Origin of the sequence: Roseovarius halotolerans, from assembly GCF_900172255.1 — a bacterium.
Taxonomy (GTDB): Bacteria; Pseudomonadota; Alphaproteobacteria; order Rhodobacterales; family Rhodobacteraceae; genus Roseovarius; species Roseovarius halotolerans.
Window position 1 is genome coordinate 1 of the sequence record NZ_FWFU01000004.1, and the last position, 109784, is coordinate 109784.

At 64.8% G+C, this 109784-nt stretch carries 116 protein-coding genes (1 of these 116 running past the window's edge); 46 read left to right on the top strand and 70 right to left on the bottom strand.

Annotation, left to right across the window (positions count from 1 at the left end; all coding sequences use genetic code 11):
• The 4 genes from ROH8110_RS14740 to rpsL all read right to left on the bottom strand — a co-directional run.
• On the bottom strand, positions 1-126 hold a 126-nt coding region (locus ROH8110_RS14740; protein WP_241691048.1), incomplete at its 3' end, for a GTP-binding protein.
• Between the two features lie 84 nt (positions 127-210).
• The gene (gene fusA / locus ROH8110_RS14745) at positions 211-2352 is read right to left on the bottom strand and encodes an elongation factor G (RefSeq protein ID WP_085818535.1); all 2142 of its coding nucleotides are present in this window, start codon (positions 2350-2352) and stop codon (positions 211-213) included.
• A 20-nt stretch (positions 2353-2372) separates the two neighbouring features.
• Positions 2373-2843 carry a 30S ribosomal protein S7 gene (gene rpsG, locus ROH8110_RS14750; protein WP_085818536.1) on the bottom strand — a complete coding sequence of 157 codons (471 nt, stop codon included), beginning with the start codon at positions 2841-2843 and terminating at the stop codon, positions 2373-2375.
• Positions 2844-2855: 12 nt separating this feature from the next.
• A complete protein-coding gene (gene rpsL / locus ROH8110_RS14755) occupies positions 2856-3227 on the bottom strand; it encodes a 30S ribosomal protein S12 (protein WP_085818537.1) in 372 nt (123 codons plus the stop codon).
• A gap of 397 nt (positions 3228-3624) precedes the next feature.
• Between rpsL and ROH8110_RS14760 the strand changes: the two genes are divergently transcribed.
• Entirely contained in the window at positions 3625-4443 is an 819-nt protein-coding gene (locus tag ROH8110_RS14760) for a glycosyltransferase (protein WP_085818538.1), read from the top strand.
• Here the strand turns inward: ROH8110_RS14760 and ROH8110_RS14765 are convergent.
• The 4 genes from ROH8110_RS14765 to ROH8110_RS14780 all read right to left on the bottom strand — a co-directional run bounded on the left by ROH8110_RS14765 (position 4376) and on the right by ROH8110_RS14780 (position 9174).
• Positions 4376-5278 carry a DMT family transporter gene (locus ROH8110_RS14765; RefSeq protein ID WP_085818539.1) on the bottom strand — a complete coding sequence of 301 codons (903 nt, stop codon included), beginning with the start codon at positions 5276-5278 and terminating at the stop codon, positions 4376-4378. The genes ROH8110_RS14760 and ROH8110_RS14765 overlap by 68 nt on opposite strands.
• 92 nt (positions 5279-5370) lie before the next feature.
• Positions 5371-6159 carry a 3'(2'),5'-bisphosphate nucleotidase CysQ gene (locus tag ROH8110_RS14770; protein WP_085818540.1) on the bottom strand — a complete coding sequence of 263 codons (789 nt, stop codon included), beginning with the start codon at positions 6157-6159 and terminating at the stop codon, positions 5371-5373.
• Positions 6146-7492: a TldD/PmbA family protein gene (locus ROH8110_RS14775; protein ID WP_085818541.1), complete on the bottom strand. Its 1347-nt coding sequence runs from the start codon at positions 7490-7492 to the stop codon at positions 6146-6148. The genes ROH8110_RS14770 and ROH8110_RS14775 overlap by 14 nt, the downstream gene beginning before the upstream one ends.
• 158 nt (positions 7493-7650) lie before the next feature.
• Positions 7651-9174 (bottom strand): DUF2125 domain-containing protein, encoded by a 1524-nt coding sequence (locus ROH8110_RS14780; RefSeq protein WP_085818542.1) that lies wholly within the window; start codon positions 9172-9174, stop codon positions 7651-7653.
• A gap of 132 nt (positions 9175-9306) precedes the next feature.
• On the opposite strand from ROH8110_RS14780, the gene ROH8110_RS14785 reads away from it, so the two are divergent.
• Together ROH8110_RS14785 and ROH8110_RS14790 are read left to right on the top strand one after the other, a co-directional pair.
• Positions 9307-10056, top strand: a complete 750-nt coding sequence (locus tag ROH8110_RS14785; protein WP_085818543.1) for an SDR family oxidoreductase — start codon at positions 9307-9309, stop codon at positions 10054-10056.
• Positions 10053-10676 carry an enoyl-CoA hydratase/isomerase family protein gene (locus ROH8110_RS14790; RefSeq protein WP_085818544.1) on the top strand — a complete coding sequence of 208 codons (624 nt, stop codon included), beginning with the start codon at positions 10053-10055 and terminating at the stop codon, positions 10674-10676. The genes ROH8110_RS14785 and ROH8110_RS14790 overlap by 4 nt, the downstream gene beginning before the upstream one ends.
• 23 nt (positions 10677-10699) lie before the next feature.
• On the opposite strand, the gene ROH8110_RS14795 is transcribed toward ROH8110_RS14790, so the two are convergent.
• Complete coding sequence (locus ROH8110_RS14795) at positions 10700-11842, bottom strand: AI-2E family transporter (protein WP_085819029.1); 1143 nt, start codon at positions 11840-11842, stop codon at positions 10700-10702.
• A 496-nt stretch (positions 11843-12338) separates the two neighbouring features.
• Between ROH8110_RS14795 and ROH8110_RS14800 the strand changes: the two genes are divergently transcribed.
• Entirely contained in the window at positions 12339-13676 is a 1338-nt protein-coding gene (locus ROH8110_RS14800; protein ID WP_085818545.1) for a mechanosensitive ion channel family protein, read from the top strand.
• Positions 13673-14842: a TIGR03862 family flavoprotein gene (locus ROH8110_RS14805; RefSeq protein ID WP_085818546.1), complete on the top strand. Its 1170-nt coding sequence runs from the start codon at positions 13673-13675 to the stop codon at positions 14840-14842. The genes ROH8110_RS14800 and ROH8110_RS14805 overlap by 4 nt, the downstream gene beginning before the upstream one ends.
• Positions 14843-14876: 34 nt before the next feature.
• Here ROH8110_RS14805 and holA read toward each other — a convergent pair whose 3' ends face one another.
• The 3 genes from holA to leuS are packed head-to-tail and all read right to left on the bottom strand — an operon-like array spanning position 14877 to position 18983.
• The gene (holA, locus tag ROH8110_RS14810; protein ID WP_085818547.1) at positions 14877-15902 is read right to left on the bottom strand and encodes a DNA polymerase III subunit delta; all 1026 of its coding nucleotides are present in this window, start codon (positions 15900-15902) and stop codon (positions 14877-14879) included.
• Entirely contained in the window at positions 15899-16360 is a 462-nt protein-coding gene (locus ROH8110_RS14815; protein ID WP_085818548.1) for a hypothetical protein, read from the bottom strand. Before ROH8110_RS14815 ends, holA begins: the two co-directional genes overlap by 4 nt.
• Positions 16347-18983 carry a leucine--tRNA ligase gene (gene leuS / locus ROH8110_RS14820; protein ID WP_085818549.1) on the bottom strand — a complete coding sequence of 879 codons (2637 nt, stop codon included), beginning with the start codon at positions 18981-18983 and terminating at the stop codon, positions 16347-16349. Before leuS ends, ROH8110_RS14815 begins: the two co-directional genes overlap by 14 nt.
• A gap of 150 nt (positions 18984-19133) precedes the next feature.
• Between leuS and ROH8110_RS14825 the strand changes: the two genes are divergently transcribed.
• Positions 19134-20381, top strand: coding sequence for a glycosyltransferase (locus ROH8110_RS14825; protein WP_085819030.1), 1248 nt, complete (start codon positions 19134-19136; stop codon positions 20379-20381).
• Positions 20382-20396: 15 nt separating this feature from the next.
• On the opposite strand, the gene ROH8110_RS14830 is transcribed toward ROH8110_RS14825, so the two are convergent.
• Positions 20397-20867, bottom strand: a complete 471-nt coding sequence (locus ROH8110_RS14830) for a DUF3576 domain-containing protein (protein ID WP_085818550.1) — start codon at positions 20865-20867, stop codon at positions 20397-20399.
• Between the two features lie 160 nt (positions 20868-21027).
• Here ROH8110_RS14830 and ROH8110_RS14835 point away from each other — a divergent pair, with 160 nt between their 5' ends.
• The gene (locus ROH8110_RS14835) at positions 21028-21675 is read left to right on the top strand and encodes a YggS family pyridoxal phosphate-dependent enzyme (RefSeq protein ID WP_085818551.1); all 648 of its coding nucleotides are present in this window, start codon (positions 21028-21030) and stop codon (positions 21673-21675) included.
• Here ROH8110_RS14835 and ROH8110_RS14840 read toward each other — a convergent pair.
• Positions 21672-22175: a L,D-transpeptidase family protein gene (locus tag ROH8110_RS14840; protein WP_085818552.1), complete on the bottom strand. Its 504-nt coding sequence runs from the start codon at positions 22173-22175 to the stop codon at positions 21672-21674. The genes ROH8110_RS14835 and ROH8110_RS14840 overlap by 4 nt on opposite strands.
• 188 nt (positions 22176-22363) lie before the next feature.
• Between ROH8110_RS14840 and ROH8110_RS14845 the strand changes: the two genes are divergently transcribed.
• The gene (locus ROH8110_RS14845) at positions 22364-23398 is read left to right on the top strand and encodes a sodium:calcium antiporter (protein WP_085818553.1); all 1035 of its coding nucleotides are present in this window, start codon (positions 22364-22366) and stop codon (positions 23396-23398) included.
• 21 nt (positions 23399-23419) lie between these two features.
• Here the strand turns inward: ROH8110_RS14845 and ROH8110_RS14850 are convergent, their stop codons facing one another.
• From ROH8110_RS14850 to ROH8110_RS14870, 5 genes are read right to left on the bottom strand one after another with little or no spacing between them, the layout of a single operon-like run.
• Positions 23420-24634 (bottom strand): efflux RND transporter periplasmic adaptor subunit, encoded by a 1215-nt coding sequence (locus tag ROH8110_RS14850; protein ID WP_085818554.1) that lies wholly within the window; start codon positions 24632-24634, stop codon positions 23420-23422.
• 6 nt (positions 24635-24640) lie between these two features.
• Positions 24641-27007, bottom strand: a complete 2367-nt coding sequence (locus ROH8110_RS14855; protein ID WP_245962885.1) for an ABC transporter permease — start codon at positions 27005-27007, stop codon at positions 24641-24643.
• A gap of 3 nt (positions 27008-27010) precedes the next feature.
• Positions 27011-27757: an ABC transporter ATP-binding protein gene (locus tag ROH8110_RS14860; RefSeq protein WP_085818555.1), complete on the bottom strand. Its 747-nt coding sequence runs from the start codon at positions 27755-27757 to the stop codon at positions 27011-27013.
• Positions 27754-28458, bottom strand: coding sequence for a hypothetical protein (locus ROH8110_RS14865; RefSeq protein ID WP_085818556.1), 705 nt, complete (start codon positions 28456-28458; stop codon positions 27754-27756). The genes ROH8110_RS14860 and ROH8110_RS14865 overlap by 4 nt, the downstream gene beginning before the upstream one ends.
• Positions 28455-30908: a Lon protease family protein gene (locus ROH8110_RS14870; protein ID WP_085818557.1), complete on the bottom strand. Its 2454-nt coding sequence runs from the start codon at positions 30906-30908 to the stop codon at positions 28455-28457. Before ROH8110_RS14870 ends, ROH8110_RS14865 begins: the two co-directional genes overlap by 4 nt.
• A gap of 110 nt (positions 30909-31018) precedes the next feature.
• Between ROH8110_RS14870 and ROH8110_RS14875 the strand changes: the two genes are divergently transcribed.
• The 3 genes from ROH8110_RS14875 to ROH8110_RS14885 all read left to right on the top strand — a co-directional run bounded on the left by ROH8110_RS14875 (position 31019) and on the right by ROH8110_RS14885 (position 33013).
• Positions 31019-31804, top strand: a complete 786-nt coding sequence (locus ROH8110_RS14875; protein WP_085818558.1) for an energy-coupling factor ABC transporter ATP-binding protein — start codon at positions 31019-31021, stop codon at positions 31802-31804.
• Positions 31785-32390, top strand: coding sequence for an energy-coupling factor transporter transmembrane component T family protein (locus ROH8110_RS14880; RefSeq protein WP_085818559.1), 606 nt, complete (start codon positions 31785-31787; stop codon positions 32388-32390). Before ROH8110_RS14875 ends, ROH8110_RS14880 begins: the two co-directional genes overlap by 20 nt.
• Before the next feature lie 77 nt (positions 32391-32467).
• Positions 32468-33013, top strand: a complete 546-nt coding sequence (locus ROH8110_RS14885; RefSeq protein ID WP_085818560.1) for a biotin transporter BioY — start codon at positions 32468-32470, stop codon at positions 33011-33013.
• On the opposite strand, the gene ROH8110_RS14890 is transcribed toward ROH8110_RS14885, so the two are convergent.
• Positions 33010-33333: a cupin domain-containing protein gene (locus ROH8110_RS14890; RefSeq protein WP_085818561.1), complete on the bottom strand. Its 324-nt coding sequence runs from the start codon at positions 33331-33333 to the stop codon at positions 33010-33012. The two genes, ROH8110_RS14885 and ROH8110_RS14890, sit on opposite strands and share 4 nt — an antisense overlap.
• A gap of 261 nt (positions 33334-33594) precedes the next feature.
• Here ROH8110_RS14890 and ROH8110_RS14895 point away from each other — a divergent pair, with 261 nt between their 5' ends.
• Both ROH8110_RS14895 and ROH8110_RS14900 read left to right on the top strand, forming a co-directional pair.
• On the top strand, positions 33595-33798 hold the full coding sequence (locus ROH8110_RS14895; protein ID WP_085818562.1) for a DUF6494 family protein: 204 nt from the start codon (positions 33595-33597) through the stop codon (positions 33796-33798).
• Between the two features lie 2 nt (positions 33799-33800).
• On the top strand, positions 33801-34865 hold the full coding sequence (locus tag ROH8110_RS14900; protein ID WP_085818563.1) for an Mrp/NBP35 family ATP-binding protein: 1065 nt from the start codon (positions 33801-33803) through the stop codon (positions 34863-34865).
• A gap of 164 nt (positions 34866-35029) precedes the next feature.
• Here the strand turns inward: ROH8110_RS14900 and ROH8110_RS14905 are convergent, their stop codons facing one another.
• From ROH8110_RS14905 to coxB, 11 genes are all read right to left on the bottom strand, one after another.
• On the bottom strand, positions 35030-36448 hold the full coding sequence (locus tag ROH8110_RS14905) for an FAD-binding oxidoreductase (RefSeq protein ID WP_085818564.1): 1419 nt from the start codon (positions 36446-36448) through the stop codon (positions 35030-35032).
• 62 nt (positions 36449-36510) lie between these two features.
• Complete coding sequence (locus ROH8110_RS14910) at positions 36511-37344, bottom strand: MBL fold metallo-hydrolase (protein ID WP_085818565.1); 834 nt, start codon at positions 37342-37344, stop codon at positions 36511-36513.
• A gap of 52 nt (positions 37345-37396) precedes the next feature.
• Positions 37397-37981: a GNAT family N-acetyltransferase gene (locus tag ROH8110_RS14915; protein WP_085818566.1), complete on the bottom strand. Its 585-nt coding sequence runs from the start codon at positions 37979-37981 to the stop codon at positions 37397-37399.
• Complete coding sequence (locus ROH8110_RS14920) at positions 37981-39243, bottom strand: M16 family metallopeptidase (protein ID WP_085818567.1); 1263 nt, start codon at positions 39241-39243, stop codon at positions 37981-37983. The genes ROH8110_RS14915 and ROH8110_RS14920 overlap by 1 nt, the downstream gene beginning before the upstream one ends.
• Positions 39240-40628, bottom strand: coding sequence for a threonine synthase (gene thrC / locus ROH8110_RS14925; RefSeq protein ID WP_085818568.1), 1389 nt, complete (start codon positions 40626-40628; stop codon positions 39240-39242). The genes ROH8110_RS14920 and thrC overlap by 4 nt, the downstream gene beginning before the upstream one ends.
• Complete coding sequence (locus ROH8110_RS14930) at positions 40625-41308, bottom strand: SURF1 family protein (RefSeq protein WP_085818569.1); 684 nt, start codon at positions 41306-41308, stop codon at positions 40625-40627. Before ROH8110_RS14930 ends, thrC begins: the two co-directional genes overlap by 4 nt.
• A gap of 109 nt (positions 41309-41417) precedes the next feature.
• Positions 41418-42230: a cytochrome c oxidase subunit 3 gene (locus tag ROH8110_RS14935; RefSeq protein ID WP_085818570.1), complete on the bottom strand. Its 813-nt coding sequence runs from the start codon at positions 42228-42230 to the stop codon at positions 41418-41420.
• 26 nt (positions 42231-42256) lie between these two features.
• Positions 42257-42838 carry a cytochrome c oxidase assembly protein gene (locus ROH8110_RS14940; protein ID WP_085818571.1) on the bottom strand — a complete coding sequence of 194 codons (582 nt, stop codon included), beginning with the start codon at positions 42836-42838 and terminating at the stop codon, positions 42257-42259.
• Positions 42838-43002, bottom strand: coding sequence for a cytochrome c oxidase system small membrane protein (locus ROH8110_RS18745; RefSeq protein ID WP_170156532.1), 165 nt, complete (start codon positions 43000-43002; stop codon positions 42838-42840). The genes ROH8110_RS14940 and ROH8110_RS18745 overlap by 1 nt, the downstream gene beginning before the upstream one ends.
• A 4-nt stretch (positions 43003-43006) precedes the next feature.
• Complete coding sequence (cyoE, locus tag ROH8110_RS14945) at positions 43007-43948, bottom strand: heme o synthase (protein WP_085818572.1); 942 nt, start codon at positions 43946-43948, stop codon at positions 43007-43009.
• Positions 43949-44032: 84 nt separating this feature from the next.
• The gene (gene coxB / locus ROH8110_RS14950; RefSeq protein WP_085818573.1) at positions 44033-44875 is read right to left on the bottom strand and encodes a cytochrome c oxidase subunit II; all 843 of its coding nucleotides are present in this window, start codon (positions 44873-44875) and stop codon (positions 44033-44035) included.
• 194 nt (positions 44876-45069) lie between these two features.
• Between coxB and tldD the strand changes: the two genes are divergently transcribed.
• From tldD to ROH8110_RS14985, 7 genes are all read left to right on the top strand, one after another.
• Positions 45070-46494, top strand: coding sequence for a metalloprotease TldD (tldD, locus tag ROH8110_RS14955; RefSeq protein WP_085818574.1), 1425 nt, complete (start codon positions 45070-45072; stop codon positions 46492-46494).
• 250 nt (positions 46495-46744) lie between these two features.
• Positions 46745-47917 carry a DNA-processing protein DprA gene (dprA, locus tag ROH8110_RS14960; protein ID WP_085818575.1) on the top strand — a complete coding sequence of 391 codons (1173 nt, stop codon included), beginning with the start codon at positions 46745-46747 and terminating at the stop codon, positions 47915-47917.
• A 146-nt stretch (positions 47918-48063) separates the two neighbouring features.
• Complete coding sequence (gene topA, locus ROH8110_RS14965; RefSeq protein ID WP_085818576.1) at positions 48064-50586, top strand: type I DNA topoisomerase; 2523 nt, start codon at positions 48064-48066, stop codon at positions 50584-50586.
• A gap of 127 nt (positions 50587-50713) precedes the next feature.
• Complete coding sequence (locus ROH8110_RS14970) at positions 50714-51409, top strand: CoA transferase subunit A (protein ID WP_085819032.1); 696 nt, start codon at positions 50714-50716, stop codon at positions 51407-51409.
• 13 nt (positions 51410-51422) lie between these two features.
• Positions 51423-52493 (top strand): GSCFA domain-containing protein, encoded by a 1071-nt coding sequence (locus tag ROH8110_RS14975; RefSeq protein WP_085818577.1) that lies wholly within the window; start codon positions 51423-51425, stop codon positions 52491-52493.
• Positions 52490-53284 carry a hypothetical protein gene (locus tag ROH8110_RS14980; protein WP_085818578.1) on the top strand — a complete coding sequence of 265 codons (795 nt, stop codon included), beginning with the start codon at positions 52490-52492 and terminating at the stop codon, positions 53282-53284. The genes ROH8110_RS14975 and ROH8110_RS14980 overlap by 4 nt, the downstream gene beginning before the upstream one ends.
• Complete coding sequence (locus ROH8110_RS14985; RefSeq protein WP_085818579.1) at positions 53265-53891, top strand: 3-oxoacid CoA-transferase subunit B; 627 nt, start codon at positions 53265-53267, stop codon at positions 53889-53891. The genes ROH8110_RS14980 and ROH8110_RS14985 overlap by 20 nt, the downstream gene beginning before the upstream one ends.
• Before the next feature lie 15 nt (positions 53892-53906).
• On the opposite strand, the gene ROH8110_RS14990 is transcribed toward ROH8110_RS14985, so the two are convergent.
• Positions 53907-54725, bottom strand: a complete 819-nt coding sequence (locus ROH8110_RS14990; protein WP_085818580.1) for a lytic transglycosylase domain-containing protein — start codon at positions 54723-54725, stop codon at positions 53907-53909.
• A gap of 359 nt (positions 54726-55084) precedes the next feature.
• Here ROH8110_RS14990 and ROH8110_RS14995 point away from each other — a divergent pair, with 359 nt between their 5' ends.
• The 13 genes from ROH8110_RS14995 to ROH8110_RS15055 all read left to right on the top strand — a co-directional run bounded on the left by ROH8110_RS14995 (position 55085) and on the right by ROH8110_RS15055 (position 67355).
• Positions 55085-55288 carry a Flp family type IVb pilin gene (locus ROH8110_RS14995; protein WP_085818581.1) on the top strand — a complete coding sequence of 68 codons (204 nt, stop codon included), beginning with the start codon at positions 55085-55087 and terminating at the stop codon, positions 55286-55288.
• A gap of 138 nt (positions 55289-55426) precedes the next feature.
• Complete coding sequence (locus tag ROH8110_RS15000) at positions 55427-55621, top strand: hypothetical protein (RefSeq protein WP_085818582.1); 195 nt, start codon at positions 55427-55429, stop codon at positions 55619-55621.
• Positions 55622-55839: 218 nt separating this feature from the next.
• Entirely contained in the window at positions 55840-56709 is an 870-nt protein-coding gene (gene cpaB / locus ROH8110_RS15005; RefSeq protein ID WP_085818583.1) for a Flp pilus assembly protein CpaB, read from the top strand.
• Positions 56710-56912: 203 nt separating this feature from the next.
• A complete protein-coding gene (locus ROH8110_RS15010; protein ID WP_085818584.1) occupies positions 56913-58316 on the top strand; it encodes a type II and III secretion system protein family protein in 1404 nt (467 codons plus the stop codon).
• A 17-nt stretch (positions 58317-58333) separates the two neighbouring features.
• Positions 58334-58987, top strand: a complete 654-nt coding sequence (locus ROH8110_RS15015; RefSeq protein ID WP_085818585.1) for an OmpA family protein — start codon at positions 58334-58336, stop codon at positions 58985-58987.
• 263 nt (positions 58988-59250) lie between these two features.
• On the top strand, positions 59251-60474 hold the full coding sequence (locus ROH8110_RS15020) for a CpaE/TadZ family protein (protein ID WP_085819033.1): 1224 nt from the start codon (positions 59251-59253) through the stop codon (positions 60472-60474).
• Positions 60475-60493: 19 nt separating this feature from the next.
• Positions 60494-61945: a TadA family conjugal transfer-associated ATPase gene (locus ROH8110_RS15025; protein WP_085818586.1), complete on the top strand. Its 1452-nt coding sequence runs from the start codon at positions 60494-60496 to the stop codon at positions 61943-61945.
• Between the two features lie 5 nt (positions 61946-61950).
• Positions 61951-62919: a type II secretion system F family protein gene (locus ROH8110_RS15030; RefSeq protein ID WP_085818587.1), complete on the top strand. Its 969-nt coding sequence runs from the start codon at positions 61951-61953 to the stop codon at positions 62917-62919.
• Positions 62920-62935: 16 nt separating this feature from the next.
• A complete protein-coding gene (locus ROH8110_RS15035; RefSeq protein ID WP_085818588.1) occupies positions 62936-63922 on the top strand; it encodes a type II secretion system F family protein in 987 nt (328 codons plus the stop codon).
• Positions 63923-63934: 12 nt separating this feature from the next.
• Entirely contained in the window at positions 63935-64486 is a 552-nt protein-coding gene (locus tag ROH8110_RS15040; RefSeq protein ID WP_085818589.1) for a tetratricopeptide repeat protein, read from the top strand.
• 33 nt (positions 64487-64519) lie between these two features.
• Positions 64520-65377, top strand: coding sequence for a tetratricopeptide repeat protein (locus ROH8110_RS15045; RefSeq protein WP_085818590.1), 858 nt, complete (start codon positions 64520-64522; stop codon positions 65375-65377).
• 27 nt (positions 65378-65404) lie between these two features.
• A complete protein-coding gene (locus ROH8110_RS15050) occupies positions 65405-65905 on the top strand; it encodes a prepilin peptidase (protein ID WP_085818591.1) in 501 nt (166 codons plus the stop codon).
• 136 nt (positions 65906-66041) lie between these two features.
• Positions 66042-67355, top strand: a complete 1314-nt coding sequence (locus ROH8110_RS15055) for a DUF8689 domain-containing protein (RefSeq protein WP_085818592.1) — start codon at positions 66042-66044, stop codon at positions 67353-67355.
• 17 nt (positions 67356-67372) lie between these two features.
• Here the strand turns inward: ROH8110_RS15055 and ROH8110_RS15060 are convergent, their stop codons facing one another.
• Both ROH8110_RS15060 and ROH8110_RS15065 read right to left on the bottom strand, forming a co-directional pair.
• Positions 67373-67858: a DUF4405 domain-containing protein gene (locus tag ROH8110_RS15060; RefSeq protein WP_170156531.1), complete on the bottom strand. Its 486-nt coding sequence runs from the start codon at positions 67856-67858 to the stop codon at positions 67373-67375.
• Positions 67859-67986: 128 nt separating this feature from the next.
• Positions 67987-68829: a LytTR family DNA-binding domain-containing protein gene (locus tag ROH8110_RS15065; RefSeq protein WP_085818594.1), complete on the bottom strand. Its 843-nt coding sequence runs from the start codon at positions 68827-68829 to the stop codon at positions 67987-67989.
• A gap of 106 nt (positions 68830-68935) precedes the next feature.
• Between ROH8110_RS15065 and ROH8110_RS15070 the strand changes: the two genes are divergently transcribed.
• On the top strand, positions 68936-69376 hold the full coding sequence (locus ROH8110_RS15070; protein ID WP_085818595.1) for a PaaI family thioesterase: 441 nt from the start codon (positions 68936-68938) through the stop codon (positions 69374-69376).
• A gap of 21 nt (positions 69377-69397) precedes the next feature.
• On the opposite strand, the gene folD is transcribed toward ROH8110_RS15070, so the two are convergent.
• From folD to ROH8110_RS15150, 16 genes are all read right to left on the bottom strand, one after another.
• Positions 69398-70300: a bifunctional methylenetetrahydrofolate dehydrogenase/methenyltetrahydrofolate cyclohydrolase FolD gene (gene folD, locus ROH8110_RS15075; protein ID WP_085818596.1), complete on the bottom strand. Its 903-nt coding sequence runs from the start codon at positions 70298-70300 to the stop codon at positions 69398-69400.
• Positions 70301-70376: 76 nt separating this feature from the next.
• Positions 70377-72053, bottom strand: a complete 1677-nt coding sequence (locus ROH8110_RS15080) for a formate--tetrahydrofolate ligase (RefSeq protein ID WP_085818597.1) — start codon at positions 72051-72053, stop codon at positions 70377-70379.
• Positions 72054-72253: 200 nt separating this feature from the next.
• On the bottom strand, positions 72254-72853 hold the full coding sequence (locus tag ROH8110_RS15085) for an MOSC domain-containing protein (RefSeq protein WP_085818598.1): 600 nt from the start codon (positions 72851-72853) through the stop codon (positions 72254-72256).
• 94 nt (positions 72854-72947) lie between these two features.
• The gene (locus ROH8110_RS15090; RefSeq protein WP_085819034.1) at positions 72948-73628 is read right to left on the bottom strand and encodes a methyltransferase domain-containing protein; all 681 of its coding nucleotides are present in this window, start codon (positions 73626-73628) and stop codon (positions 72948-72950) included.
• A 101-nt stretch (positions 73629-73729) separates the two neighbouring features.
• A complete protein-coding gene (ftsH, locus tag ROH8110_RS15095; RefSeq protein WP_085818599.1) occupies positions 73730-75658 on the bottom strand; it encodes an ATP-dependent zinc metalloprotease FtsH in 1929 nt (642 codons plus the stop codon).
• A 79-nt stretch (positions 75659-75737) separates the two neighbouring features.
• Positions 75738-77000 (bottom strand): tRNA lysidine(34) synthetase TilS, encoded by a 1263-nt coding sequence (gene tilS / locus ROH8110_RS15100; RefSeq protein ID WP_085818600.1) that lies wholly within the window; start codon positions 76998-77000, stop codon positions 75738-75740.
• Positions 76991-77857, bottom strand: a complete 867-nt coding sequence (gene ybgF / locus ROH8110_RS15105; RefSeq protein WP_085818601.1) for a tol-pal system protein YbgF — start codon at positions 77855-77857, stop codon at positions 76991-76993. Before ybgF ends, tilS begins: the two co-directional genes overlap by 10 nt.
• A 22-nt stretch (positions 77858-77879) precedes the next feature.
• The gene (pal, locus tag ROH8110_RS15110) at positions 77880-78398 is read right to left on the bottom strand and encodes a peptidoglycan-associated lipoprotein Pal (RefSeq protein WP_085818602.1); all 519 of its coding nucleotides are present in this window, start codon (positions 78396-78398) and stop codon (positions 77880-77882) included.
• Positions 78399-78489: 91 nt separating this feature from the next.
• The gene (gene tolB, locus ROH8110_RS15115) at positions 78490-79812 is read right to left on the bottom strand and encodes a Tol-Pal system beta propeller repeat protein TolB (RefSeq protein ID WP_085818603.1); all 1323 of its coding nucleotides are present in this window, start codon (positions 79810-79812) and stop codon (positions 78490-78492) included.
• A complete protein-coding gene (tolA, locus tag ROH8110_RS15120; protein WP_085818604.1) occupies positions 79809-80951 on the bottom strand; it encodes a cell envelope integrity protein TolA in 1143 nt (380 codons plus the stop codon). The genes tolB and tolA overlap by 4 nt, the downstream gene beginning before the upstream one ends.
• A 10-nt stretch (positions 80952-80961) precedes the next feature.
• Positions 80962-81435 carry a protein TolR gene (tolR, locus tag ROH8110_RS15125; protein ID WP_085818605.1) on the bottom strand — a complete coding sequence of 158 codons (474 nt, stop codon included), beginning with the start codon at positions 81433-81435 and terminating at the stop codon, positions 80962-80964.
• Positions 81436-81438: 3 nt separating this feature from the next.
• Positions 81439-82134, bottom strand: coding sequence for a protein TolQ (tolQ, locus tag ROH8110_RS15130; RefSeq protein WP_085818606.1), 696 nt, complete (start codon positions 82132-82134; stop codon positions 81439-81441).
• Positions 82135-82283: 149 nt separating this feature from the next.
• Positions 82284-82721: a tol-pal system-associated acyl-CoA thioesterase gene (gene ybgC, locus ROH8110_RS15135; RefSeq protein WP_085818607.1), complete on the bottom strand. Its 438-nt coding sequence runs from the start codon at positions 82719-82721 to the stop codon at positions 82284-82286.
• Positions 82722-82807: 86 nt separating this feature from the next.
• Complete coding sequence (gene thpR / locus ROH8110_RS15140; protein ID WP_085818608.1) at positions 82808-83356, bottom strand: RNA 2',3'-cyclic phosphodiesterase; 549 nt, start codon at positions 83354-83356, stop codon at positions 82808-82810.
• An 8-nt stretch (positions 83357-83364) separates the two neighbouring features.
• The gene (locus tag ROH8110_RS15145; protein ID WP_176236619.1) at positions 83365-84003 is read right to left on the bottom strand and encodes a hypothetical protein; all 639 of its coding nucleotides are present in this window, start codon (positions 84001-84003) and stop codon (positions 83365-83367) included.
• 120 nt (positions 84004-84123) lie between these two features.
• Positions 84124-84639: a hypothetical protein gene (locus ROH8110_RS15150; RefSeq protein WP_245962883.1), complete on the bottom strand. Its 516-nt coding sequence runs from the start codon at positions 84637-84639 to the stop codon at positions 84124-84126.
• 248 nt (positions 84640-84887) lie between these two features.
• Here ROH8110_RS15150 and ROH8110_RS15155 point away from each other — a divergent pair, with 248 nt between their 5' ends.
• Complete coding sequence (locus tag ROH8110_RS15155; protein WP_085818609.1) at positions 84888-85484, top strand: exopolysaccharide biosynthesis protein; 597 nt, start codon at positions 84888-84890, stop codon at positions 85482-85484.
• Positions 85485-85546: 62 nt separating this feature from the next.
• Here the strand turns inward: ROH8110_RS15155 and ROH8110_RS15160 are convergent, their stop codons facing one another.
• From ROH8110_RS15160 to ROH8110_RS18750, 4 genes are all read right to left on the bottom strand, one after another.
• On the bottom strand, positions 85547-85696 hold the full coding sequence (locus ROH8110_RS15160; protein WP_085818610.1) for an entericidin A/B family lipoprotein: 150 nt from the start codon (positions 85694-85696) through the stop codon (positions 85547-85549).
• A gap of 78 nt (positions 85697-85774) precedes the next feature.
• Positions 85775-87517 carry a sensor histidine kinase gene (locus ROH8110_RS15165; RefSeq protein ID WP_085818611.1) on the bottom strand — a complete coding sequence of 581 codons (1743 nt, stop codon included), beginning with the start codon at positions 87515-87517 and terminating at the stop codon, positions 85775-85777.
• Positions 87514-88068 carry an RNA polymerase sigma factor gene (locus tag ROH8110_RS15170; RefSeq protein WP_085818612.1) on the bottom strand — a complete coding sequence of 185 codons (555 nt, stop codon included), beginning with the start codon at positions 88066-88068 and terminating at the stop codon, positions 87514-87516. Before ROH8110_RS15170 ends, ROH8110_RS15165 begins: the two co-directional genes overlap by 4 nt.
• Complete coding sequence (locus tag ROH8110_RS18750) at positions 88065-88250, bottom strand: NepR family anti-sigma factor (protein WP_254903797.1); 186 nt, start codon at positions 88248-88250, stop codon at positions 88065-88067. Before ROH8110_RS18750 ends, ROH8110_RS15170 begins: the two co-directional genes overlap by 4 nt.
• Positions 88251-88394: 144 nt before the next feature.
• Here ROH8110_RS18750 and ROH8110_RS15180 point away from each other — a divergent pair, with 144 nt between their 5' ends.
• Positions 88395-89213 (top strand): response regulator, encoded by an 819-nt coding sequence (locus ROH8110_RS15180; RefSeq protein WP_085819037.1) that lies wholly within the window; start codon positions 88395-88397, stop codon positions 89211-89213.
• 86 nt (positions 89214-89299) lie between these two features.
• On the opposite strand, the gene ROH8110_RS15185 is transcribed toward ROH8110_RS15180, so the two are convergent.
• A complete protein-coding gene (locus tag ROH8110_RS15185; protein ID WP_085818613.1) occupies positions 89300-89470 on the bottom strand; it encodes a DUF1328 domain-containing protein in 171 nt (56 codons plus the stop codon).
• Between the two features lie 175 nt (positions 89471-89645).
• On the opposite strand from ROH8110_RS15185, the gene ROH8110_RS15190 reads away from it, so the two are divergent.
• Together ROH8110_RS15190 and ROH8110_RS15195 are read left to right on the top strand one after the other, a co-directional pair.
• Positions 89646-89969: an ElaB/YgaM/YqjD family protein gene (locus tag ROH8110_RS15190; protein ID WP_085818614.1), complete on the top strand. Its 324-nt coding sequence runs from the start codon at positions 89646-89648 to the stop codon at positions 89967-89969.
• A 3-nt stretch (positions 89970-89972) separates the two neighbouring features.
• Positions 89973-90332 carry a phage holin family protein gene (locus tag ROH8110_RS15195; RefSeq protein WP_085818615.1) on the top strand — a complete coding sequence of 120 codons (360 nt, stop codon included), beginning with the start codon at positions 89973-89975 and terminating at the stop codon, positions 90330-90332.
• Positions 90333-90371: 39 nt separating this feature from the next.
• Here the strand turns inward: ROH8110_RS15195 and ROH8110_RS15200 are convergent, their stop codons facing one another.
• Positions 90372-90758, bottom strand: a complete 387-nt coding sequence (locus tag ROH8110_RS15200) for a hypothetical protein (RefSeq protein WP_085818616.1) — start codon at positions 90756-90758, stop codon at positions 90372-90374.
• A gap of 95 nt (positions 90759-90853) precedes the next feature.
• On the opposite strand from ROH8110_RS15200, the gene ROH8110_RS15205 reads away from it, so the two are divergent.
• Together ROH8110_RS15205 and ROH8110_RS15210 are read left to right on the top strand one after the other, a co-directional pair.
• Complete coding sequence (locus ROH8110_RS15205) at positions 90854-91585, top strand: Crp/Fnr family transcriptional regulator (RefSeq protein ID WP_085818617.1); 732 nt, start codon at positions 90854-90856, stop codon at positions 91583-91585.
• Positions 91586-91659: 74 nt separating this feature from the next.
• Positions 91660-92724: an AI-2E family transporter gene (locus tag ROH8110_RS15210; protein WP_085818618.1), complete on the top strand. Its 1065-nt coding sequence runs from the start codon at positions 91660-91662 to the stop codon at positions 92722-92724.
• Here ROH8110_RS15210 and ROH8110_RS15215 read toward each other — a convergent pair.
• Together ROH8110_RS15215 and ROH8110_RS15220 are read right to left on the bottom strand one after the other, a co-directional pair.
• Entirely contained in the window at positions 92721-94313 is a 1593-nt protein-coding gene (locus tag ROH8110_RS15215) for a phospholipase D family protein (RefSeq protein WP_085818619.1), read from the bottom strand. The genes ROH8110_RS15210 and ROH8110_RS15215 overlap by 4 nt on opposite strands.
• A 263-nt stretch (positions 94314-94576) precedes the next feature.
• Positions 94577-94762 (bottom strand): PLDc N-terminal domain-containing protein, encoded by a 186-nt coding sequence (locus ROH8110_RS15220; RefSeq protein ID WP_085818620.1) that lies wholly within the window; start codon positions 94760-94762, stop codon positions 94577-94579.
• A 270-nt stretch (positions 94763-95032) separates the two neighbouring features.
• Here ROH8110_RS15220 and ROH8110_RS15225 point away from each other — a divergent pair, with 270 nt between their 5' ends.
• The gene (locus tag ROH8110_RS15225) at positions 95033-95653 is read left to right on the top strand and encodes a PRC-barrel domain-containing protein (RefSeq protein WP_085818621.1); all 621 of its coding nucleotides are present in this window, start codon (positions 95033-95035) and stop codon (positions 95651-95653) included.
• Between the two features lie 143 nt (positions 95654-95796).
• Here ROH8110_RS15225 and ruvB read toward each other — a convergent pair whose 3' ends face one another.
• Genes ruvB through ruvC form a run of 3 tightly spaced genes read right to left on the bottom strand, consistent with a single transcriptional unit; the run spans position 95797 to position 98009 of the window.
• Positions 95797-96825 (bottom strand): Holliday junction branch migration DNA helicase RuvB, encoded by a 1029-nt coding sequence (gene ruvB, locus ROH8110_RS15230; RefSeq protein ID WP_085818622.1) that lies wholly within the window; start codon positions 96823-96825, stop codon positions 95797-95799.
• 3 nt (positions 96826-96828) lie between these two features.
• Positions 96829-97515 (bottom strand): Holliday junction branch migration protein RuvA, encoded by a 687-nt coding sequence (gene ruvA / locus ROH8110_RS15235; RefSeq protein ID WP_085818623.1) that lies wholly within the window; start codon positions 97513-97515, stop codon positions 96829-96831.
• Positions 97512-98009 carry a crossover junction endodeoxyribonuclease RuvC gene (gene ruvC / locus ROH8110_RS15240; protein ID WP_121143722.1) on the bottom strand — a complete coding sequence of 166 codons (498 nt, stop codon included), beginning with the start codon at positions 98007-98009 and terminating at the stop codon, positions 97512-97514. Before ruvC ends, ruvA begins: the two co-directional genes overlap by 4 nt.
• Before the next feature lie 160 nt (positions 98010-98169).
• Between ruvC and ROH8110_RS15245 the strand changes: the two genes are divergently transcribed.
• Both ROH8110_RS15245 and ROH8110_RS15250 read left to right on the top strand, forming a co-directional pair.
• Positions 98170-98556 (top strand): VOC family protein, encoded by a 387-nt coding sequence (locus ROH8110_RS15245; RefSeq protein ID WP_085819038.1) that lies wholly within the window; start codon positions 98170-98172, stop codon positions 98554-98556.
• Between the two features lie 165 nt (positions 98557-98721).
• Complete coding sequence (locus ROH8110_RS15250; RefSeq protein ID WP_085819039.1) at positions 98722-98913, top strand: DUF1127 domain-containing protein; 192 nt, start codon at positions 98722-98724, stop codon at positions 98911-98913.
• An 83-nt stretch (positions 98914-98996) separates the two neighbouring features.
• On the opposite strand, the gene ROH8110_RS15255 is transcribed toward ROH8110_RS15250, so the two are convergent.
• The 3 genes from ROH8110_RS15255 to ROH8110_RS15265 all read right to left on the bottom strand — a co-directional run bounded on the left by ROH8110_RS15255 (position 98997) and on the right by ROH8110_RS15265 (position 101593).
• A complete protein-coding gene (locus ROH8110_RS15255; RefSeq protein WP_085818625.1) occupies positions 98997-99341 on the bottom strand; it encodes a hypothetical protein in 345 nt (114 codons plus the stop codon).
• 111 nt (positions 99342-99452) lie between these two features.
• Entirely contained in the window at positions 99453-100337 is an 885-nt protein-coding gene (locus tag ROH8110_RS15260; protein WP_085818626.1) for a 50S ribosomal protein L11 methyltransferase, read from the bottom strand.
• A 23-nt stretch (positions 100338-100360) separates the two neighbouring features.
• A complete protein-coding gene (locus ROH8110_RS15265; RefSeq protein ID WP_085818627.1) occupies positions 100361-101593 on the bottom strand; it encodes an MFS transporter in 1233 nt (410 codons plus the stop codon).
• Between the two features lie 140 nt (positions 101594-101733).
• Here ROH8110_RS15265 and ROH8110_RS15270 point away from each other — a divergent pair, with 140 nt between their 5' ends.
• Entirely contained in the window at positions 101734-102795 is a 1062-nt protein-coding gene (locus ROH8110_RS15270; RefSeq protein ID WP_085819040.1) for a YeeE/YedE family protein, read from the top strand.
• Between the two features lie 22 nt (positions 102796-102817).
• On the opposite strand, the gene ROH8110_RS15275 is transcribed toward ROH8110_RS15270, so the two are convergent.
• The 3 genes from ROH8110_RS15275 to pncA are packed head-to-tail and all read right to left on the bottom strand — an operon-like array spanning position 102818 to position 104793.
• Positions 102818-103615, bottom strand: coding sequence for an SseB family protein (locus tag ROH8110_RS15275; protein ID WP_085818628.1), 798 nt, complete (start codon positions 103613-103615; stop codon positions 102818-102820).
• A complete protein-coding gene (locus tag ROH8110_RS15280; protein WP_085818629.1) occupies positions 103608-104195 on the bottom strand; it encodes a uracil-DNA glycosylase family protein in 588 nt (195 codons plus the stop codon). Before ROH8110_RS15280 ends, ROH8110_RS15275 begins: the two co-directional genes overlap by 8 nt.
• Position 104196: 1 nt before the next feature.
• Positions 104197-104793 carry a bifunctional nicotinamidase/pyrazinamidase gene (pncA, locus tag ROH8110_RS15285; protein WP_085818630.1) on the bottom strand — a complete coding sequence of 199 codons (597 nt, stop codon included), beginning with the start codon at positions 104791-104793 and terminating at the stop codon, positions 104197-104199.
• A 104-nt stretch (positions 104794-104897) separates the two neighbouring features.
• Between pncA and trhO the strand changes: the two genes are divergently transcribed.
• Positions 104898-105812, top strand: a complete 915-nt coding sequence (trhO, locus tag ROH8110_RS15290; protein WP_085818631.1) for an oxygen-dependent tRNA uridine(34) hydroxylase TrhO — start codon at positions 104898-104900, stop codon at positions 105810-105812.
• Between the two features lie 12 nt (positions 105813-105824).
• On the opposite strand, the gene ROH8110_RS15295 is transcribed toward trhO, so the two are convergent.
• Entirely contained in the window at positions 105825-107045 is a 1221-nt protein-coding gene (locus ROH8110_RS15295) for an MFS transporter (protein ID WP_085818632.1), read from the bottom strand.
• 114 nt (positions 107046-107159) lie between these two features.
• On the opposite strand from ROH8110_RS15295, the gene ROH8110_RS15300 reads away from it, so the two are divergent.
• Positions 107160-108119, top strand: coding sequence for a KpsF/GutQ family sugar-phosphate isomerase (locus ROH8110_RS15300; RefSeq protein WP_085818633.1), 960 nt, complete (start codon positions 107160-107162; stop codon positions 108117-108119).
• Between the two features lie 46 nt (positions 108120-108165).
• Here the strand turns inward: ROH8110_RS15300 and ROH8110_RS15305 are convergent, their stop codons facing one another.
• Together ROH8110_RS15305 and ROH8110_RS15310 are read right to left on the bottom strand one after the other, a co-directional pair.
• Positions 108166-108843, bottom strand: coding sequence for an NYN domain-containing protein (locus ROH8110_RS15305; RefSeq protein WP_085818634.1), 678 nt, complete (start codon positions 108841-108843; stop codon positions 108166-108168).
• 114 nt (positions 108844-108957) lie between these two features.
• Positions 108958-109784 carry the 3' portion of a winged helix-turn-helix domain-containing protein gene (locus ROH8110_RS15310; RefSeq protein ID WP_085818635.1) on the bottom strand. The gene runs 343 nt beyond the window's last position, so 827 of the gene's 1170 nt are visible here — the last part of the coding sequence; the start codon falls outside the window, past its right edge; the stop codon is at positions 108958-108960.

Below are 109784 nucleotides of genomic sequence, written 5' to 3' on the forward strand. Positions count from 1 at the left end.
ATACGCACGGAAATCACCAAAATACTTCGTGATCGCCGCCGTCAGCGTCGTCTTGCCGTGGTCAACATGGCCAATCGTGCCAATGTTCACATGCGGTTTCGAACGGTCAAACTTTTCCTTTGCCATGATGGCCTCCTGGTTTTTGTGGCGGTGCGTGCAGGCACGCACCCTACGGGTGGGTAGGGTGCGGGGTCTCCCCCGCACCGCTTCTTATGCGTATTTCGACTGGATCTCGTCGCTGATGTTCTGCGGCACCGGATCGTAATGCGAGAACTGCATCGTGAACTGGGCGCGGCCCGAGGACATCGAGCGCAGCGTGTTGATATAGCCGAACATGTTGGCCAGCGGAACGTTGGCGTCGATCACGATGGCATTGCCGCGCGGCGCCTGGCCCGAGACCTGGCCGCGACGCGACGTCAGATCGCCGATGATGCTGCCGGTATATTCCTCGGGCGTCACCACCTCGACCTTCATGATCGGTTCCAGCAGCTTGGCGCCGGCCCGCTTGAGACCTTCGCGCATGCACATCCGTGCGGCGATCTCGAAGGCCATGACCGAGGAGTCCACGTCGTGGAACTTGCCGTCGATCAGCGCGACCTTGAAGTCGATCACGGGGAAGCCGGCCAGCGGACCGCTGTCCATGACGCTTTCGATCCCCTTCTCGACGCCCGGAATGTACTCGCGGGGCACCGAGCCACCGACGATGCGGCTTTCAAAGCTGTAGCCTTCGCCCGCCTCGGTCGGCGAGATGATCATCTTGACCTCGGCGAACTGACCCGACCCACCAGTCTGTTTCTTGTGGGTATAGGTATGTTCGATCTCGTGGCCGATCGTCTCGCGGTAGGCGACCTGCGGAGCACCGATATTGGCGTCCACCTTGAATTCGCGGCGCAGACGGTCGATCAGGATGTCGAGGTGAAGTTCGCCCATGCCCTTCATGATCGTCTGGCCCGACTCGAGGTCGGTTTCGACGCGGAAGGACGGATCCTCGGCGGCAAGCCGCTGGAGACCCTGGCTCATCTTCTCCTGGTCGGCCTTCGATTTGGGCTCGACCGCGATCTCGATCACCGGATCGGGGAAGGTCATGGTTTCCAGAACAACCGGTTTCTGCGCATCGCAGAGCGTGTCGCCCGTGGTGGTTTCCTTCAGACCCGCCAGCGCGATGATGTCGCCCGAACCGGCCCAATCGATCTCTTCGCGCGAGTTCGAGTGCATCATCATCATGCGGCCGATCCGCTCTTTGCGGCCCTTGGTCGCGTTGAGAACGCTGCCGCCCTTTTCCAGCAGACCCGAATAGATCCGCGTGAAGGTCAGCGTGCCAACGAACGGGTCGTTCATGATCTTGAACGCCAGGCCCGCGAAGGGCTGATCGTCGCCGGGACGGCGCTCGATGTTGCGGGTCTCGGTCTCGTCATCCGGCGAGAAGCCCATGTAGGGCGGCACGTCCAGAGGACCGGGCAGGTAGTCGATCACGGCGTTCAGAAGAGGCTGCACGCCCTTGTTCTTGAATGCCGAACCGGCAAGAACCGGAACGAAGCTCATCGACAGCGTGCCCTTGCGGATCAGCGAACGCAGCGTCGGCTCGTCGGGCTCTTCGCCCTCGAGATACGCTTCCATCGCGGCGTCGTCCATTTCGACGGCGTTCTCGATCAGCTTGCCGCGCCATTCCTCGGCCAGCTCTTTCATGTCGTCGCGGATATCCTGGACGACCCAGCTTGCGCCGAGATCCTCACCGATCCAGACCCATTCCTTCATGGTCACGAGGTCGATGATGCCTTCCAGCTTGTCTTCGGCCCCGATGGGCAGCTGGACCGGTGCCGGCACGGCGCCCGTGCGGCTGGCGATCATGTCGACGCAGTTGAAGAAATCGGCGCCGATCTTGTCCATCTTGTTGACGAACACGATGCGCGGCACCTTGTAGCGGTCAGCCTGACGCCACACGGTTTCGGTCTGCGGCTCGACACCGGCGTTGGCGTCCAGAACGGCGACGGCGCCGTCCAGAACGGCCAGCGAACGCTCGACTTCGATGGTGAAGTCGACGTGGCCGGGCGTGTCGATGATGTTGAAGCGGAACTTGGCTTCCTGCGGGGTGTCGCCATAGATGCCGGTCGGGTTCTCGCCATCCTCGGTGCGGAACCAGAAGGTGGTGGTCGCCGCCGACGTGATGGTGATGCCGCGTTCCTGCTCCTGCTCCATCCAGTCCATCGTGGCCGCACCATCGTGCACCTCACCGATCTTGTGGGACTTGCCGGTATAGAACAGGATGCGCTCGGTGCAGGTGGTCTTGCCTGCATCGATATGCGCCATGATCCCGAAGTTGCGGTAGCGATCGAGCGAAAATTCGCGTGCCATTGTCGTGAGCCTTCCGAGCTTTACCAGCGGTAGTGGCTGAAGGCTTTGTTCGCCTCGGCCATCTTGTGAGTGTCTTCGCGCTTCTTGACGGCGGTGCCGCGGCTGTTCACCGCATCCAGCAGTTCGCCGGCAAGGCGCTCTTCCATCGTGTTCTCGTTGCGGGCGCGCGAGGCGGTGATCAGCCAGCGGATCGCCAGCGCCTCACGGCGCTCGGGGCGGACCTCGACGGGCACCTGGTAGGTGGCGCCACCAACCCGGCGCGAGCGAACCTCGACCGCGGGCTTGATGTTGTCGAGCGCCTCGTGGAAGATTTCCACCGGCGCGCGCTTGGCCTTGTCCTCGACGCGATCGAGCGCGTTGTAGACGATCTTTTCGGCGACGGACTTCTTGCCGTCGACCATCAGGTTGTTCATGAACTTCGTCAGAACCCGGTCGCCATACTTGGCGTCGGGCAGGATTTCGCGTTTCTCAGCGGCGTGACGACGGGACATCTGTTATTCCTCTTACTTCGGACGCTTGGCGCCGTATTTCGAGCGACGCTGCTTACGATCCTTGACGCCTTGCGTATCGAGAACGCCGCGCAGGATGTGGTAGCGCACACCGGGAAGGTCTTTGACACGGCCGCCACGGATCAGGACCACCGAGTGTTCCTGAAGGTTGTGGCTTTCGCCGGGGATGTAGCTGATGACCTCGAAACCATTGGTCAGGCGCACCTTGGCAACCTTACGCATGGCCGAGTTCGGCTTCTTCGGCGTCGTGGTGTAGACGCGTGTGCAAACGCCACGCTTCTGAGGGCACCCCTGAAGGTGCATGGACTTCTGACTTCTGATTTTCGGCTGACGCGGTTTACGGATCAGCTGTTGGATCGTTGGCATTGGGTATCTTTCCCCGTCTCTCAACACATGTGTCTGCACGAAAAGCCGTGCGGGTTCATTCCTATGCAGCGCCTCACGCGTCCGCAAAACGCAAAAACCGCTATCGCAGCCTGCTCGTTCAGGTACGACGCGGTGGGTTTCCAGAGGATCGGAGCGCTGGACGCCCGGATCGTGACCACTTCAGTTATGATATCGGCTGCGGGGCGACCCCCTTGGCCGGGATGGGGCGCGTATAGGGGGAGTCGTTTGCCTTGTCAACAGCCCTTGCCCCGTTCCGGCCCTGCTTCGGCGGCGTGGTGATCGCGCACGCGGTCATGGCATTGCCGGGCTTTGGGCTTGTTCCGGTCACAGGGTTTTGCCAGCATGCGCGAAACGCCGTCAAGCAAGGTCCGGTTTCATGCGTGTTGTTGGTATCTGCCGCTTTTCCTATCCCGCCGAGGGCGGTTTCAAGCGCATGCATGACAGTATCGCGGAACGCGAGGCCTATCTGTACGACCCGGACCGCATGGCGCTCCGGTTCCGGCATTTTGAAACGCTCACCCTGCCCTCGATGGCGGCACAGCGCGACCCGCGCTTCACCTTCATCGTGCTGGTGGGCGAAAGCCTGCCGGCAGTCTGGCGGGACCGGCTCGAGGCGCTGACCGCCGCCATCCCCCAGATCCGCATCGTCGCCAGCGCGCCGATGAAACATCGCCTGGCGATGCAGCTGGCGATCAAGGCCGAACTGGGCGAGGACGAGACCGAGTCGATCCAGTTCCGCCTCGATGACGACGACGCGGTCGGGGTGAATTTCGTCGGCACGCTGCGCCGCACCGCCCGGCGCAGCGCGCGCATGCGCGAGGGCTGGCGCAACATGGCGTTCGAGTATCGCAGCGGCTACACCGTCGAACTGTCCCGCGAAGGCATCCGCGCCCGCGCCGTGCAGGCGCCGTTCTGGGCCTGCGGGCTGGCGGTGCTGTTTCGGCCCGGCGATCCCAAGACGGTGATGAACTATCCCCATCACAAGCTGCATGAACAGATGCCGACCCTGGTCGATCCCACCATGCCGATGTTCCTGCGGGCGGTGCATGGGGACAATGATTCAAACCCCTCCTCCGGGCCGCTCATGCCCCTCGACGACAAGCAGCGCGCCGCCTTCAAGGCGCGCTTCAACGTGGACGAGGCGCAAGTGAAGAGCGTCTTTTCCAACCCAGTTGCGCCTCTCGGTACAACGTGAACATGCCCGACCCCACCACGATCGCGGCACCGACCAGCGTGACCGGCGCGGGCCATTCGCCAAACACCAGCCAGCCCAGCAACAGCGCCCAGATCAGGCCCGTATAGCGGAACGGCGCGATAAAGCTGACCTCGCCCACCCGCATCACCATGATCGAGCTGAGATAGCCCCCCACCACCATCACCGACGCCCCCAGAACCAGGCCCGCGGCGCGCAGATCCACCGCGACCCAGTCGCCGCCGAGACTGGCCAGCCCGAAGGCCACCATGATCGACGCCGAGGTGATGAAGGTGACCAGCATCGAGGGCGCATCGCGCGACAGCCGCCGGGTAATGAGATCGCGCAGCGTAACAAAGCCGACCGCCGCCAGCGCGTAGAACGAATAGACCGTGAAATCATCGGCACCGGGCCGCACGATCAGCAGCACGCCGCCGAACCCGATCAGGATCGCCACCAGCCGCCGCCAGCCAAGCGGGTCGCGGTAGAACACCGCCGCCGCCAGCGTGATGGTCAGCGGAATCACCTGAAGGATGGCGGTGACATTGGCGATCGGCAGGTTGAAAAGCGCGGTCAGAAAGAAATACGCCGCGCCGATCTCGGCGACGATGCGAATCGCCACGCTGCCCATGTCACGCCGCGACAGGCGCACCCGCAGCACCCCCATCCGCCAGGCAATCGCGCCGACAAGGATGGTGGTCACGATGCCGCGCAGGAACAACAGCTGAAACAGCGGAATGTCACCCGCCAGCGTCTTGATGAACACGTCATTGACGGTAAAGGCCACCATCGACCCCATCATCAGAAGCGCACCTGTCAGGTTGTCGGATCGTGCCATCGTCAAGCTGCCTTTCGGGATGTAGCCCCTGTCGCATCTGCCCCGGATCATGCGGGCGCACAAGAGGGCGCCCACGCCGCGCTGCGGCGAAATCAGGCGGAGGCTTCGGGCGCCAGCGCTTCGGCCAGCGCGGCATGCAGCAGCGGGTTCGCGGCGACAACGCCGCCGACCTGCGGCACCGGGTTGTTGAAGCGCAGCGGCCTGGCGTTGCGGTCCGAAACCCGCGCGCCGGCCTCGTCGAGGATCAGCGCACCGGCGGCGATATCCCACTCCCAGCTGTCGCGCAGCGTCAGCATCGCGTCATAGCGCCCCTCGGCCACCAGGCTCAGACGATAGGCCAGCGAGGGGCGATAGGCGCGTTTCACCTCGGGCACGCCGCGCGGCCAGTGCCGGGGCGCGTAGTTGGGCTTGGCGGCCAGCACCGCCGCGCCATCGAGATCAGCCCTGTCACTGACCCGGATCGGGCGCGCATTGAGGGTCGCGCCCTGCCCCAGGGCGGCGGCGTAAAGCTTGTCGCGCATCGGCAGATAGACGACCGCCGCCGTGATCTTTCCCGCTTCGGCCACCGCCAGCGCATGCGCCCATGTGCCCGAGCCTTCGATGAAACTGCGCGTGCCGTCGATCGGATCGACGATGAACACCCGCTCGCGATCAAGCCGCGCGCTGGTGTCCTCGCTTTCCTCGGAAAGCCAGCCGTAACCGGGCCGCGCGCCCAGCAGACGCGCCGCCAGGAGCGTATTCACCGCCATGTCGGCCTCGGTCACCGGGCCAAGCCCGCCAGGCTTGTCCCAACGCTTCGCCTCTGGCCCGGCAAAGCGCGCCGCCACCTCGCCCGCCGCGCGGGCGGCGTCGATCAGAAGGTCAAGATCATTCGCCGGCAATCGTCAGACCCTCGACCAGAAGCGAGGGCACCACCCGGCTCAGCCAGGGGCGCGCATCGTTGGCGGGCGTGATGCGGCGCAGCATCTCGGGCAGGTTGCCCGCGATGGTGCATTCATTGACCGGGCAGACGATCTCGCCATTCTCGACCCAGAACCCCGAAGCCCCGCGCGAATAGTCGCCGGTGTTGGGATTGACGGTCGAGCCGATCATCGACGTGACCAGCAGCCCGGTGCCCATCTGGGCAATCAGGTCCTCTCGGCTCTGCTCGCCCTGGGTCAGCGCGACATTCCAGGTGGTGGGGCTCGGTGGCGACGAGGCGCTGCGCCGCGCATTGCCGGTCGGGGCCATGCCCAGTTTGCGGGCATTGGCCAGATCCAGGGTCCACCCCGCCAGCACACCGTTTTCAACGATGGCGCGGCGGCGCGTCGGCAAGCCCTCGCCATCGAACGGGCGCGAACCCATGACGCGCGGGCGCAAAGGGTCCTCGATCAGCGACAGCGATGTCGGCAGCACCTCTTCGCCCAGACGGTTCAGCAGCCACGACGAGCCCCGCGCGATCGCCGCGCCATTGGCGGCCATCAGCAGGTGCCCGATCAGCGAGGACGAAATGCGCTCGTCGAACAGCACCGGGTAAGCACCCGTGCGCGGGCGGCGCGGGTTTAGCGCGGCCACCGCGCGTTCCCCGGCACGACGGCCGATATCGTCGGCGCTGCGCAGATCATCATGAAAGATGCGGCTGTCGCCGTCGTAATCGCGCTCCATGCCGCTGCCCTCACCGGCGATGGCGACGCAGGAAATCCCCCGGTCGCTGCGCGCATAACCGCCCGAGAAGCCGTTGGTCGCGGCCATGTGAACCGCCCGCCAGCTGTAACCGGCACTGGCGGACTGCACCTGTGTGACGCCCTCGACGGCCAGCGCGGCGGCCTCGGCGGCGCGCGCGTCCTCCTGCAATTCATCGGGCGAAGGTTCGGGCGCGGGATCGGTCAGTTCCAGCGCGTCGGCGTCGCGCGTCCCGGACAGCTGCTCGGGATCGGCCAGCCCGATCCAGGGGTCCTCGGGCGCCTCGCGCGCCATCGCCACGGCGCGTTCCGCCAGCGCCGTCAGGACCTCGGGGCGCGCATCCGAAGCCGAAACGCAGGCCTGGCGTTGCCCGATCAGCACCCTGAGGCCGATATCCAGCCCTTCGGCGCGCTCGGCCTGTTCCAGCGTCCCGCCGCGCATGTCGATGGTGACAGAACGCCCGTTCATCGCCATCGCATCGCCCGCATCGGCCCCGGCCTTGCGCGCGGCATCCAGCAACGCGTCGGTGATCTGGTGAAGCGCCTGTGTCATGCATCTCTCCTGTGGCGCGCAACAGGTAGCCCCTGCCTCATGAGGGTGCAAGAGCGGCGCAGCCGAAAAGGCCGCCGCGCCGCATGTCCGGGGTACGGCCGGGGGGCCAGCCCCCCGGACCCCCCGAGGTATTTTCAGCCAGATGAAGGGCGGGGCGGTTACTTGATGCGCTGCCCGTTGGCCAGGACCTGCCCGTCTGCTGTGACCTCGATGGTCGAGTTGAGCTCGTCCTCACCCGCACCGGGACGGGCGAAAAGCCCCATCATCATGCGCATGCCGCTGGCCTGTTCCTGCGGCAGGATGCCGATCGCGATCAGCTTGTCGAGCAGCGTGTTACCGCCCACCAGCTTCAGATCGAGCGTGCCTTCGGGGGCGGGCATCCCGTCGAAGCTTTCGAGGTCGTCATTGTCGAAGGTGAAATCGCCGGCACCGGTCAGCTCTGCGCCTGCAAGACGCAGGGTCAGATCGTTCAGCGTCAGCGCGTTGAGTTCGCCCGGTGTCGCATCGGACTCCTCCATCGCCTCGATCTGCTCGGGATCGAGCAGGTCGAACAGCAACTTCGCCTTGCCCGAAAGGTCGATCACCAGCGTCGCCGGATCGCGCGGCAGTTCCTGGCCGGGATCGAAGATCGCCCAGAGCATCTCGGACATGGTGAAATCCGCGAGCGTGAAGGCGCCGGCGAAATCCTGCGGCTCCTCGCCTTCGGAAACCGGGCCGGTCAGATCGAGCGCCAGCGTCTGCATCGCCAGTTCCACCGGAAAGGGCAGGCCCGCGCCCTCGATCTCGATCTGTACCTCCTGCGCGGCGGCGCCATAATGCAGCTGCTCGCTGTTCATCGCGATGTCGAGCGTGCCGCTGCGCGACTGCGTGCTCCCCTTCATCGGGGCATCGTCGTTCTCGAAGTTGAATTCGCTTGTGCCGGTCTCGAAGGTGAAACGCCCGTCCATGCTGAACCCGGCCTCCAGCATGGCCGCCATGTCATCGCTGCCGATATCGGGCGGCAGCATGCCGGTGCCTTCAAAGCGCACGCTTTCATAGCCGCCCGAGGCCAGAACCCGCCCGCCCTCTTCGGGGTCGGTGACGTCGAGCGTATAGGTCACCGGACCGGCGCTGAATGTCTGGAACACGTCGCGCATGTCGCCCGTGACCATCCGGCTCGTGCCCGCGACATCATTGGCTGTCATGCTGGCGGCGCCAATCTCGACCGCTTCGCCCTCGGCCTCGACCCCGGTCAGGGCCACGGTCATCGACGCGGCGCTGTAATCATAGGTCATGTCATCGGGATCGCCCGCGACCGACATCTCGAACTCGCTGGTGCGGTAATCGAGCTCGGTCTTGACGGTTTCGCCCTCCGGCCCGGTGCCGACGATCACCATCGGCATCGATTCAGGAAAGGACACCCGCACCGTGCCATCGCCATTATCCCTGAGCAGGACCTCGTCGAGCGCGATGCTGGCGCTGCCCTGGTCCTCGGGCATGTCGATTTCGAGCGTGATATCGCTGACGGTCAGGGTATCGCCCGATTTCGCCTCGCTCGCCTCGACCGAATAGCCGAATCCCTCGAGGTACTCCTGCCAGTCCTGCCAGACCTGTTCAGGCGTGACATCCGCCAAAGCGGCCGATCCGGACGTGAAAATGAATAATGCGGCCGCGGAGCAGGCCCCCTTGTTGCGGAACGTCATGGCGAACCCCTTTACTTGAAATGCGCGCACAGCTTCTGACGATGAGGCGGCAGGGTCAAGGGCTGTTCTGGGTGGACCTCGACCGGGCGGCGCGCTACCAATCCGGGCAACCGCAGGAAACGGAGAACCGACATGGACCTGACCGGCAAGACCGCCCTGATCACCGGCGCAAGCCGCGGGATCGGGGCTGCGACGGCGCGGTTGTTTGCCGCCGCAGGCGCGCATGTGGCACTGGCCGCGCGCGACCGCGACGCCATTGCCGCGCTGGCCGCAGAGATCGGCCCGCGCGCCATCGTCACGCCCTGCGACATCAGCCGGTATGACGAGGTGCAGGGCGCGGTCGATGCCTGCATCAGCGCGACCGGGCGGCTGGATATCCTGATCGGCAATGCCGGGGTGATCGACCCGATCACGCCCCTCGCCGAGGCCGACCCCGAGGCCTGGGGCAAGGCGGTCGATATCAATCTCAAGGGGGTCTTTCACGGCATGCGCGCGGCGATGCCCGTCATGCGCGACCAGGGCGGCGGCACGATCATCACCGTCAGTTCCGGCGCGGCGCACAGCCCGCTGGAAGGCTGGAGCCAATATTGCGCCGCCAAGGCCGGGGCGGCGATGCTGACCCGCTCGGCGCATCTCGAGGGCGCGCCGATGGGGCTGCGGGTGATGGGCCTGTCGCCCGGCACCGTGGCCACCGACATGCAGCGCCGCATCCGCGCAAGCGGCGTGAACCCGGTCAGCACGCTTGACTGGTCCGACCACATCCCCCCCGAATGGCCGGCAAAGGCCCTGCTGTGGATGTGCGGCCCCGAGGCCGATCCGTGGCGCGGCGAGGAAATCTCGTTGCGTGATCCCGAAATCCGGCAAAAGGCAGGTGTGGCATGATCCGGCTCGACAAGCATGACAGCGATGACAAGTTCTGGGTGGTGACCATCGACCGCCCCGACAAGGCCAATTCCCTGACCGAGGCGATGCTGGTGGAACTGGCGCGCATCGTCGAATCGGCGCAGGAAAGCGCGCGGGTGCTGGTTCTGACCGGCGCGGGCGAAGTGTTCTCGGCTGGCGCCGATCTCGAGGCGGCGCGCGCCGGGCTGGCCACCTCGGCGGTGTGGGAGCGCCTGAGCGCCGCCATTGCGGGCTTTCCCGGCCTCAGTATCGCGGCCCTCAACGGCACCGTGGCGGGCGGCGCAATGGGCATGGTGCTGGCCTGCGATCTGCGCATCGCCGTGCCGGGTGCGCGGGCGTTTTATCCGGTGATGAAGCTCGGTTTCCTGCCCCAGCCCTCCGATCCCAAGCGGCTCATTTCGCTGGTCGGTCCGGCGCGCGCCAAGATGATCCTGATGGGCGGGCAGAAGATCGACCATGACGAGGCGATCCTGTGGGGGCTGTTCGACCGTATCGCCACGCCGGATGCGCTTCTGGACACGGCGCGCGAGATCGCCGCCGACGTGCTCAACGCGGATTACCTGCATGCCGCCACGATCAAGGGCATGTGCAGGGGCTGAGCCCGCACGCGCGCTGATCGTTTTCAGGAAGCCTTGCGGTTGGCGATCTCCTCGCCGATCCGGTCGAGTTCCCGCTCGTCCTCGGGCAGCCCCTCGCGCGACAACAGCACCGCCACCTTGCGCAGGCCCGGCACATGGCTGCAGATGACCAGCAGCATCACCATGATCGGCACCGAAAGAAACATCCCCGGAATGCCCCAGACCGCGCCCCAGAAGGCGAGGCTGATGATGATCCCGAAGGACGACAGCCTGAGCGCGCGGCCCATCATCCATGGGTCGATCACGTTGCCGTTCAGGAACTGGATCGCCGCCGACAAGACAAAGATCAGCCCCGTGGTCTGCGCATCGCCGGTTTCCACATAGGCCACCAACGCCACCATCCCCGTCGCCACGATCGAGCCGATATTGGGGATGTAATTGAGGATGAAGGTCAGGATGCCCAGCGCCAGCGCCAGTTCGATCCCGAAGAACTGCGCCAGCACATAGATCATCGCGCCGGTGATCAGGCTGACGGCGGTCTTGACCAGCAGGTAATAGTTCACCCGGTGGATGATCGATGAAATGATCTTGTTCACCCGTTCGGCCTGAGCCTCGTCGCCCAGGAAATTCGCCATCTTGGTGTCGAACCAGATCCGCTCGGCAAACAGGAAGCCAACGAAAAGGATGACCAGCACCGTGCCCTGCATGAGGTTCCCCGCCTGCCCCGCCACGGTGCGCACATAGCTCGATATCTGCACGCTGCTGAGCGAGTTCAGGACCGCCTGTTCGACGTCCTCGCCCATCCAGGAGAACAGCGAGGCGACCGCCTCGGGGGCGCGCTCGGCATAGGAGACGGTGGTGAACAGAACGGTGTTGAGCTGTGCGAGAAGGATCGAGGAAAGCACAAGAAGCGCGCCCGAGATCAGCACAAGGGCGATGATCGAGGCCAGCCAGTTGGGAAAGGCGAACCGCCCGATGCGCTGGCGCGCGATCAGTCGGATCACGTCCGAGGTGAGCGAAAAGAGGATGATCGCCACCGCCAGCGAGATCAGCAGGAAGCGCGCCTGCACCAGCATGAACAGCACCACCGCAAAGGCGATGATCACCAGGGCCGTGGTGCGCACACGCGCATCGCTCTCGGTCTCGCCCAAGCCCCGCGCCAGCTTATCTTCGTCTCGCGTTCCCATGTTCCCCTGCATCGGTCCCCGCCCACTATGGGCAGCGCGGCGCGCGGATACAACCCGCCAGAGCCCCGCATGATGGCACCGGCTGCGCCGCTCGCGGGCAAAGCGCCCATTTTCGCGCCACCTGCCGGGGAAGTCCCTTGCCACGGCCAAGGCGGGCGGCCAGCCCCCCGGACCCCCCGAGGTATTTGGGGCCAGATGAAGGGCTTCGGGGGGAAGATGCCAAGCCGAAGAAGGTACGGAAATGACGGTCTTTTGTACGTTTGACATGCGCGCGCCCTGTTAAGGCCCGGTCGTGACCGCCCCGAAACCGACGCGATACCGACCCGTTACCGGCGCGATACCGAAGCGGGTTCCGCCTTGTTAACAAGGGCCCGCGGGGTCTCGAATCGGCCCGTGATGCCCGCGCAGCGACGCCGCGCCCCGCTTTTCCTTGATCCCCGCGCCGCTTGCGGGCATGAGAATGTCGCCAAGGTATTGTTTGACGAGAGGTTGTTTCATGGACTGGGATCACCCACCCGCCGTCATCGCCCAAGGGGTCGATCTTGCCCTGCGGGGCTGGGATCTGGCAAAGGGCTGGCTCTCGAGCCCGGCGGCGTGGTCGCAATTCGCCCTTATCATCGCCGCCTACCTGCTGGCTTTCCTTTTGGCGCGCAAGTTCAGGCCCGCCCTGGCCCGCCTGCTGGCGCCGCCCCCCGGACAGGACAATATCATTGCCCGGATCCGCCAGACCCTGCTGTTGTTCATGCCCCTGATCCTGCCGCTGCTGGCCTACGGGCTGACCGGCATGGGCGAAAGCCTGACCCGCTCGATCTTTGGCTCGGGGGCCGTCATCGCCTTTGGAAAAAGGGTTTTCCTGTTCCTCGCGGTGCGGATTCTTGTGCGTGACATCCTGCGCGATCCCTTCCTCAAGCTGATCGGCAGATACGTTCTGATTCCGGTCGCCGCGCTTTATGCGCTTGGCCTGCTGGAGCCGGTGACGGCAAAGCTGGCAACCACGATCGTGCCGCTCGGGAACATGTCGTTTGACCTTCTGTGGTTGATCAAGGCCATTGTCGCAGGCGGCATCGTGTTCTGGCTCGGGCGCTGGTCGAACGACCGGACCGGCCAATATATCCAGACCCAGGCCGAGATGCGCCCCGCCACGCGGCAACTGGCCGCCAAGGCCGCCGAGATCGCGATCTTCGGCGTGGCCTTCCTCGTGCTGATGAACTATCTCGGAATCTCGCTGACATCGCTGGCAGTGCTTGGCGGTGCCATCGGCGTCGGGCTTGGCTTCGGGCTGCAGAAGATCGCCTCGAATTTCATCTCGGGGGTCATCCTGCTGCTTGAGGGACAGGCGACCGTCGGCGACTATGTCGAGCTTGACGGGGGCGAGGCGGGAACCATCGTCAAGATGACGGCCCGCGCCGCGATCCTGGAAACCGTGGACGGCCGCTGGATCGTGGTGCCCAACGAGGATTTCATCACCACACGCGTCGTGAACTACTCAGATCAGGGCAGCGCCAACCGATATGAAGTCGAGTTTTCAGTATCTTACGGGACGGATATCAACATCGTCCCCGAGATCATCCAGGAGGCTGTCGGGCGCTTGCCACAAGTGTTGGACAAACCCGAACCGCCGGATTGCGAGCTGCGGAAATTTGGCGACAGCGGGATCGAGTTCGTGGTCGAGTTCTGGATCAACGGCATCGACGAGGGCGCCAACAAGGCCTCGCCGGATGTGCTGTTCGCGATCTGGAACGCCCTGAAGGCGCATGACATCGAGATCCCCTTCCCGCAGCGGGTCGTGCATCATGTGGGTCTCGAAAAGGCCGGATTGACACCTGCGGCATGAGCGACGCATTGGTCATCGGTGCGGGGCCGGCGGGGCTGATGGCGGCAGGGGAACTGGCGCGTGCAGGACACACCGTCACCGTGGCCGAGGCCAAACCCTCGCCTGCGCGCAAGCTGCTGATGGCGGGAAAATCGGGTTTGAACCTGACCAAGAACACCGCTTTCGAAACATTCATGGCCGCCTATGGCGAGGCCGCCCCCGCCCTGCGCCCGATGCTCGAAGCCTTCGGGCCCGAGGCCGTGCAGGATTGGGCGCGGGGCTTTGGATTGCCGCTTTTCACCGGCAGCACCGGGCGGGTGTTTCCCAAGGCGATGAAGGCCTCGCCGCTGCTCCGGGCTTGGCTGGCCGAACTCGACGCCATTGGCGTGCGGCTGGAGACCCGCTGGCGATGGCAGGGCTGGCAGGGTGACGCGGTCAGAATCGAAACGCCCGATGGCATCCGCTCCGTGACGCCGGATGTCACGGTGCTGGCCTGTGGCGGTGCCAGTTGGGCGCGCCTGGGGTCGGACGGGACCTGGGCTGCGAATCTGCCCGCGCCCGCTCTTGCGCCGTTCCGGCCCGCCAACATGGGCTTCGTGCTGAGTTGGTCGGAGCATATGCGGCGCCATTTCGGCAAGCCGGTCAAGGGCGTGGCGCTCAAGGCCGGAGCGGAGGTATCGCGTGGCGAGATCGTCATTTCGGCGCAGGGGATCGAGGGTGGCGGCATCTATGCCATCTCCGCCGCCCTGCGCGAGGGCGCGCCCCTCATGCTGGACCTGGTGCCTGACCTCGATATCGAAGCGGTCCGCGCGCGTCTTGCCCGCCCGCGCGGCAAGGCCAGCATGTCCAATCACCTGCGCAAGGCGCTGAAGCTGGACCCTGTGAAACAGGCGCTTCTGATGGAGTTCGCCCGCCCCCTGCCGCCCGATCCCGCGCCTCTGATCAAGGCGCTGCCGGTTCCCTTGCAGGGGCCGCGCCCGATGGACGAAGCGATATCCACCGCAGGCGGGTTGCGCTTTGAAGCGCTCGACGGGGGGCTGATGCTGCGCGCGCGCCCCGGCACCTTCGCCGCCGGAGAGATGCTGGATTGGGAAGCGCCGACCGGGGGTTACCTGCTGACAGCCTGTCTTGCCACGGGCCGATGGGCCGGGCGCGCGGCGGCGGAGTATGCGGCACAGCGGGGCTGAGCATCCTTCAGGTCAGCGGCGGACGGACGCGCAGCTATCGCTTTGCCATCATCGACAGCCGGATCAGCGCACGTTCCACAAGCGCCATCGCCGGGGCACGCTGCCCTGCCGAACGCAGTTGCAGGTCGGTATCGGTGAGCAGGCGAAGCGCCTCTTCCAGGCGCGGCGCGCCCCATTTCTGCGCCTGGCGCAGGATCCGGTCGCGGCGCGGGCCATAGACAGGCGGACGCAACCGCCCGATCCCCTGACCAGGGCCATCAGGGTCAGCCGCCACGGCGTAAAGCCTGCGGAAATGGCGCGTGGCACTGATGCACAGGGTCACCGCCTGAACCCCCTGCCCGCGCAGACGCTTCATCACCGGGCCGATCTCACCGGCGCGGGCCTCGGCGACGATATCGAGGATATCGTCCAGCTCGGCTTCGGTGGAACTTGGTGCGCAAAGCGCGACATCCTCGGGGGTCAGCGGCGTCTCGTCACCAATCTTGTAGAGCGCCAGTTTTTCCATCGTCTGGCGAAAATCGCCGGGGTCGAGATCGCGCGCCAAAGCTGTCAGATCGCGCATCGCATCGCCTCCGACATCTTTGAGTCCAGCCTTGGTCAGTGTGGCTTCGATCTCATCGCGCGAGGGCGGATCGTCATAGATCACGGCGGCATAGGCATTGGGATGGCCCTCGAAGAGCTTGCGCAGCTTCGAGGCGGGTTTGAGCGCACCAGCGGTGACAATGACCTGCGCATCGCCCTCCTGCCAGTCGGCCAGGGCGTCCGTCACCATTGGGGCAAGCGCGTCAGTCGCATCCTCGACAAAGGCCACGCGCGGCCCCGGAAAGAACCCCTGCGCCTTCACCGCATCAAGCAGCATCGCGGGGTCCTTGCGCAAATCGCTGGCGGAAATGCGCGTGAGGCGCATTTCCTCTTCGCCCGCGGGGCCGATCAGGGCGGCGATCACCTCCTGACGGCGCAGCGCCACGCGCATCGCATCCTGCCCGTAGATCAGAAGACCCGTGCGCTTGGGGTCGGGGCGGGCGAAATACCCTGCCGCATCACGGCCCGAGAGTTTCATACCGGCAAGACCCGCGATGCAGCAACCAACCGCTCGGCCAGCCCATCGGCAAGGCGCGCAAGGATGTCCTCGCCTTGCGCCGCGACCCTGCCAGAGGTCAGGACCACGCCACCCTGCAAGTCGTTGACTGCATATGTCATTTCAGCGTTGTAGGGGGCGCGAGCAGTGAGGCTGCCGGACGTTTCATCGCCCTCACGGCCGTCGAGCTTAAGCGCATAGAAGAGACCATAACGCGCATCCCGCGCACGGCAGCGACCCAACCGGCTTTCCAGCGCCTTGGCCATGCGGCGCGCATCATGCCCATTCAGAAGGGTGATCGCCACCGCGTTGCGAAACCGGCCCAGATCATCCGGCAATGCGCTGCCCGAAGGCGCGCAGAAACCCGCGGCCGGGGCCAGCATGGCGGCGCCGGCGACAACACTTCCGATCACGACCTGGCGGCGATCAAATGACGACATTCACGATCCGTCCGGGGACGACGATGACCTTCCTGGGCTGGGCCCCGTCCAGCGCCTTGATCACAGCATCCGCCGCCAGCGCCTGTTTTTCAACCTCGGACTTGTCCATGTCCCTGGGAACGCTGATTTCAGCGCGGCGTTTGCCGTTGATCTGGATCGGCAAGGTCACCGTGTCATCGACCAGCATGGAGTCATCCGCCACCGGCCAGGGCGCCTGCCCGACCAGCCCCTGCTGACCAAGCGCGGCCCAGAGTTCCTCGGCAAGATGCGGGGTCATCGGCGACATGAGCTGCACCAGCGCAGCGGCCGCCTGCTGGCGCGCCTGCGCGCCGGCCTGCGACTTTGCCAGCGTATTGGTAAAGGCGTAGAGCTTGGCGATGGCGGCGTTGAAACCGAAGGATTCCACGCCGCCCGTCACGTCATGGATGGTCTTGTGCATCTCTCGCAGCAGGGCCGTGTCATGCTCGTTCGCAGGCTCGTCGCTGGTGGCGATGCCGGTGACAAGGCGATGCACGCGGGCGAGATGCTTGAAAGCGGCCTCGGCGCCTGCGGCGGTCCATTCCACGTCACGTTCCGGCGGGCTGTCGGAAAGAACGAACCAGCGCGCGGTATCCGCACCATAGGCGCCGATGATGCTGACCGGATCGACCACGTTCTTCTTGGATTTCGACATCTTGGCCGAGGGGATAATCTTAACGGGTTGCCTGGTCCCTTTGAGGAACGTTCCATCATCTAGACGCTCGACTTCCTCTGGATACCGGTAGACTCGCTTTGGTTCGCTAAGAGAATCGACCTCCGAAAGTCTTCCCCAGTCACTCATAGGAGCGTCTTCAGTTGTGTAATATATCTCATGCGTCACCATACCCTGCGTGAACAGCGCATTGAACGGCTCGATCGCCTTTTGCGGCAGGTGGCCGGTCTGGTGCATGGCGCGCGCGAAGAAGCGCGAATAAAGGAGATGCAGGATCGCGTGTTCGATTCCGCCGATATACTGGTCCACGTTCATCCAGTATTCGGCCTCTTCCAGATCGGTCGGGGTCTTTGCGCGCGGCGCGGTGAAGCGGGCGAAATACCACGAACTGTCAACGAAGGTATCCATCGTGTCGGTTTCGCGCCGGGCGGGCGCACCGCAGGACGGACAGGCGCAATCGCGCCATGTCGGGTGTCGGTCCAGCGGGTTGCCGGGGATCGAGAAATCGATCGGCTGGCCGCCCTCGTCATAGGGCAGCTGGATCGGCAGGTTCTCTTTCTTCTCCGGCACCACGCCGCAGGATTCGCAATGCACCACCGGGATCGGGCAGCCCCAATACCGCTGGCGGCTGAGGCCCCAGTCCCGCAGCCGGAACTTGGTCACACCCTGACCGACGCCGTTCTCCTCGCAAAAGGCGATGGCGCTGTCGATGCCCTGCTCGCCGGTCTGCATCTCGTCACCGGCAAAGCCCTTGATATAGCGCACCTTCTCCGATTTGGGCGGCACATAGGCATCGCCCCCGTCCTCGGGCAGGGCGAAATCGTCGCCGGGGTTCGCCGGGGCGTAGGTCGACATCACCGGCAGGTCGTATTTGCGCGCGAAGTCAAGGTCGCGCTGGTCATGCGCCGGGCAGCCGAAGATCGCGCCGGTGCCGTAATCCATCAGGATGAAATTGGCCACGTAGACCGGCAGCTCCCACGCTGTATCAAAGGGGTGGCGCACCCGCAGCCCGGTGTCGAAGCCCTTTTTCTCAGCCTTCTCCAGCTCTTCTTCCGATGTGCCCATGCGGCGGCATTCGGCGTTGAAGGCGGCCAGCTCATCATTGTCCTTCTCCATCTGGCGCGCCAGCGGATGATCGGGCGAGATGCCGATGAAGCTCGCGCCCATCAAGGTGTCGGGCCGGGTCGTGTAGACCTCGATGCGGTCATGGCCCTCAAGCCCCTCGACCAGCGAGAAGGCGAATTGCAGCCCGCGCGAGCGGCCGATCCAGTTGGCCTGCATCAGCTTGACCTTGGCCGGCCAGTCATCAAGCCCGTCAAGCGCATCGAGCAGCTCTTCGGCGAAATCCGAGATGCGGAAGAACCACTGGGTCAGCTCGCGCCGCTCGACCACTGCGCCCGAGCGCCACCCGCGCCCGTTCTCGACCTGTTCATTGGCCAGCACGGTCATGTCCACCGGATCCCAGTTGACGACCGCGTTCTTGCGATAGACCAGCCCCTGTTCCAACATGTCGAGGAACAGCGCCTGCTGCTGGCCGTAATATTCCGGGTCGCAGGTGGCGAATTCACGGCTCCAGTCGATCGACAGGCCAAGCGGCTTCATCTGTGCGCGCATGTCGTCGATATTGCCGTACGTCCAATCCTTGGGGTGTCCGCCGCTGGCCATCGCGGCATTTTCCGCAGGCATCCCGAAGGCGTCCCAGCCCATCGGGTGCAACACGTTGTGCCCTGTGCTGATCTTGTAGCGCGCGATCACGTCGCCCATCGTGTAGTTGCGCACATGCCCCATATGGATACGCCCGGAGGGATAGGGGAACATCTCAAGCACGTAATACTTGGGCTTGCCCTCACTGCGGGCGGCGCGAAACAGCCCCGCATCGTCCCAGGCCTTTTGCCATTTCGCTTCGATCTCGGCGGCTGAATAGCGCGACATGCCTCAAACCCTTCGTGGTCCCGTTGATTGCCTCGCGTGATAGGGCGCGGCGGGCGCGGGGTCCAGTGGTCAGGCGCAAAAATGCGGACCTATGCAGGGGCGCCGCACCTGCTTATAAGGTTCAAAAACCAATGCCGGGTGATGCTTTCGATGAAAATCCTCTTCATTCATCAGAATTTTCCGGGCCAATTCAAACACCTGGCGCCGCTTCTGGCGGCAAGGGGGCATCAATGCGTGGCGCTGACGCTGCGCGCCAAGGAACCCGCCAACCGGAACGGCGTGCGCCTTGTCCCCTATCGTCTGCCCAAGAGATCGGGGCAGAACCTGCATCCCTGGCTGATCGATCTCGACACCAAGCTGACCCGTGGCGAGGCGTGCTATCGCGCGGCACGGGCATTGCGTGACAAGGGATTCACCCCCGATCTGATCCTCGCCCATCCAGGCTGGGGCGAATCGATGTTCCTCAACGATGTCTGGCCAGCGGCGCGGATCGGGCTCTATTGCGAGCTGTATCATCAGGCCGATTACCCGCATCTGCATTTCGATCCCGAGTTCGACAAGGGCGATGCCGAACTGTCGCGGCTGCGTATCCGCATGAAGAACCTCAACAATCACCTCCACGCGCCGATCATGGATGCCGGGATAAGCCCCACGCACTTCCAGGCCGAGACCTTTCCCGAGGACTTCCGCGAGCGCATCACCATTTGTCATGACGGCATCGACAGCGCAGTGGCGCGACCCGATCCCGATGTGCGCCTGACGCTCGATGACATGCCCGAGCTGACCCGTGCGGACGAGGTCATCACCTTCGTCAATCGCAACCTCGAACCCTATCGCGGCTATCACATATTCATGCGCGCCCTGCCCCGCCTGCTCGTCGAGCGGCCCGATGCGCGGGTCGTCATCGTTGGTGGCGACGAGGTCAGCTATGGCCCGCGCCCGCCCTCTGGGCAGACCTGGAAGCAGGTGTTCATCGACGAGGTGCGCGCGGACATTCCCGATGCCGACTGGGCGCGGGTCCATTTTGCCGGGCGCATCGCCTATGACGATTTCACGCGGCTTTTGCAGGTCAGCCGGGTGCATGTCTACCTGACCTACCCGTTCGTGCTGAGCTGGAGCCTGCTTGAGGCGATGAGCTGCGGCGCGGCGATCGTCGCCAGTGACACGGCGCCGGTGCGCGAAGTCCTGTCCCACGATGACAACGGGCGGCTGGTGGATTTCTTCGACGGCGACGCCCTGGTGGGGGAGGTCTGCGATCTGCTTGACGATGAAGCGGCGCGGCGGCGCTTGGGCGAGGCCGCGCGTGCGACGGTGCTGGCACGTTATGATCTGCAGACGATCTGCCTGCCCCGTCAGCTGGACTGGGTGTCGCAGATCATGGACGGCGCGCCGGTCTGAACCGCGCGCCGGTCTTCAGTATTTGCCGGCGTTGATACGCAACTGGCGGGCGCGGGCGAGGATCGCATCCTCGACGGCGCGCTGTGTGCCTGCGCTAACCGGGCCATTGCGGGTTTGCAGCGCCACGTTCAGCGAGCGCGCATCAAGCGCAGGATCGCTGATCAGGATGGTCGCCCTGTAGGCCGGCCCGCCGCCCGGAGGCGTCCCGTAACCCGTTGCAATCACGCCGGTAAAGGGGTCTGCCGTCTGGATCGGAAGGAAGTCCAGCACGTCCAGCGAGGCGTTCCACAGGAAGCGGTTGACCTTGATCTGGGCGTCGCCGCTTTTGAATATGTCGAACAGCGAGCCATTGGCCTTCGCGCGTGCCGACTTGGGCGACGTATAGGCGTCAGGGTCGAGGCCCTCGTTCCGAAAAGCGCCGCATGAGGCAAGTACTGCAAGGCAGATCGTTGTAAGAGCGGCGTTTCTGATGCGGGACTTTGTCATTGCGCAATCCGAATTTGTTTCCCTTCCCTACTATCCAAGCTGGGACAGCGGAGCAAGGTGTTTACTGAAATCGGATCGGGCTTTGCGGCGGGGATTGTGCGTTTGTATCGGTCTGTGGCAAACAGGCGACCGGCACAGGACCAGCCAGGAGAGCCGCCAGATGAGTCTCGAGGACATCAGGAACCGTATTCGCAAGGCCGAGGAGAACGCGGGACGCGCGTCGGGGAGCGTGACGCTGATCGCGGTCTCCAAACAGCAGCCCGACGAGCGCGTTGCGGCGGTCCTGGAAGCGGGGCATCGCTGTTTCGGCGAGAACCGCGTGCAGGAAGCGGCGGGCAAGTGGCCAGATTTTCGCGAGCGTTTTCAAGATATTGACCTGCACCTGATCGGCCCGCTCCAGACCAACAAGGCGCGGCAGGCCTTTGATCTGTTCCAGTCGATTCATTCGGTGGACCGGCCTAAGCTGGCGAAAACCATTGCCCGGCTGGCGCAGGAAGAGGGGTCTTGCCCGGAGCTGTTCATACAGGTCAATACCGGCGAAGAGGATCAGAAGGCCGGGGTGCTGCCCGCAGATGCGGACGATTTCATCAATGATTGCAAGGGGATGGACCTGCCGGTGCGAGGGCTGATGTGCATCCCGCCCGTCGAGGAAGAGCCCAGCCTGCATTTCGCGTTGCTGGCGAAGATCGCAAAACGCAATGGACTCAATGGCTTATCAATGGGAATGAGCGGTGACTTCGAGGCGGCCATCGCACTTGGCGCGACCCATGTGCGGGTAGGAAGCGCGATTTTCGGCGCCCGAAACTAGGGCCGAGCGCGCGTGAGAAGACGCGTTCCTGGACTTATTTTTCCTGCAATATCAATAAGATGATCTCTTCTCAGCGCCACGCAACCCTCGGTCGGGAAATGCGGGCGGCGCCATTGGTGGATGAAGATACAGGACCCGGCGCCGGGGGTTGCGTGGGGCCAGTTCCAATCGGTGATCAGAATCAGATCATAGAGCGGATCAGCCCGGCGAAGCACCTCGTGAGAATGAAAATAAGGCTTTCTAACCAATAGGTTATAGGATTCATCATCGGGGTCGTCTGACCACAGGTCCGACGGGCCGATGGGCTGTGCCCAAGACGCGGGGCGGGCCATTCGGTCGGGGCGGTAGAACATCCCGACGACATGCAGAACGCCCACCGGGGTTGCGCCATCTCCCTCATGTTTACAATGACTTAGCCCCCCTCGCCCGATAGAGCAGGGATAGAGGCGGCGCCTGAAACGCAGGCCCAGAGGCGTCAAGACAAGGTCATCAGGTGTCATCCCCGAGTGATGCCGCAAATCGCCCCGTCATGGAAGCCCGCGCCCCCGAAAGAACTGTACGAAACGTCCGTTTTGTACGCGGCTTTTGTACAGGATTTGCCGCTGGCCGGCCGAACTCTGTACAAACTGCCGAATCCGACCCTCGCGCGGCGTTTGCAATCGTGCCGCGTCACCATCAGGTTGAGACGATGTGGTTCGATACGCTGCCCCTCTCAGGACTGATCGCGGGATTCGTGGCGACCGCCGCGGTGATCGCGGTGGTCGGCGTCCGGCTGACCGAAAAGGCCGACCAGCTGGCCGACCGCACCGGCGTCGGCGAGGCGATCGCGGGGGCGGTGCTGCTGGGGATGGCGACATCACTGTCGGGCACGGTGGTGTCGATCACCGCCGCGATGGATGGCGAAGCGTCGCTGGCCTTCTCCAACGCGGTCGGCGGGATCGCCGCGCAGACCGCATTTCTGGCGCTGGCCGACATGACCTATCGGCGGGCGAATCTGGAACATGCCTCGGCCGATCCGGCGATCCTGTTTCAGGCGAGCCTTCTGACACTGCTGCTGGCCCTGCCTCTGGCGGCCTGGGCGGGGCCGGAGGTTTCGGTCTGGGGGGTGCATCCGGTGTCGTTGTTGCTGCCGGTCATCTATGTGGGCGGGCTGCGCGTGGGATCGCAGGTGCGCGTGGCTCCGATGTGGCAGCCGGTCCACACACCGCTGACCCGCAAGGACGTGCCCGATACCGAGACGGCGACATCCGGCAAGTTGATTCCCCTGCTGCTGCGCTTTGCCGGGCTGGTGGTGATTCTGGGGCTGGCCGGCTGGACAATGTCGAAGATCGCGGTGGAGCTGCCCGAGCGGCTGGGTATTCCTGCGACGGTGGTCGGGGCGCTGATGACGGCGGTGGCGACATCGCTGCCCGAACTGATCACCACGCTGGCCGCGGTGCGGCGCGGGGCGGTGCAACTGGCCGTGGGCGGGATCATCGGCGGCAACACGTTCGACGTGCTGTTCCTGACGGCGGCGGATGCGGGATACCGGGAGGGGTCGATCTATCACGCGATCGGCCGCGCAGACCTGTTCTGGATCGCGGTGGGGCTGGTGATGACCGCCATCCTGCTGATCGGCCTGATCGTACGCGAGCAGAAGGGACCGGGGCGAATCGGGCTGGAAAGCAGCGCACTGTTGCTGGTGTATGCCGGCGCGGTGGCGGTGCAGGCCTTCATGTGGTGACGCTTGCGTGGGGCATGCGCCCTATTCTCCATCGCGCGGCACGATCCGGACGCCGTCGCGGATCGCATCGGAGGGGTGGGTGATGACCCGCTGACCGGCCTGGAGCCCCGAAAGCACCTGAGCGCCGGTGTCGTTACGCCGCCCCAGTTCGATCACCTGAAGGCGCGCGGTGCCGTCGGGGCCGGCGACAAAGACCGCCCAGTCCTGCCCCTGGCGAAAGATCGCGCCAAGCGGCACCTGGAGAACGTCATCGGCCTCCCATTCGACGATGCGCAGGAAAACCGAGAACCCGTCGCCAAGCCCGGAGCGTTCAGGCACCGGTGTCACGAGGTCGAAAACCACATCGACGCGCTGTTCCTCGATCCCCAGAGCGGAGACCTTTGTGTAGCCCGACGGTTCGATCTTGGTCAGTTCCGCCGCCAGCGTCCCCGCCCCGCCCCAGCGTTCGACGACCGCGCGCGCGCCGGGGCGAAGACGCACCGCATCGGTCGAGAGAAGGTCGGCGACGATCTCGAGATCCTCGGGCCGGCCGACCGACAAGAGCCGCGTGCCCGCGGTGACGGGGCGTTCGCTGATGGTGTCGATGCTGAGCACCTTTCCATCGACCGGCGCATGAAGGCGCACGCAACAGGAGGTCGATTGCGCGGGATCGTCGCCCGGTTCGATCAGCGCCGCGCGCACCCGGTCGAGTGCGCCATTTGCGCGTTCGAGATTGGAGGCGGCGGCATCGGCCCCGGCCTCGGCGGAGCGCAGGCGTTGTTCGGCATCCTCGAGCCGGGTGATCGAGGCGACGCCGCGTTCCACCAGCGTGCGGGTGCGTTCGTGATCGGTGCGCGCGTAGTTCAGCTCTTCCTCGGCCTGGCGCAGGGCACTGCGCGCCGAGACGAGCGCGGCTTCGGCCTCGCGCACGGCGGCTTCGGCCTGAATGCGGCTGCGCATATCCAGAAGGCCCGGCGAGGCGGGTTCGACGATGGCGACCACGGTTTCATTGGCGATGACCGGATCGCCCTCGCGGACGGGCGAGCGACGCGCGATTCCCGCGAGCGGGGCGGAGACCTCGTAGATTTCGGCAATGCGGGTGCGGGCATCGGCATTGACGGTAACCTGCATCGGCGCGCGGGCGAGTTCGTGCAGATCGACAGGCACCGGATCGCTGCGCAGCGCGAGCCAGGCAAGACCGAGCGTGGCAGCGGCGCCGAGACCATAGAGAAGGACATTGCGGGCTTTGAAAGGCATGAGGTATTATTCCCTTGTTTTCATGACAGCGACAAGGTCAAGACGATCAAGGCGGCGGCGCACCAGCAGCGCAGCCGCAAGCGACGCCGCCAGCACAACGAGGCTGGCGCGGGCGAAACCCGCGGGTTCCAGCACCAGCGGAACGGAATAGAGATCCGAGGCAGACCCCCGCGCCAGCGCCGCCGCGATCAGGCTGCCAAGCGCCCAGCCGAGCGGCTGCGCCAGCAGCGCCAGCAGCATGGTTTCACCGATCAGCACGAAGGAGACCTCGCCGCGCGTGAAGCCGAGGATGCGCAGGCTGGCAAGTTCGCGGGCGCGCTCCGAAAGCTGGATGCGGGCGCCGTTATAGGCGACGCCGACCGTGATCAGCACCGCGATGGAGATATAGACCGTGGTCATGGTGGTGACGTTGCGCCGGATCGTGTCCTCGAAAGAGCGGCGCATCCGGGTCAGCATCACAAGCCCGCTGAGCTCGGGCGTGTCCTTGAGCGTCGCATGGAGCTGCGGCAGGGCGGCATCGTCGATCAGCAGGTTGGCGGCTGTGATGCGCGGCGACTGGCGTTTGAGCCGGTCAAGCGTGCTGCTGTCCAAATAGGCGCCCAGCCCGACATATTGCGTGACCAGCCCGGCCACGGGCAGGTGGTGGATTTCGTCGCGCCCGTCGGGAAATTCGATCGCGATCACGTCGCCGGGGCGGGCTTCGAGCTGTGCCGCGAGGCGTTCGGAAAGGAGGATCGCGCCGGGTGGCGCGTCGACCACTCGGCCTGCCGCGTCGACGATGCGCGAAAGGTCGGCACCGGGGGCGCGGGCCTCGATGGCGGTGTCCTTTTCGAGATGGCCGTGGCGCAGGGTGGCGGGCTGGAATTGCTGGCCCTCGGCCACGAGCACCCCCGGCAGGTTGGCGACATCCTGAAGCGCGTCATCGCGCAGCCCCGGTGAAAACAGCAGCATCGCGTGCTGCCGGTTGGACTGGTAGAAGGCCTTGTCGAGGATCGTGTCGAGCGCGTCCGAAAAGAAGCTGGAGGCGACCAGAACCGCCACCGCCAGCGACAGGCCGAGCGTGGTCAGCCCCGAGCGCAGTGGCCAGCGCATGAGGCTGCGCAGGATCATCATCACCGGCTGCGAGAGGCGCAGGCGCGAGAGCGCGCGATCAAGCAGGCCGCGGCTGAAGCGGGGCGGTGCGGGCGGCGACATCGCCGTTGCGGGCGCAAGGCGCGCGGCGTGAAGCGCGCTGCGGGCCGCCCCGAGCGCGGCGCTGGCCAGCGCCAGCAGCCCCGAGATCGCATAGGCGTCATAGGCGACGCGGTAGATGAGGTAGGGAAAGTCGAAGAACTGCGCGTAGAGCCGCGCCAGCGCGCCGGACAGCCATGTCCCCACCGCCCAGCCCAGGAGCGTCCCCACCACCGCCACGAGACCCGCCAGCATGAGGTAATGGACGCAGATTTCCGCATCGCTGTAGCCGATTGCCTTGAGCAGCCCGATCTCGGCGCGTTCCAGCGCGATGATCCGCCCGATCACCATGCCCACCAGAAAGGCGGTGATGCCGAAGAAGATCGGCGGCAGGATCATGGCGGTGCTGCGCAGCTGTTCGATCTCGGCATCGACGAAACTGTGCGAGGTCTGGATGGCGCGCCCATGCGCGCCGGTGCCGCCGTAGGGGTCGAGCAGGATATCGAGCCGGTCGATCACCTGCGCCTCGGGTGCGCGGGGATCGAGCTTGAGCGTCACGTCGTTGAAGGCGCCCTGCATGTCGAAGGCCGCATCGGCGACGCGCGCGGGCACCCAGAGGATTCCGAAGGTCTCGGCGTCGGGCATCATCGCGCCGGGGCCGATCGTGTAGATGAATTCGGGCGACAGCAGCGTGCCGGTCAGGGTGAGCACCCGTTTGCGCCCGCCCATGTTGGCGGTGAAGCTGTCGCCGGGTCGCAGCCCGTTGGCATCCGCGAAGGGCTCGTTCACCGCCACCTCGCCGGTGGCGGCAGGGTCCGGCAGGCGGCCGCTGCGCAGCACCGGGCGATTGAGCAGCGGCGCGCCCGTTTCGGGCAGCGAGATCATCCGCCCGGTCACCGTTTCAACCCGCCCCGGAATGTCGAGGATCACGTGTTTCACCACCCGCGCCTCGGCCTGACGCACACCGGGGATGGCGCGGATTTCGGACAACAGGGAATCCGGGGCGCGGTTCGCCCCGGCAAAGACATCGGCGAAGCGGTTGCGTTCGTAATAGGCGGCGCGGGTGTCCTCGAGCGCACCATACATGCCGAAGGTGGTCATCAGGATCGCCACCCCACAGGCCAGCACCAGCGCGATGGCCAGCGCCTGCGCCCAGAGGCGGCGAAAATCGCGCAGGAGTTTCTTGTCGAGCGCGTCCATCATTCCCTACCAGTGAATATCCGCCGGGGCGATGCGGTGGGCGTTGGTCTCGATCCGCTCGATCTGACCGTCGCGGAACCAGATCACCCGATGCGCCATGCGGCGGATCTCGGCGTTGTGGGTGATGACGGCGGTGGTGGTGCCCAGCCTGTCGTTGATGTCGCGCAGCGCCTCGAGCACCTGCACCCCGGTCTTGCTGTCAAGCGCACCGGTGGGTTCGTCGCACAGCAGCACCTCGGGGCGTTTCGCGATGGCGCGGGCAATGGCGACGCGCTGCTGCTCGCCGCCCGACATCTCGGCGGGAAAGTGATCCATCCGCGCCCCCAGCCCGACCTGTTCAAGCGCCTCTTCGGGCGACATCGGATCGCGCGCCACATCGGTCACGAGCTGGACATTCTCGCGCGCGGTGAGGCTGGCCACGAGGTTGTAGAACTGAAAGACGAAGCCGACATGATCGCGCCGATAGCGTGTCAGGCCGCGATCCCCGAGCCCCGTGAGTTCGAGATCGCGGAACCAGACCCGACCCGCGCTGGCGTGATCAAGCCCGCCGAGGATGTTGAGCAGCGTGGACTTGCCCGACCCCGAAGGGCCAAGCAGCACGGCCAGTTCCCCACCGTAAAGTTCGAGATCAACCCCCGCCAGCGCATGAACCTTGGTCAGCCCACTGTCATAGACCTTGGTCAGCCCCTCGGTGCGAAACATCGCTTCCGGCCCGGTTGCATCTGGCCGGGGCGCGGTGGCGGATGCGCTCATGAATCGCCCTCCGGGGATGTTGCGGGCAGGATGAGCGGGCAGCGCGCGGCATCGAGCAGGCGCGCCACGAGCGGCAGGTCGGCACGCGGGGCGGCCCCGATCACCGCCGCCGGGCGGTGGCGTTCGAGCCGCGCGAGAAGCGCCTCGGGACTGTCGCAGGTGATGACATCCGGCCCGCCGATGCCGGGGGGCGCGAAGATCAGAAGCGGCTTGCCGGTCTTTTGCGAAAGCTGCGCGGCGAGCGCCGCAAACCGGGGCGCGGGCGGCGCTGCCCCGACGACGAGCGCCACGCAATCGGTGCTGCCGGGATCCCTGGAAAAGCCGTAGATCAGCACATCCCCCGTGCCCGCGCCCTGATCGAGCGCGGTCGCAAGCCGCCCCTGCATCTGGCGGAATGCCGTCGCCAGCGAGGCGGCCTGCGCCGCGCGCTGCAACTGTTGCTCGAAGCGGCGGGCATCGGCGCGAAACGCCGCCTCCATCCGTGCTGCCGTCACCTCGATCACCTGCGCGCCGCCAAAGCCGATGCAGCGCGCCCGCGGCGTCGATGCGGCGGCCATGATCGCCTCGTCCGCGACCAGAACGCCATGCAGGTCGGCGCCGATCTGGCGGGCGATCTCGACGGCGACACGGATCGCGCCCTCGGCATCGAGATAGCAGGTGGCGCCAAGGATCACGCGGGCGCGGCGGGTTTCGGGGCTCATGACTTGCCCCCCTGTTCGTTCATCGTGCGCCCATAGGCGCGCCGCGCATCGGCAAACCCGCGCAGCCGGGCCTCGACGCGCGCGTTGATGCTGCCGTCGGGATAGGCCCCGTCCGCGTCGCGCGCCCCTGCCCTGCTGCCCATCAGAAGCGCGATCGCCTCGTCGACATGGGCGACGGGAATGATGCGGAAGCGGTCCGATTCGACCGCCTCGATCACGCGGCGACGCAGGGCGAGATGCTTGGTATTGGCGGCCGGGATCAGCACGCCCTGACGCCCGGTGAGGCCACGCGCGGCGCAGATGTCGAAGAAACCTTCGATCTTCTCGTTGACCCCGCCAATCGCCTGGATCGCGCCGAACTGGTTGATAGAGCCGGTGATGGCGAAGGACTGGTCGATCGGGGCCTCGGCCAGCGACGAGACCAGCGCCAGCAGTTCGGCCGCGGAGGCGCTGTCGCCATCGACGCCGCCATAGCTTTGCTCGAACACGAGGCTGGCCCAGAGCGACATCGGCATGTCGGTCGCGTAGGTGGCGGCCAGATACCCCTGGAGGATCAGCACCCCCTTGGAATGGATCGCGCCCCCGAGTTCGGTCTCGCGCTCGATATCGACCAGCTTGCCGCCGCCCATGCGGGTGCGTGCCGTCAGCCGCGAGGGCCGCCCGAAGGCGTATCCGCCGACCTGAAGCACCGAGAGCGCATTGATCTGGCCGATGGCCGCGCCATCGGTGTCGATGAGCACGGTTTCGCGGGTGATCGACTCGTGGCTGAGTTCGCGTATCCGGCTGGCGCGGCGTTCGCGTTCAAGCAGCGCCGTTTCGATATCGCGCGGCGTGATCGCGTCATGGCCGTTGCCATCGGCCCAGTGATCGGCCTCGCGCAGGATGTCCGAGAGCGTATCGGTATTGAGCGTCAGGCGTTCGGCGTCACCGGCAAGGCGCGTGGCCTCGCGCAGGATGGCGGCCACGGCGCCCGGATCGAGCGGGCGGATGCCGGCCCTGCGCGCGATCGTTCCGATCATGCGGGCAAAGCCCTGGCGCGCGCCGGCGTCATCGGGCAGGTGATCGTCAAGATCGGCCTCAAGCTTGAAGAGATGCGCAAAATCCGGGTCGAGCGCCGAAAGCAGGTAGTAATGCATCCGCTCGCCCACAAGGATGACGCGGGTTCTGAGCGGGATCGGATCGGGATCGAGCGAAACCGTCGAGACGAGGCTGAGGCGCTCGCCGGGGGAATAGATCGAGATTTCGCCGGTGCGCAGGCAGCGTTTGAGCGCATCCCAGGCAAAGGGCTCGCTCAGCACATGAAGCGCGTCGAGCACGATGAAACCGCCATTGGCGCGATGCAGCGCGCCGGGGCGGATCATGGTGAAATTGGTCACCAGCGCGCCCATTTCGGACGCGTACTCGATCCGCCCGATCAGGTTGCCGAGGGTGGGGAGGCTCTCGCGGATCACCGGCGCGCCGCCACCTTCATCCGTGCCGCCATCACCGACGATCACGTTGACGGCGTAGCGCTGGAACTGGGGGCGGGTGTAATGTTTGGAGGTCGCACCGGGAAACGGGCCGCCCTGCATCTGGTCGTCGCGCATCAGGAATATCTGGGCGTTCTCGATCAGGTCGGCGCGCACCGTTTCCAGGTAGGCGCGCAGCGCGTCGATTTCGGGCAGCGTGGCGGTCACGTCGGCAATGGCATCCTCGACCCCGGCGCGGGCCATCTCGTAATTCAGCTCCTCGACCTGGCGTCGGTGGTCCTTTTCGCGCGCGGGGGCGGCTTTGAGGATCTCGCCCAACGCGTCCTGGATCTCGTCGACGGCGGTGTCGACCTTCTCCTGCTCGGCCTCGGAAAGGGCCTCATACTTGTCGGGGGTTAGCACCTCGCCGTCATGCAGGCCGGTGACCGTAAAGCCCATCGGCGTGCGCAGGATGGCGACATTGCGGGCGCGGGCGCGTTCGAAAAGGGCCGACATCGCTTCTTCATGGGCCTCGGCGAAGCCCTGTTCGATGGTGTTGCGGCGCGATTGGTAATCCTCGGATTCAAAGAGCGCGGGGATGGCGTTGGCCAGATCGTCCACCAGCGCCTCCATCGCCTTGCGCAGGCGCGTGCCGATGCCGGGGGGCAGTTCGATGGCGGTGGGCTTGTGGGGTGTTTCAAAATTGTTGACGTAGACCCAGTCATTGGGGCGTGCGCGCGTGGCCGCGGCCTCTTTCAGGATCGCATCCACGATGCGGTGGCGCCCTGTGCCCGGCATGCCCAGCACGAAGGCGTTGAAATCGCCGTGCCGGATGCTGGCGGCCATGCGGATCGCATCGACCGCGCGATCCTGCCCCAGCCAGCCGGTTTCGGCGGGCAGATCGGCGGTGGTGGCAAAGTCGAACTCGGCCGCCGAGACGGGCATGCAAAGCGCGGCGGCAGGCAACGGAGCGGGATGGACAGGATCGGTGGGGTCGTTCATGAGCGGGCGAAACCTTCTGTAATTGCAGACCGGGACGCGCACCCAGTCTAACGCGATGCGCGCCTTGCGTCTTGACCCAAATCATTCAGGCGCACCGCCTTTGCACTGGCATGTCGGCAAGGCCGGCGCTATGCACGGACCCCAGCGAAAGGCGTGGGACAAGGGCGAGGACGCCAGTGGAAACAGCGACTGATCCGGTGTGCCTTGAGGGCGTGAGCGTGCGCTTTGGCTCGCGCGAGGTGCTGCGCGATCTGACGCTGACGCTGCAGTCGCGCCGGGTCGGGATCGTCGGGCGCAACGGCTCGGGCAAGACCACGCTGGCGCGGCTGATCGCGGGGCTGATCGCGCCCGATGCGGGGCGCGTCACGGTGGCGGGCGTGGATGTCTGCACCGACCGCAGGGCGGCGATTCGCACGGTCGGCATCCTGTTTCAGAACCCCGACCACCAGATCATCTTTCCCACCGTCGAAGAGGAGCTGGCCTTCGGCCTGCGCCAATTGGGCCGGTCCAAGGCCGAGGCGCGCGAAGGCGCGCGCGCCATGCTGGCGCGGTTCGGGCGCGACGACTGGGCCGAGCGCGCGGTCGACGGGTTGTCACAAGGGCAGCGCCACCTCGTCTGCCTGATGGCGGTGCTGGCAATGGAGCCGCGTGTGATCGTGCTGGACGAGCCCTTTGCGGGGCTCGACATCCCCACGATCCGCGCCTTGCGCCGCTACCTCGAGGCGCTGCCGGTCACGTTGATCCAAGTCTCGCATGATATCGCCGCACTTGGCGAATACAACCGGGTGATCTGGCTCGAGGGCGGCAAGGTCGCCGCGGACGGCCCCGCAGACGAAACGCTGGCGCGTTACCTCGCGGCGATGGAGGAGGTGGATGATGCTGACGCTGACCTCTGAGATCCGCACGCCCTATCACCCGATCCGCGCAGGCGCCAAGCTGGCTCTTTTATGCGCGGCGACGGTGGGGCTGTTCATGCTCGGCAGCCTCGGCGCTATGGTGGCGGCGAACGCGGCGGTCGCCGCGCTTTACCTTGTGCCCGGACGCCCATTCGCCAAGGATGGTTTGCGGCTGCTGAAACCGGTCTGGATTTTCGTGGCGCTGGTGCTGGCCTGGCACGTGCTGACCCATGACACCCGCGCGGGGCTTGTCATCGCGCTGCGCCTGACGGCGGCGGTGGCGCTGGCAAACCTGGTCACGATGACCACCCGCTTCGACGACATGGTCGAGGTCGTCCTGTGGCTGCTCTCGCCACTCCGGCGGCTGGGAATCAGGACCGCACCCATCGGCTTCGCGATCGTGCTGGTGGTGCGCTTCATCCCGGTGCTGCTGGCCAAGGCGCGCAGCCTGATCGAGGCCTGGCGCGCGCGCAGCCCGCGCCGTGCGGGCTGGCAGGTGGCGCTGCCGATCGCGCTGGTGGCCATCGACGACGCGGAGCATGTGGCCGAGGCATTGCGCGCGCGCGGCGGTTTCGACACAGAATGAGTGACAGGCAGACAGACGAACAAGCGAACAGACCAACCGATAAACCAAAAGAACGGACAGACAGAAGGAAACGCGACATGGAACGTCAGATCACACTTATCGCCCTTTTCGCCGCGCTGATCGCGGTGCTGGGGCTGGTCCCGCAATTCACCCTTGCCTCGGGCGTGCCGATCACGGCGCAGGGCATGGGCATCATGCTGTGCGGCACGGTCCTGGGCGCCCGGCGCGGCGCGCTGGCGGTGCTGCTGTTCCTGGCGCTGGTGGCGCTTGGCCTGCCGCTGCTGGCGGGTGGCCGCGGCGGTCTGGGCGTGTTCGTCGGGCCGACCGTCGGTTTCCTCGTGGGCTTTCCGATTGCCGCCTTCGTGGCCGGCTGGATCGTCGAGCGGATGCGCAGCACCCCGATCCTGACCGCCGCCTTCATCGGCGCGGTGATCGGCGGCATTCCGGTGATGTATGTCTTCGGCATCATCGGCATGTCGGTCACGCTGGACAAGACCATCGCCGAATCCGCGCTGCTGGTCACACCCTTCATTCCGGGCGACCTCATCAAGGCCGGTCTGGCCGCCGCGCTGACCGCATCGCTGCTCAAGGCGCGCCCGGCCAGCGTGCTGTCGCGCGGTTAAGCCTCTTCGAGGCGGTCGAAATCGAGCGGCGTCTTGTACTCGATCTCGACAAAGGCCATCGGCTGCGCACCGGCATTGATCACGTTATGCTCGATGCCGGTGGGCCGGTGATAGGTGCGCCCCGGCGGCAAGGTGACCTCGTTCACCGTGCCGTCGGGCATTTCCAGCTTCATCCGGCATTCGCTGAGCGCGACGATCACGTAATCGAAACCATGCACATGCCAGCCGGTTTCGGCACCGGGCTCGAAATCGAACCGCGTCACGCGATGCTCGGCGGTGTCGGTCAACAGTTCGGGCTGTGCTTCGGGGCGGTCTGGCATCTGCGGCCTCCTGGAAACCTTGAGTCGGTCAGCCGCAGCTTAGGGCCGTGCGCCCGCTTGGCAAGCGCCGCACGCCGTGCCGCGGCGGTTCAGGGCGCGCCGCCATGTCCCCCGCCCGCCTGATCGCGCAGAATCGCGGGCTTGAGAGGCAGGCGCGCCGCCACATATGTGTTAGAAGGCGGCGACAGCAGGGCCACGGCACGCCGCACCACCAACGAGCGGGCGGATTCCGCCGAGGATCCTGACAGGAAGGGAGACGAAATGAGCGACGATATCAGCGATTTCAACATGTCCATGCGCCGGTTCCTCAAGGAGGTGGGCGTCACCTCGCAACAGGCGATCGAGGACGGGCTGCGCAATGCGGACGATATCGAGGGGCGCCGCTTTCGCGCGCGCATGGTCCTGACGGTCGAGGGCCTCGATATCGAACATGAAGTGACCGGCATCATCGAAAGACAGGACTGAACGTGACATTGACAAAAGACAGCGTCCTCGCGGCGCTCAGAACCGTTGCCGACCCCCAGAGCGGCTCCGATATCGTCACCGCGGGCATTGCGCGCGGCGTGACTGTCGAGGACGGCGCGGTGCGCTTCGTGCTCGAGATCGACCCGGCCAAAGCCGAATCCTACGAGCCCGTGCGCGCGGCGGCTCAGGCAGCGGTGCAGGCGCTTGACGGCGTGCGCGGGGTCTCGGCGGTGCTGACCGCCCATAGCGCCAAGGCGCCGCCCGACCTCAAGGCGCAGCGCAAGCCCGAACCCCAAGGGCCGCAGCGCGTGCCGGGGGTGAACCACATCATCGCCATCGCCAGCGGCAAGGGCGGGGTCGGGAAATCCACCGTCTCGGCCAATCTCGCCTGCGCGCTGGCGGCGCAGGGGCAGCGCGTGGGTCTGCTCGATGCCGATGTCTACGGACCCAGCCAGCCGCGAATGCTGGGCGTCTCGGGCCGCCCCGCCAGCCCCGATGGCAAGACCATCCTGCCGCTGCGCAATCACGGCGTCACCATGATGTCGATGGGGCTCATGACCAATGAGGACCAGGCGGTGATCTGGCGCGGGCCGATGCTGATGGGGGCATTGCAGCAGATGCTGATGCAGGTGCAATGGGGCGAACTCGACGTGCTTCTGGTGGATCTGCCGCCGGGCACCGGCGACGTGTCGATGACGCTGGCGCAGAAAACGGTGGTGGACGGGGCGATCATCGTCTCGACACCGCAGGACGTGGCGCTGCTCGATGCACGCAAGGGGATCGACATGTTCAACCAGCTGCATGTGCCGGTGCTGGGCATGATCGAGAACATGTCCACCCATATCTGCAGCCAGTGCGGCCATGAGGAACATGTCTTCGGGCATGGCGGCGTCGCGGCGGAATGCCGGAAACTGGGCGTGCCGCTGATGGGTGAAGTGCCGCTGCATATCGACATCCGGACCACCTCGGACAATGGCACGCCGATCGTGGTCGCCAATCCCGACGCCCCCCAGGCGCAGGTCTTCCACGACATCGCCCGCGCGCTCATATCCCAGGGCGTCGCCTGACCCCGCCAGCCAGCGCCATGTGAGTATTCAAGGCAAGATGAAGCCCGGCACGCCGCTGCGCTTCATCTTGCGGCAAATACTCCGGGGGTGAATTGGCCGGAGGCCAAGAGGGGGCGGCGCCCCCTCGTTGAAAGGATCGGGCGCGCCGCAGGCGCTCATCTGGATCACACGGCCCTGAGCACGGCGCCGGGGTTCATGATGCCCAAAGGGTCGAGCGCTGATTTGATCGCGCGCATCGCCGAGAGCTTGGCCGGGTCGCCATAGCGTTCAAGATCGCCCACCTTGAGCCGCCCGATCCCGTGCTCGGCGCTGACCGAGCCGCCCATCTCGTGAACGAGGTCATGCACGCAGCGCTGGATCGCGTCGCGCGCGCCGAGATGGTCCTCGCGCCGCTGGCCTTGGGCGGGGAAGACGTTGTAATGCAGATTGCCATCCCCCAGATGCCCGAAACAGTTGATGCGGAACGGGCCGAGCCGCCCGATATGCTCGGGCGCGCGGGCGATGAAATCCGGGATCGCCTCGAGCGGCAACGAGATGTCATGCGAGTTCAATGCGCCGATCAGCCGGTTGGCCTCGGGGATCTGTTCGCGCAATTCCCAGAAATCATGGCGCTGCGCCTCGCTCTGGGCGATCATGCCGTCGCTGACCAGCCCCGCCTCGAGCCCTTCGGCAAAGAGCGTCTCGAGCGCCGTGGCGGGATCGAGGCCGCGTGCAAGGCCGATATCGACCAGCACGAACCATTCGGGCGCTTCGGCAAAGGGCTGGCGGATGTCCGGCAGGGTCTCGGCCAGGAAATCGAGCCCGGCGCGGTGGATGAGTTCAAAGGCGCTCACCCCCTCGCCCATGTGATCGCGCGCCAGCGACAGCAGATCGAGCGCCGCCGCCGGGCTTTCGACCACCATCAGCGCCGTGCCCTCGCCCGCAGGCCGGGGCACGAGGCGCAGCGTGGCGGCGGTGATCACCCCGAGCGTGCCCTCCGCGCCGATCAGGAGATCCTTGAGGTCATAGCCCGTGTTGTCCTTGCGCAGCCGCTTGAGCCCGTGCCAGATCTGCCCGTCGGGCAGCACCGCCTCGAGGCCCAGGCACAGCTCGCGCGCATTGCCATAGCGCAGCACGTTCACGCCCCCCGCATTGGTCGCAAGCAGGCCGCCGATCCGCGCGCTGCCCTTGGCGGCGATGCTGAGCGGAAAGAGCAGCCCGGCCTCGGCGGCGGCGTCATGCACATCCGAGAGGATCGCGCCCGCTTCGACCAGCATCAGGTTCTCGCGCGGGTGGATCGCGCGCACCGCGCGCATCCGCTCGAGGCTCAGCACCACCGGCGCGGGGCCGTCGGGTGCAAGCTGCCCGCCCACGAGCCCGGTGCCCCCGCCATAGGGCACCACCGGCACGCGCGCCGCCGCGGCGGCGCGGATCACCGCCGCCACCTGCGCCGTATCCTGCGGCGCCACCACCACGCCCGCCTGCCCGTGCCAGCGCCCGCGCGGCTCTTCGAGGTAATGCGGTGCGGTCTCGCGAATGGCACTTTCGGGAAGCGCCGCCTCGAGATCGGCGATGAAGGCGGGGGTGACGGGATTGAGACTCATGGGGCTTTGCTACCATCTGGCGCGGCGCAGTCCAGTTCTTCCTGCGCCGGGCCGGGGCGGCGCTATTCGTCCTCGCGCAAATAGGCCGGGCGCAGCACCATGATCGTGGGCCGGTCAGGCAGGCTGCGCAGCGAAACGGTGATTTCATGCGCGCCGGTGTCGACGATGGCGAATTCATCCTCCATCCCCGCCAGAAAGCGCCCCAGCGAGCCGTCGGCGAACCAGTGCATCGGGATCACGATCCGCGCCTTGGTGCGGCGCAGCACGTTCATCATGTTCTCGAGCGGCAGCGTCAGCCCGCCATCGACCGGCGCCATCACCACATCCATCCGCCCCAGCGCCGCGTATTGTTCGTCGCTCGGTTCGTGATGCAGATGGCCGAGATGGGCGATGCACAGCCCCGCCGCCTCGAAGACGAAGATCGAATTGCCGTTGGTTTCGACCGTGCCGTCCCAGCTTCGGATATCGGTGGGCACGTTGCGCACCAGCATGGACCCGAGATCGACATGATGGTCGACCCCTTCGCCGAAATCTCCCCATCCGGGCAGGACATTGGGAATCAGGGGATCGGGGTTGGCGGTCCAGTGGGTCGAATGGGCATGGTTCATGGTCACGACATCGGGAATGAAATCCACATTGCCGATAAAGCCGGTGAAATCCGTGACCGCCGACAGCCCGTCATCGGTCTGGATCAGAAAGGAGGCATGGGCGATATAGCGCAGGCGCACCGTATGGGCGGGCAAGGGATCGCGAAAACCTGCCTTGTGAAGATAGGCAATCCCCGGCGTGGTCTGCGCGATGGCGATGCAATGGCTGGGGCGGCGGTCCTGCTGGGCAAGGACTGGCGCACCGAGGCAGATCTGCGCGAAGACAAGAGCAGTGATGAAACGGATCATGAAAGCAACCTCCCCCTGACCTTGGGAAAGGATAGCACGAATTGCCGTCGCGTCAGCCTGTTGCGGTGCGCCCGCGCCGGTCGCGCCTGAGCGATGCATAAAGAACATGCGTTCGCCAGCGCCCGTTGATCTGAAGATAGCTTTGCGCGACGCCCTCGTATTTGAAGCCGCATTTTTCCAGCAAGCCGCGCGATGCCTGGTTTTCGGGCAGGCAGGCGGCCTCGATCCGGCTGAGGTCGAGCCGTTCAAAGGCGTGATGCACCACGGCGAGGATGGCCTCGCGCATGTAGCCCTGGCGCGCAAAGGCCGCACCCGTCCAGTAGCCCAGCGTCCCGGCCTGCGCGGGGCCGCGGCGGATATTGTCGAGCGTGATCGCCCCGACCAGCGCGTTGTCCTCGCGCCGGATCAGGAACAGCGGCAGCGCGGTGCACTGCGCGATCGAGCGCTGCGCCCAGTAGACACGGTTGGAAAACGCCCTGCGCGCAAGGTGGTCATCGGCCCAGGTGGGTTCCCACGGGATGAGGAAAGCGGCGCTTTCCTCGCGCAGGGCGGACCATGCGCGGTGATCGGTCAGCACCGGCTGGCGCAGGGTCAGACGCTCGGTCTCGATCCTGACTTTCCGGCGCGGGATGAACATCACGCGGCGCGCCTGTCCTGAAGCGCCTGAAGGCTGGGCGCGGCTTCGACCGGACCGTAAAGCGCCATTGCGGCGGGGGCCGTGGTGATCGTGTGTTCGGCCAGCGCGCGCACATCCGACAGGGTCACGGCGTCGATCCGGCCGATCACCTCGTCGAGGGGCGGAATGCGGCCCCAGATCTGAAGCATCCGCGCCAGCCGCTCGGCCCGGTTCGAGGGGCTTTCAAGCCCCATCAGCAGCCCCGCCTTCATCTGGGCGCGGGCGCGTTCGATCTCGTCGGGACGGAAATCCTCGGCGGCGCGTTTCATCTCGTCGATGGTGATCTGCGCAAGGTTGGCCATCTCGTCGCGCGAGGTGCCCGCATAGATCGTCATCATGCCGGTATCGGCATAGGCTCCGGCCTGCGCGAAGATCGTATAGCAGAGGCCGCGCCGCTCACGGATTTCCTGGAACAGCCGCGAGGACATCGACCCGCCCAGAGCCGAAGCATAGATCTGCGCAGCATAGATATCACGATGCGCGTAATCCGGCCCCTCGAAGGCCAGCGCGAAATGCGCCTGTTCCAGTTCCTTGACACGGCGGCTTTCACCCCCGGCGAAACGCGCGGTATCGGGCACATAGGGCGTCTTGGGACTCATGTCGCCGAAGAGGCGCTCGGCGGCGCGCACCAGAGCGTCGTGATCGACGGCCCCGGCGGCGGCCAGCACCATCTGGCCGGGACCGTAATGTTCCTTGACGAAGCCCTCGAGATCATCGCGCGAGAACGCGCCGACGCGTTCCTCGGGGCCAAGAATGGTGCGCCCCAGCGGATGATCGGGATAGGCCTTCTCCTGAAGCCAGTCGAAGATGATGTCGTCGGGCGTATCCAGCGCCTGGCCGATCTCCTGCAGGATCACGCCGCGCTCGATCTCGATCTCGCGGCCCTCGAAGACCGGGTTGCGCAGGATGTCGGCCACCACATCGAGCGCCAGCGGCACGTCATCCTTGAGCACCCGCGCGTAATAGGCGGTGACTTCGCGGCTGGTATAGGCGTTGATATAGCCGCCCACATCCTCGATCGCCTCGGCGATGGCCAGCGCGCTGCGCGTCTTTGTGCCCTTGAAGGCCATGTGTTCAAGGAAATGCGCGATCCCGTTCTGTTCGGCGCGTTCGTGGCGCGCGCCGGCGTTCACCCAGATCCCGATGGCGGCGGATTCCAGGCTCGGCATATGTTCGGTGACGATGCGAAACCCGTTGTCGAGCGTGGTCAGATTGACGGTCAATGCCCGGTCCGTTCCTTGATCAGTGTTTCAATCGCGCCAAGATCGTTGGCGACCCCGGTCACGCGTTCGGATCGCTCATACAGGTCAGACATGCGCTCGGGCAAGGGGGGATGCACGCCGCTTGCTGCCTCGACGGCGGCGGGGAACTTGGCCGGGTGGGCGGTGGCAAGGGTGATCATCGGCGTCCCCGGCACGCGCATCTCGTCGGCGACCTTGACGCCGACGGCGCTGTGCGGACACAGGAGTTCGCCCGTGGCGGCATGGACGCGGCGGATCGTGGCGCTGGTCTCGTCCTCGTCGCAGCGCCCTGAATCGAACGCCTCGCGCAGTGCCTCGAGCGCGCCCTGGCTGACCTTGAAGCCGCCGGCCTTGAGCTCGTCCATCAGCTGCGCGACGGCGCCGCCATCCTGACCATAGGCATAGAACAGCGCGCGCTCGAAATTGGAGCTGACCTGAATGTCCATCGACGGGCTGATCGAGGGGATCACCCCGTCGGGGCGATATTCCCCCGCGCTCAGGCAGCGGTGCAGGATGTCGTTCTGGTTGGTCGCCACCACCAGCCGGTCGATGGGCAGCCCCATGCGCCGCGCGATGTAGCCCGCGAAGATATCGCCGAAATTGCCGGTCGGCACCGTGAAGCTGACCTTGCGGTGCGGCGCGCCAAGGCTGACGGCGGAGGTGAAGTAATAGACCACCTGCGCCAGCACGCGCGCCCAGTTGATCGAATTGACCCCGGCGAGCCCGACCGCGTCGCGGAACTCGAAATCGTTGAACATGTCCTTCACGCGGGCCTGGGCATCGTCGAAATGCCCCTCGATGGCGAGCGCGTGGACATTGGACTCGGCCGGCGTGGTCATCTGGCGGCGCTGCACTTCGGAGACGCGCCCTTGCGGGAAGAGGATGAACACATCCACCGCATCGAGCCCGCGAAACGCCTCGATCGCGGCGCTGCCGGTGTCGCCGCTGGTGGCGCCCACGATGCAGACCCGCTGGCCGTTACGCTTGAGCGCGGCCTCGAACAGCTGACCGATCAGCTGCATGGCGAAATCCTTGAACGCCAGGGTCGGCCCGTGGAACAGCTCGAGCAGGAAATGCCCGCTCTCGAGCTGCTTGAGCGGCGCGCGCGCGACATGGCCGAAGCCCGCATAGGCGCGGGCGATGATGCCGTGGAATTCCTCGTCGGTGAAGGTGTCGCCGATGAAGGGCCGCATCACCCGGAACGCCGCCTCTTCATAGCTCACGCCCTCAAGCGCGGCGATATCGGCGGTGCTCATCTGCGGGATGGTTTCTGGAAGATAGAGCCCGCCGTCGCGCGCCAGCCCGGTCAGCATCGCCTCTTCAAAGCTCAGAACGGGCGCTTGCCCACGGGTCGAGATGTATCTCATGCGGTGTCGCCTTTCGCTGTCTTGCGCGAGCGCCAAAGGAAATAGCCGGTCATCGCGGCCCAGATCGCGGCCAGGGAAAACCAGGTGATCGCGTATTCGAGGTGATCGTTCGGAATGGCGCCCGTGTCCACCGGCAAGGGCGTCACCGGACCATCGGAAAAGGATGTCTCGCGCGCCACCACTAGCAGCGGATCGGTATCGAGGGCCGTCGCCATCTGGTCGAGGTCGCGGGCGAACCACATGTTTTCCGCCACGTCATTGGCGGGGGTCGCGCTGTTGCGGTCATCGGGCCAGTGCAGGTTGCCCGTGATCGTGACCTCGCCCTCGGGCGGCGCGGGAATATCGACGGCGGTCTTGACGAAGCCCCTATCCACAAGGATGCGCCGCGCGCCCATGTCGAGCGCCGAGATCACGCGGTAACCCGCGCCCACCTGTTTCTGGCTGACCAGCACGCGCAGCGCGTCATCCCCCATCTGCCCGCTGACCCGCACCGGCAGGTAGCGGTCGGCTTCGGGGTCGGGCTGTGGCGGCAACGCGACGGGGTCGGCGCCGATCCGGGCCTCGATATCGGCCAGAACGCCCTCTTTCCAGGCCAGGCGTTGCATCTGCCAGGTGCCAAGGCCGATCAGGATGGCCACACCGGCCAGACCGAAGATCAGGGGAACGAGGTAACGTGCCAATCAGGGGCGCTCCGTTGGAAGTCGGAAAAGGAAAAGCGCGCGAAGCCCGCGCGCTTTGTGTTCTTGCGTTTCGGAGACGGAAATGCAACCGCCCCGTGGCCTGCCGGGCTCAGCCGCCCCAGATATAGACCGCTGCGAACAGGAACAGCCAGACCACGTCGACGAAGTGCCAATACCAGGCGGCGGCCTCGAAGCCGACATGATTTTCCGGCGTGAAGTGGCCGCGCAGAACCCGCATCAGGCAGACGAACAGGAAGATCGTGCCGATCACCACATGCGCGCCGTGAAAGCCCGTCGCCATGAAGAAGTTGGCGCCATAGATATTGCCCGAGAAGCCGAAACCGGCATGGCTGTATTCGTAGATCTGGAAGACCGTGAACAGCGCGCCGAGCGCGATCGCGATGGCGAGGCCGGACTTGATGTCCTTGCGGTTGTTCTCATGCACCAGCGCGTGGTGCGCCCATGTCGCCGCCGCACCCGAGCAGAGCAGGATCAGCGTGTTGATCAGCGGCAGATGCCACGGATCGAAGGTCTCGATCCCCGCCGGGGGCCACTGGCCGTCCACGGCCGGGCTTTGGGGCCCCATCGGATACATTGCGTGCTTGAAGAAGCTCCAGAACCACGCCGCGAAGAACATGACCTCGGACATGATGAACATGATGAAGCCATAGCGCAGGCCGATGCGCACGACCGGGGTATGATCGCCGGCCTGGTTCTCGGCCACGGTGTCCGACCACCAGCCGAACATGACGTAAAGCACGCCGACAAACCCGATCAGGAACACCCAGGGCTGGTTGTTCGCCGCCTGCGGCGACATCCAGAGGACCGCGCCGAACAGCATGACAAATCCCGACAAGGCGCCCAGGAGCGGCCAGATCGAGGGGTTCAGGATGTGGTAATCGTGGTTTTTTTCGTGTGCCATCTTGGTCTTTATCCCTCGTGGAAGGCTCAGTTCTGTTTTATTTCGGTTTCGCCGGTCCGATCAAGGGCGGCGTGGTCTTCGGGCATGTCGATCTCGTAGAACGTATAGGACAGCGTGATCGTGTGCACGAGCTTCGCGTCCCGGTCATCGACCATTTCGGGATCGACATAGAAGGTCACCGGCATCTCGACGCGCTCGCCGGGTTGCAGGATCTGCTCGGTAAAGCAGAAACAGTCGATCTTGGTAAAGAAGCTGCCCGCCTCGAAGGGCGTCACGTTATAGCTCGATTGCCCGGCGATGGGGTGATCGGTGGGGTTGTAGGCCTCGTAGAAGGCCAGCCCGGTTTCCCCGATGCGCAGTTCCATTTCGCGCTGCATGGGCTTGAATTCCCAGGGGAATCCCCGCTCCTTGCTGGCGTCGAAGCGCACTTTCACGGTGCGCTCCAGAATCTCGTCCGACCCGGCGGTCGCGGTGCTGGTCTCGCCGCCGTAACCGGTGACGCGGCAAAACCAGTCATAAAGCGGCACAGACGCCCAGCCCAGCGCGCCCATTGTCAGGACCACTGCGACCAGCGACACCACGGTCTTGTTTATTCCATTCAATTTCATCAATCCCGCGCCTCGCTGGACGGTTGCATGGTGAAATCATCGGTCGTGACCTTGGCCACGGTCAGGCCGAAGACCAGCGCGACGAAGGCCGCCAGGACCAGCCCGAGGCCCAAGTTGCGGCCAAAGCGGCGCTTGTGAAGGTCGTGTTCCTCGCGAAAGCTCATCCGCTTACCAGCCCCCCAGCCCGTAGGGCACCAGCGCCGCTTCCAGCGCGATCGCCCCGAAATGCAGGAACAGGTAGTAGAGCGACAGGCGGAAGAACCGCTTTTCGACCGCGTAGCCATCGGCCTCTGCCATGTCCTCGTCGCGCCGCCAGATGCGAAGCGCGCCCACCAGGAACAGCGCGTTCAGCACCAGCGCCACCGCCACGTAAAGCGGCCCGCCCACGGCGGTGAAGCCCGTGCCCACCGCCAGCGCCGCGAGCAGGATCGTGTAGATCAGGATATGCCTGCGGGTGACGCGGCGGCCATGCGTGACCGTCAGCATCGGCACCCCGGCCTTTTCGTAATCCGAACGCATGAACAGCGCCAGCGCCCAGAAATGCGGCGGCGTCCACATGAAGATCAGCGCGAACATCAGCACCGATTCCACGCTGACCGTGCCGGTTGCGGCGGCCCAGCCGATCATCGGCGGAAACGCCCCGGCGGCGCCGCCGATCACGATGTTCTGCGGCGTCCAGCGCTTGAGCCACATGGAATAGATGACGACATAGAAGAAGATGGTGAAGGCGAGGAGCGCCGCCGCCACGAGATTCGTCGCCAGCGCCAGCATCACCACCGCGAAACCGGCCAGCGCGATGCCAAAGGCGAATGCCTCGTCCTCGGTGATGGTGCCAGCCGGGATCGGCCGCGAGCGGGTGCGCTTCATCACCCGGTCGATATCGGCATCCCACCACATGTTGAGCGCGCCCGAAGCGCCCCCGCCCACGGCAATGAACAGGATCGCGGCAAATCCCACCACCGGGTGCACCCCGACCGGCGCGGCCAGAAGGCCGACCAGCGCGGTGAACACCACCAGCGTCATCACCCGCGGCTTGAGCAGGGCGAAATAATCGCCAAACCCTGCCTCGCCGGTCCGGCTGGTCGCTGTGTTGAAACTTGCGTCGCTCATCCTGGTCTCCGGGTTCGGATCGTGTCAGGCATCGCTGCGGATGCTGAAGGGCGCGCAGCCTGGCGCGCGCCCTTGGCTGTCATGTCAGTCGGCCAGGGCCACCTGCACGTCGCGCGGCGTGCCGGCATATTCCTCGATCGCGCCATCCAGCCAGCGGTCGTAATCTTCCTGGCTCACCACCTTCACGGTGATCGGCATATAGGCGTGGTCCTTGCCGCACAGTTCGCTGCACTGGCCGAAATAGATGCCTTCCTTCTCGGCGTTGAACCACAGTTCCGCCAGACGGCCCGGCACCGCGTCCTGCTTGACGCCGAAGGCGGGGATGGTCCAGCTGTGGATCACGTCGGCGCCCGTCACCTGCATGACGACGGTCTTGTTGACCGGCACCACGACGGCGGTATTGGTCGCCAGCAGGTATTCATCCTGGCTGTAGCCGTATTCCTCGAGCTCGTCGCGCGACAGCATGAAGCTGTCGAAGGCGAAATCGTGGTCGGTGTATTCATAGCCCCAATACCATTGGTAGCCGGTCACCTTGATGTTGATGTCGGCCTCGGGGATTTCCTGCTGCTTGAACAGCACCGGCAGCGAGAACGCCCCGATGAACACCAGAATCACGATCGGCACGATCGTCCATGCGATCTCGAGCGGCGAGTTGTGGGTGAAGCTGGCCGAATTCGGGTTCTTGCGGCGGTTGTAGCGCACCATCACGACAACCAGCAGGGCACAGACGAAGATGGTGATCGCGGTGATGATCACCAGAATCATCCCGTCCAGCCAGTGCAGGTCGCGCGCCAGTTCGGTCGCGGCGGGCTGAAAGCCGATGCCGCCATCCTTGGGCGCGCCGATGATCTCGAGACCGTCCTGCGCATACGCGGGGTTGAAGGAAACGGCGGCCATCGCGGCCAATAGGCTAAGGAATCGTCGCATTTTGCACCCTGATCGGTTGAAGCGGTCGGTTTGTTTTTCGCAGCGTCGGACCCGGCAAGCGCGGAATCCCGTTGTTTCACCGACGTTAGAAACCATATTCTGACACGGCAGACAAGAAAGACCGTTGCGGCAAACGGACGCTTTTTTGATTTAGATCAAACTCCAATGTCGCACCTTATCAAGGAACACAACCCATGACCGACGCCGCCTTTCGCCCCTTCGAGACCATGCTCGACCGCGATGCCGCCCTTGCGCGGCTGCGCGACGCGACCGCCGGCGCCGACGATGGCGAGCTGTTTCTGGAGCGCCGCCAGTCGGAGTCGCTGGTCTTCGATGACGGTCGCGTCAGGACCGCATCTTTCGACGCTGCACAGGGTTTCGGGCTGCGCGCGGTGCGCGGCGAGGTGGCGGGCTATGCCCATTCCTCGGACATTTCCGAATCCGCACTGGCCCGCGCCGTCGAAACCGCGCGCCTTGCCGTGGGCGATGGCGGCGGCGTGATGGCGCCGCCCCCGGCGCGCACCAATCGCCACCTCTATACCGATGCCGATCCGATCGCGGGCGCCGATTTTCCCGTCAAGCTCGAGACCCTGCGCGAGATCGACGCCTACGCGCGCGGCCTCGATCCGCGGGTGGTGCAGGTGACGGCCTCGCTGGCGGCCTCGCATCAGGAGGTGGTGATCCTGCGCGCCGATGGCAGCGAGGTCAGCGATTCGCGTCCGATGGTGCGCGTCAATGTCTCGGTCATCGTCGAACAGGACGGGCTGCGTGAATCCGGATCGGCGGGCGGCGGCGGGCGGGTCGGCCTTGACGGGCTGATCGACCCCGCCGACTGGCAGGCCAAGACGCAGGAGGCGTTGCGCATCGCGCTGGTGAACCTGCGCGCCGAGCCCGCCCCGGCGGGGGTGATGGACGTGGTGCTCGGCCCCGGCTGGCCCGGCATCCTGCTGCACGAGGCCATCGGCCACGGGCTCGAGGGCGATTTCAACCGCAAGGGCAGCTCGGCCTTTGCCGGGCTGATGGGCCAGCGCATCGCGGCGCCCGGCGTCACCGTGCTGGACGATGGCACGATCCCCGACCGGCGCGGCTCGATCACCGTCGATGACGAGGGCACGCCCAGCGCCCGCAACACCCTGATCGAGGATGGCATTCTCGTGGGCTTCATGCAGGACCGCCAGAACGCCCGCCTGATGGGGGTTGAACCCACCGGAAACGGGCGGCGCGAAAGCTATGCCCACGCCCCCATGCCGCGGATGACCAATACCTACATGCTGGGCGGCGATGCCGACCCCGCCGACATCCTGGCCGATCTCGATGACGGCATCTATGCTGTGGGCTTTGGCGGCGGGCAGGTGGATATCACCAACGGCAAGTTCGTTTTTTCCTGCACCGAGGCCTACCGCGTGAAGAACGGCAAGGTCGGCGCACCCGTGAAGGGCGCGACGCTGATCGGCGACGGCGCCACCGCGCTTCAGCAGATCCGCGCGCTTGGCAACGACATGGCGCTCGATCCCGGCATGGGCAATTGCGGCAAGGCCGGCCAATGGGTACCCGTCGGCGTCGGTCAACCGACCGTGATGATCGGCGGCCTCACGGTTGGCGGCTCTGCGGCGGGCTGAGCGTTGGGGCTGCGCGCGCCCTGTTCACGATTCACCCGCCCTCGACGGCCACTGACAGGCGCACCGACGCGATACCGATGCAATGCCGGGGCGATACCGAAAGCGTTTCCATATCGTCGGGGAGAATAATTAAGGCGCAATATCAATATCTTGAAATAATTCTCGCAAAGAATCGCGACTCGCCCGTTTGCGGTTTACCAGCCGTTAACCACCCCTGCGCATAGTGGGTTTGCAAGCAGGCGGAGCGGCGATGTCCGAAGACCCACATCCTTCCACTCACCCCCCACTCCCACCCACCACGGAAGATGATCGGGTGTCGTGGCTCCGCCTCTTGCGCTCACGCCGGGTCGGCCCAACGACCTTCATGCGGCTGATGGGGGAACATGGCTCTGCCAGCGCGGCGCTTTCGGCGCTGCCCGAAGTAGCCCGCGCCGCCGGGGTCGAGGATTACAGCCCCTGCCCCGAGGACGTCGTCCGCGCCGAACTGCGCGCCGCAAAGGCGGCGGGTGCGCGCATGATCTGCATGGGCGACCCTCTCTATCCCGCTGATCTGCAACAGATTCCCGATGCGCCGCCGCTTCTCTGGGCGATTGGCGATCCCGATGTTCTCAAACGCCCGATGGTCGCGCTGGTGGGCGCGCGCAACGCCTCGTCGCTGGGGCTGCGCATGGCCCGCGCGCTGGCCGCCGACCTTGCCGCCGAAGGCTTTGTCGTGGTCTCGGGCCTGGCGCGCGGCATCGACACCGCCGCCCATACCGCCACGCTCGACGCGGGCACCGTCGCCATCTTGGCCGGGGGCGTCGACGTGATGTACCCGGCCGAAAACGCGCGCCTTGCCGAGGGTATCGCCAAGACCGGGCTGCGCCTTTCGGAGCAGCCCCTGGGCATGGCGCCGCAGGCGCGCCATTTTCCCCGCAGGAACAGGATCATAAGCGGTATTGCAAAGGCTGTCGTGGTGGTCGAGGCGGCGGTCAAATCGGGCTCGCTCATCACCGCCCGCATGGCGCTTGACCAGGGGCGCGAGGTGCTGGCGGTGCCCGGCCACCCCTTTGATGCGCGCGCCGCCGGGTGCAACATGCTGATCCGCGACGGTGCTCTTCTGGTGCGCCGCGCCGCCGACGTGATCGAGGCGCTGCCAGCCACCGCGCACCCGGCCCCGGCACAGACGGAAATACCACTGACGGAACCGGCCCCCGCCCTGCCCGGCGAACCTCCGACGCCACCGCGCGAGCGCCGCAGCCTGCGCGATACCGCCCTCTTGCACAGCCAGATCCTTGACCGGCTCGGCCCCTCGCCCCTGGCCGAGGATCAGCTGATCCGCGATCTGGCCGCGCCCGCCAACGCCATCACCCCGGCGCTGACCGACCTGGAACTGGATGGCCGCATCCGCCGCCAGCCGGGTGGCCTTTTGTCGCTGGCCTGACCCGTCAGCGGCACCCCGGCGCCGCCTGCATTGACGTCCCGCCGGCCCCGCACCGGGCCCGCCCGCCCCCGGCGCATTGACAAATCCACTTGTAAGCCCACATGGTCCGCCGCCATAAGTCTCGACCCGAGTCGAAAGGAGTCTCCATGCCCGTCGTCGTTGTCGAATCCCCGGCCAAGGCCAAGACAATAAACAAGTATCTGGGATCCGACTACACGGTTCTGGCGTCTTACGGGCATGTCCGCGACCTGCCCGCCAAGGATGGTTCGGTCGATCCCGAGCATGATTTCGACATGAAATGGGAGATCGGAAACGACTCCCGCAAGCACGTCAAGGCGATCGCCGACGCGCTCAAGGATGACCAGACGCTGATCCTCGCAACCGACCCTGATCGCGAGGGCGAGGCGATCAGCTGGCACCTGGAAGAGGCGCTGCGCAAGCGCAAGGTGATCAAGGCCGACACCAAGGTGAGCCGCGTGGTGTTCAACGCGATCACCAAGACCGCCGTAACCGAGGCGATGAAGAATCCCCGCGACGTCGATGGCGACCTCGTCGAGGCCTATCTTGCCCGCCGCGCGCTCGATTACCTTGTCGGGTTCAACCTGAGCCCGGTACTGTGGCGCAAACTGCCGGGCGCGAAATCGGCCGGGCGCGTGCAATCGGTCTGCCTGCGCCTGATCGTCGAGCGCGAGATGGAGATCGAGGCCTTCCGCGCCCGCGAATACTGGTCCGTGAAGGCGCTTCTGGCCACCCCGCGCGGACAGGAATTCGAGGCCCGGCTGACGGTTCTGGCCGGCAAGAAACTTGAACGCTACGACCTTGAGAACGGCACCCAGGCGGAACTGGCGGTGCAGGCCATCGAGTCACGCGACCTGAGCGTGAAGTCGGTCGAGGCCAAGCCCGCATCGCGCAACCCGGCCCCGCCCTTCATGACCTCCACCCTCCAGCAGGAGGCCAGCCGCAAGTTCGGCATGGGCGCGCGCCAGACCATGAGCGCGGCGCAGCGGCTCTATGAGGCAGGGTATATCACCTATATGCGGACCGACGGCATCGACATGGCCCCGGAGGCCGTGATGGCCGCGCGCGACGCGATCAAGGACCGTTTCGGCGAGGATTATGTCCCCAAATCGCCGCGCATGTACAAGAACAAGGCGAAGAACGCGCAAGAGGCGCATGAATGCATCCGCCCCACCGACATGACGCGCGATGCCAAGGCGATCCGCACCACCGATGCCGATCAGCGCAAGCTGTATGACCTGATCTGGAAACGCACCCTCGCCTGCCAGATGGAGGGCGCGCGCATGGAGCGCACCACCGTCGATATCGGCAGCCGCGATGGCCAGGTCGAGCTGCGCGCCACCGGGCAGGTTGTCCTGTTCGACGGTTTCCTGCGCATCTACGAAGAGGGGCGCGACGATCAGGCGGTCGATGACGACGACAAGCGCCTGCCCCAGATCACCGAGGGCGAACCCGCAGACAAGCGCGGCGTCACCCCCGAGCAGCATTTCACCCAGCCGCCGCCGCGCTATACCGAGGCGACGTTGGTCAAGAAGATGGAAGAGCTGGGCATCGGCCGCCCGTCGACCTATGCCAGCATCGTCACCACGATCCAGGACCGCGAATATGTCCGCAAGGACAAGAACCGCCTGATCCCCGAAGACAAGGGCCGGATCGTCACGATCTTCCTGCTCAACTTCTTCCGCAAATATGTGGGCTACGAGTTCACCGCCAATCTGGAGGACGACCTGGACAAGGTCAGCGCGGGCGATCTTGACTACAAGCAGGTGCTCAACCGGTTCTGGCGCGATTTCTCGGCGGCGATCGCCGAGACCTCCGAACTGAGGATCACCGAGGTTCTGGACATTCTCGACGACGCGCTTGCCCCGCAGCTTTACCCGCCGCGCGAGGATGGCAGCGATCCGCGCGCCTGTCCGCTCTGCGGCGAAGGCAGCCTGCATCTCAAGACGTCGCGCACCGGCGGATTCGTCGGCTGTTCGCGCTATCCCGAGTGCCGCTACACCCGGCCCATCGGCGGCGAGGGGGCCGAGGGCGGCGACAGGGTGCTGGGCGAGGACGCGGGCGACGAGATCAGCCTGCGCTCGGGCCGGTTCGGCCCCTATGTGCAGCGCGGCGATGTCACCGAAGAGAACAAGAAGCCACCCCGCGCCAGCCTGCCCAAGGGGTGGAGCCCCGACGACATGGACCTGGAAAAGGCCCTGATGCTGCTGAACCTCCCGCGCGAGATCGGCCCGCATCCCGAGGACGGCGAGCCGGTCGAGGCCGGGATCGGGCGCTATGGCCCCTATGTGAAACACGGCCGCCTTTACGCCAACCTGAAGGATCCCGATGACGTCTTCACCATCGGGATGAACCGCGCGGTCGAGGAACTGGCCAAGAAGGCCGCCTCACGCGGGAAGGGGCGCGCCACGGCGAAGGCGCTCAAGGAACTGGGCGATCATCCCGAAAGCGGCGGTGCGGTGAACGTGATGGATGGCCGCTATGGCCCCTATGTGAAATGGGACAAGGTCAACGCCACCCTGCCCAAGGGCACCGACCCCGAAGAGGTGACGATGGAGATGGCCGTGCAGCTTATCGCCGAGAAGGCCGGCAAGAAGGGCAAGGGCCGCGCCAAGGCCGCACCCCGCAAGAAGGCCGCCGCCAAGAAATGACCGGTCGCGCTACGTAAAGCCATACGTAGTAACCCTAGTGGGCCGGATTTGCGGGCCGGGGTCGTTGACTTTGGCCCGTCTCGCGCCGCATACCGTGGGCAGACAGGTTTTCGAGGAGGATCTCGTGATGAAGAAGGTCTATGGCAATGCGACCGAGGCCCTGGACGGGCTTTTGCGCGACGACATGCTGATCGCCGCGGGCGGCTTTGGCTTGTGCGGTATTCCGGAGCTTCTGCTGGAAGCGATCAAGGACAGCGGCGTCAAGGATCTGACCTTCGCCTCGAACAATGCGGGCGTCGACGATTTCGGCATCGGCATCCTGTTGCAGACCCGCCAGGTCCGCAAGATGCTCAGCTCCTACGTGGGCGAGAACGCCGAGTTCATGCGCCAGTACCTGTCGGGTGAACTGGAGCTGGAATTCAACCCGCAAGGCACATTGGCCGAGCGGATGCGCGCCGGGGGCGCGGGCATTCCTGGCTTCTACACCAAGACCGGCGTCGGCACCCAGGTGGCCGAGGGCAAGGAACACAAGGATTTCGACGGCGAGACCTATGTTCTTGAGCGCGGCATCTTTGCCGATCTCAGCATCGTCAAGGCCTGGAAGGCCGACACGACCGGCAACGCGATCTTCCGCAAGACCGCGCGCAACTTCAATCCGCCCGCCGCAATGTGCGGCAAGGTCTGCGTGATGGAAGTGGAGGAGATCGTCGAACCCGGCGAGCTCGACCCCGATCACATCCACCTGCCCGGCATCTATGTGCATCGCCTGATCCAGGGCAAGCACGAGAAGCGCATCGAGCAACGCACCACCCGCGCGGCCTGAGCCGGGGGCGGGAATGCGTTCGCCCTATCAGGATCTGCCGGACCGGGCATTCTGGCGCAGCAGCGTCGGGCGAGACGATGCCGCGTCGCTGGCGCAGCTCTGGACACCCAAGGCGGGGATCACGCGCGAGACCGCGCTGATGACGATCGGAAGCTGCTTTGCCCAGCATCTGCATCGCGCGTTGGTGCGCGGCGGCTGGAATGTGCTGCAAGGCGAGGACATGTCCGCGCACCTGCCCACTCGGCTGTGCCATCGCTACGGCTACAACCTGTTCTCGGGGCGCTATGGCAATGTCTATACCGCGCGCCAGTTCCGCCAGCTGATCGAGCAGGCGATCTCGCCCGCACCCGCGCCCGGCCCGATCTGGGAAAAGGACGGACGGTTTTATGACGCGCTGCGCCCGACGGTCGAACCGGAGGGTCTGGGCCATCCCGACGAGGTCATGCAAAGCCGGCGGGAGCATCTTGTGGCGCTGCGGGGCGTTCTGGAACGCGCCGAATGCATCATCCTGACCCTGGGCCTGACCGAGGGATGGATCGACAGCGCCAGCGGCTATGCGCTGCCGACGGCGCCGGGCACCGTGGCCGGGGATCATGACCCCGCACGCGCGACCTTCCACAATTTCACCCAGACCGAAGTCATGGAAGACCTGAGGGCCAGCCGCGACCTGTTGCGCGCCCATGGTTGTTCCGCGCGCTTCGTGCTGACTGTGTCGCCGGTGCCGCTGGTGGCGACAGCCAGCGGCGATCATGTCGCCTCCGCGACCGCCTATTCCAAGGCGGTGCTGCGCGCGGCCTGCGGCGAATTGCAGATGAGCGATCCCGATTTCGACTATTTCCCGGCCTACGAGATCGTCACGACCACCATCGCACGCGGTCCCTATCTCGACCAGTTCGCGCGCCAGCCCACCGACGAAGGCGTGCAACTGGTGCTGAAGGCCTTCTCGCTGGCGCTTGGCGCGGGCGAAACGTCGGGCAAGGGCGCGGAAGCCGACAGCCCCGCCATCCCCCCGACCCCGCTTCCGACGCCTGTCGACGACGACACGATCTGCGAGGAAATCCTGCTGGAGGCGTTTCGCAAATGACCCGCGTGGCGATCATAGGCAATTCGCATATCGGCGCCTACATGCTGGCGCGCGAAGCGATCGAGGCGGCCTTTCCCAAAGTGGCGCTGTCCTTCTTTGCGCTGCCGCGCCACAGCTTCTCGTCGTGCCGCTATGACGAGAACGGCGTGCTGATCGCCCGCGAACCCGCTGCAGAGGGCCTGCCGGACCGGATCGACCTGAGCGAACAGGATCACATCCTGCTGACGGGCCAGAGCTTTGCCATCAGCGGCCTGAGCCGGATGATAAGCGATTTCGACGTGCTGGGGCTGGCCCCGCGCGGGCGAGCACGCAGCGTTTCGTTGATGTTGCTGACAGAGTTCCTGGATTTCCGGATCGAGCGCTACTGCGAGAAGCTGGCGCGCTTCCTGCGCGGCGATCCGCGCTGCGTCGTGGTGCCGGCGCCCTTTCCCGCCGATGGGGCCGCGGATCTGCCCCAGGATGCCGCCGCGTGGCTGGAGCATCCCTCCGCTGCCGATCTAATCGGCCTCTGGTCGGATACGGTCGACTATCACATGTCAGGGCTCGACTATGGGTATATGCCCCAGCCCGACCACCTGACTGCGGGTCCGGGCCGCAGCATCGGCGCCTATGCGCGCGCCGCCACGCTCGCGCCGGAGCAGACCCCGGCGGCGCCCGATTACACGCATATGAATTCCGATTACGGCTTCGCCCATTTTGAAGCCTTCGCACGGCAATGGCTGGGCCTCGAGCCCGAATGCCGCCCTCACTCACCCCGAAAGGAGTATGACAATGGCTTGGGACCGCAATGAAATGGCCGCCCGCGCGGCGCAGGAACTGCAAGACGGCACCTATGTGAACCTGGGCATCGGCATCCCGACGCTGGTACCCAACTATATCCCCGAGGGCGTGCATGTGACGCTGCAATCGGAGAACGGCATGCTGGGCATGGGCCCCTTCCCGACAGAAGACGAGGTCGATCCCGACCTGATCAACGCGGGCAAGCAGACCATCACCGAACTGCCGCACACCGCCTATTTCGACAGCGCCACCAGCTTTGGCATGATCCGGGGCGGCAAGATCGCGATGGCGATCCTTGGCGCGATGGAGGTCGCCGAGAACGGTGATCTTGCCAACTGGATGATCCCCGGCAAGCTGGTCAAGGGCATGGGCGGCGCGATGGACCTGGTGGCAGGCGTCGGTCGCGTCGTGGTGGTGATGGATCACACCAACAAGCATGGCGACAGCAAGGTGCTCAAGGCATGCACCCTGCCGCTGACCGGCACCGGCGTGGTGAACCGGATCATCACCAATCTCGGTGTCCTCGATGTCGTCGAGGGCGGGCTTAAGATCGTCGAGTGCGCCCCCGGCGTGACCGAGGACGAACTGCGCGCAGCCACCGACGCGACGATCGTCTGATCGCCCGGCGCGGGCTCAGTTCATTGCGAGGTTGAGCGCGCAGCCATCCGAGATCAGTTCGGGGCGGGTCTTGCACAGCCCTCTGGCCACTTGGAAGGCGGCCAGCACCTTGGGCACGTAGTCGCGCGTCTCCGCGAAGGGCGGCACGCCCTTATGCGTCTTCACCGCGTTCTCGCCGGCATTGTAGCCGGCGAGCGCCAGCACCGCGTCGCCGCCGAATTCGGCCAGCAGCCAATCGAGATAGGCAACTCCGGCGCGAATGTTCTGTGCCGGCGAGAGGCTGTCTTCGACGCCGAAGCGGCGGGCGGTGTCGGGCATGAGCTGCATCAGCCCCTGCGCACCCTTGTGGCTTTCCGCACTGCGACGACCGCCGGATTCGACAGCGATGACCGCAAGGACCAATGCAGGCGACACGTTGGTGCCGATGGTCGCGCGCAGCACATGCTCGCCCTCGGACCGGGCGATACCCTGGATCGTTTGCAGGCGGGGCTCCTTGACCGAGGTGCCTCCCGGCCCTGCCGACAGGTTCAACATCGCCTCGCGCAGCCGTTCGGTGCCGTCGATCCCGATCGCGGGCGAGACCCGGTCCCAGAACCACGCGTAGCTTGCCACAGGCGCGCCGGGCGCCAGCTCAGGCGCGGCCGCGACTGTTTCAGTTGCTTTCGGCTTTTCGGGCTCGGGTTCGATCTGCACGGTGATACGCTTGGTGGTTCCCGGCTTGGGAGGCTTGCTCATCTTGAAAGTGAAGTCGGGGAACGGCGGCGGATCGCCGGCAAGCGCTGGCACGGGCAGCCAGACCGCCACGCCCAAAGCGAGGAGTGCGAAGAATTTCATGGGCTTTTACTGCTCTGCCACTTCTTATGTCGTGGATTATCGCAAAAGAACGCGGGTTTTTCCAGAATTGTCTGAAAAAGAGAAACGCCAAACAGCCCCAGGCACCGGATATCCCCCCGAAACCATCAGATTCAAGCAATCTGAAAGTATTTTAAATCGTTAATTTTCCGATACTTGCAGTCCATCCCTCAGAAAAAGCCGCCATTCACGAAAAAGGTTCTAATCGCGCCAAATTCCTGCCCGAATTCAAGGGCTTTATGTGGTCATACCGCAAGGGAACAGGGCCAAGAGAGAGGCGGCCTTGAGAATGTCCAAGCGGTTGTAACGTGTAAGACACTGATCCTTTGGAGGGACCAACCATGATCAAGTTCATCAACAATTTCTGCAAAGAAGAAGACGGCGCCGTGACAGTTGACTGGGTCGTTCTGACCGCAGCAGTCGTGGGTCTGGGCGTTGCAGGCGTCACCACCGTGAAAGGTGGCATCGACGGCCTGGCAGGCAATGTCAGCAGCTCGCTGAGCGGCGGCAGCGTTGTCAGCCTTGGCACCCTGGGCCAGAACTAATCACTTGCCGACCGGCAACTGACAATCAAATCTGGCCGCAAACACCGCTTTGCGGCCAGATTTTCTTGACGGCCTGCAACCGTCAACCCGGCTGAACGAGGCGCCCAAACGGCGCACCCACGCCAAAAGGAATGTGCCATGATTAAGTTCTTCAAGAAGTTTGCGTTTAACACCGAAGGTGCCATCACCGTCGACTGGGTCGTCCTGACGGCCGCAGTGGTCGGACTTGGCTTCGGAGTGGTTGGCATGTTGCTGAGCGGCAACTCGGCCCTGGGCCAGAAGCTCTCGGAATCGATGCAGGACGCTAAAGTCCAAGAGCTGGTTCTGCACTGACAGGCATCCGTAGAGCCTTTGAACCTCAAAAACGGCTGATGCCAATGCGTCAGCCTTTTTCTTTTCCGATACAGAGTGCGAAAGCGGCGGAGCGGATCGTAAACGATCCCGAAACGATCACCGCCTTTCCCTGATTTCGCCACAATAAACTGCTTATTTGAGCTTCGCAGACGGGTGCCTTGCGCCCGGAGCGACGAGAGAAACAGAAAGGACGGGCAATGCGACTGGTATTTGGACTGGTACTCATCCTGGGTCTCGGCCTGGCGGGCTTTGCCGTCTACATGGCCAAGAATTACATTCAGAGCTATCAGAACCAGCTGGCGCTGGAACGCTCGCAACGCGCACCACAGATCGAGACCGTGGATGTCGCCGTTGCCGTCAAGCCGCTTCAGTATGGTGACCGGATTCCGCCGGAAGCGGTGCGCATGGTGAAATTCCCCAAAGACGCGCTGCCGGAGGGTGCATTCACCACTCCCGAGGCGCTGTTCCCGAACGGTATGGAAGTACACCGGGCCGTGCGTCGGACTATGGAAAAGAACGAAGCGATCCTGGAGGCCAAGGTGACCAAACCGGGCGAGGATGCGGGCATCTCAGACCAGCTTGGGCCGGGGATGCGGGCCTTTGCCATCAAGGTTGACGTGGCCAGCGGCGTGTCGGGTTTCCTGCGGCCCGGCGATCACGTCGATGTCTACTGGACCGGTCATGTGCGCGGCGACGGCGTGCGCACCGAGGGAGATTCCGTCGGCGAGGTCACCAAGCTGATCCAGACAGGCGTGCGCTTGATCGCCATCGACCAGATGTCGGATGAGAACACGACCCGGGCGATCATCGCCCGCACCGTGACCGTGGCCGCCAAGCCGCAGGAGGTCGCGGCGCTGGCACAGGCCCAGGCCACAGGGCGGCTGGCCCTGTCGCTGGTCGGCGTGCGAGACGAGACCGTGGCCGAGGTGATCGAAGTGGACCAGCGCCGCCTGCTGGGTCTGTCCGAGGTCGAGGCCGCGCCGGAACCCGAGCGCAACGAGGTCTGCACCATCCGGACCCGCCGTGGTTCAGAGGTGATCGTCAGCCAGATCCCGTGCACGAACTGACCTTCAACACCACCCGAAACATGATGGGCGCCTGTTCTGCAGGCGCCCTTGGTGTTTCTACGGGCAGCATTTGGGTCACAACTCTCAGAAAATGCGGCAGAAACGCGTTGATTCTTGAAAAACTTCGCGAACTGACGCAGAGTGATCCCAAATGCGGGCGCAAAGACCCGTTGAATTGAGGCGTGATCGGAAAGGCAGGTCACATGACAAATGCAGGCTTCTTCAAAGCCGCCCTTCTAGGGCTGGCGGTCTTTTTCAGTAGTTTTGTTACCGAGTTGCAGGCCGAAAATCTTCAAGTAGTGCGTAAGGGCGCGAGCCGTGATCTTGTGGTCACGATGAACCGAGCTGTGGTCGTCGAAAGCGACGTGCCCTTCGCCGAACTCAGCATTGCCAACCCCGCGATTGCGGATTTCTCCACCCTGTCGGATCGCACCATCTATGTTCTCGGCAAGGCGCCGGGGCGGACGACGCTGACGCTTCTGGACGAGACCGGCAAGCTAATCACCAATGTCGAAATCCACGTTTCGACCGACATCTCCGAGTTCAAGGAGCGCATCCAGCAGATCCTGCCCAATGAGCGGATCGAGGTGCGCACCGCCAATGACGGCATCGTGCTGTCGGGCAGCGTATCAAGCACGGCGCGGATGGAACGCGCGCTGGCACTGGCCGAGCGCTATGCGCCCGAACGGGTGTCGAACCTGATGGTGGTCTCCGGCAATCAGCAGGTCATGCTCAAGGTGCGTTTCGCCGAAATGCAGCGCAGCGTCTCCAAACAGCTGTCCACTTCGCTGGCTATCGACGCGCTTGGCGCAAGCGGCCGCGGCGCGGCATTCGGCGGCAGCAACCTGCCCTCCACCGGGACCACGGCGGGTGGCGTCTCTGCGGGCAACGACGCCGGTGCGGCGTTCTTCGGCTTTGACGTGGGGTCGGTGGAAATCGGCATCCTGATGCAGGCGCTCGAGCAGAAGGGCGTTGTGCGCACCCTGGCCGAGCCCAACCTGACTGCGCTTTCGGGCCAGGAGGCCAAGTTCCTGGCGGGCGGCGAGTATCCCATCCCGGTCGCGCAGGACAACGATACGACCTCGATCGAGTTCAAACCCTTCGGTGTCGAGCTGAACTTCATCCCGCATGTGGTCGACGAGAACACCATCAACCTTGAACTGGCCGCAGCGGTGTCGTCGATCGACCCGACCAACGGCTTCAGCACCGGCGCCTTTACCGTCGATGCATTCCGGCGCCGGGACACTTCGACCACGGTGTCGCTGCGCGATGGCGAAAGCTTTGCGATCGCTGGTCTGTTGCAGGACGATTTCCGCGACAACAACTCGCAAGTGCCCTGGCTGGGCGACGTTCCGGTTCTGGGCTCCCTGTTCCGCAGCGCGGATTATCAGCGCGCACAGACCGAATTGGTCATCATCGTCACCGCCCATCTCGTAACCCCGACTCGGGGCGAGGCGCTGGCCCTGCCGACCGACCGTGTCAGGCTCCCGTCCGAGGCCGATCTGTTCCTGAACGGACGTCTGATGAAAAGCAACCGCGCCGGCGGAACGGTGGGCGAAGTCGCAAGACAGGACTTCACCGGCTCTTACGGCTACGTGATGGATTGACCGGGAGGCAGCGGCTTATGAAACATCTTCTTGCAACTGCGAGTCTGGTCGCGATGGCGGCCTGCACCACCAACGGCGACATCTACCGCTCGTATTTCTCCGAGGCGGGCGCGCTGGTCGATAGCGGCGGGTTCGGCAACGCGAACATGAACAACATCCAGGTGATGAGCGGCGAAAAGGGATATGTCTACGATCTCGCCAACCGGTTCTCGCAGGAGGTTCCCAGCACGGTCAACTTCGCGTTCAACTCGGCGGCTCTGGATGCCGGGGCGCGCGACACCCTGAACGAACAGGCCGCATGGATCCGTCAGTTCCCCGAAGTGCGTTTCCGTGTCTACGGCCATACCGACAAGGTCGGATCACCGGGATACAACAAGCAACTCGGGCTGCGCCGCGCCCATGCCGCGGTCAATTACCTGGTCGCCCAGGGCATCAGCCGTTCGCGCCTCGAGGCGGTCGCCTCTTATGGCGAAACCCAGCCCCTGATCGTCACCCAGGGCCGCGAGCGCCGCAACCGCCGCACCGTCACCGAAGTGACAGGCTTCGTCAGTTCGCACCCGACGGTCATGGACGGCAACTATGCGAGGGTGATCTATCGCGAATACGTCAAGAGCGCGGCCCCCAAATCGACGCTGATCATGACCGGCGGCGCCGAGCTGTCGCCGGAATGACCAAGAGGGCGTAACGAAATCTCCCTGTCCGGCACGCCGGACCAACTTGAAACCCGCCGCGCTGGCGGGTTTTCTTTTTGTCGTTTCTTACCGCACAATTACGTTTTTTTAGCCCAAATGTCGCCCAGATTTTCTTGGAATGTCGCCGGGTGGCAGTCGTGTGCTCGGCCCTTTCCGGCGGGCGCGCGAACTGCGCAGCCATCAACGACTTCGGGCAAACCCGGAGCATCCTTCGTGGCGATTGAAATATGGGATCTATCATGATGACGAGTAGCGCGACGACAAAGCCAGAGCCCAGCCCGATCACGGCCTGCACGATCAGCCGCGACGTGCAGAACTTCGACCTCCTGATCGAGGACATGGAGACCGCCCTTGGTGAAAACTGGGGCGATCTGGGCTTTTCCGAGGCCCTTGTCTTTTTCAGCCAACCCGAGGCCGAGCATCTGGAATTCGTCGCTATCGCCATCGACGAGTCCGACGAAGACGATCTGGTGATGCTGGGCGAAATCATCTCGCTGGCGGATGCCAAGGGCATCAAGGTCATCCTGATCGCCGAGGATGTCAGCCCCGCGGCACTGCATCAGCTGCTGCGCCGGGGTGCGGATGAATTCGTGCCCTACCCGCTTCCCGAAGGCGAGCTTGAAGCCGCCATCGAGCGGCTGCGCAACAAGCCCCAGCCTGCCGCCGCCTTTCCCGGTGGCGATTCACCGGGTGACGGGGTGTTGCTGGCCGTGCAGGGGCTGGCCGGGGGCACCGGAGCGACCACGCTTGCGGTGAACCTTGCCTGGGAACTGGCGGTGGTGGACAAGAAGAACCCGCCCCGCGTCTGCATACTCGACCTGGGGCTTCAGGGCGGCGCGGTTGCGACCTATCTCGACCTACCCCGTCGCGAGACCGTCTTTGACATGTGGTCGGATACCGACTCGATGGACGAGGACGTATTCCATCAGGCCCTGACCGAATTCGAAGAGAAGCTCTGGGTTCTGACCGCGCCGCCGGACATTCTGCCGCTGGACATGATCGGACCGGCGGATGTGCAGCGCGTCCTCGATTATGCGCGCGCGCGCTTTGACTATGTGGTGGTCGACATGCCCACGACCTTGGTGCAGTGGAGCGAGACGGTTCTGACCAATTCGCAGATCTATTTCACCACGCTCGAGCTGGACATGCGCTCGGCGCAGAACGCGCTGCGCTTCAAACGGGCGCTGCGCTCCGAGGAGCTGCCGACCGAGAAGCTGCGCTTCTGTCTGAACCGCGCCCCGAAATTCACCGATCTGAATGGCAAGAGCCGGGTAAAGCGCCTGGCCGAAAGCCTTGAGATCTCGATCGAGGTGCAGCTGCCCGATGGTGGCCGCCCGGTGACCCAGGCAGGCGATCACGGCACCCCGCTGGCGACCGCCGCCGGCAAGAACCCGCTGCGCAAGGAAATCGCCAAACTCGCCATGTCGCTGCACGAACTCGGCAAGCGCGAAGCCGAGGCCGCTTAAGGCAGGAAGGTAGACACCGATGTTCTCGAGATACAAGAAATCATCCGCCAGCAACGCCAAACCGGCGCTCGCGCCCGTCACCACCCCGGCCGAACGCCCGAAAGCGGCGCCGGCCGGCGATGCGCCCGCTGCCAGCCTGCGCCGCGCCGCGCAAAAGCCCGCTGCGGTGGTGCAGCCCGCTGACAAGGAACGCAAGCGCAAGGAACGCATGTCCGAGATCAAGCTGGACCTGCACCGCGCGCTTCTGGATAACCTGAACCTTGGTGCGCTGGAAACCGCAACCGAGGCGGATCTGCGCGCCGAGATCAGTTCCATCGCGGGAGAGTTCCTGGAAGAGCGCAGCATCGTCCTGAACCGCGAAGACCGCAACACGCTGACTCAGGAGCTTTATGACGAGGTCCGCGGGCTGGGCCCGCTGGAAACACTGCTTCAGGACGACACGGTCAACGACATCCTCGTGAACGGCCCGCATCAGATCTTCGTCGAACGCGACGGCAAGCTGCAACTGAGCGATGTCACCTTCAAGGATGAAAAGCACCTGCTGCGCATCATCGACAAGATCGTGTCGGCAGTGGGCCGGCGGGTCGATGAATCCAACCCCTATGTGGACGCCCGTCTTGCCGACGGGTCGCGTTTCAACGCGATGGTGCCGCCGGTCGCGGTGGATGGCAGCCTGGTGTCGATCCGGAAATTCAAGAAGGACAAGCTTGGCATCGACGACCTTGTGAGGTTCGGCGCCTTCTCCGAAGAGATGGCCGCCTATCTTCAGGCGGCGGTGGCGACGCGGCTCAACATCATCGTGTCGGGCGGTACCGGCTCGGGTAAGACGACGACGCTCAACGCGCTTTCGTCCTTCATCGACAATGCCGAGCGCATCCTCACCATCGAGGACACCGCCGAACTTCAGCTGCAACAGATCCATGTCGGCAGGATGGAGAGCCGCCCGCCCAACGTGGAAGGCAAGGGTGAAGTCAGCCCGCGCGACTGTCTCAAGAACGCGCTGCGGATGCGCCCCGATCGCATCATCGTCGGTGAAACCCGCGGCGAAGAGGTGATCGACATGCTTCAGGCCATGAATACCGGCCATGACGGATCGATGACCACGATCCACGCCAACAACGCCCGCGACGCCATCAGCCGCCTTGAAAACATGGTGGCAATGGCCGGGATCGAGATGCCGCTCAAGGCGGTGCGCGCGCAGATCGCATCGGCCGTGCATCTGATCGTGCAGGCCTCGCGCCTTCAGGACGGCTCGCGCCGGATGACCTCGATCACCGAGGTGACGGGCATGGAGGGCGAGGTGATCTCGATGCAGGAAATCTTCCGCTATCAGCGCGTCGGCCTGACACCCGAGAACAAGATTATCGGTCACTTCACCGGAACCGGGGTGCGCTCGAACTTCACCGAGCGATTCCGCCTCTGGGGCTATGATCTGCCACCCAGCATCTATGAACCCATCGCAGCGGAGTAACCCTGATGTCCATCAGTGCGGAACCGATCATCTATGCCCTGATCTTCGTCGGGGTCCTGGTCCTCGTCGAGGGGGTCTACCTGACGATTTTCGGGCGCTCTATCAGCCTGAACAGCCGGGTAAACCGCCGTCTCGAGATGCTGGACAAGTCCGGCAACCGCGAAGAGGTGATGGAAAAGCTGCGCAAGGAGATGCAACAGCATCTCAAGGCGCGCAACATCCCGATCTATGCGATCCTGTCGGAAAAGGCGCAAAAGGCGGCCATCGCCTTTACGCCCAGACAACTGATCATGCTGATGGTCGCGGTGACCGGGCTCGCCTTTGTGGGCCTGTCCATCGGCACCGATACCAGCGTCCCGGTCCGTGTCCTGCTGGCCGTGGTGATCGGCGTCGGGGGTGTCTTTACCTGGATCAACATGAAGGCCAACAAGCGCATGGCCATGTTCGAGGAGCAACTGCCTGACGCCATCGAACTGATGGTGCGCAGCCTGCGCGTGGGGCATCCGTTCGCCTCGGCGATCTCGATCGTTTCCAACGAGGTGGCAGATCCGCTGGCGACCGAATTCGGTATCATCGCGGACGAAGCCGCCTATGGGCGCGACATGGGCGAAGCGCTCAAGGACCTGGCCGAACGGCTGGACATGCAGGATCTCCGCTTCCTTGCGGTCGCAGTCACGATCCAGCAGCAATCGGGCGGTAACCTGGCCGAAATCCTCGACGGCCTCGCCAAGGTGATCCGCGCCCGCTTTCGCCTGTTTCGCCGTGTCAAGGCGATCACCGCCGAGGCGAAATGGTCCGGCAAGTTCCTGTCGGGCTTTCCCATCCTGGCGCTGATCGGCATCCAGCTGATCGACCCGAACTACTACGACGAAGCGATGGAACATCCATACTTCATCCCCGCATGTCTGATCGTGGGCACCTTCCTGGTCGCCAACCTCTTCGTCATGCGCGCGCTCGTGAACATCAAGGTCTGAAAAGGAATCCGACAAGATGGAAATCTTCGACCAGATCCAGGGCGGCCTGATCAGCGCTCTTGGCCCGTTCGGCCCCCTGATCGTTGTCGGCACGCTGGGCGTCGTCCTCGTGGCGTTGATGATCCCGGTGCTGATCCGCGATTCCAAGGACCCGCTGGAGAAGCTCAAGAAGGACCAGCGCGGACAGTCGCGCCCGACCGGATCGGAAACCGTTCATCTGCGGACCAACCGGCGCAACGAGAAGCTGGACAAATACGCCAACTTCCTCGAACCGCAGGACGCCAAGGCGCTGTCGCAGATGCGCCTGACCCTGATGCAGGCCGGCTATCGCAACCGCGACGCAGTGCGCTATTTCCATTTTGCGCAGCTTGCGCTGGCACTGGGGCTTCTGACCGCTGGCGTGATCTATTTCCTGTTGTTCGTATCGAACGACCAAACCAGCGCGCAAGAAGCCGTCATGTATATCCTCGGTCCCGGCGCCGTGGGCTATCTCATGCCCAAATACTGGGTCACCAAGCGCCAGCAAAAGCGCCAGGAGGAGATCACGGACGGGTTCCCCGACAGTCTCGACATGATGCTGACCTGCGTCGAGGCCGGACAGTCGCTTGACCAGTCGATCATCCGCGTCGCCAAGGAGATCGCCGCCTCCTATCCCGCGCTGGCCGAGGAATACCAGATCGTGTCCCAGCAGGTGAAAGCGGGTCGGGACAAGGCCTCGGTGCTCAACGAGATGGCCGAACGCTGTGGCGTGCAGGATATTTCCAGCTTCGTGACCGTGCTGGTTCAGTCGCAGACCTTCGGCACCTCGATCGCTGATGCTTTGCGGGTCTATGCGGGCGAGATGCGTGACAAACGAGTCATGCGGGCCGAAGAAAAGGCCAACAAGCTGCCGACAAAGATGACATTGGCGACGATGATGCTTACAGTTCCGCCACTGCTTATCATCCTGGTCGGCCCTTCGATTCTCGGTATCATGGAACTGTTCACGATGGCCGGCCAATAACGGCGAGGCGACATGATACGGGCAGGGGCAACTCTGGCATTGGTGACCGCCCTGGCTGCTTGCAGCCCGGGCGTTTCGCATGAAGGACCTTATGCGCCGGGCGTGGCGCGCAACGGCGAAACGGTCGACGGCCTTCTGGTGGGACATCGCCTGATGGATGCGGGCGAACACGAACTGGCGCTCGACGCCTATTCGCGCGCCGCATTGCAACATGGCATGACCGCGGATGTCCTGGCCGGGCTCGGCAGCGCCAATCTCGGCCTTGGCCGTCTTGGCACCGCCGAACGCCTGCTGCGCGACGCCATCGAGAAGGACGCGGACTCCCCCGAGATCTGGAACAACCTGGGCGTGGTCCTGATGGAAAAGGGCGAGATAAACGAAGCAGCGCAGGTGTTTCGCCGCGCATATGGATTCGACAATGGCGCAAGTGACGCAATCCGCGACAATCTGCGCTTAGCTCTCGCAAAATCGGAAGAAAACTATTATGCTGGTGTGCAAGAACAAGACTATAAACTGGTTCGGCGTGGCAGTAGCGACTATCTGATCCGCCGCATACCGGGATAAGGCAGAGGCAGAGGCAGTAAAAGGACGCAAAAAATGCGCCGACCTATCTTTATTTCCCTGTGCATGACAGGCGCTATCGCCCTTGCGGGCTGCGGAGAGTCAAAGGATGCCGACGTTGATCGCGCATTCCAGAGCGTCAATGTCGTGGATGAAAGCAACCTCAACGACGTGATGCTGAACGTGGCCGATGCCAACGAGGCGGTCTCGTATTTCCAGCGCGCCACCGGCGAGAAACCCGACCGGATCGACCTCAGGCGTGGCCTTGCCAAATCGCTGGTGCGCGCCAAGCGCAGCACCGAGGCGGTCTCGGCCTGGAAATCCGTGGTCGCGCATGAAGATGTCACCAACGAAGACCGGGTCGAATACGCCGACGCGCTGATCCGCAACAACGAATGGAAACGCGCTGACGAGGTGCTGGATTCCATCCCCCCGACCCATGAGACCTTCAAGCGTTATCGCCTCGAGGCGATGATCGCCGACAGCAACCAGGACTGGAAGAAAGCCGACAGCTTTTACGAAACCGCCGTGGGCCTGACCACGCGCCCGGCGGGCGTGATGAACAACTGGGGCTATTCCAAGCTGACGCGCGGCGATTACAGCGGCGCCGAGCGGCTGTTCTCGGATGCGATCCGCCAGGACAACGCGTTGTTCACCGCCAAGAACAACCTCGTTCTCGCGCGCGGTGCGCAGAAGAAATACGTGCTGCCGGTCATCCCGACCAGCCAGGAAGAACGCGCCCAGCTGATGTATACGCTTGGCCTTTCGGCGATCAAGCAGGGCGACACCGAGATCGGCAAGGGGTTGCTGCGCGACGCGATCGAAACTCATCCCCAGCATTTCGAGGCCGCCGCGCGCAGCCTGAACGCCCTTGAGGGCAATGTCAGCAACTGATCCGGACCCGAGCTTCACGAGACGCCCATGTCGCTTCATATCACTGTTCAGCAGGCCCTGTGGTTTCTGCCTCTCGCGTTACCGATCTGCCTCTGGGTGATCTGGAGCGACCTGCGCGCCATGCGCATCCCCAACAAGGCTGTCCTGTCGCTGGCGGGGGTATTCCTCGTGGTCGGGCTCTTCGTGGTGCCGCAGCCGGAATATCTGTGGCGGCTGGTTGCGCTGGTGGTCATGCTGGTGATCGGCATGCTGGCCAATGCGGCGGGCATGATGGGGGCCGGGGATTCCAAGTTCCTCGCCGCCGCCGCGCCCTTTGTCGCCCTGGGCGACTTCACCTTGATGATGATCATCCTCGCCACCAACATGATCGCCTGCTACGCCACCCATCGGCTGGTCAGGGCAAGCCCTCTCAGTCAGTTGGCGCCGGACTGGGCAAGCTGGTCGAGCGGGCCGAAATTTCCGATGGGATTCGCGCTTGGCAGCACCTTGGTGATCTATCTCGGACTGGGCATCGCCTTCGGCAGCTGAGCCGCCCGGCCCCCTGCCCCGCACCTGCCCGACCCTCTCCTTAATTTCTGCATCTTTGCGCGCCATGTTCGCACCATGGCCCCGCCGCTGCGCGGGGCACATTTGACGTGCAACACCAATCCGCGGGCAGAGACCGATGAACATGCAACCCACCCAGACGGGCGTCCAGCCGCCTCCTCCCCCGAGCGGCCTTCAGGAGATGCAGCTGCCGATCGTCATGATGCGCGACATCCTGATCAAGACCATGTTCCGCAAGAACGTGGATACCGCCAGCGAGCTGTCCGAGGCAATCTGCCTGCCGCGCGCCGTGACGCAGGAACTGATCGACCTTGCACGCGAACAGAAACTGGTCGAGGCGACAGGCACGCTGAACGCCAATTCGGGCGGCGAGATGGGGTTCCAGCTGACGGATGCGGGCAAGTCCCGCGCACTTGATGCCCTGTCCCAGTCGGAATATTACGGCGCCATGCCGGTGCCGCTGGCTGCCTATCGCGAACAGGTCAAACGCCAGTCGATCCGCAACATCCAGATCACCCGCAACGAACTGACCGCCGCCATGGGCCATCTGGTGCTGCCCGACAGCCTGCTGGATCACCTTGGGCCGGCGGTGTCGGCCGGCCGCTCGATCCTGATGTATGGCCCGCCGGGCAACGGTAAATCGAGCATCTCGAACGGGATCCGCGACGCCATGGGCGACCGGGTCTATGTGCCCCGCGCCATCGAATATTCCGGCCAGGTCATCACGGTCTACGACCCGATCGTGCATTCCAAGGCCGAGGTGGAAAAGGACGATCCCAACAGCCTGCGCCGCAAACGCACCTTCGACACCCGATATGTGCAATGCGAGCGCCCCACCGTGGTCACCGGCGGCGAACTGAGCCTCAACATGCTGGACCTGGTCTATAACCCCACGGCACGCACCTATCAGGCGCCATTGCAGCTGAAATCCACCGGCGGCATCTTCATCGTCGACGACCTTGGCCGCCAGGCCGAACCGCCCCAGGCGCTGGTCAACCGCTGGATCGTGCCGCTCGAGGAATCCAAGGATATTCTCGCGCTGCAATCGGGCGAGAAGTTCGAGGTGCCTTTCGACACGCTGGTGATCTTCTCGACCAACTTTCACCCCAACGAGATCTTCGACCAGGCCGCGCTGCGCCGGATCTTCTTCAAGATCAAGATCGACGGGCCGAACCAGGAAAACTTCCTCAAGATCTTCGCGATGGTCGCCAAGAAAAAGCAGATGCCCCTGGACGAAGCCGCGCTGGTCCACCTGCTCAAGGTCAAGTACCCCACCATCGACAACATCTATGCCAATTATCAGCCGGTCTTCCTGATCGACCAGATGATCTCGATCTGCGAATTCGAGGGCATCCCCTATCAGATGAGCCCCGAACTGATCGACAGGGCCTGGGCGAACATGTTCGTCAAGGACGAGAAAATCGTGAAATAGGCGCGCCCGCGCCGCCCTTATGGGGCGAAGATCGCCTTCAGGATCACCGCCTCGGCCGCACGGTCGCCGCCCGACAGGCTCGAAAGGGTCTGGCCCGGCGCCATCTCGTATCCCGCCGCGGCGAGCCGGTCATGCACCATTGCCGGATCATCCTGCGACAGCGCGATGATCCGCGCGACCGGGGCCTCGGCCAACCCCTGCATTACAGCCTTGACCGGGCTGCCGCCCGCGCCACCCGCGAGCGGGAGGAAAGAGGCCGCCAGAACCAGCACGAAACCGGCGATCACGCCACGCGCAAGCGGTCGCTTGAGATAGGTGCGAAAGGCACGGAAATTGACCGCGAGATGCAGCCCCACGCCCAGAACCAGCGCCCAACTCAGCCATTCATGCGCCGGTTTGTTCAAGGCGGTATCGAAGTGAAAGAACATGAGCACCCCGGTCACGGCGCTGAGAAGGAACGCCCCGATGGTGATCGGGGTTGCGAATTGGCGCAAACTGGGCATTGGCTGGCTCTCTTTATCAGGGACATATCGTTCCTGAAACGTGCCGGGCCGCGATTTCCGGCGCGCGCACCGCGCAAGGCCGCCATGCATCCGCCGTTCGGCTGACCCCGGCCCGGATGGAGCGGCGCTCAGTTGCGTCCGGCGACCATCACCCCATTCTGCGCCTGTTGCGCAATGATACCCATGTCCTCGAGGTTGCCGCGATAGGTACGGCTGACCGGCACCCGGTCACCGTTCTTCAGCAACAGGAACATCTTGTGCGCGTTCTCTCGCTCGACCCGTTCGATCGCGTCGCGGGCCACCCAATGCGAGCGGTGAACACAACACCCCTCGGCCGGTTCCATCTCGTCGATTGCATCCGAAAGACGCAGCCGCAGGATTTGCGCGCCGCGTGTCGTCACCACGTCGACGTAATGATCATTGGCACTGAGCCGCAACACCGGCGCACGGACATCTTCCTCCAGACGCCGCAACAGGCGCGGGCCCGGAAACGTGTTGGCCCCAAGCGTGTCCCGCAAGCCCGAACGCAGGGGGACCGGGGTCAACCGGCAAATCTGGCGCCGCAGCGCCAGCACGCCGAAGGAAATCACGAACGTATTGAACACGACCCCCCTGAGGTTGATCAGCCCCGTGGGTGCATCCGGTTGGAGGCTGGTGCGCAACAGCCAGATCATCGGCCCCAGAATGACAGCGATCAGAAACGCGACGAAAGGATCGAAGAGGAAGGGATGTTTCTCGCCCAGGATCATCAGGGCAGTGGCATACATCGCATAGCCGAAAAGGATGCCCCCGGTCGTCACCAGCCCCCAGTAGAATGCGCGCTCTAACAGATCCATCCCCAGGAATGTGCCAAACGGGCCTGCAACCGTCGCGACGACAACGCAGGTGATCCAGATGAACACCGTGGTTGGCGCGCCGATCGTGCTGAATGTCTCCGAAAAGACGAAACGAAGTTTAGCGAAATCAATCATCTGGACCCGATTTGTGTTGCGGCATCATCCTATAGAGGTTTTGATCGCGTGCCAACGGTGCACACGGTGGCGCCGCCCTGCCACAGCAAAAGGCTCTCGCCGTCAGATGAACGACTTCAGACCGGTTTCCCCCGCCGTGGATCAAAGGATCCGCAACAGTTTCGCCACGCAATCCATGATGACGACGCTGGGTGCGGAACTTGTGCATGTCGCGGCTGGCGCCACGGAGATCCACGCCCCGATCCTGCCCGGCAGCCGCCAACAGCACGGTTTCGCCCATGCAGGCCTGACCTTTGCAATCGGAGACAGTGCGGCAGGCTATGCGGCGTTATCGGTCATGCCCGAGGATCACGAGGTTCTGACCACCGAGATGAAGATCCACCTTCTGGCGCCGGGCAAAGGCGACCTCTTGATCGCTCGCGGTAAAGTGATCAAGCCCGGTCGCCGTCTGGTCATCGTTCAGGCCGATGTCTTTGCCCGTATCGAGGGCAAGGACACCCATATCGCGATGATGACCGGCACGATGATTCCCCTCGCGCCGGCCTGAAACGCGCCGTATGCCGCCTGTTCAGGCGGTCAGCCCCTCGGGTTCGCTCAGCCCGTTGGCGCGGCAGCAGGCGGTCACCGTATTGGCCAGAAGGCAGGCGATGGTCATCGGCCCGACCCCGCCGGGAACCGGGGTGATCGCCCCCGCCACCTCGGCGCAGCTCTCGTAATCGCAATCGCCCACGAGCCGGGTCTTGCCCTCGCCCTTTTCCGGGGCGTCGATACGGTTGATGCCGACATCGATCACGGTTGCGCCGGGTTTGATCCAGGCGCCGGTCACCATCTCGGGGCGGCCAACGGCGGCGATCACGATATCGGCGCGCCCTGTGACCTCCTGGATATCCCTCGTGCGGCTGTGGGCGATCGTCACGGTGCAGCTGTCACCCAGCAGAAGCTGTGCCATCGGCTTGCCCACGATGTTCGAGCGCCCGATCACCACGGCATTCAGTCCCGACAGGCTGCCAAGGTGGTCGCGCAGCATCATCAGGCACCCAAGCGGCGTGCAGGGCACCATGGATTTCTGCCCGGTGCCCAACAGGCCCACATTCGAGATATGGAACCCGTCCACATCCTTGGCCGGGTCGATCGCGTTGATCACCAGATCCTCGTCGAGATGCCCCGGCAACGGCAGTTGCACCAGTATCCCATGCACGGCGGGATCGTTGTTGAGCTGCTCGATCAAGCCCAGAAGATCCTCCTGCGCGGCATCGGCATCCAGTTTGTGCTCGTAGGAATTCATCCCGACCTCGACGGTCTGCTTGCCCTTCGAGCGCACATAGACCTGGCTCGCCGGGTCTTCGCCCACCAGCACCACAGCAAGGCCGGGAACGATCCCGTGCTCTTCCTTCAGCCGCGCCACATGGCCCGCCACCTTCTCGCGCACCCTGGCCGCGAATGCCTTGCCGTCGATGATCTGCGCCGTCATCGCTGTTCCTTTCGCAAATGGATCGCACTCGCGCCCCGCATACATAGACGGGGCGCGGGACTTCAAGCGTCGTCGTTCAGAACAGGCCCTCGATATCGCCATCCGCATTGAGCTTGATCATTTCGGCGGCGGGTTTGCTGGGCAGGCCCGGCATGGTCATGATCTCGCCGCAGATCACCACGACGAAACCCGCACCCGCGCTCAGGCGCACTTCGCGGATCGGCACCGAATGGCCGACCGGCGCGCCGCGGCGGTTGGGATCGGTGGTGAAGCTGTATTGCGTCTTGGCCATGCAGACCGGCAGATCGCCATAGCCTGCGTCTTCCCATTCCTTGAGCTGGTTGCGGATCTTCTGATCGGCCAGCACCTCGTCGGCGCGATAGATGCGCTTGGCGATGGTGTCGATCTTTTGCAGCAAGGGCATGCTGTCGGCGTAAAGCGGCGCGAAATTGGCCTGGTCGGCATCGGCGATCTGCGCGACGCGGGTCGCCAGTTCCTCGGTCCCTTCCGAGCCCTTGGCCCAGTGCTGACACAGGATCGCTTCGCTGCCCTGCTCGGCGACGTAATCCTTGACCGCCTGCACCTCGGCATCGGTGTCGGTGACGAAATGGTTGATCGCCACGACAACCGGCACGCCGAAGGATTTGACGTTCTCGATATGGCGGCCGAGGTTTGGGCAGCCCTTCTTGACCGCATCGACGTTCTCATCACCCAGATCGGCCTTGGCGACGCCGCCATTCATCTTCATGGCGCGAACCGTGGCCACGACCACCACGGCCGAGGGTGCAAGCCCCGCCTTGCGGCACTTGATGTTCATGAACTTCTCGGCGCCCAGGTCGGCACCGAAACCCGCCTCGGTCACCACGTAATCGGCCAGTTTCAACGCCGTCGTCGTCGCCATGACCGAGTTGCAGCCATGCGCGATATTGGCGAAGGGACCGCCATGCACGAAGGCGGGGTTGTTCTCCAGCGTCTGCACCAGGTTGGGCTGCATCGCGTCCTTGAGCAGCACCGTCATCGCGCCATCGGCCTTGATATCGCGGCAGGTGATCGGCTCGCGCTTGCGGGTATAGGCGACGATGATGTTGCCCAGACGACGCTCGAGGTCGGCAAGATCGGTGGCAAGGCACAGGATCGCCATCACCTCGGACGCGACCGTGATGTCGAACCCGGTCTGGCGCGGGAAGCCGTTCGAGACCCCGCCAAGCGAGGTAACGATATCGCGCAATGCGCGGTCGTTCATGTCCAGCACCCGGCGCCAGACGACGCGGCGCTCGTCGATGCCCAACTCGTTGCCCCAGTAGATATGATTGTCGATCATCGCGCTCAGCAAGTTATGCGCGGTGGTGATCGCATGGAAATCGCCGGTGAAATGCAGGTTCATCTCTTCCATCGGGACAACCTGCGCATAGCCGCCGCCAGCCGCGCCACCCTTCATGCCAAAGCACGGCCCGAGGCTGGCTTCGCGGATGCAGATCGCCGCTTTCTTGCCGATCCGGTTCAGCCCGTCGCCAAGACCCACGGTGGTCGTGGTCTTGCCCTCGCCCGCCGGTGTGGGGTTGATCGCGGTCACCAGGATCAGTTTTCCGTTCTCGTTGCCCTGGACGGAATTGATGAAATCCTGGCTGATCTTGGCCTTGTCATGGCCATAGGGCAAAAGGTGGTCGCTGTGGATGCCGAGTTTCTCGCCGATCTCCTGGATCGGCTTCTTGTTGGCTTCGCGGGCGATCTCGATGTCGGACTTGTAGCTCATGATGTTTCCTCGCACGGGCAAAAGGCGGTGAAGTTTCCCTATCTCGCACATAGCGGCTTTGCCCAATCGCACAGCACGCAATTCCGACATATTCGGTGCGTGTTGCGGCGGCTCGCCGCAGCACGGTTTCTGATCGGAAACAGCGTTGCCGCTCAAGCACCCTGGTATCGCAAGGGAATTCCGACTGTCCGAAAGCGCGCCTAGCGACCGGTTGCCTCGGAGATATGCGCCCAAGGGCGTTGGTCTGGAACATGCAGGCGCATGATGTCGCCCAGTCGCAAGATGCCTTCGCGCTCGACCCAGGCGGTCACGCCGCGCCGCCCCTCCGCCGCCGCCTTGAAGCCACGCCCCTTGCCGGGCAAATGTTCGTCAATCGGCTTTGCGGGCAGATGGCAGGGCCGGTTCTCCATGTCCACGACCAGCGTCGTGCCGCTCTCCGACTGCAGGCGCGACGAAGGCGGCAGATGGGTGAGATCCGCGATTCCCTCCAGCACGATGGACGCTCCGACCCAGGCGGGATCAAGGCGCTCGATCCCCATATCGGCGGCGATCTGCGCCAGTTCCTCGGCCGAGAGGACCGAGAATTGCCGAACATTGCGGATTTCGGTGTCGCGCGGATATTGCGCGATCACCCGGCTGCATGAAGGCCGCGTGAGCCCCGCATGTTCCTCGCCCTCGACCCCGGCATATGTCGCCATGATCTCGGTCAGCGGTTCAGCGCAAAGGCTCGCCTCGCGATTCGACACACGGCCAAGCCATGTGATGCGTCCGGTGAAGTCGGTCGGCAATAGCGCGGGCATGACGCCTCCTTGTCAAACTGGTCCCGGCGCGACTTTCCCGCGCCGCGCGCAGCCGGTCAAATGACAAGATGTGCGCCGTTGCATCAGCAGCTGTTCACACCGTCAGCGTGAAGAACATCCGCCGGAACGGGAACAGCACCGACCCGTCCGCCCGGACGGGATAGGCGGCATGCATGACCTCTTCGTAGCGGCGGATCAGATCGGCCTTCTCGTCCTTGTCCAGCGCCTCGAGAACCGGGCGCGCATAGGTGCTTTCGGTGAAACGGCGCACCGGATGGCTGCCTGCCTCGGCGACGAGGCGCTGGTAATACTCGGTCTCCCACAGGCGGAACTGCCCGCGCCGCGACAAGAGCTCTTCGTATTTCACCGGCGCCATGACACCGGGCGTGCCCATCTTTTCGATGCGGCCGGGAAACAGTTCCTCGGCGAGGCTCAGCCAGACGCGATGCGAAGGCGCCTTGTTCTGGTGCGGCATCTGCACCGCCAGCGTGCCCCCCTTGCCCAACAACCCGGCAAGGCGCGGCATCAGGTCTTCGTGGTTGCCCACCCAGTGCAGCACGGCATTGGAAAAGATCAGCCCCGGCGCGCGGCGCGGGTGCCAGTCCATGATATCGGCGCGTTGCAGGCTGTCGTAACCGGGCATCTGCCCCGCCTTCTCCAGCATCGCCGGAGAGCCGTCGACCCCGATCACCTCGCGCCCGCCAGCCCGCGCCTTGAGCGCCTCGCCAAGCGCGCCGTTGCCGCAGCCAAGGTCGATCAGATCGCCCGCACCCATCCGGCTGACCGCGTTCAGCAGGTCGAGACCGGGACGCAACCGCAAATCCCTGAACCGCGCATAGGCTCCGGGGTTCCAGTCGGAAGAGGCGGCCGCGCCGCTCACGCCGAAGGCTCGGGCTCCGGCCCGCCGTCGCCGATCTTTCCGGGCGCGGCCTTGGGCTTGGTCTTGGGAATCGCGGTCAGCGAGGGTTTCTCCTCCTTCTCGGGGGAACCGTCATCGTCGTCGTTGGACTCGGGCGGCTCGCCACGGATCACCCGTGCGATCTCTTCACCTGTCAGGGTCTCGTATTCCAGAAGCCCCTGCGCCAGCCGGTCCCATTCGGCCTTCTTCTCGGTCAGGATCTTGTAGGCCTTGTCATAGGCCTCGTCGATCATGCGCTTGACCTCGTCCTCGATCAGCTCCTTGGTGTGGGCCGAAATCGAGAAGCCGCCAGCGGCGTTGCCCATGTAACCTTCGTGGGCCTGCTCGTAATCGACATTGCCGACCTTGTCCGACATACCCCAGCGCAGAACCATCGCACGCGCAAGGCCGCTGGCCTGCTGGATGTCGCCCGCCGGGCCATTGGAAACGTCGTCCGGCCCGTATTTCAGGATCTCGGCTGCCTTGCCCGCCATCGTCATCGCCAGCTTCTGCTCGCATTCCGACTTGTGCCAGTTCAGGCGGTCGATCTCGGGCAGGCTGACAACCATGCCCAGCGCGCCACCGCGCGGGATGATCGTGGCCTTGTAGACCGGATCGCATTTGGGCAGTTCCAGCCCGACGATCGCATGTCCGGCTTCGTGATAGGCGGTTTTTTCCTTCTGATCGTCGGTCAGCACCATCGAGCGGCGCTCGGCGCCCATCATGACCTTGTCCTTGGCGTTCTCGAAATCTTCCATCGTCACGAAACGGCGACCGACCCGTGCGGCCATCAGCGCCGCCTCGTTCACGAGGTTGGCAAGGTCCGCACCCGAAAAGCCGGGCGTGCCGCGGGCGATGATCCGCAGGTCCACATCCGGGCCAAGCGGCGTCTTGCGCGCATGAACGCCAAGGATCTTCTCGCGGCCCTTGATATCGGGATTGGGCACGGTGATCTGGCGGTCGAAACGACCGGGACGCAACAGCGCGGGATCAAGCACGTCCTTGCGGTTGGTGGCGGCGATGATGATCACGCCTTCGTTGGATTCAAAGCCGTCCATCTCGACGAGAAGCTGGTTGAGCGTCTGTTCGCGCTCGTCATTGCCCCCGCCATAGCCCGCACCACGATGGCGGCCCACGGCGTCGATCTCGTCGATGAAAACGATACAGGGTGCGTTCTTCTTGGCCTGCTCGAACATGTCGCGCACACGGCTTGCGCCGACGCCGACGAACATTTCCACGAAATCGGAGCCCGAGATGGTGAAGAACGGCACACCGGCCTCGCCCGCAATGGCGCGCGCCAGAAGCGTCTTACCTGTGCCCGGAGGCCCGACCAGCAGCGCACCCTTGGGGATCTTGCCCCCGAGACGGCTGAATTTCTGCGGGTTGCGCAGGAATTCGACGATCTCTTCCAGTTCTTCCTTGGCCTCGTCGATCCCGGCCACGTCGTCAAAGGTCACACGGCCATGCTTTTCTGTCAGCATCTTGGCCTTGGACTTGCCAAAGCCCATGGCGCCGCCCTTGCCGCCGCCCTGCATGCGGTTCATGAAATAGATCCACACGCCGATCAGCAGAACGAATGGCAGAAGCGAGATCAGGAAGGTCTGGAAGCCCGACTGCTCCTGCGGCTCGGCGCTGACGGGGATGCCGGCGTCGATCAGCTTGTCGGTCAGTTCCGCGTCCTCGGGCTTGACGGTAACATATTCCTTACCATCGGCCCCGCGGAAGCGAACATTCTCGCCATCCAGGGTCACCTGGCTGACATTGCCCTCCTCCATCGCGGTCACGAATTCGGAATACTTGATCGCCTTGCTCTGGAGCGTGTTGCCCGGACCGCTGAACAGATTGAACAGTGCCAGGATCAGCAGGAACAGAACCAGCCAGAAGGCGATGTTTCTTGCGTTGCCCAAGGAAATTCTCCTCAAAATTCGGATGGCGGGGGCCTATCACGAAACCCACCCGTCTAAAATAGAGATCACGCCCGTATCTTCAATGAGATAAATAGGACGCAAGGTACGCTTCTTCGTCGCGGATCAGCCGCGCATGCCACGGCCCGCCCGGCTGCACCAGCGGCGCAGCCAGCAAATCCGCCCCCTGCCACAGCGCCGGAGACGCCATCAGGGACGCCGTAGGCAGACCACCTTGCGCCCGTTCGTCGCAGGCCGTCAGCCCTTCGGGACCAAGCGCCGCGATTTCGGTGCCGGGGGGGCAGTCCGGGCCTTCAATGCGCCAGCGCCCGTCCCAGACCTCTGCGGCGGGAACGCGCAGCCCCTCGACCGCCTTCCATTCGCGCGTGATCCGGACCCCGCTCTTGCGCGGGCAGATGAGGCAGCCATGCAAGGTCATGTCACGCCCCTCACCGATCGCCTGCATGAGGTCATCCATCGCCCGCCCGCGCGGGCCATAGCCTGCACCGCTGATCCAGTCGAGCGCCCCCAAGAGCAACCGGCGCGCCACTTCGGGGGGCAATGTGGCAAGGCCGGCAGGGTTGATCACCAGATCGCCCGTTTGCACCTCTACCAGGTCGCGCGCGGCTTGGGACGCATATGTATAAAGGGTTTCACGCACATCTCCCAGACGCCGCGCCACGCGCGACAACCCCTCTTGCGTGATCCCGAGCGGCGCCAGCTCGGCCAGAACGGCGCGCGCGCGCACCCGTTCATAGGCTGTATCCTCGTTGCTTGGATCATCGCTCCAGCCGACATTGCGCGCGCGCAGTTCGGCACGCAGGGCGGCACGGGTGACCGCCAGCAGCGGTCGGCAAAAAGCGATGCCCGCGATCACGCGGCAGGGCGCCATCGCCGCCAAGCCGTCGACCCCGGCCTCGCGCGCAAGGCGCATGAGGAACGTCTCGGCCTGATCATCCGCCGTATGGCCCAGCGCCACATGTGTGATTCCCTTTGCCTGCGCCCACTCCGCCATCAGCTCGTAACGCGCGCGCCGCGCCCGGTCCTGCAGGTTGCCTCGCCCGTCCCAGCCCGTCCATTTCAGCACGTCATGCGGCAGGCCCAGATCCGCGCAGATCCGCGCCACCCTGACCGCTTCGTCGGCGGCTTCAGGCCGCAGCCCGTGATCCACCGTCACCGCGCAAAGATCAGGTCCACCGGCGCGGCGCCAATCCGCCAGCAAGACCAGGAGCGCAAGCGAATCACTGCCCCCCGACACCGCGACACCCAGGATTTCGGGCGCCTGGGGGGCGAAATGGGCCTGAATCTGTGCCAGCAATGCCGAGGCGTCGCCGCTCACTGACATCCCAGGTCGGACATGGTCGCGCGTGCTTCGGACACCGCCGCGGCATCGGGAAAGCGGTTCCCGACCTCACTCAGCGTCACGCAGGCCTGTTCGACCTGCCCCAGCTGTCCCAGCGCCCAGCCCAGCCGCGACAGCGCCTTGGGCGCGTCGGGTCCGGCCTGATCGGCGCTGAACGTGTCAAGATAGGCGCGCGCGGCCTCCTTCAGCTGGCCGGACTTCTCAAGCGCCTCCCCGCGCATCAAACCGGCGCGCGCGGTTAGCGGCCCGCCGGGATAACTGCGCTGGAAGGTGGCGAACTGCTCTGCTGCTTCGGCGAAGTTTCCCGCATCCAGCTCGGCTTTGGCCCGCTCGAAATCAGCCTCTTCGCTGACCGCAAGCTGCGGCATGTCGGCATCGCCACCACTGGCCGCATCCTGTCCGGTTCCGTCGCCCGCCCCTTCGCCAGCGGCCATCTCGGCCGAGGGGCCGGTTTCGATCCCGCCCAGCGTGCTGCCCTCGCCCAGCGCGCCGATATCGCAGTCCGCTTCCAGCTCACAGAGCCGGAATTCCAGATCGCTGACCCGGTTCGCGCCATCCTCGGCAACGCTCTGGACACGATGTTCCAGCTGTTCGGTCTTCGCCGTCAGGCGCTGCAGCTCGCTTTCGATCGCATTGACCCGATCCAGCAAGGTGCCGCCGGCACTCAGTTGCCCGGCGGACCCCGTGGTGTTCAGCTCACGCTTGAGCTTGCGCAGTTCGACATAGAGCACCGACAGCTCCTGACGGATATCGGCAAGGGTCTCGTCATTGGCCTGCGCCCCCGAAACCGTGGGAAAACTCAGCGTCACAAGGGTCAGAACGGCGATGAACCGGCGCATCCGATGCTCTCCTTCAAAAGGGTCAGCTGCTCGGCACGGCCGAGATCACCGTCACCGCGCGGCGGTTCTTGGAATAGCACGCCTCGTCGGCACAGAGCTCGATCGGGCGTTCCTTGCCATAGCTCACCACCTTCAGGCGGTTACCGGCAACGCCGCGGCTGACAAGATACTCATGCACCGAATTCGCGCGCCGCGCGCCCAGCGCGAGGTTGTATTCGCGCGTGCCTTGCTCGTCGGCATGGCCCTCGATCACGGCCGAATAATCGCTGTTGGTCATCAGCCACTGCGCCTGCCCGTTCAACGTCGCTTGCGCCTCGGAGGACAAGGTCGACTGATCGACCGCGAACAGCACCCGGTCACCGACCGTCTGCTGGAAATATACCGGCGATGCCGGATCTTGTGCCGAACCGGCCATACCGGCCCCGGCGCCATTATACATGCCTCCTGCACCGCCGCTGCCATCTGCGAACCGGTCAGGGTTCGAACAGGCGGCCAGCGCCATGCCTGCGCATAGCAGGATCGTCTTACTCAGATAATTCATTCCATTGCCCCACTCGTTTATGGTGTCATGCCCGTGTCTGATCCTACCACAGCGCCAGCGCATTGGAAATGCGCGCAGCACTGCGGATCGTCTAATCCTGCAGCGGCGACCACGACGGATCGCTCGCCCCCGTGCCGGTCGGCACTTCGCGCAGGTTTCGTCCCGTGATGTCCACCGAATAGAGGCTCGCACTGCCCTGCGCACCCTGGGTTTCGCGGGTGAACATGATGACGCGCCCGTTCGGGGACCATGTCGGCCCCTCTTCCAGGAAGGATGCCGTCAACAGGCGCTCTTCGCTGCCGTCAACGCGCATCACCCCGATATGAAAACGCCCCTTGGATTGCTTGGTGAAGGCGATCAGGTCGCCGCGCGGCGACCAGACCGGCGTGCCGTAACGCCCCTGTCCGAAGCTGATGCGCTGCGCCTCGCCGCCACCTGCCGGCATCACATAAAGCTGCTGGTTGCCCGAACGGTCCGATTCGAACACGATCCGGCTTCCATCGGGGCTGAAACTGGGTGCGGTCTCGATCGAGGGCGCCGTGGTCAGGCGCGTGCCGGCCCCGCTGTTGATATCCATGCTGTAAAGGTCGGTATTGCCGCCGCGCGTCATCGAATAGACCACGGTGCGCCCGTCCGGCGCAAAGCGCGGCGCGAAACTCATCGAGCCTTCCTGCTGCTCAAGCGCCCGACGCTGCGCCGAACCCACATCCATCACGTAGATGCGCGGAAAGCCGCTTTCATAGCTGGTATAAAGAATGCGGTCGCCATTGGGCGAAAAGCGCGGCGCCAGCACGATCGACGAACTGCCGGTCAGATAGCTGACATTCGCGCCGTCGTAATCCATGATCGCCAGCCGCTTTGCGCGCTGGTCCTTGGGGCCGGATTCCGAGACGAAGACCACGCGGCTGTCGAAATAGGGCGCCTCGCCGGTGATCCGGCTGTAAACCTGATCGGCCACCTTGTGCGCGATGCGCCGCCAGCCGTCCTGCGTCCCCACCAGTTGCAGCCCGTCGCCCAGCTCCTGCCCGGCGAAAACGTCATAAAGGCGGAACCGCACCACCAGCTTGCCGGAGCTGTCCATCGTCACCGCCCCGGTGACCAGCGCCTGCGCATTGATCGCTTTCCAGTCGGCGAATTGCACGGGGCTGGAAAAGCTGGTCACCCGGCTGATGAAGGCATCCTGCGGGATCTCCCGGAACAGCCCGGTCCCGGTCAGGTCGGCCGCTACAACCTCTGCGATCCGGCGGCCCAATTCGGCCCCTGCCGAATCGTCCGAAACGAATTCCGGCACTGCAAAGGGCAAGGGCTCGATCACGCCCTCGGTCAGTTCAAGCCGGAGCGGCCCGTTCTGGGCCGCAGCAGGATGGGTCCACAGCATCAGGGCCGCAAGGAGGGTCATTACATAACGCATCATTTGATCCTCATTCTCTCCGGATTGAACGTCATTTCAATATCACGCCAGTGATCATACTTCTCTTTCGGCAGATTAAAGCCACTTGAACCGCACCGTATAATCGCCCGCCGCGCCGCCTCGAAGGCTTGTTTGGCCGCGCTGCCGCTGCCGCCCGAGGCGCTCAGCATCTCGATCGAACTGACCACCGGGCGGGAATCCTCGCTCATGGTAACACCGACGACCACGGTGGTGCGCAGCGCCTCGGAACTGAGCGAACCCACGTTCCAGCAGTTCTGCACCGCCACGCGCAGCGCATCCTTTTCGCCCGCTGTCATCGGCGGCCCCGAGGGCGCGCCCTGATCAGTGCCGCCTGTTGCCGGCTGACCCTGCCCTAACGCCTCGGCCAGCGCATTGTTCACCGCGTTCTCGTCGGTTTCCGGCTCGCTTGGCTCCCGGGCGTCCTCCGCGGCTTCGGCAGCGGGTGTCGGCGCGGGCGCTTCAGGCCGCGTGCGGGGCCGGGGCGAGCGCGTTGGCGCGGCGCTGGCCAGGTCGTTTTCCTCGGCTTCGGTCACGATCTCGGTCGTGGCTTCCTCGCGGGCGGTCTCGCGGGTGTCCTCCTCGACGGTCTCGGCGGCCTCGGCATCGGGGGTGGTCTCCCGCTGCTCGACCTCGTCGATCTCGACATCGGGTTCGGGCGGCGCCACCGGCTCGGGCGCGACGCGGGGCGCGGGGCGCGGCTGCGGGCGCGGCGATATCTCGGGGACCAGCGCCGTCACATCTTCCTGCGGCGGAGTCAGGACCGGGGGCGCATCGCTCACCTCGGCCTCTGGCAGCGGTGCGGGCGGCTCCTGCGGTTCGGGCACGCTATCGGCAGGGGGCGTCTCACTTGCCTCGGGCTGACTCGTGTCGGGTGTCACGTCCTCGGTCGCGCTCACCTCGGGCACGCCTTCGCCTTCGGCGGGCGGTTCGGGCGTATCAACATTCGCAACCGCCTCGGGGTTGTTGGGCGCATTGCTAAGCGCTGCGAACTCCTCGGCGGATATGGCCGTGACCTCGGTCACCTGGAACGGCAACGGCTCGGACTGAAAGGCACCGCCGAACAGCGCCCAGCCGATCAGAGCCAGATGCCCTGCCCCGGATATGATCTGCCCGGTGTTCACGCCAGCGCCTTCAGCCGCCCTGATTGTCCAGATCGGGCCCGCCGGTATCCGTCACCAGCCCGATATTGGAAAAACCGCCACGGTTCAGTGCACCCATCACCTGCATCACGTCGGCATAGGGAACCGCACCATCGGCCCGCAGGTAGACCCGCGTGCTGTCACGCTCGGCGGCAATCGCGCGCAACCGCCCGATCAATTCGTCCCGCGCCACTTCCGAGGTCTGGATCATCACCACGCCCTCGCCGGTGATAGTCACCGACAGAGGCTCTTCCTCTTCGCCCGGCAGGGCGTTGGCGGCGGTCTTGGGCAGTTCCACGGGAACCCCCACCGTCATCAGCGGCGCCGCCACCATGAAGATGATCAGAAGCACCAGCATCACGTCGACAAAGGGCGTGACGTTGATCTCGGCCATCGGGCGCGAACGCCCGCGCCCGCGCCGCCTGCGCCCGTTGTCGCCCGTTTTCTGAATGACACCTGCGCCCATTGCTCAGGAATCCAGCTGACGGCTGAGGATGGTCGCGAACTCGTCCGCGAAGGCCTCGTAATTGGCGACGATCCGGTCGCAATCGGCACTCAGCTTGTTATAGAAGATCACCGCCGGAATGGCCGCCAGAAGACCTAGCCCCGTGGCCAGCAACGCCTCGGCGATACCCGGCGCCACGACGGCAAGGTTGGTGTTCTGCTGCTCTGCGATCTCGATGAATGCGTTCATGATGCCCCAGACCGTGCCGAACAGGCCGATGAAGGGCGCGGTCGCCCCCACCGTGGCCAGCACCGAAAGGCCGCTTTGCAGCTGTTCGCTTTCCTTGGCAATCGCCACGTCCATCGACCGGTCGATCCGCGCCGTTGCCCCGGCGATCAGCGCGCCGTCGGTGCGGTGACTGCGTCGCCACTCCATCATGCCTGCGGCGAATATCCTCTCGGATTGTCCCGCCGGGTCCGGCCCGATCTCGTCGAACAGCTCGTCAAGCGGCTCGCCCGACCAGAACCTGCGGTCGAATATCTCGGCCTCGCGGCGGGCCTTGCGATAGATGATCAGCTTCTGGACGATGATCGACCACGCCCAGAAGGACGCGATGATCAGCACCAGCATCACCAGTTTCACGATCAGGGTGGCGCGTGCAAAAAGCGCCCACATGGAGAAATCAATCTCCTGTGCCAATGCCAGGGTTTCTGCTTCCATATTGCCTGCTCTTTTCTCTCGGTGGCCTTGTTTTCCGGCCTTATTGAGGGAGAAACTATCCGAATTCCAAGGGGAAAGCCAACAACATCCGCGTTACCGGTGCCGTTTTTCGCCAATCCGCCGCGTTCCGGCGGATAATCGCCGGGTGTTCAGTGCAGCAGCAGCCGGACATTGGCGGGCAGGCGCGCAGGCTGGCCCGCCTCGTTGATGCAGACGACCGTCACCACCGCGCTGAACAGCGTTTCTTCGCCGCGCATCACCGCCTGCTCCATGATCAACCGCGCGCCGGTCACCGCCAGGGTGCGGGTGCGCACTTCGAGCAGGTCGTCAAAATGCGCCGACATCAGGTAATCGGCCTCGACGCGGCGCACCGCAAAGACAATGCCGTCCTCGTCGCGCATCGCGTTCTGATCGACCCCCATCTCGCGCACCCAATCGCTGCGTGCCCGCTCTATGTATTTGAGGTAATTGGCATAATACACGATGCCGGCCATGTCGGTGTCTTCGTAATAGACCCGGATCGGAAAGACATGCACGCCACCCTGCGACTTAGAAAAGTCGATGTGTTCGCCGCTTTTCTTCGCCATATCGTGCCCCGCAATGTTCTGGCGGGCGCCTCATGCGCCCGGCCTTGCCCGTTCTGGCGACAGAGGGCCGCAAAGCGGCGCATGGGTCAAGGCGTTTTCAGCTCATATGCCGCAAGGCGTTCGTGAACCGCGCCATCCGGCCCGAGGATCGAGCGATACAGCCCGAACTCGGTGACCTCGAACGGTTCGAGACCGAAAGCGCCATGCGCCTCGAGGAACGCGCCCAACCGGTCCAGATCATGGCGTGGCATCTCGCGGGGAAAACGCGCCAGCGTCACATGCGGGCGAAACCTCTGGCGTTGCAGCGCGATCCCGGCCTCCATCGCCGCGCCACGCACCTTGCGATGCAAGGCAACCAGCGGATCGCTGCGCTCGACCCCCGCAAAGACAAGCCGCGGGCGCGCCCGGTCGAAAACGTCGACCCCTTTGATACGCAGCGCGAATTCCGGCATGTCGATCTCGGACAGAGCCTCGTGGACGGCCTCGGCGACGGGCAGGTCCTGTTCATCCAGAAACGCCAGCGTGACATGCAGCGTGTCGGCGTCCGCATGACGCCCGACGCGCAGATCGCCCTGCAACCGCGTCAGCGCGGCGCGCGCGACAGGCGGCAAGTCGATCGCGACGAACAGCCTCATCGCGCGCCCTAGCGCTGCGCGACCCGTGCGGCAAGGCGCAGGGCATGGCTGGCATCGCGGCTGACAGAAGGCATGGCTGGATCATAGGCGGCACGGATCAGCGCGGCGATATCCGGCCGCAGGATCACACTGCCGCTATCGGGCATCTTCGCCAGCGGCGAGGCGTCGGCAAAGGCGGTTTCCGACCACAAGAGCGCGCATTGCACCACCTGGCTCAATGCCAGCGTCTCGGCAGGCAGCGCGGACATCTCCTTGTCCATGCGAAGGAACACGAAACAGGCCTTGATCGCCCCATCCGCATCGAAACGGAAAATGCGATACTGGTTCGCCCCCGCCGCCTCCAGCCGCCCCACAAGCGGCACCAGATCAGGCACCAGCCGGTCAAGATCGCGCAGCTCGGTCAGCTCTTGCCAGTCGCGAAAGAAAAAGAACATCAGGTTGACGCCTAGTTCCGGGTCGGTCTCGGACATCTGGTGACCGGCCAGCGCAACCACCGCCTCGATCGCGCCCTTGACCACGTCCAGCGTGCTGTCCTCGACCCCGAAAACGATAGGTGCGATGGGGCGGCCCCAGCGGGCAAAGGCATAGCTGCCATCGGCGCCGGTGAACATCCGCTCGATCGCGTCTGGTGTCAGTTGCGTGCTCATGGCGCCCGAATACCAGAGCCGCGCGGCAAGGCAAACACCTGCCGCAAACACAGATCCGCCGCGCGGAGCATGCGCGCGGCGGATCATCATTGCGTCGGGCCTTATGCAAGCCGGGGACGTTTATTCCTCGAGGCGCTCGACCACTTCCATCGCATAGGCATTGATCAGCACGTCGTAAAAGTCACCTTCCGTGGGCGGAATCACGACCCAGCCTTCGGGCGCTTCGCCACCGGCCGCCTTGGCGCTCACCGTCAGCGCATAGCTGCCCATCGGAGGCAGGTTCGCATCGGTCTCGGTATTGCCGCCCGCAGTATTGGCGGGATGCAAGGCGATGGTGCCTTCGATCTGGTTGAACTCACCCGATTCCGGCAGGACCGGCTCGCCGTTGATGGCGATCTTGTTGATCTCGACCACCATGCGCGGCGCTTCGGCCTGATCGTCGATATTGACATGCGTGGCGATGGCCTTGCCCAAGTCCTGCGTCAGGTCTGGCCAGAATTCCAGCGCGTTGCTGTCCTCGAATGCGCTCAGATCCGATTTGACCTCGACATTCGACAGTGTCTTTTCCTGTGCGCTCACCGGTGCGATACCCAGCGCCAGACCGGCGCAGATTGCCGTGCTCCAGAGAAGTTTCATGTCAGTCTCCTTTCATTCCGGAAAAGGGTGCGGCGCTGCGCGGCGCATGCCCTCGTCCAATGGTGCGGGTCTCCAACGCGGCCTCTCGGCTTTGGTTCCTCGCACCAAGCGGCCCGGCACGGCTGGGCAGCGGATTGCCGCCTCGCGCAAGGATCCTGCGCCACGAAATCAACGCGAACACTCGACGCGGTTCAACGATCCGCAACATGACAGAAGGAACCCTTGCGCGATTTGCACGTTGGCGTTCGATGAACACGCCGAATTCAACCCACAACGCTCCATTGCGGGCCAACGACGTGGTCGATTCCGCCGAACGCGCACTTGACGGCGAACGCGCCAGCCTCGGCGAGGTGATCGATGCCATCGGGTATGCCAGCTATACACCGCTGCTGATGGTGCCTGCGCTGGCGCTGGTCTCGCCTCTCAGCGGCGTGCCCGGCTTCAGCGCGGTCTGCGGCATCCTCATCGCGTCGGTCTCGGCGCAGATGATGCTGAACCGCCAGACACTCTGGCTGCCGCAATGGCTGCGCCGTCGCAGCATGAGCGCGCATCGCGTTCAGCAGGTCATGAAGTGGTTCCGCGTTCCCGCGCGGTGGCTTGACACCTTCACCCGTCAAAGGCTGGGCGCTCTGGTCTCGACGCCGTTCTCGATACTGCCGCAAGCGGTCTGTTTCTCGCTCGGTGCAATTATTCCGCTGCTGGAACTCGTTCCGTTCTCCTCTTCCGCCGCTGGCGCGGTGATCGTGGTGCTAGCTGCGGGGATGTTCGCACGCGACGGCCTGCTGGTGCTGGTGGGCATGTTGCTGGCAGCCTTGGCCGTAGGCACTTTGCTCACCTTCATCTGACCTCAGCAGCGCCAGAAAGGTGCCAGCCGCCCGCACTCTTCGGGGCGGCTGGCTGTTTGTCGTCAATCCTCGGCGTCTTCGGCCGCGTCTTCGACTGCGCGCCCGGCGCTTTCGATGTCCTGGCCTGCGCCCTGAACGGTCTCACAGGCGGCAAGCGCTCCGATCATCGTCAGTGCGATCACGGGCAGAAGGGAAATGCGTTTCAGTGTCATCAGTCTCTCCGATCATTGTTGCACCGTCTCAACGCGGCGATCGGACTGAAGTTCCTGCGCATTTCAGCGCGCGGAAGGTCACTCGTCGTTCTTGCGAATATCAGGCCAGACGCGCGGGAAGGTGACATGCAGCTCGAACCGCGTCGGCAGATCGTCGATGTCCAGCGTGCCGTTCAATTGCGACACGAAGGACTCGATCAGCCGCGAGCCAAGCCCCGACCCGTCAGGATCGCCCTCTGCATCCTCTTCCCCGGCGGGGGCGCGCGAATTCACCACGCTCAGGCACAGCTCGTCATTCTCGACCTTTTTCAGGGCGATGTTGATCCAGGCATCGTCGCCCTTGACGACGCCGCTGTATTTCACGGCATTCATCGCCGCCTCCGCCGCCAGAAGCGACAGCGGGACCGATTGATCCGGGTCGACTTCGACGGGGTCGAACTCGGTCGATACGTTGATCTGCTGTCCGGTCTCGTCCAGCGTGCCGACGATCACCAGCTGCTGGATGATCTCGTCCAACAGCTTGTCGGCGCGCACCATCGACAGCTTGCGCGCCAGGTACAGGTAGCGGTGGATCGCCGACAGCGCCATCACCCGGTCCTGAACGCGGCGCAGAAGATGCTTGGCCTCGCCACTGCGCGCGGCGCGGATCTGCATGTTCATGATACTGGAAATCAGCTGAAGATTGTTCTTCACGCGGTGATGGACCTCGCGCAACAGAACCGTCTTTTCCTGCAGATCCTCTTCGCGGCGGCGATCCTGTTCATCCAGCCGCCGGGTCATCGCGCGAAACGCTTCGGCCACGACTTCCAGTTCCTCGGGCGCATTGTTCAGCCGTGCATGTTCAAGGTCCGCGCGCCCCGCCGCATAAAGACGCATCCACGAGCGCAGCCGCCTGATATGGCGGATCACCAGACGATGCACACCCACATAGGCCACGCCGATGGCGGTCACCCACATGATGATCGGGAAATACAGCGCGAACGCCTCTTCATAGCCCGGCAGGATCAGGCTGCGGCTGCGAGGCGCCCAGCTGCCCAGCGCGAAAACGCTGCCATCGACAATCGCCACCACGGCGAAATCGCGGGTCATGCCTGCGCGGTTTACCTCGCGAAACGTGTGGCGTGGCCGCTCGGCCAGCTCTTCGAGCGTCGTTCGTTGCGGCAGCACCGCGCGCCGGTCATCGGTGAAATCCTCTGTGGCGATGATCTCGCCATGCGATTGAAACAGCACCAGATCGACATCCGGCGCGCGCCCGGTCAGTGACCTGTTGAGCGCGGTGATCGGAACGGCGATCAGAACCTTGCCCATGAACTGCGCCTCGTCGAAGACCGGCACCATCACGTTGACCGAGGCCGGCCCGCCGAGAAAGGACAGCGGCTGCATCTGGATTTCGGTGTCGGGGCTGGTCAGCTGCGTGCGGATAATATCGAGACCGCTCAGGTCGCGCTCCTCGCCGCGCGAGGTGCAGACCAGTTGCAGCTCGTCATCGACGAACCCGGCGAACATGTAATTGGGGGATTGCTCTACAATGCGCCGCATGACCTTGTCGCACGGCCCGTCGATCCCGCGAAAGGCCGATACCGTCAGCGCCAGCGCCTCGGCCGCACTGACGGCCGATCCGATCACCTCACGGCTGGCCGACGCGGCCTGCTGCGTCTGCTCCAGAAGCGCGGTTTCCGACAGCGAGCGGCGCTCTTCCAGAACCTTGAGCGTCTGGTAGACCGATATCAGGCCAAGCGGCAGGATCGCGATGCTCAGCACCAGCGCCAGGAGCACGGCAAGACCCGGCTTGAACTTCCGGCGCGGTGGCGGCTCGCTCATGCAGCCGGATTTCCCTGTACCACCGCCAGTGTCGCTGCATCGGTCATGTCGAGCCCCTCATCCTCGTCCAGATGCATGAGTTCCGCCAGCCGCTTGCGGGCGCGATTGGTGCGGCTCTTGACCGTCCCCACCGCACAACCGCACATCTCGGCGGCATCCTCATAGGAAAATCCTTCGGCCCCCACCAGGATCAGCACTTCGCGTTGCTCGTCGCTCAACTGCGCAAAGGCCTCGCGGAAATCGGTCATCACCAGATGCCCGTCATGGGCCGGCTTCTCGGACATCGCGCCCGCCATCTGGCCCTCGGGGTCCTCGACCTCGCGGCGGCGCTTGCGGTAGAGCGAGTAATAGGTGTTGCGCAGGATCGTGAACAGCCAGGCGCGCAGGTTTGTGCCCGGCTTGAAGCGGTCGAAATTGCTCCAGGCCTTGACGATCGTGTCCTGCACCAGGTCATCCGCCGTCGCCGGATTGCGCGTCAGGCTCATTGCGAAGGCGCGCATCGCGGGCAGATGCTCGATCAGTTCTTCTCTGGGGTCGGGTGTATTGGTCAATGCTTGTCATCCCCGGACGCCGCCCGGTGATCTTTGCCATCATCTTCACTCTGATCCTCGGCACAAGCGCCCGTCTCCTGCTGGCGAAGTTGCTCCAGCAGCTTGGTGAACCGCTCGGGAACCGGTTCGCTGGACGCGTCCGAGTAGACGCGTCTGAGATTGTCGTCTATCTGCTGGTTCAACTTTGAGGTCCTGCTGTTTTCTGCCATGTTACTATGTTCTAACGTCCATTACGCGGCCTGACGCATTTTTACGCCCTAACCGTGGAACCTAACACGCTTGGCGGCGTTTGGTTCCCTGCAAACAAAAATTTTTTCGAGGAAACCATGACCGAAACAACCAGTCAGCGCGACATGTCTGCAGAGATCGCCCAGGACCTGCCCTTTCTGCGGCGCTATGCCCGCGCCCTGACCGGCAGCCAGCAAAGCGGCGACCACTACGCCGCCGCCACGCTCGAGGCCCTGCTTGAGGATCAGGAGATCTTTCATTCCGGCCTGTCACCCAAGGTGGCGCTGTTCAAGGCATTCAACCGGATCTGGGTATCTTCGGGATCGCCCGTGGATGACGCGGGCGAAGACGGCTCGCCCGAGGCGCGCGCGCAGATGCGCCTCTCGGGCCTGACCCGCAACACCCGCGAGGCGCTGCTGCTGCACAGCATTGAAGGCTTCACCACCGCCGATATCGCCAAGATCGTCGATGTCGAACCCGCCGAGGCCGAAGAACTGATCGCCATCGCCCGCAAGGAAATGGCGCAATCCATCCGCGGGCGCATCATGCTGATCGAGGACGAGGCGATCATCGCGATGGATATCCGCGCCATCGTCGAAGGCAGCGGCCATTCCGTCACCGGCGTCGCCCGCACCCGCGACGAGGCGGTGCAGCTCGCGCGTCACGACCCGCCCGACATGATCCTGGCCGATATCCAGCTGGCCGATAAATCCTCGGGCATCGACGCGGTGAATCATATTCTCGAGGAAATGGGCGAAATGCCGGTGGTGTTCATCACCGCCTTCCCAGAACGCCTCCTGACCGGCGAACGCCCCGAACCCGCCTTTCTCATCACCAAGCCCTATTCCGAGGAGCAGGTGCAATCGGCGGTCAGTCAGGCGATGTTCTTCACCAGCACCGAGACGCTTCAGGCCTGAAAAAGCCCGGCGCGGAACAAACGAAAAAGCCCTGCACGCGGTCGCGTGCAGGGCTCTTGATTTCTGTGTCATCGCTCGCGCGCCCTTCAGGGCGCACGGCCCCGCACCGCACGCGCAACCAGCGCGACGACGAACAGGACCAGGAAGATCACGAACAGGATTTGTGCGATCCCGGCCGAAGCCGAAGCGATCCCGCCAAATCCGAAAACGCCCGCGACCAGCGCGACGATGAAAAACAGCAGTGCCCAGTAAAGCATCGGTATTCTCCTTTTCAGGCAATCATGTTGCTCTGGACCTGAAACGACCGACACTGCCGCATGGTTCCGAAAAATCCGTTCTTTCCTCCGCTTCCGGCATTTGCGCAACGCCGCATGGAACACAATGGCCCGACGCGCGTTAAACCCCGAACGCAAATCAAGAAAGGATATCGCAATGGCACAAGCGAAGAACACCTCATCGGACGCGGATATCGAGCAACTCTCCGAGCAGATCGCAACGCTGCGCTCTGACATCTCGACCATTTCGCAAACCCTCTATGACCTTGGCCGCCAGTCCGGGGATTCGGCTGTGAACGGCGCACGCCGCAAAGCCGCCGACCTGCGCGATGCGGGCCAGCAGCATCTGCACTCCGCCCAGCACCAGGCCGAGGAAATGGGCCATCAGGCAGCCGACGCCGTGCGCGCGCAACCCGCCGCCGCGATGGGCCTTGCTGTGGGCATGGGCTTTCTTCTGGGTTTCATCACCGGACGGAAGTAACCCATGACGGGTCTTTTGAACGGTATCGAAGCACGGGCGCGCCAGGCGGCGCGCTCGGCTGCGTTTGCGACGATCGGCGTGATCTTCGCGATGATCGGGCTCGGTTTCCTGACGGCCGGGCTGTGGATTCTGATCGCCGCCTATGAGGGCGCGCTCATCGCTTTCGTGGCGATCGGGGCGCTCTACCTGATCCTCGGCCTCTGCTTTCTGGCGCTGGGGCGCCAGCCCGGCGGAACGCCCCCCGCTGCGGATCGTCCGGCTGCCGCGGAACCGCCTGCGCAAAAAGATATTTTCGTGCAGATCGCCGAAGGTTTCGCCACCGGCATGCAGGCCGGCCGCGCCGCGCGCGATCCGCGCACATGAAAAAGCGGGCGCGGCGGCCAGCCCCGCCCGCCGCCGCGCTCAATGCGAATCGGCATCCCGCCGCGGGGTCAGCGCCTCGCGGATCATCTGTTCGGTGAAGGGACGCACCAGCATCCCCCAACCTTGCTGGAGCACGACGCTCTCGTCATCCTCGCCGATCGTCAGGATGATCCGGGCACCGCTATCGGCAAGACTCTGATGCAGATCGGACTGCACCAGCTCGCGATAGGGCATTTCAAGGAACGCCGCCGTCACCGCCGGTTCCGTGTGCAGGCTCGGGACAAGCATCTCCGGACGTTCGACACGGATTACCCGGCACGGGCCGGTCGCCCTGAGCGATCCGATGATGTCCTCGGCGATCAGGGCGTTGCTTTCCAGAACGATATAAACCGGCAGCGCCGGCTGAAGTGTATCACTATAAGGCATGTATGGATTCGGTCTTTTGGTCAACAAGTCCCGGCCAACATGGAACCTGTGGCACGAACACGCATTAAGATATGACATAGCAGAGGGAAATTTTCATGACCACCGATTGCCTGAATTGCCCGCTGCGCCAACGCCCGGTCTTTGAACCCATGAAGGGCAACGAACTTGATTTCATGCGGAAATTCAAGACGGGCGAGCTGGAGATCAACGCCGGAACCACCCTCATGCTGGAAGGCACCAACAGCCCCCAGCTCTACACCGCGCTCAAGGGCATGGGGCTGCGCTACAAGACGCTCAAATCGGGCGAGCGGCAGGTGATCAACTTCGTCCTGCCCGGCGATTTCATCGGCCTTCAGGCCGGGGTGATGCAGGAAATGCAGCATTCCGTCGAAGCAACCACCGACATGAAACTCTGCGTGTTCGACCGCAAGAACCTCTGGCGGCTGTTTCGCGACTGCCCCGAACGCGCCTATGACCTCACCTGGCTCGCAGCCGTCGAAGAGCACCTACTGGGCGAGAACCTCGCCATCCTCGGTCATATGAACGGGCTCCGCCGGATCGCCTCGGCATTCGTTCGCCTGCATGACAGGGGCGCGGCGCTGGGGCTGGCGCATAATGGGCGCATGCCCCTGCCCTACAAGCAACAGGATCTGGCCGATGCGCTCGGCCTGTCGCTGGTGCATACCAACAAGACCCTGCGCCACCTGCGCAAGGGCGGCGCAGTGCGCTGGATGAACGGACAGCTCGAAGTGCTGGATTACGACCTGCTCTGCGGGATTGCCGGGCTCGATCCCGGGCGTCGTGCGATACTCAGACCCCTGATCTGACCGTTGGCGTGAACCGGTGCACATAAGACGCGCACGGGCGGGAACCTTGTGCGCCCGCCACGCGTTGGTGATCCATGTATAACCCTGCTTCGCCCCGCGACCCGGTCCTTCGCGCCGCGGCCTTTTTCGTGATCGTCACTCTCGGCTTCGCCATTCTCAGGACCGGCGGCGACATTCTTGCGCCGATGGTGCTGGGGTTGGTGACCGGCGTGATCCTCGCGCCCGTGACCGATTTCCTTGAACGCATCGGCCTGCCGCGCGGGCTTTCGGCGGCGGCGGTTTTGGTGCTGGGGGTGATGGCGATCGCATCGCTGGTCTTTCTGGCCGAACCGCTGATCTGGCGCATCGCCGAGGAACTCCCGCGCATCAAGTTTGAGCTTCGCTCGCTGGTCAACGAATTCCGCGGCCTGGTCCAGGGCCTCGCCGAAATGAACCGCGAAGTCGAAGAGGCGCTCGGCGCAAGCTCGCAGGATGGAGAGGCGGACGATGCCCCGGCCATGCCCGGCTTTACGCAGGCGCTGTTCCTCGCCCCCCTGATTCTCACCCAGATCCTGATCTTCGGCGGCGTGCTGTTCTTCTTCCTGCTGACGCGCAAGGGGATCTACAGCTGGCTCGCGCGCTTCATCGGCGACCGGGCGGATACCGAAATCCTCCTGCAACGCTTCACCCAGGCCGAACGGCTGGTGTCGCGCTATTTCCTCACCATCACGGTGATCAACGCAGCGCTCGGCACCGCGCTCGCCGGGGCTCTGGCGCTGATCGGGCTGCCGGGGCCGTTCATCTGGGGCCTGACGGCGGCGCTCGCGAATTTCATCCTCTACATGGGGCCGATGATGGTGACGGGCGGCCTCCTGATCGCGGGACTGGTGGCCTTCGACGGGCTCATGACATTCCTGCCGGCCGTGATCTTCCTCAGCCTCAACATGATCGAGGCACAATTCGCGACGCCCGCCTTTCTGGGCCGGCATATCTCGGTCAATCCCTTGCTCATCTTCGTGTCACTGGTGGTCTGGCTCTGGTTGTGGGGGCCGATCGGCGGGATCATCGCCATCCCGGTATTGGTGATCGCGCTGGTGATGCTCAACATCTTCGAACCGGCCTCGGACGACGACCAGGACAGCGACCGCACCGCGCGTTAAACCATCTCCTCTGGAATGCCCGGCACCGGGGCGGCGATCTCTCGCGCCGCACCGGATTCGTAGCTCACGAGGAAGCCGCGCCTGACATGCGGCGGCGAGGCACTGTTGAACTCGACCAGTTGCCGCCAGTTGTCAAAGGCTGTCTCGGGGTCAAGATACTCCGCCCCGGCATCCTCTGGCAGCCAATGGCCCATCACCCTGCGGCGCAGCTCGCCGATCTGCTCGGGTCGCGTCAGGTGCAGCCCCGCCTCGCTGTCCCAGCGCAGGCTGCGCCCGTTGAGATTGGCCGAGGACACGATCGCCTCGCTGTCATCGAAGATCGACACTTTTGAATGCACATAGATCAGCGGCGCGTGCTTGAGCGTATCGCGCTCCTCGCTCTCGCGGCTGCGGCTCTGCACCGGCGAGGCGATCAACAGGCGATCCGGCCCGAACGCCGCCTTCAGGCGGTCGATACAGCGCAATTGCAGGTGCTCCCCGAACCGCGCATCCAGCCCTCGGCTGCTCGCAAAGGCCACGTCATCGGGCGCGGCGGGCAGCACCACGATCAGCCGCAGATCCGGACAGCGGCGCGCCCGCCGCGCCAGCGCGCGGGCCAGCGGCAGATGCCTCAGGAACTGGGTTTCAAGGTAGATCAACCGACTGGCCCCGCGCACGCCCGTCATGTGCTGGTCCTCGATCTCGCGCAGGATCGTGCGCGGCGCGACCCGCATCACCGTCCCCGGACAGACCCGCGAGAGAGTGCGCAGGAAACCGTTGGCGGCGGGCTTCGGCGGAGACGCCACATCGGCGACATTTTCGAGAAACCCGTCCAGATGCGCCTGCGCCGCCGCGGCCACCGGCCCGGTCGCCATGAGCTGGATATCATGCCACGTATGGCGCGCCGCGCGGTCATGGCTCTTGGTGTCGAACCGCCGCTCATTCAGGTCGAGCCCGCCGATATAGACCTTGCTGCGATCGAACACCGCCAGCTTCTGATGATGCGTCGCCGGGGTCAAATCGACCAGCCGCGTGCGAAACGTCAGCTCGCCGTTCTCGTCCACCTCGCAGATACCGCGCAGGCGCGGCGTTTCTTGCCGGAACCGCTCGCGCTGCGCCAGGGTCATGTCGCGCCATGACTGCGCCAGCGCATTGAGCTTGCGCCGGACCAGCGGATAGAACAGCAGCCTCGGCACCATTCCGGTGCGCCCGCTATGCAACGCCACCACGAATGACAGCCGCACATCGGCGCGGCACAACTCGCGCACCGTCGCGATCTGGCGCTGCGTGCGCCACGCCTTCTGGTGGAGGTCGGGCGCCGCCACCGGATCGAAATCCGACACCACCAGCCGGATCGCCACACCGCGCTCAAGCGTGTGGATGAACAGATCGAACCAGGTCTCGCCCAGCGCCCGCGCCTCCTTCGAGCGCAGCCGCGTCGACAGGTCGAAAATACGGAAGCTGGCCGAAATCTCCTCGCGCGCCGCCAGAAAGGCCCGCTCCAGCGCCGGATAGGCCTCTTGCGCGGTCACCAGCACGTCAAGCCCGGCAATCGCCTCGCCGCCGTCCGTTCCGTCGGCTGCATCATCTGGATCGAGGCCTGCTGTCATGGCTTCGCTGGTCTCCCTGCTGGGGCGTGGCGATCCACCCGCTCTGCAATCGAAATCCGCCGACGCCCCTTAAAAAAGCCCCCGCCATGTTTCAGACGGGGGCAGGCACCCGAGGGACAGTTGGGGTGCGATTGGGCCCGCCTGCACTTGGGATGTGGCAGGGCCCGGAAGAGGCAGCGAAAGCATCGAACGCTGGCTTCATCCTCTCAACGCCCGGGCGGGCGACCGGTTCCCTTGCCGCGCGATTTTTTTCTCGCCGCGCCTCAGGCCGCTGCCGAGCGCGGCCCGGCGATCAGCCAGATCAGGAAGCCAAGCAATGGCAGGAGCAGGATCAACAGGACCCAAAGCACCTTCTTTCCTGTCGACGCCGCCGAACCGACCACCGACACGATGGCCCAGATATCCAGGATCAGAATGATGATCCCGCCGATTCCACTGATCTCAAGCATGGTGCTACTCCTTCTTGTTTCCGACCATCCGCATCGCTCGTTCTTGTTTCCGACCATCCGCATCGCTCGGCGCGACTGCGGACATGGCCCGCGCCGCCGCACCACAATGCTCGGGCCCGCGCATGAAGAACGCTTCCCGCCTCTCAGAGTTCCGCAGTAAATTTCACGGTTTTTTCGTGAACCGAAGAAACCTTTCGCCGCTCGCAATGTTGATAGGTCACGACGCCGCGAACCGCGGTGCCGACAAGACACTTGCACAGGAGACTGAACATGAAACGCATTCTCGCAACGACGGCAATCGTCGCACTGGCCGCGTCTCCGGTTCTTGCTCAATCGGAGAGCACCGACAAAGAGACCACCGACCAGACCCAGATCGAGGGCACGGCCGACAGCAACGCAACCGCGACCGAAGAGTCCGCGACCGGCACAGCCGATACCGGCTCCACCGACATGGACGCAGCCGACAGCGGTACTGCCGATAGCGGCTCCGCCGACATGGGCACGGCCGATACCGGCGCGGCTGACGCGGACACCTCCGACAGCGCGATGGACACCACCGAGACCGACATGACAGAAGGCTCGATGGATGCCAGCGAACTGACAGCCGATGACCGTGCCGCCCTTACCGCCGAGGATCTGGAAGGCCTTGCCGTTCACGGTCCCACGGGCGAAAGCCTGGGCGAAATCGCGGATCTCGTGGTCAGCGACGACGGTGAAATCACCAAGGTCGTGATCGACGTCGGCGGCTTCCTCGGCATCGGTGAAAAACCCGTCGCCGTGGAGTTCAGCGAGGTCACCTTCAGCCGTGGAGAGACCGAGGATGCGCTGCATGCCTCGACCTCCCTCAGCGAGGAAGAGCTCGAGAACATGGAAGCTTGGGAAGCAAGCTAACGCCCCGGCGACCCCTCGACAAATCTACGCCCCCGCATTCACCTGCGGGGGCGTTTTTCGTTTTGCCGCTTGATCTGGCCGGAAATACCTCGGGGGGTCCGGGGGCTGGCCCCCCGGCCCTCGCCCGCGAAACTCCAGGCCGCTCATTTCCCGAACAGACTGGTCTGCCCCTGCGCATTGGGCGCGGCCATGCCCAGGTGGTGCCACCCCCCCTGCGCCAGCATCCGCCCGCGCGGCGTGCGCTGGATCAGCCCCTGTTGCAGCAGGAACGGCTCGATCACCTCTTCCAGCGCATCGCGGCTCTCGCTCAGCGCCGCGCTCAGCGTCTCGATGCCCACCGGCCCGCCCTGGTAGGCTTCGGCGATCAGGCGCAGGTAACGCCGGTCCGCGCCGTCCAACCCCAGATGATCCACCCCCAGCCGGGTCAGCGCATTGTCGGCCAGGGCGCGGGTGATGCGCCCGTCGCCCTCGACCACGGCGAAGTCCACCACCCGGCGCAGCAAGCGCCCGGCGATACGCGGCGTGCCGCGCGCCCGGCGCGCGATCTCGCGCGCGCCCTCGTCCTCGGCGGGGGCCTTCATCAGCGTGGCGTTGCGGGTGACGATCTCGTGCAGCTCGTCCTCGGTATAGAATTGCAGCCGCGTCGGGATGCCGAACCGGTCGCGCAGGGGCGTGGTCAGCAGGCCCAGCCGCGTCGTCGCCCCGACCAGCGTGAAGGGCTGCAACTCGATGCGCACCGTGCGCGCCGCCGGCCCCTCGCCGATCACGAGGTCCAGCTCGAAATCCTCCATCGCCGGATACAGCACCTCTTCCACCGCCGGATTCAGCCGGTGAATCTCGTCGATGAACAGCACGTCGTTTCGTTCGAGATTGGTCAGGATCGCGGCCAGGTCGCCCGCCTTCGCAAGGACCGGCCCCGATGTCATCCGGAACCCCACCCCCAATTCGCGCGACATGATCTGAGCCAGCGTCGTCTTGCCCAGACCGGGCGGCCCGTGAAACAGCGTGTGATCCATCGCCTCGCCGCGCTGGCGCGCCGACTGGATGAAGACGCGCAGATTGGCGCGCGCTTCGGCCTGGCCGATGAACTCGCTCAACGCCTGCGGGCGCAGGCTGCGATCGCCATCCTCGGGCAGCGGGTCGGGGCGCAGCGTGGGATCCGGGCTTTCCATGATCTACCCTTTCGGCGCCAGCAGCTTGAGCGCAGCGCGGATCATCGCGGCGGTTTCGGCCTGCGGATCGTCGCCCGCCGCCTGCGCCACGGCACCCGCCGCCTCGCCCGGCGCATAGCCCAGATTGGTCAGCGCCGACAGCGCCTCGGCCTGCGCGTCCGAACGCGGGCGCGCCGCTTTGGGCGCGGGTGCACTGGCCGCCTCGATCACCTCGCCGTCGTCATCCGGCGCGGCGGCGGACGGCGCAGGAGATGCCTGCGGCGCGGCGGCCATACCCATCGCCATCACCTCGGGCACCTTGTCCTTCAATTCGTTGACCACGCGCTGCGCGGTCTTGGGGCCGATCCCCTTCGCGGCCTTCACCGCATTCCAGTCGCCCAGCGCAATCGCGCGCCCCACGCCATCCGGGCCAAGCGCGCCCAGAATGGCCAGCGACGCCTTGGCGCCCACGCCCTGCACGCTCATCAGCAGGCGATGCCATTCCTTTTCCAGAAGCGTCGGAAAGCCGTAAAGCTGCATCAGGTCATCGCGCACCAGCAGATCGGTATAAAGCGCCACATGCTCGCCCGCCCCCGGCAGCGCGCGCAGCGTGCGCTCAGAACAATAGACAAGGTAGCCCACGCCGCGCACATCGATCAGAACGTGATCGCCCGCGGCATAATCGATCCGCCCCGCAACGCGCCCGATCATGCGCCCACCCTCCGGGCCATCGCGGCGGGGATGCGGGCGTGATGGGCGTGACAGATGGCGATCGCCAGCGCATCGGCGGCATCCGGCCCCGCCAGTTCGACTCCGGGCAGTTGCACGCGCACCATATGCGCGACCTGATCCTTGGCGGCATGGCCGACACCGACCACGGTCTTCTTGACGGTATTGGGCGCATATTCCCCCACCGTCAGCCCGAACTGCGCGGGGACCAGCATCGCGATCCCCCGCGCCTGGCCCAGTTTCAGCGTGCCCGCCCCGTCCTTGTTGACAAAGGTCTGCTCCACCGCCGCCGCCTGCGGCGCATGGCGCGCCACGATCTCGGTCAGCTGGCGGTGCAGCGACAACAGCCGCCCGGCCAGATCTGCGCCCTCCGAATGGCAGATACCGTTCGCGACATGGGCAAGGCGGCTGCCCTCCACATCGATCACGCCCCATCCAAGGTTGCGCAAGCCGGGATCGATTCCCAAAACCCGCATCAGACTGCCCCGTCCTTATTGCTTTGTGCCAGCACTAGCACGAAACGAGAACAAAGACCAAGCGGAATGCGCCGAACCCGCATGCGCCCCCGGCTTGCCCCCGCACCGTTTCGCGGTCAGATTGGCCGCGCCGCCTGCCCGCCACAGCCCGGAGACAGCCATGATCCCGATCGACCGCATCGACCACCTCGTGCTGACCGTCGCCGATATCGACGCGACCTGCGCCTTTTACAGCCGCCTCCTCGGCTTCGAGGTCGTCACATTCGCGCAGGGCCGCAAGGCGCTTCGCTTCGGCCGCCAGAAGATCAACCTCCACGCAGCGGGCCATGAGTTCGAACCGAAGGCCGCAGCGCCCACACCCGGCTCGGCCGATCTCTGCCTCATCACCGAACTGCCCATCGAGGACGTGGCCGCGCGGCTCTCTGCCGCCGCAGTGCTGATCGAACAAGGCCCCGTCGCACGCACTGGCGCGCTCGGCCCGATCACGTCGCTCTATATCCGTGACCCGGACGGGAACCTGATCGAAATCGCGCGCTGTAACGACTGACAACACCGGCTTGCGCGCGCCTGCCGGAACGGCCCGCGAACCGACCCATGCAAAAGACGCATAAGGATTATGCAGAAATGGTCGCTTGTCAGCGCCATATGCCTGCCATACGTGCAGTTTCAGAAAACAGACACACGCATATACGCCGTATTGAGGATCAAGATCATGGCCGTCATCACATCCAACCGCTCGCATGTTTCGGGTTTCCGGGGCTTTTTCGCACCCTTCGTCGCAGCCGTCATCGCCTGGAACGACCAGCGCGCAACCCGTGCCGCACTGTCGCAACTCAGCGACCGCGAACTTGACGATATCGGGCTGAGCCGCGGCGAAATCGACCATGTGTCGCGCAGCCTCTGAAACGAAAGACCACCACTCAAGAGAAAGCCCCGCGTCAGGTCACCTGCGCGGGGCTTTTTCGTTCTGGTTGATCCGTTGGGAATTCAGCGGAAGTAGGGGCGCATCTTGGCGGCGGCCCATTGCGTCGCCGGGTCCGGCTGCATGATGAAGGCGCCGGCCTGTTCGACCATCGTGCCATCCTGCAGCGCCGCGATGCGCTCGCTATAGGTTTCAAGACCCAGATGCGCCACGATCACCGACTTGAAGAAGACGAAGCCGATCGCCACCAGCGCCAGACCGCGTGGAGAGAGGCTCAGCCTGCGCCGCTTGGGGCGGAACACGATCAACCCGTCGCGTGTGATCTGACCGACATAGCCGCGTTGCAGCTTTTCATGCTTGGCCGAAAGGCGGCTTATGCGCTCATCAAAATCTCTGAAGACATCCGACATGGCAATTTCCCACCGGGGGTGGGCCTCGAATATAATGATCGGTTAACGTAGATGCGAATTACAGCCATACTATGGCAGATGCCACAATTCGGCCAAATTCATTCAACGATTTCAGCTGTTTCGCTGCAGCGTTGTCGTCGTCCAGTCGCCAATCTCTTCGCGATATTCAAGACTGTTTCCCGCCCGGCGATAAACCTCGATCAGCTCATCCGCCTGCTCATTCAGAATCCCCGAGAGAATCAGTCGCCCCCCCGGCGCCAATAGCCCCGTCAGGTCGCCCGCCATGTCGATTAGCGGCCCCTTCAGGATATTGGCGAAGATCAGGTCAAAGGGCGCAGCGGCTGCGATTTCGGGATGATCCACGCCAGTGGCCTCGATGCAGCGCACGCGCCCGTCCAGCCCATTGGCGGTCACATTCGCCTTCGCGACCTCGACCGCAACCTCGTCGATATCGCTGGCCAGCACGCTGTGCAGGGTCTCACGCGGCCAGACCCTTGCCGCGCCCATCGCCAGAACCGCGGTGCCGCAACCCACATCGATCACCGAACGCGCGCCCAAACCCTGCTCCGCCAGCCGGTCCAGCGCCCGCAGACACCCCTGCGTCGTGCCGTGATGCCCGGTGCCAAAGGCCATCGCCGCCTCGATCAGCAACGGCTCTGCGCCAGCGGGCAGCTTGTCGGCGTCATGACTGCCATAGACGAAAAACCGCCCCGCCTCGACCGGCACCAGTTCGCGCCGCACCTTGGCGACCCAATCCATCTCGGGCAGTTCCGACACCGCAAAGGGGCGCGCCCCGTGCATCGCCGCCAACAGCTCGAGCCCCGCACGGTCGGGCGCCTCATCGAAATAGCCGCCCACCTCCCAGCGCCCCGCGCCGTCCTCGATCTCGAAGATGCCAACACCCGTGGGCGCGGGCTCCAGCGTCTCGAGATCGGCGGCAAGCGCCTCGGCGGCGTCCTGGCCTGCAAGGGTGGTGAGCGCGGTAAAGGTGGTCATGGACGTATCCGTTCAGCTTTGGGTTATTCGGCAGGTGCCGGCGCGGCCGGGCTCAGGATGGTCTCATGTCCCGGCACCGGGTGGCGCGGGATCAGCAGCGCCAGCATGAACGACAATGTCGCCATCCCCGCCGCCAGCACGAAAACCGACGCCGGCGAGACCAGCCAAAGATAACCCAGCAGCGCCGGCAGGAACACCGCCGCGATGTGGTTGATGGTAAAGGCCACCGCCGCCGTCGGCGCGATGTCGCCCGGATCGGCGATCTTCTGGAAATAGGTCTTCAGCGCCAGCGCAAGCGAGAACAGCAGATGGTCGACCACGTAAAGCGTCGCCGCCAGCGCCACACCCCAGCCGAACATGTAGATGCCGCCATAGGCCAGGAACACCACGACCAGCCCGGCATACTCGAACAGCAATGTGCGCCGCTCGCCATAAGCATGGACCGCCCGCCCGAACAGCGGTGCGCAGATCATGTTGGCCACCAGATTGATCAGGAACAGCGCCGTCACCTCATGCACCTCGAAGCCGAAGCGCTCGACCATCATGAACCCGGCAAAGACGACAAAGATCTGCCGCCGCGCCCCGGCCATGAACTGCAACGCGTAATACAGCCAGTAGCGCCGCCGCAGCACCATCCGCTTGATCTGCGGATTGGGCGCCTCGAATTGCGGATATGCGAAAAGGCAGAACAACGCGACCGCCGCCGTGAACCCGCCCGAGGCCAGGTAAACGGCGTTGTAATTCAGCCCGAAGGATTCCCAGGTCATCACGATCAGCACATAGGCGATCAGTGTCGCCCCCGACCCGGCGGCGATCAGCCAGCCCAGCACCTGCGGCGCACGCAGCTTGTCGATCCATTGCAGCTGCAGCGACTGGTTCACTGTCTCGTAATAGTGAAACCCGATCGAACTCAGCATGGTGATGGTCAGGATTCCGCCAAGGCTCGGGAACCACGCCGTGACCGCCGTCGCCACGCCCAACAGTGTCAGCGACACCAGCCCCAGAACCTGTTCGCGCATGAAGATGATGATCGCGATCACCCCGACCGCCAGAAAGCCCGGAATCTCGCGCACCGTATGCAGCCAGCCGATATCCGACCCGTCGAACCCTGCCGCCTCGATCACGAAGTTGTTGAGCAGCGCAGACCACGTGGCAAAGGCCACCGGCATCGCGGCCGCCATCAGGAAAAGAAGCGTCACCGGACGCCGCCACAGCGGCAAATCGCGCGCATCGGCCAGGGGAAATGTCTTCGTCATGCGAATCCTTTACGCCCAACGACTCGCCTTGGCGAGAGGATGGGCGGGATTTTTCCTGTTGTCCGGCGCGATGATCTGGATCAAAGACATTCGCATCCCTGCATGCGATGCCCCCTGCCCAGATACGAAAGGCGCGCGAAATGGATATTCTTGCATTGGTCGAACGCATCGGCGAGGCCCCGGCTGCCGCTCTTCTGGGCCTGCTGACCGGCGTGATCTTCGGCGTAGCCGCTCAGCGGTCACGGTTCTGCCTGCGGGCGGCAACCGTGGAATTCGCCCGTGGCCGCATGGGCGACAAGGTGGCGGTGTGGCTGCTGACCTTCTCGACCGCCGTGGTCTGGGTGCAGGGCGCGCAGTATCTGGGCCTGTTCCGCGCCCAGGATGCGCGCATCATGGCCATTCCCGGCAGCTGGTCCGGTGCGGTGATCGGCGGGCTGATCTTCGGCGTCGGCATGGTGCTGGCGCGTGGCTGTTCGGGTCGGCTTCTGGTGCTGGCGGCCACCGGCAACCTGCGCTCGGTGGTCTCCGGGCTGGTCTTCGCCGTGGTCGCACAGATGAGCCTCTCGGGCTGGCTTGCCTCGACACGGGATTCGCTGGCCGCGCTCTGGGTCACCTCGGGCGGACAGAACATGGACCTTCTGGCCTTCCTCGGCCTGCCCAACATGGCCGGGCTCGTTTTCGGGATCATCGTTGCGGGCATCGCACTGGCGGTCTCGGCCCATAACCGCATCGGCATCTGGCGCATGATCTTCGCCTCCGGCGTCGGTTTCGCCGTGGCCGTCGGCTGGGTGTCGACCTACGCGCTCTCGCAGGTCGCCTTCGACCCGCTGCCGGTCGAAAGCGCAACCTTCACCGGCCCTTCGGCCAGCACGCTGATGTTCTTCCTCGACCACACCGCGATCCTCGAATTCGATGTCGGCCTGGTGCCGGGCGTGTTCCTCGGATCGTTCCTGGCCGCATGGCTCGCGGGCGAGTTCCGCTTCCAGGGGTTCGAGGACGAGGCCAACATGCGCCGCTCGCTCACTGGCGCGGCGCTGATGGGCTTTGGCGGGATGCTGGCGGGCGGCTGCGCCATCGGCAACGGCGTCACCGGCGGCTCGGTCTTCGCGGGCACCGCATGGCTTGCGCTCCTGTGTATGTGGATCGGCGCCATGATGACCGACCTCACCGTCGATCAACGCGGCGTGCGCCAACCGGCCTGAACCAGGCCACCCCGCGCACCCCTTACTTCAGGCGCGGCGGGCGGTCCGGATCCATCCCCGGCGAAGCGCCGGGGGTCTGCGCCGCCTCCTGCGCCTTTGGCAGATCAAAGCGCAATCCCACCCGCGCCAGCCGCGCCGCCACCGGGTCGGAGCCGCGAAAGAACGCCACGTCCAGCGCCGCCGCCTCAAGCCCCGAAAAGCTCAGCACATCCGCCACCGCCCGCGCCAGCGCGCCCTCGGCACCCGGCACCGCATCGACAATGCCCAGCATGTGCCCCTTCGCGCCGCCCTCATATGTGACGCCCACAAGGTAAACCAGCTCCGCCAGCCCTGCCGCCGACGCCAGCCGCGCATCGAGCGCCCCAAGGAGGCTTTCGGGCAGACCGGCGGGCGCATGAAAGGACTGCGCGCGCGCCTCGGTCTCATCGGGCGCCTGCGACAGCGTGCCATGCAGCCACGCCACCGCCTCGGGCGGCAGCAGGATGGCCGAAGGCGCCACCTCGAGGTTGACCCCCATGCCGAGCCCCTCAGGCGCCAGTATCCCGGCGATTACGCGCCCCGACAGCGCCGCATAAGGCGCCGGGCCTTCGGCGAAACGCGCCAGCCGCTCCTCGCGGTCGAAAGCCAGCACATAGCCCTGCCCCTCGATCGTGAAGACCCTGGGCGAAACCGTTCCCTCCTCGCCCTCGTCCTCGCTTTCCAGCAACAGGAACAACTCGCCCGCCGCCAGCCTTTCGTAGAATGCGAGCCTTGCCTGCCCGTCCTCGGGCGCGGCCTCCATCGCCTGATGCGCCGCATCCAGCAGCGTTTCCTCAGCCATCCAGAACCTCTCTTACGCGGGCGCGCAGCACCGGCAGCAGTTCGGCCTCGAACCACGGGTTGCGCCTCAGCCATGCCGTATTGCGCCAGGACGGGTGCGGCAAGGGAAAGAGCCGCGGCGCATGGTCCCGCCATTTGCGCACCGTCTCGGTGACACTGTCGCGCGTCCCCAGATGATAGCGCTGCGCATGGCCGCCCACGATCACCCGCAACCGCACCCGGTCAAGCCGCCCCATCACCCGATCATGCCAGGTCTGCCCGCAGATCGCGGGCGGCGGCAGGTCGCTGCCCTTGGCATCATACCCCGGAAAGCAGAACGCCATCGGCACGATCGCCACCTGTTCCTTGTCATAGAACGCGGCCTCGCTCAGCCCCAGCCAGTCGCGCAGACGATCCCCCGACGGGTCGTCAAAGGGCTTTCCCGAGCGATGCACCCGCGCCCCCGGCGCCTGCCCCGCGATCAGGATCCGGGCCGAGGGGCGAAACCAGACCACCGGGCGCGGCGCATGGGCGGTCTCGGTCTGCTCGAATCGCGCCGCGCATAACCGGCAGGCTTCGATCTCGTCGATCAGGCCCGGCATCTCAGGCGATCCGCACACCGGCATCCTTCATCGCGTCCATCGCCGCCTCGAGCGAACCGTCAAGGTCGATCGCCCGGCACAGCCCCTCGCGCACCACCACGTCATAGCCCAGCCGCGCACCGTCCATCGCCGAATAGGCAACGCAGAAATCCGTCGCCAGCCCGGCCATCGTCAAATGGCTGATCCCACGCTCCTGAAGATAGCCGTGCAGGCCGGTCGGGGTCTCCCGGTCATTCTCGAAAAACGCCGAATAACTGTCGATCTGCGCGCGATACCCCTTGCGCAGGATCATGTCGGCGCGCGTGGTGTCCAGATCGGCGTGGAACGCCGCGCCCGTGCTGCCCTGCACGCAATGGTCCGGCCACAGCACCTGCGCGCCGTATGGCATCTCGATCATCTCGAACGGCTCCATCCCCTCGTGGCCCGAAGCGAATGATGAATGCCCCGCCGGGTGCCAGTCCTGCGTCAGGATCACCGAAGCGAAATCATCCATCAGGGCGTTGATGCCCGCCACGATACCGTCGCCCTCGGGCACCGCCAATGCGCCGCCGGGGCAGAAATCGTTCTGCATGTCGATCACGATCAGGGCCTGGGTCATGGGACATCTCCTTTCCTTCAAGGGGTAGGCAGCACCGCGCCCCGCGTCAATGGCGCCACTTTACGCACTTGCCCAAATGCGCGGCGCCGCTTACATCGCGGCGCATGTATACCATCGCCGCGCTTTACCACTTCACCCGCTTTGCCGATCCCGCGGCCATCCGTGGCCCGCTCCTCGACCTGTGCGAGGCACAGCGCATCTCCGGCTCGCTTCTGCTGGCACATGAGGGGATCAACGGCACCATCGCGGGGCCACGCGCCGGGATCGACGCGGTGCTTGACCATATCCGCGCCCTGCCCGGCTGCGCCGATCTGGAGTGGAAGGAAAGCACCAGCGCCGACCAGCCCTTCCGCCGCCTCAAGGTTCGGCTGAAGAAAGAGATCGTCACGATGGGCCAGCCCGACGTGGACCCGCGCGCGCGCGTTGGCCATTACGTTGAACCCGCTGACTGGAACGACCTCATTCGCGCGCCGGATGTGGCGGTGATCGACACGCGCAACGACTACGAAGTGGCCATCGGCACATTCGAGGGCGCCATCGACCCCGGCACCGAATCCTTCCGCGATTTTCCCGCATGGTGGGAGGCCAACAAGCACCGCTTTCACAACAAGCGCATCGCGATGTTCTGCACCGGCGGCATCCGCTGCGAGAAATCCACCAACTTCCTGCTGGGTCAGGGGGTGGAGGATGTCTATCACCTCAAGGGCGGCATTCTGAAATATCTCGAGGACATGCCCGCCAGCGACAGCACATGGCAGGGCGAATGCTTCGTCTTCGACGGGCGCGTCTCGGTCGGGCACGGGCTGGCCGAAGGGCCGCATGAACTCTGCTTTGCCTGCCGCCGCCCGATCCTGCCTGCCGACAGGTCGCGCCCCGAATACGAACACGGCGTGTCCTGCCATCTTTGCATCGATGAAACCGACGACGACGCCAAGGACCGCTTTCGCGAACGCCAGAAGCAGATCGCCCTCGCCGAAGCGCGCGGCGAGCGCCATATCAGGATCGTTCACGAAGGCTGACGGCCGACGGTCTCAGGCCGCGACCGCCACCTCGCGGCGCGGCCGCGTGCGCAACAGGATCATAACCATGATCCCGATATTGAGGAAATTCCACGCGATCCCGTTCACGAAGGCCATCGTGTAGCTGCCGGTCACGTCATAGATCCAGCCCGACATCCAGCCCCCCAGCGCCATGCCCAGTATCGTCGCCATCAGCACGAATCCCACGCGCCGGCCCGCCTCCTGGCTCGGCATGTATTCGCGCACCACCAGCGCGTAGCTCGGCACGATCCCGCCCTGTGCCAGCCCGAAAACAAGGCTGACCATGTAAAGCGACACAAGCCCCCCCGAGGGCAGGTAAAGAAACAGCGCAAGGCATTGCAGGCCCGATCCGATCAGCAACGTGCGCACCCCGCCCAGCCGGTCGGCGATCAGTCCCGATACCAGCCGCGACGCGACGCCCCCCAGCAGCATCAGCGACAACATCTGCCCGCCCACCGCCGGGCCGTAGCCCAGGTCGACACAGAAACTGACGATATGGACCTGCGGCATCGACATCGCCACGCAGCACCCCACACCCGCCAGCCCCAGCATCAGCATCAGCGTCCGCGGCGGGAACCCCGCCGCCTTCGCGCGCAGCGACGCCGCCGCGTCGGCGCGCTCGCGCGCCGCCAGCGGCAGGCGGCGGCGCAGCAACAGCACCAGCGGCAGCATCGTCGTCACCGTGACCGCCGCCAGCACCATGTAGACCGCTCGCCATCCCTGTTCCGCCAGCACCCCCGCCAGGATCACCGGCCAGATCGCGCCCGACAGGTAATTGCCGCTGGCCGCGATGGCCACGGCGATCCCGCGCCGCTCGAGGAACCACAGCGAGATATCGGCGATCAGCGGGCCGAAACAGGCTGCCGTGCCGAAACCGATGACGAATTGCAGCACCGTCAGCACCAGCACCGAAGGACTCAGCGCCGCCAGCCCGGTCGAGGCCCCGATCAGCACCGCCGCCGCGCCCAGCGCCGCCGCCACGCCGAACCGGTCCACCACCCGCCCGATCAAGAGGTTGCCCAGCGCGAAACCGACCATCGTCAGCGTATAAGGCAGCGAGGCATCGGCCCGGTCGATCCCGAACTCGGCCTGCACCGCTGGCATGATCACGATGATCGCCCACATCCCGACATTGCCGATCGTGGCGATCAGCAGCGAGATGGCCAGCCGTGCCCAGGCGTGGCGGCTGTCAAGGATATCGGCATCACTCATGGGGGCGACGTTAGTGTCGCGCGGGCGCGGATGCCAGCGCGTTTCACAGCTTGGGCTTGGCCTTGAGCGATGCGCGCGCTATGACCTCGGGCAACCCAACCGGAGCCGGCCTTCATGACCTCCTCGCCCCGCCCCACCGATATCGCCCGCGATGTCCTGGATATCGAGCGCGCCGCGCTCGCCACCATGCGCGACGCGCTGCCGCCCGCCTTCGACCCTGTCGTCGATCTCCTGCTGGCGGTGCCGGGGCGGGTGATCGTGTCGGGCATGGGCAAATCGGGCCATGTGGCCGCCAAGATCGCCGCCACCATGGCCAGCACCGGCACGCCTGCGCAATATGTCCACCCCGGCGAGGCCAGCCACGGCGACCTTGGCATGATCACCGCACAGGATGCGGTGATCCTGATCTCGAATTCCGGCGAAACCCGCGAACTCGCGGATATCATCGCCCATACACGGCGCTTCTCGATCCCGCTGATCGGCATCACCAAAAAGGCGGGCAGCACGCTCGCGCTGCAGTCCGATCACCTGCTGCAACTGCCCGACGCCCCCGAGGCCTGCGCCATCGGCATGGCGCCGACCACGTCGACCACCTGCACGATGGCGCTCGGCGATGCGCTGGCGGTGGCGCTGATGCGCCTGCGCGGCTTCGAGCGCGAGAACTTCCTCGCCTTCCACCCCGGCGGCACGCTCGGCGCGCAGCTGCTCAAGGTCTCCTCGGTGATGCATACCGGCGACGCCCTGCCCATCGTGGCCGAAGACACGGCAATGGGCGACACGCTTCTGGAAATGACGGCCAAGGGCTTCGGCGTCGCCGCCGTGGTTACCGACGGCCGCCTCACCGGGGTCATCACCGATGGCGACCTGCGGCGCAACCTCGACGACCTGATGCAGCGCAAGGCCGGCGAGGTCGCCACCCGCGGCCCGCGCACCATCGCGCCCGAGGCCCTGCTCTCCGAGGCGCTCGGCGTGATGAACGCCAACAAGATCAGCGCCCTCTTCGCCGTCGACGACTCCGGCACGCTGCGCGGCCTCGTCCACATCCACGACGCCCTGCGCGCCGGCGTGGCCTGATCGACACCGGGCGGCCACGGGCCCCCGCGTCACGCAATGCCGCCGGTCAGTTGCCAGCAAACCCCTCGGGCCGGAAGCGGACCATCGCACCCGGCCCGCGCGGACCGATCTCGTAAAGCTTGGGTCTCGCCGTCAGGTAACCGCGCCAGTTCTTCTCGGGATAATTGCTGATCTGCGTGCCATGCTCGGAACGCATCTTGGCGCTGAGTCCCTCGATCTTCATGCCACAGCCATTCGTGCTGTGCTTGGCGATCACGGCGCGAATTTTCTGGTCCAGCTCCGACACTGCGTTCGCCTTCACCGCCGGAGCCGCGCTTCCCGTGTTGCAGGGCAAGGTCACGAAAGCGCTACAGGCAAGGCGGAAGCTCTCGGGCGTCTTGTCCTCGCCAAGCGCCAGAACATGCCGCCCATGTTCGCGCAACCGATGCGCCAGATGGGTGTAATCCCGGTCGGATGCCGCAACGACGAAAGCGTCGATCTCGCCCACCAGCGCCAGCTCCATCGCATCGATACTCAGCAGCAGATCCGTCGCGTTCTTGCCGGCACCGGAATGCATCGCGCGAAAACCCGGCGTCGCAAGCCAATCGGAACTCTGGCAGCCCGCGCAATAGACCCGCGCGACATCGACACGACCCAGTGCAGCAGAGGCGGACAGTATCCGTGCCGCGTGTTTCGCGCTGATATTGTCACCATCGACCATGACAGCGATACGTTGGTTGTTCATGTGATTTCCACAGCATTCAGTGTGACCGCATTTGAATATGACCCACCCGCTGTGGCCGAAACTGGGCACCATCAAGAAACTGCTGTGGCACAGGCGTTTACCCCGCCAACCCCTTCAGCCCGGTCGCGGCACGTTCCAGTCGATCCGCGCGATCCCGGCAAGGCGCGCGAACCGCACCAGTTCCGCATCCAGCCGCGCCACGCGTCCCTGACCCCAGCGCGATCCCGGCTCGCTCCAGAACCCGCTGACGCGCATCACACCCTCGCGCCGGTCGGCCTTGAGCTCGATGCGCCCGACGAAACGCACACCCTCCAGCAGCGGATAGACGTAATAGCCCCAGCGCCGGTTGGCGGGGGGCACGAACATCTCGTTGCGATACTCGAACCCGAACAGCCGTTGCAGCCGCGCCCGGTCGCGGATCGCCGGATCGAACGGATTGAGCAGCCGCATCCGCGACCCGGACCCGCCCGCGGCATCCCCCGCACGCGCCAGCCGTTCCTCGATATCGGGCGTGCCCCAGCCGTCCTGCCAGCGCCCGTCCGCGCCCTCGACCCGCAATGGTACGAGGCGCGCACGCGCCAGCCAGTCGCGCGTCTCCGCAGCACTTACCGCGTCCCAGAACCGCTGCACCTCACCACCTGTCGCAAGGCTCAGCCGCTCCAGCGCCCCCTCGCACAGCGCGTCGATCGCCTCGTGGTCAGGCAGCGCCTCGATGCGCGGAAACACCCGCTCACCCAGATCGTAGAACTTCACGAAATTCTCGCGGTGACTGGTCGCCAGATCGCCCGCATACCACATCTGATCCAGCGCCTTCTTGTGCGCCGGGCGTGCCCACATCTGCCGCCCCGGCGCGGCGCTGTCGAACGCATGGGTCGAAAGCGGCCCCTCCCGCGCGATCCGCGCATGGATGGCGCGGATCTCCTCCTGCCCCAGCCCCGAAC

Bases quoted from the DNA above. Each gene is read 5' to 3' on its own strand.
- fusA (WP_085818535.1), bottom strand. From the start codon at position 2,352: ATGGCACGCGAATTTTCGCTCGATCGCTACCGCAACTTCGGGATCATG.
- rpsG (WP_085818536.1), bottom strand. From the start codon at position 2,843: ATGTCCCGTCGTCACGCCGCTGAGAAACGCGAAATCCTGCCCGACGCC.
- rpsL (WP_085818537.1), bottom strand. From the start codon at position 3,227: ATGCCAACGATCCAACAGCTGATCCGTAAACCGCGTCAGCCGAAAATC.
- ROH8110_RS14760 (WP_085818538.1), top strand. From the start codon at position 3,625: ATGCGTGTTGTTGGTATCTGCCGCTTTTCCTATCCCGCCGAGGGCGGT.
- ROH8110_RS14765 (WP_085818539.1), bottom strand. From the start codon at position 5,278: ATGGCACGATCCGACAACCTGACAGGTGCGCTTCTGATGATGGGGTCG.
- ROH8110_RS14775 (WP_085818541.1), bottom strand. From the start codon at position 7,492: ATGACACAGGCGCTTCACCAGATCACCGACGCGTTGCTGGATGCCGCG.
- ROH8110_RS14780 (WP_085818542.1), bottom strand. From the start codon at position 9,174: ATGACGTTCCGCAACAAGGGGGCCTGCTCCGCGGCCGCATTATTCATT.
- ROH8110_RS14785 (WP_085818543.1), top strand. From the start codon at position 9,307: ATGGACCTGACCGGCAAGACCGCCCTGATCACCGGCGCAAGCCGCGGG.
- ROH8110_RS14790 (WP_085818544.1), top strand. From the start codon at position 10,053: ATGATCCGGCTCGACAAGCATGACAGCGATGACAAGTTCTGGGTGGTG.
- ROH8110_RS14795 (WP_085819029.1), bottom strand. From the start codon at position 11,842: ATGGGAACGCGAGACGAAGATAAGCTGGCGCGGGGCTTGGGCGAGACC.
- ROH8110_RS14800 (WP_085818545.1), top strand. From the start codon at position 12,339: ATGGACTGGGATCACCCACCCGCCGTCATCGCCCAAGGGGTCGATCTT.
- ROH8110_RS14805 (WP_085818546.1), top strand. From the start codon at position 13,673: ATGAGCGACGCATTGGTCATCGGTGCGGGGCCGGCGGGGCTGATGGCG.
- holA (WP_085818547.1), bottom strand. From the start codon at position 15,902: ATGAAACTCTCGGGCCGTGATGCGGCAGGGTATTTCGCCCGCCCCGAC.
- ROH8110_RS14815 (WP_085818548.1), bottom strand. From the start codon at position 16,360: ATGTCGTCATTTGATCGCCGCCAGGTCGTGATCGGAAGTGTTGTCGCC.
- leuS (WP_085818549.1), bottom strand. From the start codon at position 18,983: ATGTCGCGCTATTCAGCCGCCGAGATCGAAGCGAAATGGCAAAAGGCC.
- ROH8110_RS14825 (WP_085819030.1), top strand. From the start codon at position 19,134: ATGAAAATCCTCTTCATTCATCAGAATTTTCCGGGCCAATTCAAACAC.
- ROH8110_RS14830 (WP_085818550.1), bottom strand. From the start codon at position 20,867: ATGACAAAGTCCCGCATCAGAAACGCCGCTCTTACAACGATCTGCCTT.
- ROH8110_RS14835 (WP_085818551.1), top strand. From the start codon at position 21,028: ATGAGTCTCGAGGACATCAGGAACCGTATTCGCAAGGCCGAGGAGAAC.
- ROH8110_RS14840 (WP_085818552.1), bottom strand. From the start codon at position 22,175: ATGACACCTGATGACCTTGTCTTGACGCCTCTGGGCCTGCGTTTCAGG.
- ROH8110_RS14845 (WP_085818553.1), top strand. From the start codon at position 22,364: ATGTGGTTCGATACGCTGCCCCTCTCAGGACTGATCGCGGGATTCGTG.
- ROH8110_RS14850 (WP_085818554.1), bottom strand. From the start codon at position 24,634: ATGCCTTTCAAAGCCCGCAATGTCCTTCTCTATGGTCTCGGCGCCGCT.
- ROH8110_RS14855 (WP_245962885.1), bottom strand. From the start codon at position 27,007: ATGATGGACGCGCTCGACAAGAAACTCCTGCGCGATTTTCGCCGCCTC.
- ROH8110_RS14860 (WP_085818555.1), bottom strand. From the start codon at position 27,757: ATGAGCGCATCCGCCACCGCGCCCCGGCCAGATGCAACCGGGCCGGAA.
- ROH8110_RS14865 (WP_085818556.1), bottom strand. From the start codon at position 28,458: ATGAGCCCCGAAACCCGCCGCGCCCGCGTGATCCTTGGCGCCACCTGC.
- ROH8110_RS14870 (WP_085818557.1), bottom strand. From the start codon at position 30,908: ATGAACGACCCCACCGATCCTGTCCATCCCGCTCCGTTGCCTGCCGCC.
- ROH8110_RS14875 (WP_085818558.1), top strand. From the start codon at position 31,019: ATGTCGGCAAGGCCGGCGCTATGCACGGACCCCAGCGAAAGGCGTGGG.
- ROH8110_RS14880 (WP_085818559.1), top strand. From the start codon at position 31,785: ATGCTGACGCTGACCTCTGAGATCCGCACGCCCTATCACCCGATCCGC.
- ROH8110_RS14885 (WP_085818560.1), top strand. From the start codon at position 32,468: ATGGAACGTCAGATCACACTTATCGCCCTTTTCGCCGCGCTGATCGCG.
- ROH8110_RS14890 (WP_085818561.1), bottom strand. From the start codon at position 33,333: ATGCCAGACCGCCCCGAAGCACAGCCCGAACTGTTGACCGACACCGCC.
- ROH8110_RS14895 (WP_085818562.1), top strand. From the start codon at position 33,595: ATGAGCGACGATATCAGCGATTTCAACATGTCCATGCGCCGGTTCCTC.
- ROH8110_RS14905 (WP_085818564.1), bottom strand. From the start codon at position 36,448: ATGAGTCTCAATCCCGTCACCCCCGCCTTCATCGCCGATCTCGAGGCG.
- ROH8110_RS14910 (WP_085818565.1), bottom strand. From the start codon at position 37,344: ATGATCCGTTTCATCACTGCTCTTGTCTTCGCGCAGATCTGCCTCGGT.
- ROH8110_RS14915 (WP_085818566.1), bottom strand. From the start codon at position 37,981: ATGTTCATCCCGCGCCGGAAAGTCAGGATCGAGACCGAGCGTCTGACC.
- thrC (WP_085818568.1), bottom strand. From the start codon at position 40,628: ATGAGATACATCTCGACCCGTGGGCAAGCGCCCGTTCTGAGCTTTGAA.
- ROH8110_RS14935 (WP_085818570.1), bottom strand. From the start codon at position 42,230: ATGGCACACGAAAAAAACCACGATTACCACATCCTGAACCCCTCGATC.
- ROH8110_RS14940 (WP_085818571.1), bottom strand. From the start codon at position 42,838: ATGAAATTGAATGGAATAAACAAGACCGTGGTGTCGCTGGTCGCAGTG.
- ROH8110_RS18745 (WP_170156532.1), bottom strand. From the start codon at position 43,002: ATGAGCTTTCGCGAGGAACACGACCTTCACAAGCGCCGCTTTGGCCGC.
- cyoE (WP_085818572.1), bottom strand. From the start codon at position 43,948: ATGAGCGACGCAAGTTTCAACACAGCGACCAGCCGGACCGGCGAGGCA.
- coxB (WP_085818573.1), bottom strand. From the start codon at position 44,875: ATGCGACGATTCCTTAGCCTATTGGCCGCGATGGCCGCCGTTTCCTTC.
- tldD (WP_085818574.1), top strand. From the start codon at position 45,070: ATGACCGACGCCGCCTTTCGCCCCTTCGAGACCATGCTCGACCGCGAT.
- dprA (WP_085818575.1), top strand. From the start codon at position 46,745: ATGTCCGAAGACCCACATCCTTCCACTCACCCCCCACTCCCACCCACC.
- topA (WP_085818576.1), top strand. From the start codon at position 48,064: ATGCCCGTCGTCGTTGTCGAATCCCCGGCCAAGGCCAAGACAATAAAC.
- ROH8110_RS14970 (WP_085819032.1), top strand. From the start codon at position 50,714: ATGAAGAAGGTCTATGGCAATGCGACCGAGGCCCTGGACGGGCTTTTG.
- ROH8110_RS14975 (WP_085818577.1), top strand. From the start codon at position 51,423: ATGCGTTCGCCCTATCAGGATCTGCCGGACCGGGCATTCTGGCGCAGC.
- ROH8110_RS14980 (WP_085818578.1), top strand. From the start codon at position 52,490: ATGACCCGCGTGGCGATCATAGGCAATTCGCATATCGGCGCCTACATG.
- ROH8110_RS14985 (WP_085818579.1), top strand. From the start codon at position 53,265: ATGGCTTGGGACCGCAATGAAATGGCCGCCCGCGCGGCGCAGGAACTG.
- ROH8110_RS14990 (WP_085818580.1), bottom strand. From the start codon at position 54,725: ATGAAATTCTTCGCACTCCTCGCTTTGGGCGTGGCGGTCTGGCTGCCC.
- ROH8110_RS14995 (WP_085818581.1), top strand. From the start codon at position 55,085: ATGATCAAGTTCATCAACAATTTCTGCAAAGAAGAAGACGGCGCCGTG.
- ROH8110_RS15000 (WP_085818582.1), top strand. From the start codon at position 55,427: ATGATTAAGTTCTTCAAGAAGTTTGCGTTTAACACCGAAGGTGCCATC.
- cpaB (WP_085818583.1), top strand. From the start codon at position 55,840: ATGCGACTGGTATTTGGACTGGTACTCATCCTGGGTCTCGGCCTGGCG.
- ROH8110_RS15010 (WP_085818584.1), top strand. From the start codon at position 56,913: ATGACAAATGCAGGCTTCTTCAAAGCCGCCCTTCTAGGGCTGGCGGTC.
- ROH8110_RS15015 (WP_085818585.1), top strand. From the start codon at position 58,334: ATGAAACATCTTCTTGCAACTGCGAGTCTGGTCGCGATGGCGGCCTGC.
- ROH8110_RS15020 (WP_085819033.1), top strand. From the start codon at position 59,251: ATGACGAGTAGCGCGACGACAAAGCCAGAGCCCAGCCCGATCACGGCC.
- ROH8110_RS15025 (WP_085818586.1), top strand. From the start codon at position 60,494: ATGTTCTCGAGATACAAGAAATCATCCGCCAGCAACGCCAAACCGGCG.
- ROH8110_RS15030 (WP_085818587.1), top strand. From the start codon at position 61,951: ATGTCCATCAGTGCGGAACCGATCATCTATGCCCTGATCTTCGTCGGG.
- ROH8110_RS15035 (WP_085818588.1), top strand. From the start codon at position 62,936: ATGGAAATCTTCGACCAGATCCAGGGCGGCCTGATCAGCGCTCTTGGC.
- ROH8110_RS15040 (WP_085818589.1), top strand. From the start codon at position 63,935: ATGATACGGGCAGGGGCAACTCTGGCATTGGTGACCGCCCTGGCTGCT.
- ROH8110_RS15045 (WP_085818590.1), top strand. From the start codon at position 64,520: ATGCGCCGACCTATCTTTATTTCCCTGTGCATGACAGGCGCTATCGCC.
- ROH8110_RS15050 (WP_085818591.1), top strand. From the start codon at position 65,405: ATGTCGCTTCATATCACTGTTCAGCAGGCCCTGTGGTTTCTGCCTCTC.
- ROH8110_RS15055 (WP_085818592.1), top strand. From the start codon at position 66,042: ATGAACATGCAACCCACCCAGACGGGCGTCCAGCCGCCTCCTCCCCCG.
- ROH8110_RS15060 (WP_170156531.1), bottom strand. From the start codon at position 67,858: ATGCCCAGTTTGCGCCAATTCGCAACCCCGATCACCATCGGGGCGTTC.
- ROH8110_RS15065 (WP_085818594.1), bottom strand. From the start codon at position 68,829: ATGATTGATTTCGCTAAACTTCGTTTCGTCTTTTCGGAGACATTCAGC.
- ROH8110_RS15070 (WP_085818595.1), top strand. From the start codon at position 68,936: ATGAACGACTTCAGACCGGTTTCCCCCGCCGTGGATCAAAGGATCCGC.
- folD (WP_085818596.1), bottom strand. From the start codon at position 70,300: ATGACGGCGCAGATCATCGACGGCAAGGCATTCGCGGCCAGGGTGCGC.
- ROH8110_RS15080 (WP_085818597.1), bottom strand. From the start codon at position 72,053: ATGAGCTACAAGTCCGACATCGAGATCGCCCGCGAAGCCAACAAGAAG.
- ROH8110_RS15085 (WP_085818598.1), bottom strand. From the start codon at position 72,853: ATGCCCGCGCTATTGCCGACCGACTTCACCGGACGCATCACATGGCTT.
- ROH8110_RS15090 (WP_085819034.1), bottom strand. From the start codon at position 73,628: ATGGGTGCGGGCGATCTGATCGACCTTGGCTGCGGCAACGGCGCGCTT.
- tilS (WP_085818600.1), bottom strand. From the start codon at position 77,000: ATGTCAGTGAGCGGCGACGCCTCGGCATTGCTGGCACAGATTCAGGCC.
- ybgF (WP_085818601.1), bottom strand. From the start codon at position 77,857: ATGCGCCGGTTCATCGCCGTTCTGACCCTTGTGACGCTGAGTTTTCCC.
- pal (WP_085818602.1), bottom strand. From the start codon at position 78,398: ATGAATTATCTGAGTAAGACGATCCTGCTATGCGCAGGCATGGCGCTG.
- tolB (WP_085818603.1), bottom strand. From the start codon at position 79,812: ATGATGCGTTATGTAATGACCCTCCTTGCGGCCCTGATGCTGTGGACC.
- tolR (WP_085818605.1), bottom strand. From the start codon at position 81,435: ATGGGCGCAGGTGTCATTCAGAAAACGGGCGACAACGGGCGCAGGCGG.
- tolQ (WP_085818606.1), bottom strand. From the start codon at position 82,134: ATGGAAGCAGAAACCCTGGCATTGGCACAGGAGATTGATTTCTCCATG.
- ybgC (WP_085818607.1), bottom strand. From the start codon at position 82,721: ATGGCGAAGAAAAGCGGCGAACACATCGACTTTTCTAAGTCGCAGGGT.
- thpR (WP_085818608.1), bottom strand. From the start codon at position 83,356: ATGAGGCTGTTCGTCGCGATCGACTTGCCGCCTGTCGCGCGCGCCGCG.
- ROH8110_RS15145 (WP_176236619.1), bottom strand. From the start codon at position 84,003: ATGAGCACGCAACTGACACCAGACGCGATCGAGCGGATGTTCACCGGC.
- ROH8110_RS15150 (WP_245962883.1), bottom strand. From the start codon at position 84,639: ATGAAACTTCTCTGGAGCACGGCAATCTGCGCCGGTCTGGCGCTGGGT.
- ROH8110_RS15155 (WP_085818609.1), top strand. From the start codon at position 84,888: ATGAACACGCCGAATTCAACCCACAACGCTCCATTGCGGGCCAACGAC.
- ROH8110_RS15160 (WP_085818610.1), bottom strand. From the start codon at position 85,696: ATGACACTGAAACGCATTTCCCTTCTGCCCGTGATCGCACTGACGATG.
- ROH8110_RS15165 (WP_085818611.1), bottom strand. From the start codon at position 87,517: ATGAGCGAGCCGCCACCGCGCCGGAAGTTCAAGCCGGGTCTTGCCGTG.
- ROH8110_RS15180 (WP_085819037.1), top strand. From the start codon at position 88,395: ATGACCGAAACAACCAGTCAGCGCGACATGTCTGCAGAGATCGCCCAG.
- ROH8110_RS15185 (WP_085818613.1), bottom strand. From the start codon at position 89,470: ATGCTTTACTGGGCACTGCTGTTTTTCATCGTCGCGCTGGTCGCGGGC.
- ROH8110_RS15190 (WP_085818614.1), top strand. From the start codon at position 89,646: ATGGCACAAGCGAAGAACACCTCATCGGACGCGGATATCGAGCAACTC.
- ROH8110_RS15195 (WP_085818615.1), top strand. From the start codon at position 89,973: ATGACGGGTCTTTTGAACGGTATCGAAGCACGGGCGCGCCAGGCGGCG.
- ROH8110_RS15200 (WP_085818616.1), bottom strand. From the start codon at position 90,758: ATGCCTTATAGTGATACACTTCAGCCGGCGCTGCCGGTTTATATCGTT.
- ROH8110_RS15205 (WP_085818617.1), top strand. From the start codon at position 90,854: ATGACCACCGATTGCCTGAATTGCCCGCTGCGCCAACGCCCGGTCTTT.
- ROH8110_RS15210 (WP_085818618.1), top strand. From the start codon at position 91,660: ATGTATAACCCTGCTTCGCCCCGCGACCCGGTCCTTCGCGCCGCGGCC.
- ROH8110_RS15215 (WP_085818619.1), bottom strand. From the start codon at position 94,313: ATGACAGCAGGCCTCGATCCAGATGATGCAGCCGACGGAACGGACGGC.
- ROH8110_RS15220 (WP_085818620.1), bottom strand. From the start codon at position 94,762: ATGCTTGAGATCAGTGGAATCGGCGGGATCATCATTCTGATCCTGGAT.
- ROH8110_RS15225 (WP_085818621.1), top strand. From the start codon at position 95,033: ATGAAACGCATTCTCGCAACGACGGCAATCGTCGCACTGGCCGCGTCT.
- ruvB (WP_085818622.1), bottom strand. From the start codon at position 96,825: ATGGAAAGCCCGGATCCCACGCTGCGCCCCGACCCGCTGCCCGAGGAT.
- ruvA (WP_085818623.1), bottom strand. From the start codon at position 97,515: ATGATCGGGCGCGTTGCGGGGCGGATCGATTATGCCGCGGGCGATCAC.
- ruvC (WP_121143722.1), bottom strand. From the start codon at position 98,009: ATGCGGGTTTTGGGAATCGATCCCGGCTTGCGCAACCTTGGATGGGGC.
- ROH8110_RS15245 (WP_085819038.1), top strand. From the start codon at position 98,170: ATGATCCCGATCGACCGCATCGACCACCTCGTGCTGACCGTCGCCGAT.
- ROH8110_RS15250 (WP_085819039.1), top strand. From the start codon at position 98,722: ATGGCCGTCATCACATCCAACCGCTCGCATGTTTCGGGTTTCCGGGGC.
- ROH8110_RS15255 (WP_085818625.1), bottom strand. From the start codon at position 99,341: ATGTCGGATGTCTTCAGAGATTTTGATGAGCGCATAAGCCGCCTTTCG.
- ROH8110_RS15260 (WP_085818626.1), bottom strand. From the start codon at position 100,337: ATGACCACCTTTACCGCGCTCACCACCCTTGCAGGCCAGGACGCCGCC.
- ROH8110_RS15265 (WP_085818627.1), bottom strand. From the start codon at position 101,593: ATGACGAAGACATTTCCCCTGGCCGATGCGCGCGATTTGCCGCTGTGG.
- ROH8110_RS15270 (WP_085819040.1), top strand. From the start codon at position 101,734: ATGGATATTCTTGCATTGGTCGAACGCATCGGCGAGGCCCCGGCTGCC.
- ROH8110_RS15275 (WP_085818628.1), bottom strand. From the start codon at position 103,615: ATGGCTGAGGAAACGCTGCTGGATGCGGCGCATCAGGCGATGGAGGCC.
- ROH8110_RS15280 (WP_085818629.1), bottom strand. From the start codon at position 104,195: ATGCCGGGCCTGATCGACGAGATCGAAGCCTGCCGGTTATGCGCGGCG.
- pncA (WP_085818630.1), bottom strand. From the start codon at position 104,793: ATGACCCAGGCCCTGATCGTGATCGACATGCAGAACGATTTCTGCCCC.
- trhO (WP_085818631.1), top strand. From the start codon at position 104,898: ATGTATACCATCGCCGCGCTTTACCACTTCACCCGCTTTGCCGATCCC.
- ROH8110_RS15295 (WP_085818632.1), bottom strand. From the start codon at position 107,045: ATGAGTGATGCCGATATCCTTGACAGCCGCCACGCCTGGGCACGGCTG.
- ROH8110_RS15300 (WP_085818633.1), top strand. From the start codon at position 107,160: ATGACCTCCTCGCCCCGCCCCACCGATATCGCCCGCGATGTCCTGGAT.
- ROH8110_RS15305 (WP_085818634.1), bottom strand. From the start codon at position 108,843: ATGAACAACCAACGTATCGCTGTCATGGTCGATGGTGACAATATCAGC.